98 protein-coding genes, 3 tRNA genes and 1 pseudogene (2 of these 102 only partly in view) are annotated in these 115,343 nt (G+C 40.2%); 21 read left to right on the forward strand and 81 right to left on the reverse strand.

All coding sequences use genetic code 11. The annotated features are described in order from the left end of the window. The 3 genes from ACWPVZ_RS09065 to ACWPVZ_RS09075 all read left to right on the forward strand — a co-directional run. Window positions 1–1,152 carry the 3' end of a KxYKxGKxW signal peptide domain-containing protein gene (locus ACWPVZ_RS09065; RefSeq protein ID WP_454381866.1) on the forward strand. It extends 2,412 nt beyond the left edge of the window, so the window shows 1,152 of its 3,564 coding nt (coding positions 2,413–3,564); its start codon lies beyond the left edge, outside the window; it ends in the stop codon at window positions 1,150–1,152. 54 nt (window positions 1,153–1,206) lie between these two features. After that, a complete protein-coding gene (locus ACWPVZ_RS09070) occupies window positions 1,207–3,696 on the forward strand; it encodes a KxYKxGKxW signal peptide domain-containing protein (protein WP_454381867.1) in 2,490 nt (829 codons plus the stop codon). 718 nt (window positions 3,697–4,414) lie between these two features. After that, window positions 4,415–6,856, forward strand: coding sequence for a glucosyl transferase (locus ACWPVZ_RS09075; RefSeq protein ID WP_454381868.1), 2,442 nt, complete (start codon window positions 4,415–4,417; stop codon window positions 6,854–6,856). 256 nt (window positions 6,857–7,112) lie between these two features. Here the strand turns inward: ACWPVZ_RS09075 and pdxT are convergent, their stop codons facing one another. Next, complete coding sequence (pdxT, locus tag ACWPVZ_RS09080; protein ID WP_049545914.1) at window positions 7,113–7,706, reverse strand: pyridoxal 5'-phosphate synthase glutaminase subunit PdxT; 594 nt, start codon at window positions 7,704–7,706, stop codon at window positions 7,113–7,115. Beyond that, window positions 7,707–8,579, reverse strand: coding sequence for a pyridoxal 5'-phosphate synthase lyase subunit PdxS (pdxS, locus tag ACWPVZ_RS09085; RefSeq protein ID WP_049545915.1), 873 nt, complete (start codon window positions 8,577–8,579; stop codon window positions 7,707–7,709). A gap of 330 nt (window positions 8,580–8,909) precedes the next feature. On the opposite strand from pdxS, the gene ACWPVZ_RS09090 reads away from it, so the two are divergent. From ACWPVZ_RS09090 to ACWPVZ_RS09105, 4 genes are all read left to right on the forward strand, one after another. Next, window positions 8,910–10,868 carry a KxYKxGKxW signal peptide domain-containing protein gene (locus ACWPVZ_RS09090; RefSeq protein ID WP_454381869.1) on the forward strand — a complete coding sequence of 653 codons (1,959 nt, stop codon included), beginning with the start codon at window positions 8,910–8,912 and terminating at the stop codon, window positions 10,866–10,868. A 279-nt stretch (window positions 10,869–11,147) separates the two neighbouring features. Continuing rightward, window positions 11,148–14,240 (forward strand): hypothetical protein, encoded by a 3,093-nt coding sequence (locus ACWPVZ_RS09095; protein WP_454381870.1) that lies wholly within the window; start codon window positions 11,148–11,150, stop codon window positions 14,238–14,240. Between the two features lie 298 nt (window positions 14,241–14,538). Continuing rightward, complete coding sequence (locus tag ACWPVZ_RS09100; protein WP_454381871.1) at window positions 14,539–16,779, forward strand: glucosyl transferase; 2,241 nt, start codon at window positions 14,539–14,541, stop codon at window positions 16,777–16,779. Window positions 16,780–17,045: 266 nt separating this feature from the next. Further along, window positions 17,046–19,907: a hypothetical protein gene (locus ACWPVZ_RS09105; RefSeq protein WP_021147288.1), complete on the forward strand. Its 2,862-nt coding sequence runs from the start codon at window positions 17,046–17,048 to the stop codon at window positions 19,905–19,907. Between the two features lie 986 nt (window positions 19,908–20,893). Here the strand turns inward: ACWPVZ_RS09105 and ACWPVZ_RS09110 are convergent. The 25 genes and pseudogenes from ACWPVZ_RS09110 to ACWPVZ_RS09230 form a co-directional block, all read right to left on the reverse strand. Beyond that, a pseudogene (locus ACWPVZ_RS09110) lies at window positions 20,894–21,808 on the reverse strand (glycogen/starch synthase); the annotation flags it as partial. Next, window positions 21,805–22,941 (reverse strand): glucose-1-phosphate adenylyltransferase subunit GlgD, encoded by a 1,137-nt coding sequence (gene glgD, locus ACWPVZ_RS09115; RefSeq protein WP_070576883.1) that lies wholly within the window; start codon window positions 22,939–22,941, stop codon window positions 21,805–21,807. The gene glgD and the pseudogene ACWPVZ_RS09110, both read right to left, overlap by 4 nt. After that, window positions 22,931–24,073, reverse strand: coding sequence for a glucose-1-phosphate adenylyltransferase (locus ACWPVZ_RS09120; RefSeq protein WP_060971508.1), 1,143 nt, complete (start codon window positions 24,071–24,073; stop codon window positions 22,931–22,933). The genes glgD and ACWPVZ_RS09120 overlap by 11 nt, the downstream gene beginning before the upstream one ends. A gap of 190 nt (window positions 24,074–24,263) precedes the next feature. Beyond that, on the reverse strand, window positions 24,264–26,144 hold the full coding sequence (gene glgB / locus ACWPVZ_RS09125) for a 1,4-alpha-glucan branching protein GlgB (protein WP_021143825.1): 1,881 nt from the start codon (window positions 26,142–26,144) through the stop codon (window positions 24,264–24,266). A gap of 169 nt (window positions 26,145–26,313) precedes the next feature. Continuing rightward, window positions 26,314–28,509 (reverse strand): type I pullulanase, encoded by a 2,196-nt coding sequence (gene pulA / locus ACWPVZ_RS09130; protein WP_454381872.1) that lies wholly within the window; start codon window positions 28,507–28,509, stop codon window positions 26,314–26,316. Between the two features lie 214 nt (window positions 28,510–28,723). Continuing rightward, window positions 28,724–31,138, reverse strand: a complete 2,415-nt coding sequence (locus tag ACWPVZ_RS09135; protein ID WP_454381873.1) for a DNA translocase FtsK — start codon at window positions 31,136–31,138, stop codon at window positions 28,724–28,726. 99 nt (window positions 31,139–31,237) lie between these two features. Beyond that, entirely contained in the window at window positions 31,238–32,236 is a 999-nt protein-coding gene (locus ACWPVZ_RS09140) for an NAD(P)/FAD-dependent oxidoreductase (protein WP_201709132.1), read from the reverse strand. 1 nt (window position 32,237) lies between these two features. Further along, on the reverse strand, window positions 32,238–32,957 hold the full coding sequence (trmD, locus tag ACWPVZ_RS09145; protein ID WP_060972852.1) for a tRNA (guanosine(37)-N1)-methyltransferase TrmD: 720 nt from the start codon (window positions 32,955–32,957) through the stop codon (window positions 32,238–32,240). Then, complete coding sequence (gene rimM, locus ACWPVZ_RS09150; RefSeq protein ID WP_002891416.1) at window positions 32,947–33,465, reverse strand: ribosome maturation factor RimM; 519 nt, start codon at window positions 33,463–33,465, stop codon at window positions 32,947–32,949. Before rimM ends, trmD begins: the two co-directional genes overlap by 11 nt. Before the next feature lie 220 nt (window positions 33,466–33,685). Then, window positions 33,686–33,757, reverse strand: a tRNA-Glu gene (locus tag ACWPVZ_RS09155). A 29-nt stretch (window positions 33,758–33,786) separates the two neighbouring features. Further along, window positions 33,787–33,858 (reverse strand) — tRNA-Gln (locus ACWPVZ_RS09160). A 301-nt stretch (window positions 33,859–34,159) separates the two neighbouring features. Next, the gene (locus ACWPVZ_RS09165; protein WP_002891417.1) at window positions 34,160–34,804 is read right to left on the reverse strand and encodes a response regulator transcription factor; all 645 of its coding nucleotides are present in this window, start codon (window positions 34,802–34,804) and stop codon (window positions 34,160–34,162) included. Further along, entirely contained in the window at window positions 34,794–35,804 is a 1,011-nt protein-coding gene (locus tag ACWPVZ_RS09170; protein WP_002891418.1) for a sensor histidine kinase, read from the reverse strand. Before ACWPVZ_RS09170 ends, ACWPVZ_RS09165 begins: the two co-directional genes overlap by 11 nt. After that, window positions 35,801–36,499: a cell wall-active antibiotics response protein LiaF gene (gene liaF, locus ACWPVZ_RS09175; protein WP_037603001.1), complete on the reverse strand. Its 699-nt coding sequence runs from the start codon at window positions 36,497–36,499 to the stop codon at window positions 35,801–35,803. Before liaF ends, ACWPVZ_RS09170 begins: the two co-directional genes overlap by 4 nt. A gap of 162 nt (window positions 36,500–36,661) precedes the next feature. Beyond that, the gene (locus ACWPVZ_RS09180) at window positions 36,662–37,420 is read right to left on the reverse strand and encodes a potassium channel family protein (protein ID WP_414358725.1); all 759 of its coding nucleotides are present in this window, start codon (window positions 37,418–37,420) and stop codon (window positions 36,662–36,664) included. Window positions 37,421–37,564: 144 nt separating this feature from the next. Further along, window positions 37,565–39,439, reverse strand: a complete 1,875-nt coding sequence (pknB, locus tag ACWPVZ_RS09185; RefSeq protein WP_002891421.1) for a Stk1 family PASTA domain-containing Ser/Thr kinase — start codon at window positions 39,437–39,439, stop codon at window positions 37,565–37,567. Further along, window positions 39,439–40,176 carry a Stp1/IreP family PP2C-type Ser/Thr phosphatase gene (locus tag ACWPVZ_RS09190; protein ID WP_037598574.1) on the reverse strand — a complete coding sequence of 246 codons (738 nt, stop codon included), beginning with the start codon at window positions 40,174–40,176 and terminating at the stop codon, window positions 39,439–39,441. The genes pknB and ACWPVZ_RS09190 overlap by 1 nt, the downstream gene beginning before the upstream one ends. Before the next feature lie 43 nt (window positions 40,177–40,219). Beyond that, window positions 40,220–41,542, reverse strand: coding sequence for a 16S rRNA (cytosine(967)-C(5))-methyltransferase RsmB (rsmB, locus tag ACWPVZ_RS09195; protein WP_454381874.1), 1,323 nt, complete (start codon window positions 41,540–41,542; stop codon window positions 40,220–40,222). Next, the gene (fmt, locus tag ACWPVZ_RS09200) at window positions 41,532–42,467 is read right to left on the reverse strand and encodes a methionyl-tRNA formyltransferase (protein ID WP_454381875.1); all 936 of its coding nucleotides are present in this window, start codon (window positions 42,465–42,467) and stop codon (window positions 41,532–41,534) included. Before fmt ends, rsmB begins: the two co-directional genes overlap by 11 nt. 17 nt (window positions 42,468–42,484) lie before the next feature. Beyond that, entirely contained in the window at window positions 42,485–44,881 is a 2,397-nt protein-coding gene (locus ACWPVZ_RS09205; RefSeq protein ID WP_454381876.1) for a primosomal protein N', read from the reverse strand. Between the two features lie 142 nt (window positions 44,882–45,023). Further along, complete coding sequence (rpoZ, locus tag ACWPVZ_RS09210; protein ID WP_002886855.1) at window positions 45,024–45,338, reverse strand: DNA-directed RNA polymerase subunit omega; 315 nt, start codon at window positions 45,336–45,338, stop codon at window positions 45,024–45,026. Window positions 45,339–45,359: 21 nt separating this feature from the next. Then, on the reverse strand, window positions 45,360–45,989 hold the full coding sequence (gene gmk / locus ACWPVZ_RS09215; RefSeq protein WP_454381877.1) for a guanylate kinase: 630 nt from the start codon (window positions 45,987–45,989) through the stop codon (window positions 45,360–45,362). 234 nt (window positions 45,990–46,223) lie between these two features. After that, a complete protein-coding gene (gene ftsY, locus ACWPVZ_RS09220) occupies window positions 46,224–47,621 on the reverse strand; it encodes a signal recognition particle-docking protein FtsY (RefSeq protein ID WP_454381878.1) in 1,398 nt (465 codons plus the stop codon). Between the two features lie 10 nt (window positions 47,622–47,631). Then, window positions 47,632–48,450 (reverse strand): Cof-type HAD-IIB family hydrolase, encoded by an 819-nt coding sequence (locus ACWPVZ_RS09225; protein WP_454381879.1) that lies wholly within the window; start codon window positions 48,448–48,450, stop codon window positions 47,632–47,634. Continuing rightward, complete coding sequence (locus ACWPVZ_RS09230; RefSeq protein WP_454381880.1) at window positions 48,443–49,237, reverse strand: HAD-IIB family hydrolase; 795 nt, start codon at window positions 49,235–49,237, stop codon at window positions 48,443–48,445. The genes ACWPVZ_RS09225 and ACWPVZ_RS09230 overlap by 8 nt, the downstream gene beginning before the upstream one ends. Window positions 49,238–49,418: 181 nt before the next feature. Between ACWPVZ_RS09230 and ACWPVZ_RS09235 the strand changes: the two genes are divergently transcribed. The 3 genes from ACWPVZ_RS09235 to ACWPVZ_RS09245 all read left to right on the forward strand — a co-directional run bounded on the left by ACWPVZ_RS09235 (window position 49,419) and on the right by ACWPVZ_RS09245 (window position 51,300). Beyond that, on the forward strand, window positions 49,419–49,796 hold the full coding sequence (locus tag ACWPVZ_RS09235) for a GntR family transcriptional regulator (RefSeq protein ID WP_022496273.1): 378 nt from the start codon (window positions 49,419–49,421) through the stop codon (window positions 49,794–49,796). Window positions 49,797–49,800: 4 nt separating this feature from the next. After that, window positions 49,801–50,499, forward strand: coding sequence for an ABC transporter ATP-binding protein (locus ACWPVZ_RS09240; protein ID WP_002884466.1), 699 nt, complete (start codon window positions 49,801–49,803; stop codon window positions 50,497–50,499). Between the two features lie 114 nt (window positions 50,500–50,613). After that, window positions 50,614–51,300 (forward strand): ABC transporter permease, encoded by a 687-nt coding sequence (locus ACWPVZ_RS09245; protein ID WP_454381881.1) that lies wholly within the window; start codon window positions 50,614–50,616, stop codon window positions 51,298–51,300. A gap of 50 nt (window positions 51,301–51,350) precedes the next feature. On the opposite strand, the gene ACWPVZ_RS09250 is transcribed toward ACWPVZ_RS09245, so the two are convergent. From ACWPVZ_RS09250 to ACWPVZ_RS09295, 10 genes are all read right to left on the reverse strand, one after another. Then, window positions 51,351–52,280, reverse strand: coding sequence for an ATP-binding cassette domain-containing protein (locus tag ACWPVZ_RS09250; protein WP_454381882.1), 930 nt, complete (start codon window positions 52,278–52,280; stop codon window positions 51,351–51,353). Further along, a complete protein-coding gene (locus ACWPVZ_RS09255) occupies window positions 52,273–53,358 on the reverse strand; it encodes an ABC transporter ATP-binding protein (protein WP_002891435.1) in 1,086 nt (361 codons plus the stop codon). The genes ACWPVZ_RS09250 and ACWPVZ_RS09255 overlap by 8 nt, the downstream gene beginning before the upstream one ends. Before the next feature lie 9 nt (window positions 53,359–53,367). After that, window positions 53,368–54,294, reverse strand: a complete 927-nt coding sequence (gene oppC, locus ACWPVZ_RS09260) for an oligopeptide ABC transporter permease OppC (RefSeq protein WP_002891436.1) — start codon at window positions 54,292–54,294, stop codon at window positions 53,368–53,370. Beyond that, window positions 54,294–55,787, reverse strand: coding sequence for an ABC transporter permease (locus tag ACWPVZ_RS09265; RefSeq protein WP_038676511.1), 1,494 nt, complete (start codon window positions 55,785–55,787; stop codon window positions 54,294–54,296). Before ACWPVZ_RS09265 ends, oppC begins: the two co-directional genes overlap by 1 nt. A 60-nt stretch (window positions 55,788–55,847) precedes the next feature. Next, window positions 55,848–57,818, reverse strand: coding sequence for a peptide ABC transporter substrate-binding protein (locus ACWPVZ_RS09270; RefSeq protein ID WP_454381883.1), 1,971 nt, complete (start codon window positions 57,816–57,818; stop codon window positions 55,848–55,850). A gap of 182 nt (window positions 57,819–58,000) precedes the next feature. Continuing rightward, complete coding sequence (locus tag ACWPVZ_RS09275) at window positions 58,001–59,971, reverse strand: peptide ABC transporter substrate-binding protein (RefSeq protein WP_454381884.1); 1,971 nt, start codon at window positions 59,969–59,971, stop codon at window positions 58,001–58,003. A 237-nt stretch (window positions 59,972–60,208) separates the two neighbouring features. Then, window positions 60,209–61,192 (reverse strand): phosphate acetyltransferase, encoded by a 984-nt coding sequence (gene pta / locus ACWPVZ_RS09280; RefSeq protein ID WP_073689253.1) that lies wholly within the window; start codon window positions 61,190–61,192, stop codon window positions 60,209–60,211. Between the two features lie 15 nt (window positions 61,193–61,207). Beyond that, a complete protein-coding gene (locus ACWPVZ_RS09285; protein WP_061652283.1) occupies window positions 61,208–62,104 on the reverse strand; it encodes an RluA family pseudouridine synthase in 897 nt (298 codons plus the stop codon). Beyond that, complete coding sequence (locus ACWPVZ_RS09290; RefSeq protein WP_002884507.1) at window positions 62,101–62,937, reverse strand: NAD kinase; 837 nt, start codon at window positions 62,935–62,937, stop codon at window positions 62,101–62,103. The genes ACWPVZ_RS09285 and ACWPVZ_RS09290 overlap by 4 nt, the downstream gene beginning before the upstream one ends. Further along, window positions 62,909–63,583, reverse strand: a complete 675-nt coding sequence (locus ACWPVZ_RS09295) for a GTP pyrophosphokinase (protein WP_014634828.1) — start codon at window positions 63,581–63,583, stop codon at window positions 62,909–62,911. Before ACWPVZ_RS09295 ends, ACWPVZ_RS09290 begins: the two co-directional genes overlap by 29 nt. A 95-nt stretch (window positions 63,584–63,678) precedes the next feature. On the opposite strand from ACWPVZ_RS09295, the gene ACWPVZ_RS09300 reads away from it, so the two are divergent. The 6 genes from ACWPVZ_RS09300 to ACWPVZ_RS09325 all read left to right on the forward strand — a co-directional run bounded on the left by ACWPVZ_RS09300 (window position 63,679) and on the right by ACWPVZ_RS09325 (window position 68,471). Next, entirely contained in the window at window positions 63,679–64,254 is a 576-nt protein-coding gene (locus ACWPVZ_RS09300; RefSeq protein ID WP_155164365.1) for a CYTH domain-containing protein, read from the forward strand. A 291-nt stretch (window positions 64,255–64,545) separates the two neighbouring features. Beyond that, the gene (locus ACWPVZ_RS09305; protein WP_002886837.1) at window positions 64,546–65,517 is read left to right on the forward strand and encodes a ribose-phosphate diphosphokinase; all 972 of its coding nucleotides are present in this window, start codon (window positions 64,546–64,548) and stop codon (window positions 65,515–65,517) included. A 3-nt stretch (window positions 65,518–65,520) separates the two neighbouring features. Further along, window positions 65,521–66,633, forward strand: a complete 1,113-nt coding sequence (locus ACWPVZ_RS09310) for a cysteine desulfurase family protein (RefSeq protein WP_183135801.1) — start codon at window positions 65,521–65,523, stop codon at window positions 66,631–66,633. Window position 66,634: 1 nt separating this feature from the next. Beyond that, window positions 66,635–66,982: a DUF1831 domain-containing protein gene (locus ACWPVZ_RS09315; protein ID WP_002884733.1), complete on the forward strand. Its 348-nt coding sequence runs from the start codon at window positions 66,635–66,637 to the stop codon at window positions 66,980–66,982. A gap of 141 nt (window positions 66,983–67,123) precedes the next feature. Next, entirely contained in the window at window positions 67,124–67,783 is a 660-nt protein-coding gene (locus ACWPVZ_RS09320; protein WP_002884205.1) for a redox-sensing transcriptional repressor Rex, read from the forward strand. Continuing rightward, complete coding sequence (locus ACWPVZ_RS09325) at window positions 67,776–68,471, forward strand: gamma-glutamyl-gamma-aminobutyrate hydrolase family protein (protein WP_064524131.1); 696 nt, start codon at window positions 67,776–67,778, stop codon at window positions 68,469–68,471. Before ACWPVZ_RS09320 ends, ACWPVZ_RS09325 begins: the two co-directional genes overlap by 8 nt. 57 nt (window positions 68,472–68,528) lie before the next feature. On the opposite strand, the gene radC is transcribed toward ACWPVZ_RS09325, so the two are convergent. From radC to dnaG, 15 genes are all read right to left on the reverse strand, one after another. Next, window positions 68,529–69,215 carry a RadC family protein gene (radC, locus tag ACWPVZ_RS09330; protein ID WP_064524133.1) on the reverse strand — a complete coding sequence of 229 codons (687 nt, stop codon included), beginning with the start codon at window positions 69,213–69,215 and terminating at the stop codon, window positions 68,529–68,531. A gap of 46 nt (window positions 69,216–69,261) precedes the next feature. Further along, window positions 69,262–71,256 carry a DUF7657 domain-containing protein gene (locus tag ACWPVZ_RS09335; protein ID WP_064524135.1) on the reverse strand — a complete coding sequence of 665 codons (1,995 nt, stop codon included), beginning with the start codon at window positions 71,254–71,256 and terminating at the stop codon, window positions 69,262–69,264. A gap of 17 nt (window positions 71,257–71,273) precedes the next feature. Next, window positions 71,274–72,701 carry a DUF2142 domain-containing protein gene (locus ACWPVZ_RS09340; protein WP_227853295.1) on the reverse strand — a complete coding sequence of 476 codons (1,428 nt, stop codon included), beginning with the start codon at window positions 72,699–72,701 and terminating at the stop codon, window positions 71,274–71,276. Window positions 72,702–72,712: 11 nt separating this feature from the next. Continuing rightward, window positions 72,713–73,639, reverse strand: a complete 927-nt coding sequence (locus ACWPVZ_RS09345; RefSeq protein ID WP_014634836.1) for a glycosyltransferase — start codon at window positions 73,637–73,639, stop codon at window positions 72,713–72,715. Beyond that, on the reverse strand, window positions 73,636–75,417 hold the full coding sequence (locus ACWPVZ_RS09350; RefSeq protein ID WP_064524139.1) for a rhamnan synthesis F family protein: 1,782 nt from the start codon (window positions 75,415–75,417) through the stop codon (window positions 73,636–73,638). Before ACWPVZ_RS09350 ends, ACWPVZ_RS09345 begins: the two co-directional genes overlap by 4 nt. After that, entirely contained in the window at window positions 75,414–76,460 is a 1,047-nt protein-coding gene (locus ACWPVZ_RS09355; protein WP_014634838.1) for a glycosyltransferase family 2 protein, read from the reverse strand. Before ACWPVZ_RS09355 ends, ACWPVZ_RS09350 begins: the two co-directional genes overlap by 4 nt. Window positions 76,461–76,480: 20 nt before the next feature. After that, a complete protein-coding gene (locus ACWPVZ_RS09360) occupies window positions 76,481–77,686 on the reverse strand; it encodes an ABC transporter ATP-binding protein (RefSeq protein WP_002891458.1) in 1,206 nt (401 codons plus the stop codon). Continuing rightward, complete coding sequence (locus ACWPVZ_RS09365; protein WP_064524141.1) at window positions 77,686–78,495, reverse strand: ABC transporter permease; 810 nt, start codon at window positions 78,493–78,495, stop codon at window positions 77,686–77,688. Before ACWPVZ_RS09365 ends, ACWPVZ_RS09360 begins: the two co-directional genes overlap by 1 nt. After that, a complete protein-coding gene (locus tag ACWPVZ_RS09370; protein WP_064524143.1) occupies window positions 78,479–79,435 on the reverse strand; it encodes a glycosyltransferase family 2 protein in 957 nt (318 codons plus the stop codon). Before ACWPVZ_RS09370 ends, ACWPVZ_RS09365 begins: the two co-directional genes overlap by 17 nt. Beyond that, window positions 79,432–80,580, reverse strand: coding sequence for a beta 1-4 rhamnosyltransferase Cps2T (gene cps2T, locus ACWPVZ_RS09375; protein ID WP_080611874.1), 1,149 nt, complete (start codon window positions 80,578–80,580; stop codon window positions 79,432–79,434). The genes ACWPVZ_RS09370 and cps2T overlap by 4 nt, the downstream gene beginning before the upstream one ends. Window positions 80,581–80,682: 102 nt before the next feature. Then, on the reverse strand, window positions 80,683–81,534 hold the full coding sequence (gene rfbD, locus ACWPVZ_RS09380) for a dTDP-4-dehydrorhamnose reductase (RefSeq protein ID WP_064524147.1): 852 nt from the start codon (window positions 81,532–81,534) through the stop codon (window positions 80,683–80,685). A gap of 119 nt (window positions 81,535–81,653) precedes the next feature. Beyond that, window positions 81,654–82,580: a glycosyltransferase family 2 protein gene (locus ACWPVZ_RS09385; protein WP_002884561.1), complete on the reverse strand. Its 927-nt coding sequence runs from the start codon at window positions 82,578–82,580 to the stop codon at window positions 81,654–81,656. 10 nt (window positions 82,581–82,590) lie between these two features. Next, window positions 82,591–82,926 (reverse strand): metal-sulfur cluster assembly factor, encoded by a 336-nt coding sequence (locus tag ACWPVZ_RS09390; protein WP_002884757.1) that lies wholly within the window; start codon window positions 82,924–82,926, stop codon window positions 82,591–82,593. Between the two features lie 53 nt (window positions 82,927–82,979). Beyond that, window positions 82,980–84,089, reverse strand: coding sequence for an RNA polymerase sigma factor RpoD (gene rpoD / locus ACWPVZ_RS09395; RefSeq protein ID WP_002884252.1), 1,110 nt, complete (start codon window positions 84,087–84,089; stop codon window positions 82,980–82,982). Window positions 84,090–84,092: 3 nt separating this feature from the next. Then, window positions 84,093–85,904, reverse strand: coding sequence for a DNA primase (dnaG, locus tag ACWPVZ_RS09400; protein WP_064524149.1), 1,812 nt, complete (start codon window positions 85,902–85,904; stop codon window positions 84,093–84,095). Between the two features lie 162 nt (window positions 85,905–86,066). Between dnaG and mscL the strand changes: the two genes are divergently transcribed. Next, the gene (gene mscL, locus ACWPVZ_RS09405; protein ID WP_037601679.1) at window positions 86,067–86,447 is read left to right on the forward strand and encodes a large conductance mechanosensitive channel protein MscL; all 381 of its coding nucleotides are present in this window, start codon (window positions 86,067–86,069) and stop codon (window positions 86,445–86,447) included. 158 nt (window positions 86,448–86,605) lie between these two features. Here mscL and rpsU read toward each other — a convergent pair whose 3' ends face one another. The 9 genes from rpsU to ACWPVZ_RS09450 form a co-directional block, all read right to left on the reverse strand. Next, window positions 86,606–86,782 (reverse strand): 30S ribosomal protein S21, encoded by a 177-nt coding sequence (rpsU, locus tag ACWPVZ_RS09410; protein ID WP_002884573.1) that lies wholly within the window; start codon window positions 86,780–86,782, stop codon window positions 86,606–86,608. A 192-nt stretch (window positions 86,783–86,974) separates the two neighbouring features. After that, the gene (locus ACWPVZ_RS09415) at window positions 86,975–87,769 is read right to left on the reverse strand and encodes a transporter substrate-binding domain-containing protein (RefSeq protein ID WP_002891479.1); all 795 of its coding nucleotides are present in this window, start codon (window positions 87,767–87,769) and stop codon (window positions 86,975–86,977) included. Window positions 87,770–87,830: 61 nt separating this feature from the next. Further along, entirely contained in the window at window positions 87,831–88,940 is a 1,110-nt protein-coding gene (locus ACWPVZ_RS09420; protein WP_454381885.1) for an aminotransferase, read from the reverse strand. A 244-nt stretch (window positions 88,941–89,184) separates the two neighbouring features. Next, the gene (locus ACWPVZ_RS09425) at window positions 89,185–89,982 is read right to left on the reverse strand and encodes a transporter substrate-binding domain-containing protein (protein ID WP_454381886.1); all 798 of its coding nucleotides are present in this window, start codon (window positions 89,980–89,982) and stop codon (window positions 89,185–89,187) included. 11 nt (window positions 89,983–89,993) lie between these two features. Continuing rightward, window positions 89,994–90,806: a transporter substrate-binding domain-containing protein gene (locus ACWPVZ_RS09430; protein WP_454381887.1), complete on the reverse strand. Its 813-nt coding sequence runs from the start codon at window positions 90,804–90,806 to the stop codon at window positions 89,994–89,996. Window positions 90,807–91,022: 216 nt separating this feature from the next. Then, entirely contained in the window at window positions 91,023–91,487 is a 465-nt protein-coding gene (locus ACWPVZ_RS09435; protein WP_454381888.1) for an NUDIX domain-containing protein, read from the reverse strand. A 44-nt stretch (window positions 91,488–91,531) separates the two neighbouring features. After that, on the reverse strand, window positions 91,532–93,523 hold the full coding sequence (gene uvrB / locus ACWPVZ_RS09440) for an excinuclease ABC subunit UvrB (protein WP_454381889.1): 1,992 nt from the start codon (window positions 93,521–93,523) through the stop codon (window positions 91,532–91,534). Then, entirely contained in the window at window positions 93,513–94,133 is a 621-nt protein-coding gene (locus ACWPVZ_RS09445) for a hypothetical protein (RefSeq protein ID WP_454381890.1), read from the reverse strand. The genes uvrB and ACWPVZ_RS09445 overlap by 11 nt, the downstream gene beginning before the upstream one ends. A 70-nt stretch (window positions 94,134–94,203) precedes the next feature. Then, the gene (locus ACWPVZ_RS09450) at window positions 94,204–95,139 is read right to left on the reverse strand and encodes a CPBP family intramembrane glutamic endopeptidase (RefSeq protein WP_454381891.1); all 936 of its coding nucleotides are present in this window, start codon (window positions 95,137–95,139) and stop codon (window positions 94,204–94,206) included. Window positions 95,140–95,338: 199 nt separating this feature from the next. Between ACWPVZ_RS09450 and ACWPVZ_RS09455 the strand changes: the two genes are divergently transcribed. Both ACWPVZ_RS09455 and ACWPVZ_RS09460 read left to right on the forward strand, forming a co-directional pair. Continuing rightward, window positions 95,339–97,537 (forward strand): ABC transporter substrate-binding protein/permease, encoded by a 2,199-nt coding sequence (locus ACWPVZ_RS09455; RefSeq protein ID WP_454381892.1) that lies wholly within the window; start codon window positions 95,339–95,341, stop codon window positions 97,535–97,537. Continuing rightward, window positions 97,537–98,277, forward strand: a complete 741-nt coding sequence (locus ACWPVZ_RS09460) for an amino acid ABC transporter ATP-binding protein (RefSeq protein WP_454381893.1) — start codon at window positions 97,537–97,539, stop codon at window positions 98,275–98,277. Before ACWPVZ_RS09455 ends, ACWPVZ_RS09460 begins: the two co-directional genes overlap by 1 nt. A gap of 75 nt (window positions 98,278–98,352) precedes the next feature. On the opposite strand, the gene ACWPVZ_RS09465 is transcribed toward ACWPVZ_RS09460, so the two are convergent. The 7 genes from ACWPVZ_RS09465 to ACWPVZ_RS09495 all read right to left on the reverse strand — a co-directional run bounded on the left by ACWPVZ_RS09465 (window position 98,353) and on the right by ACWPVZ_RS09495 (window position 103,229). Then, complete coding sequence (locus ACWPVZ_RS09465; protein ID WP_002884415.1) at window positions 98,353–98,550, reverse strand: hypothetical protein; 198 nt, start codon at window positions 98,548–98,550, stop codon at window positions 98,353–98,355. 500 nt (window positions 98,551–99,050) lie between these two features. After that, window positions 99,051–100,364, reverse strand: a complete 1,314-nt coding sequence (gene obgE, locus ACWPVZ_RS09470) for a GTPase ObgE (protein WP_002891491.1) — start codon at window positions 100,362–100,364, stop codon at window positions 99,051–99,053. A gap of 94 nt (window positions 100,365–100,458) precedes the next feature. Then, window positions 100,459–100,587 carry a DUF4044 domain-containing protein gene (locus tag ACWPVZ_RS09475; protein ID WP_002884629.1) on the reverse strand — a complete coding sequence of 43 codons (129 nt, stop codon included), beginning with the start codon at window positions 100,585–100,587 and terminating at the stop codon, window positions 100,459–100,461. Window positions 100,588–100,666: 79 nt separating this feature from the next. Then, the gene (locus ACWPVZ_RS09480; protein ID WP_002891492.1) at window positions 100,667–101,398 is read right to left on the reverse strand and encodes a pseudouridine synthase; all 732 of its coding nucleotides are present in this window, start codon (window positions 101,396–101,398) and stop codon (window positions 100,667–100,669) included. Beyond that, a complete protein-coding gene (locus tag ACWPVZ_RS09485) occupies window positions 101,399–102,373 on the reverse strand; it encodes a GyrI-like domain-containing protein (protein WP_454381894.1) in 975 nt (324 codons plus the stop codon). Between the two features lie 13 nt (window positions 102,374–102,386). Further along, window positions 102,387–102,770 carry a PaaI family thioesterase gene (locus ACWPVZ_RS09490; RefSeq protein ID WP_073950294.1) on the reverse strand — a complete coding sequence of 128 codons (384 nt, stop codon included), beginning with the start codon at window positions 102,768–102,770 and terminating at the stop codon, window positions 102,387–102,389. A gap of 93 nt (window positions 102,771–102,863) precedes the next feature. Continuing rightward, a complete protein-coding gene (locus ACWPVZ_RS09495; RefSeq protein WP_037598323.1) occupies window positions 102,864–103,229 on the reverse strand; it encodes an OsmC family protein in 366 nt (121 codons plus the stop codon). 247 nt (window positions 103,230–103,476) lie between these two features. Between ACWPVZ_RS09495 and ACWPVZ_RS09500 the strand changes: the two genes are divergently transcribed. Then, entirely contained in the window at window positions 103,477–103,842 is a 366-nt protein-coding gene (locus ACWPVZ_RS09500) for a hypothetical protein (RefSeq protein ID WP_002891496.1), read from the forward strand. A gap of 116 nt (window positions 103,843–103,958) precedes the next feature. Continuing rightward, the gene (locus ACWPVZ_RS09505; RefSeq protein ID WP_073950291.1) at window positions 103,959–104,849 is read left to right on the forward strand and encodes a DMT family transporter; all 891 of its coding nucleotides are present in this window, start codon (window positions 103,959–103,961) and stop codon (window positions 104,847–104,849) included. Window positions 104,850–104,885: 36 nt separating this feature from the next. On the opposite strand, the gene ACWPVZ_RS09510 is transcribed toward ACWPVZ_RS09505, so the two are convergent. The 13 genes from ACWPVZ_RS09510 to serC form a co-directional block, all read right to left on the reverse strand. Continuing rightward, window positions 104,886–105,125 (reverse strand): hypothetical protein, encoded by a 240-nt coding sequence (locus ACWPVZ_RS09510; protein WP_002884756.1) that lies wholly within the window; start codon window positions 105,123–105,125, stop codon window positions 104,886–104,888. A 223-nt stretch (window positions 105,126–105,348) separates the two neighbouring features. Continuing rightward, window positions 105,349–105,996 carry a phosphoserine phosphatase SerB gene (serB, locus tag ACWPVZ_RS09515; protein ID WP_060972245.1) on the reverse strand — a complete coding sequence of 216 codons (648 nt, stop codon included), beginning with the start codon at window positions 105,994–105,996 and terminating at the stop codon, window positions 105,349–105,351. 111 nt (window positions 105,997–106,107) lie between these two features. Next, window positions 106,108–107,832, reverse strand: a complete 1,725-nt coding sequence (gene ezrA / locus ACWPVZ_RS09520; protein ID WP_454381895.1) for a septation ring formation regulator EzrA — start codon at window positions 107,830–107,832, stop codon at window positions 106,108–106,110. A 96-nt stretch (window positions 107,833–107,928) separates the two neighbouring features. Beyond that, window positions 107,929–109,881, reverse strand: a complete 1,953-nt coding sequence (gene gyrB / locus ACWPVZ_RS09525) for a DNA topoisomerase (ATP-hydrolyzing) subunit B (protein ID WP_037601635.1) — start codon at window positions 109,879–109,881, stop codon at window positions 107,929–107,931. After that, window positions 109,882–110,442, reverse strand: a complete 561-nt coding sequence (locus ACWPVZ_RS09530) for an HAD-IA family hydrolase (RefSeq protein ID WP_048673773.1) — start codon at window positions 110,440–110,442, stop codon at window positions 109,882–109,884. 85 nt (window positions 110,443–110,527) lie between these two features. Then, window positions 110,528–111,223, reverse strand: coding sequence for an LrgB family protein (locus tag ACWPVZ_RS09535; protein WP_037598330.1), 696 nt, complete (start codon window positions 111,221–111,223; stop codon window positions 110,528–110,530). Continuing rightward, window positions 111,216–111,590: a CidA/LrgA family protein gene (locus ACWPVZ_RS09540; RefSeq protein WP_454381896.1), complete on the reverse strand. Its 375-nt coding sequence runs from the start codon at window positions 111,588–111,590 to the stop codon at window positions 111,216–111,218. The genes ACWPVZ_RS09535 and ACWPVZ_RS09540 overlap by 8 nt, the downstream gene beginning before the upstream one ends. A 152-nt stretch (window positions 111,591–111,742) precedes the next feature. Further along, window positions 111,743–111,813: transfer RNA gene (locus ACWPVZ_RS09545), tRNA-Thr, on the reverse strand. 57 nt (window positions 111,814–111,870) lie between these two features. Further along, window positions 111,871–112,224, reverse strand: coding sequence for an arsenate reductase family protein (locus ACWPVZ_RS09550; RefSeq protein ID WP_037598335.1), 354 nt, complete (start codon window positions 112,222–112,224; stop codon window positions 111,871–111,873). 34 nt (window positions 112,225–112,258) lie between these two features. Beyond that, window positions 112,259–112,753 (reverse strand): methylated-DNA--[protein]-cysteine S-methyltransferase, encoded by a 495-nt coding sequence (locus ACWPVZ_RS09555; protein WP_454381897.1) that lies wholly within the window; start codon window positions 112,751–112,753, stop codon window positions 112,259–112,261. A gap of 54 nt (window positions 112,754–112,807) precedes the next feature. Beyond that, window positions 112,808–113,986, reverse strand: coding sequence for a 3-phosphoglycerate dehydrogenase family protein (locus ACWPVZ_RS09560; protein ID WP_060972623.1), 1,179 nt, complete (start codon window positions 113,984–113,986; stop codon window positions 112,808–112,810). A gap of 18 nt (window positions 113,987–114,004) precedes the next feature. After that, a complete protein-coding gene (locus ACWPVZ_RS09565) occupies window positions 114,005–114,562 on the reverse strand; it encodes a GNAT family N-acetyltransferase (RefSeq protein ID WP_454381898.1) in 558 nt (185 codons plus the stop codon). A 12-nt stretch (window positions 114,563–114,574) separates the two neighbouring features. Next, on the reverse strand, window positions 114,575–115,343 hold the 3' portion of the coding sequence (gene serC, locus ACWPVZ_RS09570) for a 3-phosphoserine/phosphohydroxythreonine transaminase (RefSeq protein WP_002891515.1). It continues 326 nt past the right edge of the window; the window shows 769 of its 1,095 coding nt (coding positions 327–1,095); its start codon lies beyond the right edge, outside the window — the gene reads right to left on this strand; it ends in the stop codon at window positions 114,575–114,577.

The following is a 115,343-nucleotide window of genomic DNA, read 5'->3' on the forward strand; positions in this document are numbered from 1 at the left end:
GAAAAGAAAGATGATATCAAAAAAAATGGACTGTTTTATGATGACTACCACAATATCCATTATATGAATGATAATGGTCATCTAGCTAGGAACTTATACGTCCCTTCTAACCACAATGGATTTAGCGATGATACGAAACCATTTTACTATTTTGGTTCCGAAGGAATCGCATTAAAAGGGGAACATACTATTAATGGTGAAACTGTATTCTTCGATGAAAATGGAGAGCAAGTAAAAGGAGGTTTCGCAAAAAACGGTAAATATTACGATAAACATACAGGTAACTTAGCAAGAAATACTTTCAGAGAACGTACTGTAAGAATCGCTCGTGAATGGCGTGCTAATGGTATCTCAACTACATTCCGATACTACCTAGATAATAGTGGCTACAAGGTGTCAGGTTATCAGATTATTAACGGTGAGGACTACTACTTCTACCCTGATGGACCACAGTTAAAAGGGGATTTCGCTCCAGATGGTAGATATCACGATAAAGACACCGGAGCCTTAGTCACAAAACGTTATGTTCAAATAAAACCATGGCATTTTATTACTGACCTAGGTAATGACCCTATCGACCATAATTATGTTCAAGTATTTCAATTCGATAGATACCCTAGTCTAGCAGACACCTCAACTGGTGCAATTACAAGATATTTTGGTAAAAAATATTCTGATAGTTGGTACTACGTCGATGAAAATAGCCAAAAGGTTACTGGACATAAAACTATCGATAATGTTAAGGTTTACTTTGATAAAGATGGTAAACAAGCTAAAGGTATTGTTGCTGATGATGGTTATTACTATGACAAGAATACTGGTGAACTTGTTGACTTAGGACGTGACAAATTCGTTGACGTTGACGGTTATCGTTACTATGTTGGTAGTGATGGTAAATGTTATAAGGGTGAACAAAAGATTGGAGATGATTACTACTATTTTCACGATGATGGTAGACTAGGCTACGACGAATTGCGAACAATTTGGGCGGGAAATGACTACTACTACCATTATTATTACCCAAAAACTGGAAAACGTGCTAAAAATGTTGACATTACTTTTAACCACTCAATTCGTTACAAGGTGAAAGCTGAGGTTGTTCATTTCGATGAAAACGGTGATGGAAGGGTTATTAAATATATTTACGAATAATATTTATTTCACACATATGATTCCAATTTGTCTTTCAATGAAAGGAGAATTATCATGGAAAAGAAAGTACATTTTAAACTTCACAAAGTTAAAAAACACTGGGTAACTATTGCAGTGACAGGACTTGCTTTGGGATTGTGTTTTGCAGGACTCAGCTATGCTTCAGCTGAAGAACAGCCTACCCCTGTTAATGAAGCAACTGTTGAAGCTATCATCAAAGAAGGTGCTATTGACGTCGAGGCTCCAGCAACTAGTGAAACCACAGCTAAACCTACAGAAAAACCAGTAGCTAGCTCTGAAGTAGCTTCAACAGAAAACGTTTCTGAAAAACCAAGCTCTGAAGTCACAAGCACAGCTAGTTCGGAAGGAGCTAGTTCTGAAACTGCACATTCCGAGGTAAGTACAACGACTAGTGAGAGTGTTACAGCTGAGAATGTGTCATCTGTTGGTGATATCCCAAACGAAAATACCACGAGAGGAATTGACCGTTCTGCCTTTACTGAAAAAAGAAATGGATTTGTCACCGAACAAGAAGAACGCATCGAAACAGTTAACTATGTAGGTAGTCTTATTACCTTAAGACATCCTTATTACGTTACTTATTACTACGATAATAACGGTAATAAGCTTATGGGATGGCAAGATATTAATGGAGAACGCTATTATTTCAAAAAAGAGCGAGAACATCCTGGTTTCGAAACCATTGATGGAAAACTCTATTACTTTACAGATAGTGCACGTATGCTCCATGATGAATTTGTTGAAGAAAATGGTCAAACTTACTATCTAGGTAGCGATGGTGTGCGAGTTTCTGGCTTACAAGATATCAAAGGACAAACCTATTACTTTAATCCTGATAGAAACGACCAACTTAGCTACGGATTGAACGTGGTTGGTGACAAACTCTATCTTTTTGGAGATGCTGGCAAAGAAAATCCGGGGCAATTAGTTAAAGACACACATCTCAAGAATGGTGACTTCCAACTAAATATTGATGCTAGTGGCGTCGTAACATTAGCTAATAACCATCCAGCTTTTCTACAAGATAATGCTGGGCATTGGTATTATATGAATACAGATGGAAAGCTAGTTACTGGACCACAAACTATTGACGGCTTAACCTATTACTTTGACTCAGATGGTAAACAGGTCAAGGGGGAACGCCGTAAGGTCAATGGTAAATCCTATTTTTACGACCCAGATAACGGCGCCCTTGTGACGAACCGCCTCGTCACCTTCAAAGCTGGACGATTTATTCCTGAGGAAAACTATGCTAAAGAAGTAAGATTTGACGAAGCTGTATATTCAAATTTTTTCAATAATGAACATCCTGAACTCGAACGGTATTATTTTGGTGCCGATGGCCTACCAGTCAAAGGATGGCAAACCATCAATGGTAATAAGTACTATTTCCAAGATGATGGAAATATGGTCGTACACAGATTTTTCAACAACTATTACTTCTACAGTGATGGTACCATCGCTAGAAATATACGATTGAATATTCCGACTCACTATATTCTGAGAGAATTTCCAAATATCTATGAATTTGATAATGATGGGGTTGGTAAATTCATTTCTAGTGATTTTAAGGACCTTCGACCTAAGAGCGCTCATTTTTCTCAAGATAAAGAGGGCTACTGGTACTACTACGATGAGTATGGACTTCCTGCTATTGGTGCCGTAACTATTGATAGCTATGAGATGTATTTCCATTTAGGAACTCATCGCCAAGCTAAGGGAGAGTTCGTTGATATCGAGGGCAAGGTTTACTACTTTGATAAAGATAACGGTCGAAAAGTCAAAGATACAACTTTTGATTTCGATGGTAAGACCTATGTGGCAGACCAATCTGGTGTCCTCAGCATTAAAAGTCAATCAACTGAACGAAACCGCTATATCAGTGATTCCGAAGGTAACTGGTACTATGTAAATGACAAGGGTGACCTCCTCCTTGGTGCTCATACCATTGATAACGTCAACGTTTATTTCGGCACCAATGGTGTTCAATATAAAGGCCATTTTGCTCCTGATAATCACTATTACGATAAAGATAACGGTGCTTTAGTAACAGATAGATTGGTTGAGGATGGTGGCAAAGAGTTTTATGTTGATAAAGAAGGAAATAAGTTTGACGGTGCTAAGTATTTGGACGGAATTCAGTACTACTTTAATTACGGTGAGAAAGTGAAAGGTGACTTCGGCTATTCAAACTACAATAGACACTACTATGACAAAGAAACTGGTGCACTTGTAACCGGAAAATACTTCGAATACAAAAATAACTGGTATTATGCAAATAGTAAGGGAAATATTCTGACTGGAAAACAAGTCATAGATGGCAAACATGTCTACTTCTACGATGAGGATTATAAATACGGACAATATAAGGGCATACAAGCTAAAGATAAACTCATCATTTTAAATGGTAAAACATACTACTACCTTCCTGGCTCTGGTAATCGTGCTGAAAATGTGACGTTGACAATCAATCACGTTACTTATTACTTCGATAATGACGGGGTTGGACATATTCTTCGATAGTCATTTACAAGTGACTATGGATTTCAATTACTTCACACAAAAGGAAGTCGACCAACTGTCAACTTCCTTTTCCATATCATCAATAACTGACTTACAAATAGAATTCAAATATGAACTATTCTTAAACAATTACGATTATCTTGTAAAAAAACTTGTTTGTCATAAAAAAAGTATTATAATAAAGATAGGTGAGCATGTAAGCGTTCTACTAAAACGTTGAAAGTGTACTACAGGGGATTAGGATTAGGAACTTGGCTTTAGACTTCTAACGTCAAAATAATTTTTTATGCATGAAAACTGGTCCTTAGGCACTTTGGCATGAGAATCTAAGGCTCTTTTCATACACACATCTGTCTATAATATAAAACTAGAGCTTTAGAGAGAATGCTTCAAACTAAAAGCTCTAGTTTTTTGTATTTGAAGACAGATGCCATAGGCTGGATTCAAAAATAAAACGAAAGGAGAGAAATAAAAGTATTAGGATAAATAAGTAAAATCACTTGTTTCTAGATATAAACTACACAGCATAAGCATATTCTCCTTGCCACACATTTGACGTGCTCGCCTATAAAATCTTCTTATGGCCATGCCCTGAGAGATTTAGATATGGGGCTCAGTCGTTTTAACAGATTTTCTCACTTTTAACATTCTTCTGACGGCCTAGCTCCTTTATGTTACACACCTAAACATCGGTGTTCATTTTTGAAGGGAGTCTATTATGAATACTGAAATGAATTATCATTGGCAAATGTCAAAGAAACACGTCGTAGCACTTTCCTGCGCAACCGCTCTAGCTACTTTTACTTTAGTCGCACGCCCTACATTTGCGGATGAAGTAAAAATACCCGAAGCTACAGGTCAACCAACTGAGATTCTTGCACCTGCACAAGAGACCGTAGTAACTAATGTAGAGGTCAAAGCACCTACTACAAATCCTATCTCAACTAATGCTGAGCTACCTACTAGTACAAGTACGGTTTTTAGTGAAGCTCTTAGCAGTGAAGTCGCATCATCTGAATTAGCAAGCGAATCACCTGTAGAAATCACTTCTGAACAAGGAAATAGCAATCAAGATAATCAGGCAAATAAAACTATACCTATCAAAACGGCAACTTCAGAAGCCTCTACTACAAAAACTTCGGTAGAAAAAGTCAATGAACCTATTCCTGTCGAAGAAACAAAAACACCTACAAAAAACAGTGAACAACCTGCCCCAATCGATGAAAATGAAAAGCTAGTCACACCTTCCGTAACACTTGAAAATGCACCTCATATTTCTGGTGGACATTATTATAGTGATGATAATGGTAACTGGTATTACAAGGATGCAAATGGCAAAAATCTTGTCGGGCTGAACTATGTAGATAATGTTCCTGTTTATTTTAGTCAAGACGGTATTCAAATCAAAGGTGGCTTTGCAGAGGATGGCAGATACTATGACAAAGATTCTGGTGCTCTCGTAACCAAGGCCTTTAAAGAACTCTTAACTTATATTGGTCGTGATGATATCAACGGTCAAAACATTTATACTACTGATTGGTACTACCTTGATGCCGACGGACGGCCACTTAAAGGTCCTCAAAATCTTGGTGGTACAAACATGTACTTCTTCCCTAACGGAGCACAAGTTAAGGGACGTTTCGCACCTGACGGACACTACTATGATAAGGACTCTGGTGCACTCGTAACTAATAGCTTTGTCCATGTCTACAACTGGAATTATCAAAATCAAGACGGAAATCATGTGAATCACTTTGTCATCACTATTCCTAATAATTCAGTCGTTGGACCTAACGGTGAAAACCAATTTTTAGATATGAGTCATTACCCACTTTCTAGCAATGATTTAAATCGCGAAGATTTCTACTATTACGTAGATGATAAGGGGGACAAACTGACAGGACCTCAAACCCTAAACGGCATTCATGTCTATTTCGACCAAAATGGTAGACAACTTAGAGGTGAGTTTGAATTTGACGAAGATGGTACCGTTCATTATTACGATGCTAAAAACGGTGCACGCGCTGAAAATACCATTGTCAGAACCAACACTGGTGCCTTCAAATTCGATGCAAATGGTAATGGACGTTTGATGGGGCCTGGTGAAGAAATAGATACTCCCGTCACTCCTACAGTCACCCTAGACAAAGCACCACGAGTTTTTGGTGGTCACTATTATAGTGATAACGAGGGCAACTGGTACTACAAGGATGCAAACGGTAAAAACCTCATCGGTCTCAACTTCGTCGACAACATTCCAGTATACTTCGACAAGGATGGCAAACAAGTCAAAGGACGTTTTGCAGAGGATGGTCGCTATTTCGATAAAGACTCTGGTGCTCTTGTAACCAAACGCTATCTTGAAACCCAAGATGGTGACTGGGTTTACGTCAATGATAAAGGTGATAAACTCAAGGGAGAACAAACTATCGATGGTGTTAAAGTCTACTTTGATGATTTCACTGGTACACAAGTCAAGGGACATTTTGCACCAAATGGTAAATACTATGATAAAGATTCTGGTGCTCTCGTAACCAATGCTTTTAAAGAAATCTTAACTTATATTGGTCGTGATGACATCAACAATCAAAATGTCTATACTACTGCTTGGTACTATCTCGATGCTGATGGTAAGCCATTAACAGGACCTCAAACCTTTGGAAATAGTCACTTTTACTTCCTTCCTAACGGAGCACAAGTCAAGGGACGCTTCGCCCCGGATGGACACTATTATGATAAAGACTCTGGTGCTCTTGTCACTAATAGCTTTGTTCACGTCTACAATTGGAATTACCGAAATCTCGATGGTGACCGCATCTTCCACTTTACGATCACCATTCCCGGAAATGATATCGTAGGTCAGGATGGACAGTATCCAAGAGAAAGTAAAGATTTAGATCGTGAAGATTTCTACTACTATGTTGATGCTAAAGGGGATAAACTGACAGGACCTCAAACCTTAAATGGCATCCATGTTTACTTCGACCAAAACGGTAGACAACTTAGAGGTGAATTCAAATTTGATGATGACGGCACTGTTCACTATTACGATGCTAAGAATGGTGCACGCGCTGAAAATACCATTGTTAGAACAAACACTGGGGCTTTCAAATTTGATGCTGACGGTAATGGACATTTGATTGGACCTGATGAAGTATAAGAATAGTATTCAAATAACAACTATTGATATCGCTTAATTACTCTGATTTAGGAATCGCTAAAAAGGAAGTCGACCAACTGTCAACTTCCTTTTTCATATCACAGATAATTATAATCCGTTTTAAGAAAACTTTAGGCTTTGCTTTATATACTATAACCATCCTAAAACTTTTCTTTTTCATAATCTCCTAAATCCAGGGCTCGGGTCCTGGATTTTTTTGCGTGAACGAGAAGTAAATGAATTTATGAAATTTGAATCAAAGCTTTTCTTCTTTTGCCTGATTAATCATATCTAGGAAATAAGCATGTACCCTTTCGTCACCCGTTAATTCTGGATGAAAAGATGTCACTATCATCTGCTTTTCTCTAGCTGCCACGATAGCCCCATTGACTTGTGCTAGAATCTCCACTTCTGGTCCAACAGCTTCAATAATTGGCCCACGAATAAAGACCATTGGAATCTCGCCTATTCCTTTTAATTCAGCATCTGTGACAAAACTGCCCAATTGGCGTCCATAGGCATTTCTGGCTACATTGATGTCCATACTTGCCAAATGTTTTGTTTGGTCCCCCACTATGGTTTTGGCCAACAAAATCAGACCTGCACAGGTTCCAAATACAGGTAGTCCAGCATCAATTTTCTCCTTTATCGGCTCAAACAAGTCTAAATCATGCAAAAGTTTTCCCATGACTGTCGACTCTCCCCCTGGTAGAATGAGCCCGTCTAAATTAGCGTGGGCTTCCCAATCTTGTCGATTTCTGATTTGAACCGTTTCAACCCCAAGTGCTTTCAAGACCTGCTCATGTTCTGCAAAAGCACCTTGCAAAGCCAGTATTCCAATTTTTGTCATCTATTTTCCTCGCTCTGCCATTAAGATGTCAATTTCATCCTTGTTGATACCAACCATGGCTTCACCCAAATCTTCTGACACTTGCGCCAAAATATCTGGATGATTATAGTTAGTCACTGCCTTGACGATAGCTTCCGCACGTTTTTTCGGATCTCCTGATTTGAAAATCCCTGAACCAACAAAGACACCTTCAGCCCCCAACTGCATCATAAGGGCAGCATCCGCTGGCGTCGCTACACCACCTGCCGCAAAATTGACAACAGGCAACTTGCCATGTTCGTGGACATAACGGACCAAATCAATTGGAACCTGCAAGTCTTTAGCAGTAATATAAAGCTCATCGTCTCTAAGATTTTGGATGCGACGAATCTCTTGATTCATGAGTCGTAAGTGGTGAACTGCTTGCACAATATCACCAGTCCCAGGTTCGCCCTTAGTACGAATCATTGAGGCCCCTTCAGAGATACGGCGGAGCGCCTCACCAAGGTCCTTGGCCCCACAGACGAAAGGCACATCAAATTTGGTTTTGTCCACATGAATAAGATCATCAGCCGGTGTCAAAACCTCACTCTCGTCGATATAATCAATCTCAATCGCCTGCAAAATCTGTGCTTCCACGAAATGACCAATACGCACCTTAGCCATAACTGGAATACTAACGGCGTCCTGAATTTCCTTAATCATCTTAGGATCACTCATACGTGACACACCACCCACTGCACGGATATCGGCCGGAATGCGTTCCAAGGCCATGACCGCAGCTGCTCCCGCCGCTTCAGCAATACGTGCCTGCTCAGGATTTTGAACGTCCATGATGACGCCCCCCTTAAGCATCTGTGCCAAATTTTTATTTAAGTCGTAACGATTTGTCATTGCAATCACCTCTCATGTTTTTATGCCCTTTATTTTACACAGGATAATTTTTGAAAAAAAGACTCTATTTCTCAAACTGTATGGGGACAATTACCCTTTCAATGATATCTATAGACGAAAAAATAAATAAATTAGGAAAACTCTTTTATAGGCTATAACTATCACAAATATAAGAATCTTTTTATAAAATCATGGCGTTTTTGTATCCGTTTTCTATTGAAGTTATTAGAAAATAAGATTAAAATATAATCGTAAATTAATTTTTGGTATTCATCTTGTTTTATATGTCACAGCATGAATTTACCAAGTCACCATATAAGGGGGAAAATTATGGCAAACAAAGTTCGTTTCAAACTTCATAAAGTTAAGAAACATTGGATCACAATCGCTGCCTCAAGTTTGGCAATCGGGGCTTCACTAATTGGACTAGGACAAGTCGGGGCTGATGAAGTCAAACCAGAAACGACTGCTGTTAACAGTCCTGAAAATGTCGTCTCTGACAGCAATCTTGAGACAAGTGCTAGCCTCATTACAAGAACCGAAGTAGCTCCAACGAGTACAGTTGTCGAGAATACTTCTAGTGCAGCAGTATCTACTGACACTACACCTACTAATGCGACTAGTCAGCCTGCAGAAACAACTGCTACACAGCCTAGTAACGAGGCCGATAAAAAGGGTGGGGCAGCTCCAGTTAATGAAACAACTACTGCTGATAGGAGCGTTGAAATCTCATCTGGGACAAGCGACAACGCAACTACTTCACAGGAAACACCTTCCCAAGGTGGCAAGTTCACTTCTGATGATCAAGGCAACTGGTATTATCTAGACAGTGACGGCCACAAACTGACTGGTCCACAAACCATCGATAACTTTAACCTCTACTTCCATGACAATGGAATCCAAGCAAAGGGTGAAAAGATTACCATTGATGGCAAGGATTACTACTACGATAAAGATAATGGGCGTAAAGTAACTGATACAAGCATTGAAGTAGACGGTAAAACCTATTTAGCAGATGCTGATGGCATCCTTACCGAAAAAACGCAACTACCAACCCAGGTTGTAACTGGTGGTCATTTCCAATCTGATAACCAACAAGACTGGTATTACTACACTGCCAATGGTGAAAAATTGACGGGTTGGCAAAATGTTGATGGTGTCATCCTTTATTTTGATAAAGATGGCAAACAAGTCAAAGGACAAGAACGAGAGATTGGTGGAAAATACTATCGATTCGATGAGAATGATGGTTCTCTATTAACGAATCAGTGGCATCACACTTCAATTTTCAATGGCTATAGGACAGAACCTCAATATACAACTTATACTAATTACTTAGGCGAAGATGGTGCTGCATTTATTGGATGGCATACCATTGACAGTAAACGTTATTATTTCAAACCTGACGGACTTTTGGCTAAAAATGATACTGTCACAATTGATGGGAAGATTTATCTTTTTGATTACCAAGGACAATTGGTCAAGAACAAATATGGCATTGTTGAAACTCCTTCAATGTTCCATGCAAACACTTCTACCTACCGTACCAATGCTAACGGCGAAGTCTTAACTGGTAAACAAATTATCGATGGAAAAGAATATATCTTTGCTTTAAAGGGTCAAGTTCTTGATGGTATCATAGGTTATGACAGCAAACTTTATCTAGTCACAGATAGTAAAATAGAAAAAAACTATTTTGGAGCCCTTTTTTCAAAAAAAACATTTTGGGGCGGGCCTAGTTTCTCTGGAATCTATGGAACTGATAAAAACGGTGTCCTCCTCGAGGGCATCCAACGAGGCTCTGATGGTCACCTTCACTACTTCCAACCTGAGGTAAAAAGTGTTGATAAGCCTACATGGAAAGAAATCGATGGCAAGCGCTATCGTCTAACAAAATCATATCGAACAGAAAGATATGCTGGTATGTACACCACTATTATCCTTACTAACGACACTTTGAAAGTCGATGATAAGACCTACACAATTGATAATGAGGGAGTAGTGACTGAATTTACGGCTAAAAACCAATTTGTTCGCGATGATTTCTGGAACTGGTACTACTACGACAAAGAGGGCAAACTCCTAACAGGCCGTCAAACCATTGATGGTGTTCAACTCTACTTTGATAAAAATGATAAGCAAGTCAAAGGTAGCCTAGTAGACATTGATGGTAAAACTTACTACTTTGACAAAGACAGTGGGGCTATGTGGACGAATACCACTCTCGAAAAAGACGGCAAAACTTATATCATCGATGAAAACGGTGTGGCTACTGAGAAAGTGAATTAAAAAGGAAAGACATAATATTTCTACCACTTTAAGAAAACTTTAGGCTTTGCTTTATATACTAAAACCATCCTAAAACTTTTCTTTTTCATAATCTCCTAAATCCAGGGCATAGGTCCTGGATTTTTTTGTTTTTAGAAAAGTCTGTAGCAACTAAAATCATTCCCTCTCTCACTCGCATCACAATGTAATCGTTTTCTTATTTTTGTCTAAATTTCTTATTTTTTCTTGAAAGTCTCTAAAATAGCGCTATAATAGGACTTAGGAAATGGAGGAAAAAGTATGAAAGTACATTCTAATTTTACTGGACCTAAGTCCAAAAAACGTCTGATTGCATTCTCATGTGCAACTGCTCTTGCAAGTTTTGCCTTTATCGCAAAACCTGCCTTCGCTGAGGAAGCTAAGGCTGACAATGCATCTAACCTTGATACGACTGCTGCTACCACTGCCAATGTAGAAACTACCGCAGACCTCGTCGAAACAAAGGTTGTCGAAGCACCTGTTACTACTGAAAATGTGGCTAGCACAGAAAACACCACAAATGTCTCAGAACAAGCCTCAACTTCTACAGCAAGTTCTGAAACTGCCAGTGAAACAGCTTCAACAACTACAAGCGAAAGTCAAGCACCTGCAGAATCGGTCTCAGGCCAAACACGCGAAGCTGTAACTACAGACCGGGCTGCCAGTGAGGCTGCAACACCAACCGCAGATACCAATAGTGAAACCAATGTTACCGGTGGTCAATATTATAGTGATAGCCTTGGTAACTGGTATTATAAGGATGCTAGTGGTAAGAACCTAACTGGTGCACAAAAAATCGATGGGATCAACGTTTATTTCGATGAAAATGGCATACAAGTCAAGGGAAACTTTTCAAAAAATAAACAATACTATGATGCAGATTCTGGTGCTCTTGTAACGGATTGTTATATTAATCATCTTGGTGGTGTTTACTATGTCGATAAAAATGGTGAACCATTAAAAGGCGCACAAACCATTCAAGGAAAACAAGTTTATTTCAATGATTACAACGGCCTTCAAGTTCGAGACGGATTTGCTAGCAATGAACACTTCTACGATAAAGATGGTAACCTTGTAACAGATAGCTATGTTTTTAGCACTAAATACAACTATAACAACACTATCTATCCTTTCTATGTTGATAAAAATGGCGACAAATTAAAAGGTGAACAAATCATCAATGGAAAATCTGTCTATTTCGATAAGTATGATGGAGCACAGGTGCGTAATAGCGTTGCTGACAATGGGCGTTTCTATGATCAAGATGGTAATTTAGTTGATCTAGGGAAAAAACACTACGTGTTCATCGATAACCATTGGTTCTATGTTGATGAAGATGGAAAGATACTTAAAGGTGAACAAGTCATTGATGGTGTGAAAGTTTACTTTACCCCTTATTACGGATATCAAATTAAAGGGGATTTTAATTCTGACGGCCAATTCTATGACAAGGATACTGGCGAGCTCGTGACAAACCGTTATATTCAATTAACACGCTACGAATCGAACGGCTCTATGGCTCCAACTCTAGAGACCCATTGGTATTATCTTGGGGCAGACGGAAAAGTGGTAACAGGTCCACAAGTTATTGACGGCGTTCGTGTCTACTTTAACTATAGAGGACACCAAGCAAAAGGAGACTTTGGCTACGATGGTTATTATTATGATAAAGACACTGGAGCACTCGTCAAAAATAGCTTTGTCTCCTTAGAGCAACCATCAGGAACCCTTATTTATTACCTCGATAACGAAGGCAATACAATTAAGGGAGAACAAATTATTAATGGTAAGCATCTCAACTTCGGTGAATACGGTATCCAAGTTAAGGGAAATTTCGCACCTAATGGACTTTTTTATGATGCAATTACAGGGGAACCTGTTACTAATCGTTATGTTCAAATCAATGACCAGAGTAACTCATATAATACCCTTGAAAATAAAGATAAATGGTTCTATATCGGTTCAGACTCTAAAGCTCTTAAAGGAGAGCAAGTCATTAATGGCGTAACCGTATTCTTTGACAAAGATGGGGTTCAAGCTAAAGGGATTTTCGCAGATGACGGTTTCTATTATGATAAAGATTCTGGAGCACGCGTTAATCTTGGCAACAATCAGTTTGTTCAAGTGAACGGTAACTGGTACTATCTTAATAACGAAGGTAAAATTGTAAAAGGTGAACAAGTCATTAATGGCAACAATTTTTACTTTGATAAAGATGGCAAGCAAGTTAAAGGGAACTTTGCTGAAAATGGAGCGTACTATGATGAAAATTCAGGAGTACAAGTAACCAATCGTTATGTTAACTTCAATAACAATTGGTATAGAATCGGTGCTAAAGGTACTCCTCTTAAAGGTGCCCATGTCGTTGATGGTCATAATGTTTTCTTTGACCAAGACGGTAAACAGATTAAGGGCGACTTCGCTTCGGATGGCTACTATTACAGTAAAAATTCAGGAGACCGAGTAGACTTAGGACAAAATCATTATCAAAACATAAACAATAATTGGTATTATATTGGTAATGACGGCAAACGCCTTACTGGTGAACAAGTTATTGATGGTGTCGAGGTCTACTTCGATAGTACTGGTAAGCAGGTTAAAGGAAACTTTGCTGAAAACGATTCATTTTACGATAAAGATAGTGGTGCCCGCCTTAAGGAACAATTTGTCGATTTGAATGGAAAGACTTATTATGTTGATGCTAAAGGCAAAAGACTTAGAGAAGGGGGAGTTCGAACTATCAATGGTAAAGAGTATACCTTTACGGGCGGTGCAGATCCCCACCTTGCTAGAGAAGAATTTCTATATCCTTACGGCTACTCTTCATTCTACGATTTGAATAACAAAGAAGTCAAAGGGCCTCAATTCGTTAAGGCCAAAAACGGTAATAGATATTACATTACCGCTTCTGGTCACGTCCCATTAGGGCTTCACATTATCAACGGAGAACTTTATATGTTTGATGCTCCGACAAATAAATATGCTGATGGTAGGGTTAGTGCGAATGGCTTGACTAAAGACTATTTCCCATCACTTATTCCTAATGGTAGCCATATCTATTACTTTGATAAGGAAACAGCTACTGCTATAAAAAATCAATATAAAGAGGTTAATGGTAACTGGTATTACTTTGGACCTAATTGGTATGCACTAACCGGTGAACAAACTATTGATGGGGCTCATGTCTATTTCCATAGAGATGGCAAACAAGCTAAAGGGGAACTAGTCACTGTAAATGATAAACTTCATTATTATGATCCTAACAGTGGTGCACGTACTGAGAACACTACCCTCACTATCGAAGGTAAGACCTACCATTTTGATGCTGAGGGAAATGGAAAACTCCTCAATTAGTGTAAGTGAGCAGTAAGCATTATGAAAAAGTAATTCCATCTTCCACTTTAAGAAAACTTTAGGCTTTGCTTTATATACTATAACCATCCTAAAACTTTTCTTTTTCATAATCTCCTAAATCCAGGGCATAGGTCCTGGATTTTTTTGTTTTTAGAAAAGTCTGTAGCAACTAAAATCATCCCCTCTCTCACTCGCATCACAATGTAATCGTTTTCTTATTTTTGTCTAAATTTCTTATTTTTTCTTGAAAGTCTCTAAAATAGCGCTATAATAGGACTTAGGAAATGGAGGAAAAAGTATGAAAGTACATTCTAATTTTACTGGACCTAAGTCCAAAAAACGTCTGATTGCATTCTCATGTGCAACTGCTCTTGCAAGTTTTGCCTTTATCGCAAGACCTGCCTTCGCTGAGGAAGCTAAAGCTGATAACTCATCAAACCTTGATGTGACTGCTGCTACCACTGCCAATGTGGAAACCACAGCAGACCTCGTAGAAACAAAGGTTGTCGAAGCTCCTGCTACTACTGAAAATGTGGCTAGCACAGAAAACACCACAAATGTCTCAGAACAAGCCTCAACTTCTACAGCAAGTTCTGAAACTGCCAGTGAAACAGCTTCAACAACTGCAAGCGAAAGTCAAGCACCTGCGGAATCAGCCACAGGCCAAACACGTGATGCTGTAACTACAGACCGAGCTGCCAATGAGACAGCTTCAGTACCTAATGAAACAAACGTCACTGGTGGTCAATACTATAGTGATGACCAAGGCAACTGGTATTATAAAGATTCCAGTGGTAAAAACCTCGTAGGCGAACAGACTATCGATGGCCAAAATGTTTATTTCCGCAGTAATGGGCAACAAGTTAAGGGGCCTTTACTCGATAGGAATAATAATCTATTTCGTTACTACGATGTTGATACTGGGCAACTATGGACGAATCGATACCTTGAATCCCAAGGTAATTGGTACTATTTAGGTAAAGATGGCTATCCACTCACTGGAGAACAAACTATCAATGGTCAAGAAGTCTACTTCGATTATAAAGGTGTTCAAATCAAAGGTGACTTTAGCGGAGAGGACTATAGCTATCCAGATCAAACTTTCTATTACGACTCTAACTCTGGTGCAAGGGTCCGAAAAGAAGGTCTAGTTCAGAATAAAAAAGGCCAAACCTTTTACATCAAGAACGATGGTTCTAAATTTACAGGAATACGTGAAATTGATGGTAATATCTACTATTTCAAAGCACGTGAAGCTGCCTCTCCTGTTGATACCGGCGTCCTACAAAAAGGAATCAGCATTTTACTAGAAGAAGGGCAAAATTCACCACGTACTTATGGTTTTGGTACCCCTACTAATATTACCCGTCGCTACTATTTTGACTCAGTTACTGGTCAAGCCGTTAAAAATCGCTATGTCCAAGAAAATGATGGCTGGTACTATTATGGTGCAGATGGAAATGCTATTCGTCCTCAAGATGGTGAAGTCAATATAGACGGTCAAATCGTTTACCTATATGCTAATGGTCGTCAAGCTAAGGGAGAGCTTGTTCTCGACAATGGTGTTCTTCGCTACTATGATCCTAATTCTGGAGCACGCGTCTCTAACACCACTCTAACAATTAATGGTATGACCTATCGATTTGATGAAAACGGCGTAGGTATGGATGCTCCTAACCCAAATGGTTATTATAGCAACGATAATGGAAACTGGTATTATAAGAACGTAAATGGAGACAACCTCACTGGTGCTCAAATCATTAACGGTCAAAAGTTATTTTTCCGCGACAATGGTCAACAGGTTAAAGGTGCTTATGGTGATTCCTACGGTGATTTATACGCATTCTACGATATTAATTCTGGAAATCTTGTAACCAATCGTTATGTTGAATACATGGGTAATTGGTTCTATGTAGGTAAAGACGGTAAGCCAGTCAAGGGAGCTCGAAATATCGATGGACAAGATGTCTTCTTCAACTATCGAGGGGTACAAGCTAAAGGAGGATTTGGTCAAGATGGCGTCTATATGCCTGAGTACTATTACGATAAAGATAATGGTCGCAAAGTAACCAAAGCTGGGTTTGTTAAAGATAACAGAGGCTTAACTTACTATCTTGACGAGAAAGGTAACAAAGTCCTTGGACTTCATGAAATCAATGGTGATTTATATTACTTCCGTCGAGGAGGTGCCTATAAGTACACCCAACTGGGTGACATGTGGCAAGACAGTATTAATTACATCGATGGTAAAATCTACTACTTCGGTCATGACGGTAGAGCAATTAAAAATCGTTTCTATCAATGGGGTAATTACTGGTACTACTTCTATGCGGATGGTTCAGCAGCTACTGGTGCCGTTCAGATTAATGGACAACAACTTTACTTCGATAAAAATCATGGTAGACAAGTTAAAGGCGCTTTTGCACCAGATGGTCACTACTACGATGAAAACTCTGGTGAACTCGTCACTAACCAAACACGTACTATCAAAGGTGTAACTTATCATTTTGATGAAAATGGTAACGCGACTAAAGTTTAAGCTATTCCTTACTTTAAGAAAACTTTAGGCTCTGCTCTATATACTATAATCATCCTAAAACTTTTCTTTTTCATAATCTCCTTATCCAGGGCACAGGTCCTGGATTTTTTTATTTTTTAAGTTCCTATGATTGCAAAAATTGTGACATTTGCCATTTACTCGCTTTCCTATGTAATCGTTTTCTTATTTTTGTCTAAATTTCTTATATTTTCTTGAAAGTCTCTAAAATAGCGCTATAATAGGACTTAGGAAATGGAGGAAAAAGTATGAAAGTACATTCTAATTTTACTGGACCTAAGTCCAAAAAACGTCTGATTGCATTCTCATGTGCAACTGCTCTTGCAGGTTTTGCCCTCATCGCAAAGCCTGCCTTCGCTGAGGAAGCTAAAGCTGATAACTCATCAAACCTTGATGTGAACGCTACTACCACTGCAAATGTGGAAACTACCGCAGACCTCGTAGAAACTAAGGTTGTCGAAGCTCCTGCTACTACTGAAAATTTAGGCACCACTCAAAGCACTACAAATGTCTCAGAACAAGCCACAACTTCTGCTGCAAGCTCTGAAGTTGTCAGTGAAACTGCCTCAACAACTGCAAACGAAAGCCAAACTCCTACAGAATCAGTTGCAGGCCAAACACGTGAAGCCGTAACTACAGACCGAGCTGCCAGCGAGACAGCTTCAGTACCTAATGAAACAAACGTCACTGGTGGTCAATACTATAGCGACGACCAAGGCTACTGGCATTACAAAGATGCTAGCGGTAAAGACCTGACTGGACCACAAACTATTGATGGCGTTAAGGTCTACTTCAATCCAGGCGGTGTTCAGGTTAAAGGGGGATTTGGCTGGGACGGTCACTATTATGACAAAGACTCTGGTGCTCTTGTTACTAATAAATTTGTTGAAGAATATGGTAGAACCTATTACGTTGATGAAAATGGTAATAAGGCAATTGGTTCTAAAGAAGTTAATGGAGCGTGGTATTATTTTGAGCAGTATGGTGAACTAATTAAAAACAATTTTGCTCCTGATGGCCGTTATTATGACAAATATGGTAAACAAGTGGATTTCGGAACAAACCGCTATTTCGAATTAAACGGGGAATGGTACTATGCTGGAAATGATGGTGCTATTTTAAAGGGACCACAAACCATCGATGGTGTTAAGGTTTACTTCCGACAATACGGAGCTCAAGTCAAAGGATATTTTGTCAAAGATGAGGGGGATAATAAATCTCGATACTACGATAAGGATACTGGTGCTCTTGCCACCAATCAATATGTTATCGCTTATAATCCTTACAAACATCGAAATGAACGTTATTATGTTAACGACCAAGGAATTCGGTTAACTGGTCCTCAAACAATTGACGGTAAACAAGTCTACTTCGATACCTACGAGGGAAGCCAGGTTTTCGACAATTTTGCTGACGATGGTTACTTTTACGATCAGGACGGAAATCGTGTTGATCTTGGTGCCAATCGTTATGTTCAAATCAGAGACAATTGGTACTATGTCGGTAACGATGGAAAAATTTTAACCGGTGAACACATTATTGATGGAGCTCACGTTTATTTTGAATATGGAGGTAAACAAGTTAAAGGAGATTTTGACTATAAAAATCAATTTCACGATAAAGACTCTGGAACTTTAGTTACTAATCGTTTCGTTACCGTTAATGACAAGACCTACTTCATTGGAGCAGATAGTAAGGCTATTAAAGGAGCGACCGTCATCGACAACATTGAATACTTCTTTGACGAAAAAACTGGCGCTCAGGTTAAGGGAAATTTCGCAAGTAACAAAAAATATTATAACAGTACTACTGGTGCTCTCGTAATCAATAGTTATGTCCAAGTCGACAAAGACTGGTACTACGTAGGCAATGACGGTAAACGGCTTAAAGGTTCTCAAACCATTAACAATGTTCCTGTATACTTTGACCCTTATGATGGTAAACAAGCCAAAGGTGTCTTTGGTAATGATGGCTACTTCTACGACAAAGATTCTGGTGCTAAAATAGACCTTGGTACCAATCGCTACGTTTACATCAACGATAACTGGTACTATCTTAATGGAGAAGGAAAAATCCTTAAAGGCGATCAAACCATCGACGGGGTACAGGTTCACTTTGATCCATATTATGGTAATCAAATTAAAGGAGAATTTACCGATAGTAATGGGCATGCGGTTAAAGCAAACTCCTATACTAGCCCAGTTAAGTACTATGATAAAAATTCTGGAGCTCTTGTAAAAGGTCAATACTTTAGCCATGATGGTAAATGGTACTATGCAGATGCAGAAGGTAATATCCTTAAAGGCTCACAAACCATCGATGGGGTACACGTTTACTTTGACTATAATGGTGTACAAGCTAAAGATACTGTTCTAGATGGTTACTACTACGATAAAGATAGTGGAGCACGAAAAGAACTCCCTCGTGATCAGTTTATTAAGATTGGTGACGATTTATACTACATTAGCAGTAATGGACGAACTGGGAATATAACTATTGATGGTAAGGATTACTATGTTGGTCGATATGGTAGAGTTCTTCGTGGTTCCTTTAACGTATACCAAGAGCCACCTTACTATGATGACGAAACTGGCGAAGCTGTGAAAAAAACTGGTTTTGTTAAATCTTATGGTCGTTGGTACTATATAGAGGAAGACGGAAAAAAAGCAAAGGGCTTTAAAGAAATTGATGGTAAGCTTTATTTCTTCTCTAACAATCCAATGAACAAATACGAAACAAACGAACAAGTTCGTGGACAATTAGCTAGACCTTACTTTTATATTTCCTTCCCAAATAGAGCAGAAGACAACCCAACTTACTACTTCGATGCTGAGACTGGAGCTGCTGTAACCAACCAATTCGTCTATGCAGATGGACACTGGTACTACTTCGGTAACGATGGAAAGGCTCTTCTATTTGATCAAGTCATCAATGGTCAACACCTCTACTTTGATTATGAAGGTAAACAAGTTAAGGGCGATTTCGTTACAGACTACAAGGGAACTCGTTATTATGACGAAAACTCTGGTGAGCTCGTCACCAACCAAACACGTACCATCAATGGTGTGACTTATCACTTTGATGAAATTGGGCGTGCGAAGCAATTATAAGGATTTTAGTAAAATAGACTAAGTTTTTCTCGCAGATATCTATACTAGAGGAAGTTGATTAATTTTAACTTCCTTTTTAAAATCCACGAAAATAATTTTTGTCTGCTTTAAGAAAACTTTAGGCTTTGCTTTATATACTATAAACATCCTAAAACTTTTCTTTTTCATAATCTCCTAAATCCAGGGCGCAGGTCCTGGATTTTTTTGTTTTTTGATAATTGTTTGAATTACTAAGAACTGGAAAAATCTCACCTAATAGCCAGAAAAATAGATGTTATTCTCTTTTATCAATCTCTTCACATTAAAAGAAAGCCTTTTTATTTTTAATATTGAAAAGGCTTTCTTATTGCATTATAATATAAATTAAAAAGGGGAGGTATTTGTTATGGAAACAAATAATAAGGTCAAACATCAAACATCTAAAAAGTATCTTATTGCATTTTCATGTGCATCAGCTCTTGCAAGTTTTGCGCTTATTGCAGGAGTTGCTTTTGCGGATGAAGTAACTACTGGTGAAGTACACAAGATTGACACGACAGCAAGTATTACTGCCAATGTGGAAACAACAGCAGACTTAGTTGAAACAAAGAGTACTGAAGCAACATCTTCTACTGAAAGTTCAACAGATGCTCCAGAGTTAGTAAGTTCGGAAAACACTAGAGAACCGGCCTCTGCAACCACTAATGAGAGTCAAGCTCCTACTGAAACAGCCATCGTTGAAGCACACGCCGTTTCAACAAGAGACAGTGCTGCTAGTGAAACAGCTACGGCAACTCCTGTTATCAATGAGGACGTAAACGTTACAGGTGGTCAATATTACAGTGACCAAAACGGTAAATGGCATTACAGAGATGCCAATGGTAATGACCTGACTGGACCACAAACAATTGATGAGATTCAAGTCTATTTCGATAAAGAAAATGGCATACAAGCTAAAGGCGTCTTTGCTAAGGATCCTAACGATGCTAAGAAACTAAATTTCTATTTTGGTCAGTCAAACGTGACACAATACCAATCAATGGAACGTCTTCACGAACTGGGAGACCAACACGTTCTTGAAGAGCTGCCTTGTCTTTGGCTTTACCTGACAAATCATCCACTGAGAAGTGATAAGGAATGTGAGCATCTGTTTCTGGATCAAGGAGGTCCGTATCGATACCATTAACAATACCAGACAACTTACCAGATTCCATGCGCATGATTTGATCAAGACCTTTACCAAATTCAGGTGTTTGAATTTCACCAGCGTATGATGGAGAAACTGTTGTTACACGGTCTGCGTAAAGAACAGCTGCTTTCATCCAGTTGAGGCAGTCATTCCAACGGAGAGTACCATCAGCATAACGCTCGTAACCAACACCAAAGATTTCCCAAAGCATACCACTGTCAAATTGACCTTGGAACTCAATATTATGGATAGTGAAGACTGTCTTAATACCTTGGTAAGCTTGAATCCAATGGTATTTTTCCTTAAGAAGGAATGGAATCATGGCTGTGTGGTAGTCATGAACATGGAGAATATCTGGAATAAAGTCCACTTTTTCCATCAACTCAAGGGCAGCCATTTGGAAGAAGCCAAAACGCTCACCATCATCCCACTCACCGTATACCGTACCACGGTTGAAATACTGTTCATTATCAATCAAGAAGAAGGTCACACCATCACGGACAATTTTCTTGATGCCGACATATTGACGACGCCAACCAACATTTGTATAGAAGAAGCCAAGGTCTTCAACCTGATCGCCAAATTTAGCCGAAACCACATCATAATATGGGAGAATTACGGCAACCTCGTGACCATTTTTGACTAGAGATTTAGGAAGAGCACCGATAACGTCACCCAAACCACCAGTTTTAGCGAAAGGTGCACCCTCTGCTGCTACAAATAAAATTTTCATCGTACAATATCCTCTGTTACAACGCTACCTTTTTTGATGATAACTGGGTTGTTTTCTGTACCGCGAACCGTAACACCTTCAGCGATTTCAACACCTTTATCCACAATAGCATATTCAACTGTTGCGCCTTTAGCAACTTTAACACGTGGGAAGATAATTGAATGGCTAACACTAGAACCTTCAGAAAAGTCAACATTACGTGAAATCATTGAGTTCTCAACTTTACCTCGAACAATCGAACCAGATGCAAATTGTGAAAGCTTAACTTCAGAAGAGTCTGCATAGTATGTTGGCTCTTCATTTTTAACTTTTGTATAAACTTTTTGGTTTGGTGCAAAAAGTTTATAGAATTTTTGTGATTCCAGCATATCCAAGTTAGCATCAAAGTACGCTTTTACTGAGTGGATATTTGAAAGGTAACCAGTGTACTCGTAAGCAAAAGCATTTTCAGCAACTGCCAAATCACGAAGTACATAACGAAGCTTACGAGGTTCTTCTTTAGCTGCTTCTTCTTCCAATTTTTCAATCAAGAATGGTGTATCCACAACAAAGATGTCTGTAGACATATTGTAAACTTCTTTATCGCCACCCTGGAAGAGCTCATGGCCAAGCACTTTGTCAGAGTCATCAATTTCTAAAACGCTGTTTACATCTGAAATGAGTTCTTTAGGAAGTTTTTTGTAGACCACAGTAACTTTTGGTTTTGTTGTACTGTGAAGGTGGAAAACTTGGTTAAGATCAATGTTGACCAAAACATCACTGTTAAGAGCTACAGTCTGATCTGAGCCTGAACGTTTAAGGTAAGTCAAAATTTGACGATAGTATTCCTCATCAACAGTTGAGCTTTCAACAGGAGTATTGTAAATACCAAGGTAGTAGTGACTGAGAAGAGTAGACAAGCCCCACTCACGACCTGAACGAATATGGTCGAAGACAGAACTGATGTTTTCGTTTTGGAAGATTCCGAAGACGCTACGGATACCAGCATTAGCCAAGTTAGACAACGGGAAGTCGATGAGGCGATATTTTCCGCCAAATGGTAGGCTGGCAATAGGACGGTGCTCAGTCAAACCACCCATGTCATGGAATCCTACGGTATTTCCTAGAATTGCAGAATATTTATCAATCTTCATCTTTTGGTACCCCCACTACTTCATTGTATCCTACGACTTGCACTTCTTCTGTACCGTCAATTTCCACACCATCGGAAATGTGTGCACCTTCACCGATAATAGCTCGTTTAATTTTTGCACCTTTACCAATAATTGCACCACTCATAATCACTGAATCTTCAACGACTGCCCCTTCACGAATTTGTGCACTTGTTGAAAGCACAGAATGTTTAACAGTTCCATCAACCAAACATCCATCAACAACGAGTGAATCTTCAACATGAGCATTCTCACCAAAGAAGTTTGGTGGAGCAATCACGTTACGTGAGTAAATTTTCCATTGACGGTTACGACTATCCAAGGCATTTTCAGGAGAAATGTACTCCATATTTGCTTCCCAAAGGGATTCGATAGTACCTACGTCTTTCCAATAGCCTTCAAATTCATAAGCAAAGACGCTTTCACCTGTTTCAAGATAAGCTGGGATAACGTTCTTACCAAAGTCTGACATATCAACTGAACTCTTTTCAGCTGATACTAACATATTGCGAAGACGTTTCCAATCAAAGATGTAAATACCCATTGATGCTTTCGTAGATTTAGGGTTTTCAGGTTTTTCTTCGAACTCAACAATACGGTTATTAGCATCAGTGTTCATGATACCGAAACGGCTAGCTTCTTTAAGTGGCACATCAAGAACGGCGACAGTAAGACTTGCGTTGTTATCTTTGTGAGATTGGAGCATATCATCATAGTCCATCTTGTAAATATGGTCACCAGACAAAATCAAAACATATTCAGGATTGATGCTATCGATATACTCAATGTTTTGATAAATAGCGTGGCTGGTACCTTCAAACCAACGATTACCTTCGCTAGCTGAGTAAGGTTGAAGAATTGATACACCAGAGTTAACACCATCCAATCCCCAACTTGAACCATTACCGATATGATTGTTCAAAGCAAGTGGTTGATACTGTGTAATGACACCTACATTGTTAATTCCTGAATTGGCACAGTTTGACAAACCAAAGTCAATGATACGGTAGCGTCCACCAAACTGAACAGCTGGTTTGGCAATACTTTGGGTCAATTTTCCAAGACGAGTTCCTTGCCCACCAGCAAGGATCAAAGCCAACATTTCATTTTTCATGAATAGTCCCCCTCATGATTTTTAGTTTCATCCTCAAAAGGATGTTAGACAATCAGCCGAAACTGATTATGACAATTAAAGTAAGTTTCTCAGTGTGGCAATAGTTTGGGCGTCAGAAAGCTTCTTTCAACCGTGACTTTCTTGCTATCATCCCTGAAAAACAAATCGTGTACACGTTTAATTCTACCCTTTATTTCAAGCGACGTTTAACACGCCAGATACTTGCTCCAAGAGCTGGCAATGTGAAGCTAAGGGTATTTTCATAATCCTTCCACTTCGCCTTTTGGGTACGAGTTTCAGGATTTCCTTCTTTCCAGACACCACCGAATTCTTCCATCTCAGTGTTAAGTACTTCTTGATAAATACCAGCGACTGGCAATCCAATAGTGAAGTCTTGACGTTCCACTGGAGCTAGGTTGAAGACACAGACAAGGAAGTCACCCTTATCGCCTTTGTCATCCTTACGAATGAAGGAAAGCACACTTTCAGCACGGTTATCCGCGTCAATGATTTCAATACCATCGTAAGAATCATCAATCTGCCAGAGAGATTTATGGTCCTTGTAGAAAGCATTCATATGGCTAGTAAAGGCCTGCATCTTCTGGTTCATCTCATCTTCAAGATTACCCCATTCGAGTTGATAATCAAACTTCCACTCCAAGAATTGACCAAACTCAGAACCCATAAAGAGCAATTTCTTACCTGGGTGACAGAGTTGGTAAGCATAGAGGTTACGAAGACCAGCAAATTGATTATAGCGGTCACCCCACATCTTATGCATCATGCTCTTCTTACCATGAACCACTTCATCATGTGAGAAAGGTAGAACATAGTTTTCATTGAAGCAATACATGAAACTGAAGGTCATCAGATTGAAGTCATACTGACGGTAAACTGGATCTTCTGCGTAGAATTTGAGGATATCGTTCATCCAACCCATATTCCATTTGAAGTCGAAACCTAGACCACCTTCTTCAATCGGTTGGGTGATTGGCGTTGCTGCAGTTGATTCTTCCGCAACCATCATAACATCTGGATAGCGTTTTTTAATTTCACGATTGAGTTTTTGAAGGAAGCCGTAGCCTTCCAAGTTACGATTTCCACCGTCCTTGTTAGGCATCCATGGACCTTCATCATAGTCCAAATAGAGCATGTTAGATACTGCATCCACTCGGATACCATCGATATGATAATTTTCAATCCAGTAAAGAGCACTTGAAATAAGGAAAGACTGAACTTGATTTTTTCCTAAGTCAAAGTTAAGTGCGCCCCAACGATAGTTATGAGCTCGATCATGATCCTGATATTCGAAAGTTGGTGTACCATCGAAGTAGGCCAAAGCATCGTCATTCTGTGTATAGTGACCTGGGACCCAGTCTACCAAGACACCGATATTATTCTGGTGACATGCTTCTACGAAATCTTGAAATTCTTCTGGTGTGCCATAGGTATGCTCAAAAGCAAAGTAACCCATAAGCTGGTAACCCCAACTCATCCCAAGAGGATGAGCCATGAGTGGCATGAATTCCACGTGAGTATAGTTCATCTCAACCAAATATGGAATCAACTCTTCTTTCAATTCTTTGAAAGTATAAGGTTGACCATCCTCTTTTAGTTTCCAAGATGATGCATGAGCTTCATAGATATTAACCGGACGTTTTTGGAAACCAAAGCGTTTACGACGACCCATCCAAAGGCCATCCTTCCACTTCTTAGTTTTCTTCTTACGAATCACAGCTCCTGTTCCAGGACGAGGCTCTAAGTAAGTCGCAAAAGGATCCATCTTTTCGACGACTTGACCTCCCTTACGTTTCACCAAGAACTTATAGAGTTGTCCTTCCTCTGGGAGAGCTGAAGTCGCCTCCCAAACACCGATATGGTTTTTGGTCATATCCAGAGGTTCATCAAACCAACCTGTGAAATCTCCAATTACCTGAATCTGCTCAGCATGAGGGGCCCACACACGGAAGATAAAACCTTCTTCTCCCTCTAATTCATGCACACCCAAATAATTCTGAAGGTGGAAGTTCTCACCTGTTCCAAATGTGTACATGGCTTCATCGAGATTCATACCATCACTCCTTTCTTAAACTAGCCTTGATAGTTCTAACTATCAAGAAATTAAAACATTGAAATATATGTAAATACACTAGAAAACCCTTCAGACCGATAGGGCTTACAAGTAAACAAAACCACTTATGTAAGCGTTTACTGTATTATAACATTTTTTGACATTCTTGTCAGTAAATCTCCAAATCTTTTTTCATATTATCGAACACAAAAGTCTTACGTAATTTTCCAGAAATATGTAATTCAACAATACCTGAATCGTACTCAGCTTTTGCGACATAGAGATTATCGTAAATATCTGCATATGAACGATATGAAAATTCTTGTACGGTTTGCTTACGCTCAATTAATTTGGCAACTTTAGCAACCAAGTCTTTCTTAAGAGTCACTTGATTCCAATCCACCTGATTAACAGCATCAGGAGCATTGTAGCTATTCATGGCACGCTTAACATCCGCTTCCGTGTAATTTCCATCTTCACCTGTTGCAACCATCTTACTACGCTGGAATTCTTGTCCCAACTGCATGAAACACATCCCTTGCATACTTAGATTAAGAGCATTTGCCAAGTAGATACGTTTTTCAATATCTTCTGGCGAATCATGTGGATGCAAATGATGCATAAGGTCATTCAAATTATAGTTGTCGTGCGCCTCGATATAGTTGAGGACCTGACCTGGCATGAGGTAGTTTACAAAACCACGGCTACCAAGCAGACTCTTGGCAATCTGGTCTTCCAATGGGGCTCCAGACACATAACCGTTACTGATGTGTCCATAGACTTCTGCCCCTTTAACGGCGTCACGCGCATTGTCATTGAAAAATCCGATTCTAGGCATCAAGGCTGCATTATCCTTCTTGCCCTTTTGATCCACAGGAAGACCAATTCCCATATCCCATCCTTCACCATATAGAAGAATCCTAGAATCAATATCATCCATGGCCGAACGAATGGCATTCATAGTAGCAACATCATGCAAGCCCATAAGGTCAAAACGGAAACCATCCACTCCAAATTCTTCTGCCCAATAGGTCAAAGAATCAATCATATACTTACGGTACATTTCCTTTTCACTGGCTGTTTCATTTCCACATCCTGACCCGTCTTGAAAAGACCCATTGTCATGCATACGGTAGTAATAGGCCGGTACAGACAGTTGGAAGGGAGAGCTGTAAGAAGAGTAAGTATGGTTATAAACCACATCCATGATGACCCCAATGCCTGCCTCATGGTAGGCCTGAATCATTTTCTTAAGCTCTAAAATTGGTGCCACGGGATTCTTTTGATCAGCAGCAAATTGACGATCTGGGACATTATAATTCTCAGGATCATACCCCCAGTTGTAGAGAAGCTTCCCATCTTTATCGTAGGTTTTATGGTGATCAAAGACCGGTTGCAACTGGACATAATTGTAACCCATGCGTTTGAGGTAATCAAAACCAGTCACATCTCCTAGGGCATTTCTAGTCCCTTTCTGACAGGCACCTAGGTATGTCCCTCTATAGGACTTCTTAACACCAGACGTCTCTGAGATTGAGAAATCACGGAGGTGCATTTCACAGATAACGGATGAGCAAGCATTTGCATTACGCCAGCTCGCTTTTTGCTTCGTTACCTTTTCATACCCTCTTGGTACAAGTCGCTTAGGATTGACCACTAAACTTTTTTTATTATCTAAGCTAAGGGCGATGCTATAAGGGTCTCTCGTATCCTGATAGAAGCTTTCCTCATGATAAACACGAAACTGGTAGGCTACCCCATCCAAATCCTTTTTGACAGTGGCACTCCAAACACCGTGAGTATTCATCTCATGACGGTCCTTATTGACGCTAGCTCCTCGACTCATCTTAATGACCTTAGGATTTTTACTGCCCTTTTTAAAAAGTAAGAGCTGCACACGACGAGCTAGTGGTGACCAAAGGCGAAACTCTGTAGCCCCTTTTTCATACTCATGCCCTAACCAGCCTTGAAAACCCCACTTTTGATCAAATTCCTGTCTACGAAGAGCCATATCAAAGGCATGCTGGTCGCGACCTTCAAAACTATGGCTAGTCAAGGCAGCCTGTTTAGAATAATAAACCGTTGGATCACCTTCAACTATCCAAATAGCATTGGGAGCATCCCCTAGGAAGCGTCGGACACGATAATCATGTGTTTGCCTCGACCAGTCTTCCGTTTTGACCAAAAGATTGACAGAATCAATAAAACGATTGGAGGGAGAAGTAACCTGACCAACAAGGCCAAAATCATCCTCACGTGAAAAATGGGCCTCTTCGCCCCAATAACCATCTAGCCACTTCCACATACTATATCGGGAATAGTCGCCATGCATACTATGAAAATGAACGGTTAATAAATTGTCCATTTTTTACTCCTTAGTTTTTATTACTCACTTTTTCTCCTATTATAGCAAAAAAAGTTCGTTTTGTAAGCGTTCTTATGGAATATTTTGCAATTTTTTGGTCTATTTTGAACATAAAAAAAGAATGAGAAAATAAATGGCAAAACACTCATTTTTCTCATTTCTTTTGTCTATTTTAATTCTTTTAAAAACCAGGCTTGAGACTCTTTCCAGTTCATTATTCTTGAGTCATCAAAACCTTACGTGGTTTGGTACCTTCAGCTGGTCCGATAACGCCTGCTTCTTCCAACTCTTCCATCAAACGAGTGGCACGGTTGAAACCAACTGACAGACGACGTTGAATCATGGAAGCACTGGCTTTTTGTGTTTCAAGGACCAAAGCCTTGGCCTCTTCAAAGAGTGGGTCACCTTCTGAGCTACCACCATTGGCAGAGGAACCTCCACCAAAATCATTTTCAGAAACTTCACCAGGATCAAAGCTCTCATCATAGTCAGCTGAAGCCTGATCCTTGATAAAGGTCACAATACGTTCCACGTCATCATCAGAGATGAAGGAACCTTGTAGACGAACAGGGTGGTTCTCATCAATCGGTTTGAAAAGCATATCCCCACGTCCGAGTAGCTTTTCTGCCCCATTTTCATCTAAAATGGTACGACTATCTGTTCCCGAAGACACCGCAAAGGCCACACGAGATGGCACATTGGCCTTAATCAAACCAGAGATAACATCAACCGACGGACGTTGAGTGGCGAGAATCATGTGAATTCCCGCAGCACGCGCTTTTTGTCCTAGACGAATGATGGCATCTTCCACTTCCTTACTGGCTACCATCATCAAGTCAGCCAACTCATCAACGATAACCACAATTAAAGGCAGGGGAATCTGTTTTTCTTGCGACTGGGAATTCCAGTCTTCCACCTTGGCATTGTAGCCAGCAATGTTACGCACACCAAACTTACTAAAGAGTTCGTAACGATTTTCCATCTCATCTACCACTTTTTGGAGAGCCTTGGCGGCCTTACGTGGGTTGGTCACTACAGGGATAAGAAGATGAGGAATATCATTGTAAACCGAAAGTTCAACCATCTTTGGATCGACCATGAGGAACTTCACCTGGTCGGGACGAGCCTTCATAAGAATACTAGAGATAATTCCGTTAACCGCAACCGATTTACCAGAACCTGTTGATCCAGCCACTAGCAAGTGAGGCATCCGTCCCAGGTCAAAGCTACGAGCCGAACCATCAACCGCCTTACCAAGAGGAACTTCCAAGAGTTTATTAGGATCCGTCTTGGACTGTTCCCAAAGTTCACGGAAAGAAACCGTCGCAATCTCAGAGTTAGGCACTTCGATACCAACCAAAGATTTTCCAGGAATAGGGGCCTCAATACGGACATCTTTCGCAGCTAAAGCCAGAGCCAAGTCATCAGCTAGATTTGAAATGCGGTTAACACGAACCCCAACAGCAGGCTTGACCTCGTACTTAGTCACTGATGGTCCAATTTCGGCTCGCTCAACCTTGACGTCAATATTGAAACTCTTAAAGGTATCTTCAAGGATACGTATATTCTTACGAACGATGTTCTTCTCTTTAGATTGACTCTTAGGCTTATCAGGTGCAAAGAGATCTATCTGAGGTAATTTATACTGTAAGAGCTCCTTCGGTGTGAAATCAACCTCGACAGGTGCATCATCTCCCTCAACAACCATAGATGGCGGAAACTCCTCGCTTAGCACATCCTCTGGATAAGGTGCATAATCTTCTTGGAAATCCTCATAATCCTCTGGAGGGAGATTATCATAGTAGTCCTCAGAGGCATAATCACTGATTTCAGGTTCAGGTGCAAAAATCTCAGTTTCTTGTGGTAACTCCTCTGCGGCATCATCTAAGATTTCTCCCGTCTCCTCGTCAACAGTTAAATCAGCCAGACGCTCGGCTTCGGCACGTTCTTTCGCCTCACGTTCTTTCTGAGCCTGACGTTCTGCCTTTTTTTCCTGACGTTGTGCCGTCCGTTCCAAACGCTTCTCAGCCCCTTTCTGCCAAGCTTCCTTAGCATACTCCATGATATCCAAGACATCCCAAGGGCTAAGAATGAAGGCACCCAAGAGAATGATCAATACCCCAATCATGAAGCTACCGATATTTGAAAAGAGGAAAGAAATCGGTTGGTATAGGAGAGCCCCCAACATACCACCACCCGCAAAACGAGCTACTTGCACACTGACCAGTTCCCCAAAAAGCAAGTCCTTGGTACCAGGGAAAATATCCAGACCACTCATGCGTTCTAGACTAAAGAGATAGGCGTGAAACTCCAACAAGAGACCCGCGAAGATCATCCAAAATCCTGTTACGTAGTTACTATGTTTACGTAACCATTTAAAGCCAAAGAGATAAACATAGATAGCAAAAATTAAAGGATAAGCCATACTCCCCACAAATACTCGAAAGAGATTATAGAGGGTAACCCCAAAGAAACCCAATCGAAAGACTGGGAAAATTAAAACAAAGGCAAAAAAGAAGGTCCATAGCATTCGCTTAATCGCCTTCTGTCTGTCTAATTCTGCTTTTGTAAGCCGCTTCTTACTGTTCTTAGAAGTCGACCCTTTTTTCGTTTTTTTCGTTGTAGCCATAGGTGTATTATACCACGTTTTTAGACATGAAAAAAGAGAGACAAGTCTCTCCTTAGATTGAAGACAAAGTCTTCTTTTGAGACTTTCCTTCTTTTGACATTATTCTTCAATTAATGATGTTGAGTGAACCGGACGATTCTTACCGTCTGGATCAATATATTGGATAGCTTGGTTGATAGCGATAGGAGCTTCACCCATCCCCACAGCAATCAAATCAATCTTACCCTCATATTCTGCCGCATCACCGATAGCATAAACACCTTCTTGTGAGGTTTCAAACTGCGCATTAACAGTAACGCTAGAGCGTTTGTAATCAACATTCCAGTTACGAAGGTTTTTATTGTTGGTTGAGAAGCCAAAGCTAACAATAAGGGCATCAAGTGGCAATTCCACAACCTCGTCTGACTTCACTTTTTGAACGGTCAAACTTTGGGCAAGACCATTTTCACCCTTAATTTCAAGTGGCACATAAGGCGTCATCACATTAACTGACGATTGATGAAGAAGCTCTACACTATGCTCATGGGCACGAAAGGCATCACGACGGTGAATCAAAGTCACGCTCTCAGCAATCCCATCTAAGTGATTGGCCCAGTCAACAGCTGAATCGCCACCACCAGCAATCACAACCTTCTTGCCAGCAAATTGGTCAAGACTATGCACATTATAGAACAAGTTATTATCCGCATAATCTTCTTCATTGTCCACACCTAAAGGACGTGGAGCGAAGGCACCATTTCCACAAGCAATGACGATAGCCTTAGATAAGTGTTGGCCCTTGCTAGTAGTAATTTTGAAAATGCCATCGGCCTTTTCAAAGGTTTGCACTTCTTCTTTCAAATGAATGCTGACACGATCTTCAAAACGCTTAAGTTGAGTCAAGAGATTTTCTGTCAATTCCGCACCTGTCGTTTGCGGAAAGGCTGGAATATCGTAGATCTTCTTCTCTGGATAGAGAACAGCAGGTTGTCCACCAAGCTCTGACAGACTCTCAATAATATTAACAGCCATACCACGTAGACCGGCGTAAAAGGCAGCCCAAAGTCCTACTGGCCCACCACCGATAATGGTAATATCGTAAATCTTTTCTTCTGACATTTTATTTCCCTTCTGCTTTTATCTCTTCTAAAATCTGACGTTCTTCATCCGTAAAGTCATAGTTTTCCAAGAGGTCTGGTCGACGCTCCCAGGTCTTACGCAAACTCTGTTCCATACGCCAACGTCGAATATTGACGTGGTGCCCTGACAAGAGAACATCTGGCACCTTCATGCCACGAAACTCAGCTGGGCGCGTGTACTGTGGAAATTCCAAAAGCCCTGATGAGAAACTATCATCCTTATGACTAGCTTCCTTACCTAAAACTTCAGGAATCAAGCGGACAGTCGCATCTACAATAGTCATTGCAGCCAACTCTCCCCCAGTTAAGACAAAATCTCCCAAGGAAATCTCATCTGTCACTAAGGTTTTGATGCGCTCATCATAGCCCTCATAGTGACCACAGATAAAGACCAATTCCTCTTCTTGCGCCAATTCTTCTGCATAGGCCTGATCAAAGGTACGACCCGCAGGATCTAAGAGAATAACGCGAGGTTTTGTGACATCTAACTTGTCAAAGGTATCAAAAATTGGCTGGGCACGTAGCAACATACCTTGACCGCCACCGTAAGGTTCATCATCTACGTGACGAGCCTTCTCCGCATTTTCACGAAAATTGTGATAGTTGATTTCTAGAAGGCCCTTATCCTTTGCCTTACCAACAATGGAATGCTCTAAGGGAGCAAACATATCTGGAAATAGGGTCAAGATATCAATCTTCATCGTCTAATCCTTCCATGAGCTCAACATCAACACGTCCAGCTGCAACATCAACATCGAGAACTACAGGCGGGATGTATGGCAAGAGCAAATCTTTTTTGCCTTTACGTTTTACTACCCAAACATCATTAGCGCCCGGTTGGAGAATCTCTTTGACCTGACCAATCAAAGTATCACCTTCGTAAACATCAAGGCCAATGATTTCATGGTAGTAAAATTCCCCATCATCAAGGTCTGTTAGGTTTTCCTCAGCAATCTTGAGGCTACATCCCTTATACTTCTCCACATCATTGATATGGTAAAGCCCCTTAAACTTAACGATATCAAAGTTTTTATGTTTACGGTGACTCGCAATCTCAACATCCATGATGTAATTGTCTTTGTCATCAAAAAGGGCTAGGACACTCTTCTTCTTAAAACGCTCATCCGCAAAATCTGTTACAGACAAAACACGAAGTTCCCCCTGCAAGCCCTGTGTATTCACAATCTTTCCAACGTTATAGTATGTCATTGAATTTCCTTATTATATGTTTTCTTATTCAAATGAAACCACGACTCGACGAATTATTTGTTATCATCTGACAGCCATCACAAAACAAAGTTATTTCTTCGGGTCGAGGTCTTGTCGTTTATGATTTTAAAGTGGTATAAAATGTCTGGCTTAGGCCAGTCAACCCCTCTATTTTATCAAAAAGGACACAAAAAAACCAGCTTTCTCTAGCTGGCACTTATAGTCCGTACGGGATTCGAACCCGTGTTACCGCCGTGAAAAGGCGGTGTCTTAACCCCTTGACCAACGGACCATAATCTGTGTCTCTACCCTCAGGTAGAACTGGGGTAGCTGGATTCGAACCAACGCATGAGGGAGTCAAAGTCCCTTGCCTTACCGCTTGGCTATACCCCAAAAGACTCTTATTATTCTACAGAAAAACTAGTTGGCTGTCAACACTTTTTTTAACTTTTTTCAAAAAAAGCAACCGGAAATACCGATTGCTAGGAGTTAGGAGATTTCATCATCTAAGCGAACTTAGATAGATGATATGAGGTCGCTTCAACCTCATATGAAAAAAGAAAAGTTTTAGGATGACTTCATTATATGTTTTACTAGAAATAAAGTCAAAAGATTTGACTTGCAAAATCCGAGTAAGGGGTAAGAATTATGATAACTCTCCCTAGCCTCTAAATAACAAGGTTAGTTGATAACTTTATTCATCATCCTGTGAAACCAAATGATGTCTAAAGGCATAAACGACAGCCTGAGTACGGTCATCAACATTAAGTTTTCCTAGGATATTAGACACGTGAGTTTTAACGGTTTTCAATGAAATGAATAGCTCGTTAGCAATGGTCTGATTGTCATACCCCTTAGCCAAAAGTGCCAGGATATCACGTTCACGTGCCGTCAAGTCGTCGTGTAGGTCCGGGTGGCTATCGTGGTATTTAATCTTATTGTCCACCTCTGTTTCGATAGCTTCTTCACCACGGTAAACCTTACGGATACTATTGAGAATTTCTGCCGCACTGCTAGTTTTAAGCATATAACCTTTAGCACCAGCTTCAATGACTGGATAAATTTTTTCATTGTCCAAATAGCTAGTCAAAACCAAGATCTTGGCCTCTGGCCATTCTTTGAGCAATTCCAAAGTCGCTTGAACACCATCTAATTCAGGCATGACAAGGTCCATTACGACGACATCTGGACGAAGTTCCAGGGCAAGGTCAACACCTTCTCGGCCATTGCTCGCTTCTCCAACCACTTCGACATCTCCTTGGAGATTCAGGAAACTCTTAAGGCCTAAACGGACCATCTCATGGTCATCGACCAAAATCACATTTATCTTATTCGACATTGTCTTCTCCTCTTAATATCGGCACACGAACATCAATAGATGTTCCTTTACCTGTAGCAGATAGGAACTGCACAGTTCCCGCCATTTCATCGACACGCTCCTGGATATTTTTCAGTCCATAACTCATCTCGTCAGTCGACGCATTTAAATCATAACCAACACCATTATCCAACATTTTCAATTGAATTTCCTGACTATTTTGATAGAGATAAACCTCTATCTGGCTAGCCTTGGCGTGTTTAAGAGTATTAGAGATAAACTCTTGGGCAATCCTAAAGAGATTATTTTCAATACGCTTAGGCACTTTCTTAACCATATCCTTGTAGACGACATGGATATTGGATTTATCGGTTAATTCCTTAAGAATCATCTGCAAGCCTTCTTGCAAGGTCTTGTTCTCAAGCTCTGTCGGACGAAGATGCAAAAGCAAGACACGCATATCGTTTTGAGCATCCGTCAGCATGGCCTCAACCGCCTGAATTTGATTATGCAAATCTTCTTTACTTAGCTGGTCCGCCATCTGAGAAACACCAGATAGGATCATACTAGCCGCAAAAAGCTCCTGACTAACGGTATCGTGAAGGTCACGAGCAATACGTCCTCGCTCCTTCTTAATAATATCACGGCTTTGAAGAGCTTGGGCATTCTCAGTTTTCTGCAAGTCCTTAGTCAATTTACGCATCTTATGAGATAAACGCATCATATTCTTGTCTAACTCAATATCTCCCTGACGTTTGACTGGTTGATTATTGATAATGCGGCGCAAATCCTGATTGACTGATCGCATACTGTTATCATTGGCAATGGCCCAAAGAATATAAAGCAAAATGAGCAAACTCAGAACCACAAAAAACATGTTAAAAAGGAAATGGAAGACCTGAGACAGATTACCAAAAACCAATGAAAAGTTAAGGTTAAAGCTATCCATAACCACTAGGGTAACGCCAACCAGAACGACAACTGAATAAATCAGAATCAAAAATAGGTACTGTTTCTTCATTTGCGACGTACCTCCACTGGTCCAGCTCCCACATTGAGAATCAATTTCACTGTTCGATGAGCATGTTCATACTCCGCCCCCTGCAAGGTCAATCTTTCGTAACGGAGGTCGTACTCATCTTCATTGAAGAAGGTGACAGAGCTATAAATCGCTGATATATTGAGCTTGACGGAAACATCAATTGGTACCAAGATAGTCGTCGGACCATAAAGTTTCTGCAAAATCACAACATTATCTCGCCCCGAGACGATAACCTGGGTCAAATCAATCACATCTGTCCCAAAGAAACGGATGATATTGATATCATCAAAGTCATAACGATCACTGACAGGTTCCATCCGAGTTCCAATCCACTGATTTCGCACAGCCTGAGGATCCAAGTCGTCTTCCTTGAATTGAATGAGAGCGTAGCGATTCTTTTTCTTGACCTGTGAAAAATGGTTAATCATAACATAGGCCACACCCACTAAAATCGCAAGCACCACATAGATATTCCACATGGAAACCAGAAAAAGTGAGATCAAACAGATGGTCAAGACAAAATCACTTTTGGATTCCTTATTAAAAAAGCGAACTGCCAACAAGGTTAAAACCAGAATGAAAATAAAACTGGTAATATCATTATTAAAAATGGTAATCAGGCCCAGGGTCAAAAGCAGGGCTTCCACCACTAAGAAAAAATTAAATTTGGTCATAAGGACCTCTCAAATAAAAGTATACAGGCTTCATTCTATCAAATTTTAAGGCAATTGACAAAAAGACCCAGTTTGAGCACTGACTAACCAAGATAGAAAAGGGGCAGAAGAAAGCAAAAAAGTGCCTCCATTACAGGAAACACAGTCTTTCATTCAAAAATCTTAATCGTCAGTATCGTCCATTTTGCTTCTTATCATTAGCACTGTACTTCTGATTTCCTCCAGTATGACACGCTGCTCTGCTAATTCTTTCTTAAGCTCGGCTAATTTTCGTTCAGTCTGACGACCTGACCGCACAAAAATATTATTAAGAGAGCTAGTTAACAACCCTAGAGTGGCAATCCCACTAAACATGAGAATAACAGCGACCGCTTTACCTACAAGCGTTTTAGGGACGATATCTCCATAACCAACCGTAGTCACCGTTGCTACAGACCACCAAATAGCATCTATAAAATTATGGTGTTCTACTCGGGCAATAACAGCACTACTGATAAGAATGATAATACTATTAACCGAAAGTAGAAAATAAAAGCCATTTCTGCGATTGATACGATTGGAAATATGCTTGAGCTTGCCACTCAAACCAATTAAACGTGAGAGTTTGGCCAACCTGGCAAAGCGTCCCACTCTTGAAAAACGGAGGAAGGTAAAGACTTCATTATAGGGAATAATAGCCAACAAGTCCAACACATGTGTTTTAACAAAGACTCGCTTACGAGGTGCTAAGGAGAAACGAATCGCATAATCAATGGCAAATATGAGCGTTATAGACTGATCTATCACTCTAAAAGGTCGCCTTCCAATTGAAATTAAGCCAACTAAATCAAAGATAACCAACCCAATGGAAATCAGGGCCAGGACCGTTATGACAATATCGTAGGTAATGATATACCTTCTCAGTTTTCTACGGTTTCTCATAGCATCTCTCCTATATGTAATGTCTTCATTATAAAAGAATCTCTGACCTCTGGCAAGCAGGTTTTTTAGGCTATCGACAAGATCTCTAGGTAGCAAAAAAGAGAGCTTAAATAACCTCTCTTCATTATGTCTAAGTTTTTTAATCTACTGTAGTTCTGTGTGAGTAGCCTCTGTCGAGGTTTCAGTGCTTGAAGTTGTACTGTCAGTACTTGAGCTCGTTGATGACGAATGTGTCGTACTACTTGAGCTTGACTGAAGGTTTGAACTTGCTGTTGCAACCGAAACATAGAGAATCACTGTACCATCAACACTTGTACCAGCTTGTGGATCTTGATAAAGGACCTCCGTACTGCTAGGAATCTTATCCTTATCTAACTTAGCACCAGTATTATAGTCGTGGTACTCGATGCTACTACTTGAGATATTCTTACGATTCAAGGTTTGAACTGCTGTTGAAACCGTCAAACCAGTCACATCAGGCATGGTAACTATCTTAGGAGTTGCCACACGGAACTTAATCTTAGCCTTACTATCCTTAGGATTGAAAGACTTGTTTTTCCCTGGACTTTGAGATAGGATTTCTCCCTCTTCAGCACTGTCGTCTTCGACATGCTGAATATCAATTTGGTCCTCAGAAACACCATAATTCGAAGTTAAGTCCTCAATGGCATCCTTATAGTTTTTACCCTTGTAGTCTTTCAAAGCGAAACCTTTACTACCAGAAGAAACATAGACATCAATGCTTGATCCTTCTTTTCGTGTGGTTCCAGCTGTAGGATCTGTCTTGATGACCTTACCCGTATCGACAGAGTCATCTTCCACTTCTTTGACTTCTCCTACCTTAAATCCAGCACCCTCAATTTTAGTCTGAGCTGTGGACAACTCCTGACCGACCACATTAGGTACTTGGACATTATCAGGATTGGTAAAGACTAAATAAGCAAAGATGATAATACCAATAAAGACAAGTCCTAGGAAAACCTTGAGTAAGGTTGAGAAGAAGTTCTTCTTCTTTTTCTTCTTAGCTGGTGTCGTTTTTTTCCTTGGTTGTTTACTTGGAGCAGGTGTAGGCTCTGATGGTTCAGCAGCAACGGCTTTTTTCTCAAGACTTGCTGATGGAACTGGATCAACCTTCGGCAAGGTCTTGGTATCCGTCATATCATCAAAGACTACCTTGGCATCACGTCGATGACTAGGATGCAAACTCGTTACCAAGTCACGGCTCATTTCCAAAGTACTATTGTAACGATTTTCTAGTTTTTTGGCTGTTGCTCGAATAACCACATTTTCCAAAGCTTGGGGAACGTTACGGTTCTCTGCCAAAATCGATGGTAGTGGTTTTTGGAAATGTTGGAGTGCAATGGTTACTGCACTATCGCCATCATAAGGAATATGACCTGTCAACATTTCAAAAAGCATAATACCCATAGCATAGATGTCACTTTGGATAGTCGCTTTAGATCCACGAGCCTGCTCTGGTGAGAGGTAGTGGACAGAACCCAACATAGAGTTCGTTTGAGTTAGACTAGTCTCTGCAAAGGCAACCGCAATTCCGAAGTCTGTGACCTTGGCTGTACCGTCCTTAGTTAAAAGAACGTTTTGTGGCTTAAGGTCACGGTGGATAATGCCCTTTTGATGGGCAAGAGTCATGGCGGAAAGGACCTCCCCCATGATACGCACAACATCTTGGTTAGAAAGTGGCGCATGGTCTTGAATGTATTTCTTCAAGTCCGAACCGTCCACATACTCCATCACCAAGAACTGCTGGCCGTCTTCTTCGCCAATATCTCGGATAGCAACGATATTAGGATGACTGAGTTCTGCCATGGCACGCGCTTCACGTTGGAAACGGGCCACAGCCACCTGATCAGTTTGGTAATTGGTACGAAGTACCTTAATAGCCACTTTTTCATTATCCAAAATCAGGTCATTAGCCAGATAAACATCCGCCATACCACCACGTCCGATAGATTTAAGGATTCGATAACGTCCAGCAAACAATTTGCCAACTTGGATCATTATCCTTCCTCACTTTCTACCTTAATGAGAGCAACGGTAATATTATCAAGACCACCTGCCTCATTGGCTGCAGCTACCAAACGACTCGTTTTTTCTTCGACGAAACCAGGGCTGTTGACAATATGAACAATCTGTTCGACTGAAATCATGTTGGTCAAACCATCTGAATTGGCCAATATATAGTCCCCTGGTTCCAATTGTTGAACACCAAGGTCAGCCTCAATCGGAGCAGCTTGCCCAATAGATTGCGTAATGATATTACGTTGTGGGTGAACTGCTGCTTCTTCTTCGGTCAACTGACCAGCCTTGATAAGAGCATTGACCAAAGAATGGTCATTCGTCAATTGCTTATACTCACCATTACGGATAAGGGCAATACGTGAATCCCCAACATGGGCAAAAATCACAGCATTATCAACAAAGGCAAGAACCTCGATAGTTGTTCCCATTCCCTTATATTCTTCGTTTTGGCCAAGTTCATAAATTTTACGATTTTCTGCATCAATGGCAGCAATCATCCAATCACGAATCTGACTCAACTCACGAAAATCAGTGTTAATCCAGTCACGACCAAGATCAGTCACTGACATCTCACTGGCAATATTTCCAGCACGGTGTCCGCCCATCCCGTCTGCAACAACGACAAGGGTAACACCAGCTTGGTTGACAAATTTATTAACAAAATCTTGGTTATTTGACCGTTTTTGGCCAATGTCCGTTAATAATGATATTTCCATAGTTTTCTTTCTGACTTGCGTCAGCATTTCCTCCTCTGTAACCCTAAGCTTTTTTACGCAACTGTGCGATGAAAAAACCATCAGTTAGATACTGTTCGGGGGTAATTGCCAAACAGCCATTGACCACGATGTCTTTACATGGATGGTCTAAGGCAACTTGCTCAAAATCAGGATGGCTCTCAAGAAAGGCTTGAATCACCTCTTGATTTTCTTCTGCTATGATGGTGCAAGTACTATATGTTATTATACCACCTTTTCGTAGGGTTTGACAAACGCTGGATAGGATATCCAACTGCACAGCCTTGAGGGACTCAAAGTCTTGGAGATCCTTGTTATATTTGATGTCAGGTTTCCGACGAATGAGCCCAATTCCTGAACAAGGTGCATCCACTAAAATCTTGTCAAAACTATCAGCTGGAAAGACTTGATGTACCTGACTAGCATCCAGTTTCTGAGTCTTAACCTTATCAGCTAAACCAAGACGTTGTGCATTTTCTTCGATAAGAGCAAGCTTATGATCATAGAGGTCAAGCGCCGTCACATGTCCACTCGTCAAATATGAGGCCATATGTACCGTCTTACCTCCAGGTGCCGCACAGGCATCCAGAATTTCTTCCTCACCTTGAATCTCTAAAGTTGGCGCAACCAGTTGACTGGTCTCATCCTGAATGGTCAACAAGCCCTCTTTAAAATAATCTGTCCCAGCAAAGTAACCTGAAGACTTAACAAGCCCGACTGGGGATAATACTGAACACTCAGCCCCAGTGGCCTCCGCAATCTCTTCCAAAAGTGACGCATCCGTTACACGCACACTAGCCTTGTTTCTCACAAAAAGGCTTTGGAAAATAGCAAGGGCACGATCCTCTCCATACTGGTCGATAAGTTTTTTAACCAACCATACAGGTAGAGAATACTGAACAGAATAGCGTTTATTGACACGTTTGATTGTGCTTGGATCTGGCAAAGGCTGGCTAGATAGTTTACGAAGAACCGCATTGACCAGCTTCTCAGCCCCCTTTTTATTGCCACGATTTTTAGCAATAGAAACGGCATCATTAACCACCGCATGGGCTGGAATCTTATCTAAATAGGCCAACTGATAGAGGCTCAAAAGCAATAAGTCATAGACCCAAGGTTCAAGCTTGTCACGGTCCTCGATGACATGGGCTAGGACCCACTCCAACGTAATCTTACGAGCTACGGTCCCATAGACAATTTCCGTCACCAAGGCCTTGTCCTTATCTGTCAGATGCGACTTGCTCAGATGGGCATTGAGAGCAATATTTGAGTAAGCTCCTTCCTGGAAGACTTCTTCTAAGACTTCAAGTGCCTGTCCACGGGATGTTTTTTTCCAATCATTGGCCAAATGCATCACCTACTTCAAGATTGCGTCCGACCCCATTAAGGAAATCAGCAATAGCCATACGGGGTTTTCCTGCAGGCTGAACTGTCTTAAGTGAAATGGCTCCTTGACCAGTCGCAACTACCAAACTCTTCTTGGTCTTTTCAATGATATGACCAGCCTGTCCTTGACCTTCTACCAAGTCCGCTTCATAAATTTTGAAACGTTTGCTGTCAAACAAGGTATGTGCCACAGGCCATGGGTACATACCACGGATTTGATTGAAGATGTCACGAGACGATTTATTCCAATCAAGACGCTCCTCTTCTGGACTAATATTTGGCGAAAACGTTACCTGACTGGCATCTTGAGGAACAGGTTTGATTTCGCCAGCAATATAGGCAGGCAAGGTCTCAAGCAAAAGGTCACGACCCAAGACGGCCAATTTTTCAAACATGGTACCAACATTATCCTCGTCAAGAATTGGCAAGGCCTTTTGGCTAACCATGTCACCAGCGTCCATCTCCTTGACCATTTCCATAATTGTCACACCTGCTTCTGCATCCCCATTGATAATGGCATAATGAATAGGTGCCCCACCACGGTATTTTGGCAAGAGAGAAGCGTGGACATTCACCGCAAAATCCATGCTATTAAGCAACTTGCTTGGTAAAAATTGTCCATAAGCTGCAGTAACAATCCCATCAGCACCAAGTGCCATCAATTGCGCCATTTCTTCTGACCCTGACAATTTTTCCGGTTGATAAATTGGCAAGTCATGCGCCAAGGCTACTTCCTTGACCGGTGTCATGCGAATTTCTTTTTTACGGCCGACAGCACGGTCTGGTTGCGTCACCACAGCAACAATATCGTAACGCTCATCTGTCAAAAGTCCTTCCAGCACTGTCGCTGAAAAGGCAGGCGTTCCCATAAATACTAATTTTGTCATATTCTTCCTTTTCTAGATTAGGTAAAATTCTGAGGTTCGTGATCGATAATCAAACGCAGGTCCTTGTTTTCAGGTTCCTGAGTCATGTCAAGGACCCTATTAAGCGTTTCTTCCAAGTTATCCTCAAAACGGTATTTGATAATAATCTGATAATGATAAAGGTTATGTGTTCGAGCAATAGGCTTAGGCGTTGGCCCTAGGAAGGTCACCTTGTCTGACAAGTGCTCTCTTAAATAAGCCATAACCTCATAGCTCTTGCGGACGACAAACTCTTCATCCTTGTGAGAAAGCGTGATTCCTACCGTATAAAAATATGGCGGATAGGCCAACTGACGTCGAATCCCCATCTCATAAGCATAGAAAGCTTCATAATCCTGTTGTTGCGCAAACCGAATGGCATAATGACTAGGATTATAGGTTTGAATAATAACTTCCCCTTCCTTGTCAGCACGACCAGCACGACCAGCTACCTGAGTCAAAAGCTGGAAGGTACGCTCAGCCGAACGAAAATCTGGTAAATTAAGCGATGTATCTGCATTCAAGACCCCTACCAAGGTGACATTGGGAAAATCCAAGCCCTTGGCAATCATCTGAGTCCCAAGCAAAATGTCAGCCTTGCCACTTCCAAAAGCCTCCAAGAGTTTCTCGTGAGCACCTTTCTTACGTGTCGTATCAACATCCATACGAATCACTCTGGCTTCTGGCAAGAGTTCCGTCAATTGATCATAGGCCTTTTGTGTCCCAGTACCATAATAACGAATCTGACGACTCTGACAGTTAGGGCAGACATGTGGTATTGCTTTTTGAAAATCACAATAGTGGCAATTCATGGTCTTGGTATCCATGTGCAAGGTCAGTGAAATATCACAATTCGGACAATCATCCACATAGCCACAGTCACGACACATGACAAAAGAGGAATACCCACGACGGTTCAACATCAATACGACTTGTTCCTTACGTGCCAAACGTTCCCTGATTTTTTCCAAAAGAGGTGGCGTAAAATCACTCGCCTCTTGACGGCCCACAAAATCCTTGAAGTCCACCACTTCCACCTGCGGAATTTTAGCATTAGGATTAGCCCTTTGTGTCAACTCAAGAAAATGGTAAACCCCTTTCTGAGCTCTCGCCCGTGTCTCAATAGAGGGTGTTGCCGACCCAAGGACAAGCACAGCTCTATGACTCTTAGCCCTAAGCAAGGCAACATCTCTTGCATGATAGCGAGGATTGGACTCTTGTTTATAAGTAGCCTCATGTTCCTCATCGATAATGATAGCTCCGATATTGTCCAAAGGAGCAAAGATAGCCGAACGCGCTCCTACCACAACCCTGGCCTGACCAGATTTAACCTTACGCCACTCATCAAATTTCTCACCGTCTGACAAGCCTGAATGCATAATCGCCACCAAGTCCCCAAAACGTGAAATGAAACGATTGGTCATTTGGGGTGTCAAGGAAATTTCTGGCACCAAGACAATAGCAGTTTTACCCATTGCCAAGGTCCTCTCGATAAGATGCAGGTAAACCTCTGTCTTACCTGATCCCGTTACCCCTTCCAATAAGAAAGGTTTGCCACCTTGTCCAATCTGACGCGTCATTTCTTCAACCGCATGCGCCTGTTGGGCATTGAGCTCTAGAAACTCCGTCTTCTCTACCTTTTCAAAGTAGCTATCGGCACGATTGACCTCAACTTCGGTGATGACCAAGGCACCAGCTTCAATGAAAAACTTAACCACATCTCGTGAAAAAAGCTTGTGGAGGTCCGTCAACTTGCCAGACTCACTCTTTTCTAGCAAGAAGTCTCGCAACTCCAATCGTTTCTTAGCCCTTTGCGAAATAGCCAAAGTCTCGAGAATACCCTTTTGAACACTATAGTGCTTCTCAGTCTTGATATTCTGCTTATCTTTAGCAAGGTAATCAACCGTTACACGCCCAGACTGGACCAGACGAGGAATGGCTTGACGTTGTACCTCTGACAACTGCGAGAAAAGAATATGATTCTGCCCTTGAAGGAGAGTCGCTTTTTCCTCTTCACCCAGTTTATCAGTTGCCATGATAACCTTATCGTACTGCGAATTAAGGAGACCGGGTAGCATTGACTTCAAGATGGAAATCTTATAAGAAAAGACCGTATGTCGCATCTGATTAGCCAAATCCAGCTGTTCCTGATTAAGCACTGGCTCATAATCTAAAAGCTCAGCGATGGGTTTTAGTTCAGGAAAATCTCTTAAATTTTCCTGCTCTTCCAAGCCAATAATAAAACCTTGGAGTAAACGATTTCCTTTACCAAAAGGCACATGAACCCGCATACCGATGGCGATTTGTTCTTGCATGGCTTCCGGTACCAGGTAACTATAAGGTCTGTCCGTCTGCATCAGAGGAACGTCGACAATAATATGTGCTACTAAAACCATAAATTTCCTCCTGTCACTTCCTTAAGACCAGTATCTTCCAAGCTCAAGAAAATGTGAGCTGCCTATTTTCGTCATAAAGAAGGAAGCTGAGACACTATGCCTCAGCTCCCCTCTCCTCATAAACCAAAGCAAGACTTTGATTTTAGATCTTATCGCCTTCTTCTTTTTCTTTAGCGATTTGTTCTTTGATTTTACGTTCTTCTTCCTCAGCAGCAAGACGTGCTTGAATCACTTTCAAACGTGCCAATTCACGTTTAGATTCTGGATCTGGGTGGATAGTCACATTACCAGATTCAATTTCTTCAAGGGCTTGAAGGGTTGGTTTTACTGACGTAAACTCTTGAGTTGGTTCAGCACCAGCGGCTAATTCATGGGCACGTTTGGCTTGCAAAATAACCAATGAATATTTTGAAGGCACTTTATCCAAAAGTTTGTCAATAGAGGGTTTCAACATCATAATTTTATACCTATTTCTAATTTATTTATCTGATAATTTCTTTTTTGAAATCATATTACGATAGCGACCAATCACACGGTCAACTCGGAAGTGTTCTGCTTCAATAACACGTTTGACACGCTCAGCAGCCAAAGGCACTTCGTCATTAACAATGGCATAATCGTATTCGCTCATGAGAGCAATTTCTTCACGCGCACGCTCGATACGTTGAGCAATAACTTCCTCAGAGTCTGTTCCACGACCAACCAAACGTTCTTGAAGCTCGTTCAAATCCGGTGGTGTCAAAAAGATGAAGACAGCATCTGGGACCTTTTTCTTAACCTGAAGGGCCCCTTGAACCTCGATTTCAAGGAAAACATCAACACCTTTATCCAAGGTTTCATTAACATAAGTCAAAGGTGTTCCGTAGTAGTTACCCACATACTCAGCATATTCCAACATTTGACCCTTACGAATAAGCTCTTCAAACTCCTCACGCGAACGGAAAAAATAATCCTTTCCATCAACTTCACCAGGACGTTGAGCACGTGTGGTCATTGATACTGAGTATTCAAATTTGTGGTCAGGTGTTGAAAAAATCTCCTGACGAACAGTTCCTTTTCCGACACCAGAAGGCCCTGAAAAAACAATCAAAAGTCCACGTTCAGACATGTCTTCTCCTTAAACTAAGATTAAAAATCTTCTTATGACTCACCTTAAAAAAGAGAAAACAATCATCTCTTTTTTTGGCTTAGGGGTTGTTCAGTGATTAAGTTACAGCTCACTTTTCAGAGCATGCGTTTTTCCTTACTATTTTACCAATAAAAGCGACTTTTTTCAAGGTGAGGACACCATTAAAAAGAGTGAATTCCTTTTCTCAGTACTCACTCTTTTTTAAACACTCTTTTAAACCAAACCAGTCAAGAGACCTTGCATGAATTCTTCTGAATGGAACTCACCAATATCATCAATTTTCTCACCAAAACCAATTAACTTAACTGGAATATCCAACTCTTGGCGAATGGCTAGAACCACACCACCCTTGGCACTACCGTCCAACTTAGTCAAGACAAGACCTGTAAGAGGTGTAATTTTTGAGAATTCCTTAGCCTGACTAAGCGCATTTTGACCTGTTGAGGCATCCAAGGCCAAGAGGGTTTCATGAGGTGCTTCTGGAACCACACGCTTGATAATACGCCCAATCTTTTCAAGCTCTGCCATAAGATTGTCTTTATTTTGCAAACGTCCCGCAGTATCAATCATAAGGACGTCGACTCCCTCAGCAAGGGCCTTTTCCATACCGTCAAAGACCACTGAAGCTGGGTCAGCCTTCTCAGCACCAGTCACTACTGGCACATCAACACGACGCCCCCACTCAACCAACTGAGCGACAGCTCCCGCACGGAAGGTATCGGCAGCTACCAACATAACTTTTTTGCCTTCTTCTTTGTATTTATGCGCCAACTTACCGATAGACGTTGTCTTACCAACACCGTTGACACCAACAAAAAGCATGACTGTCAAACCATCTTGGAAATTAATCTGCTCCTTGTAGACATCATCCTTCTCGTAGATATCCACAAGTTTTTCAATAATCAAGCGTTGCAAATCCTCAGTCTTTTTGACATTTTCAAGGCGGGCTTCATAGCGCAAATCTTCCGTTAATTGCGTTGCAACATTAACCCCAACATCGGAAAGAATCAGCATTTCTTCCAATTCTTCGAAGAACTCCTCATCAACACGACGGAAATTCGCAAAGAATTCATTCAAGCGAGCAGCAAAACCAGTACGCGTCTTCTTGAGGGTACGGTTATATTTCTCTTGTTCTGTTTCAGTTTTTGAAGCCTGAACTTCTTCAGGTTTTTCCTCAACTTTACGGGTTTGAATGGCTTCAAAAGTGACAGTTTCACCTTTTTCTGCAGCAGCAGCTACTTGAGCCTTCTTAGCATAGTAATCAGCCATGACATCCGCAAAGTGGTTATCCACAGCAACTTGACTTTCTTCTGACTCTGAAACACCTTCTGCTTCGCTTGAAGCCTGATTATCAACAGAAAGGTCTCCGTCAGACACTGCTTCACTTTCTTCTGTCACTGTAGAATCACTTGATTCAACAGATTCTGTGGATGAAATCTCTTCTACTTGAGTCTCTGACTCACTGAGCTGTTCTGTTTGACTCTCGCTTATCCCTTCACTTGTTGACAAGTCTTGATTATCAAGAGCCTCAGTTTCTGAAATTTCCTGATTTGCCACAGTTTCCTGTGACTGGTTTTCCTCTTGTCCAAATAATCGATCAAATAGACCCATTTGGTTCTCCTTATTTCTCTAGAATATATTTGTGGATGGCCTCAGCCACTCCAGATTCCTCATTAGTTTTTGTCGTTACTGCCTTGGCAACAGCCTTGACCTTGGGAACAGCATTCGCCATAGCCACACCAAGACCAGCCCACTCCAGCATTGTCAAGTCATTTTCCTCGTCTCCCATAGCCATGACCTGACCTTTATCCAGAGCAAGGTAATCAGTCAAGAGTCTCAAACCTACAGCCTTATGAACACCTTTAGGCATGACCTCTAGGATAATTTCACGAGACTTAAAGACCTCAAACGCTTGGTATAAATGGTCAGGTATTTTTTGAATTTGAGCATCCAAAAACGCTTCCTCACAGACCGTAACTACCTTATTATAGACGATATTTTCAGGAATGTCATCAATACTCTCCACATCAACGAAGGTCAGGGTAGGATTAGCCTGACGATAGAGAGAATGATTGCCTTTACTTGGCACACCATAGACAATGCCATCACTGATAACATCCATAGGAAGCCCTAGAGGTTCGAAGACAGCATAAATCTGCTTTAAATCTTCTAGACTCATCTCTTTCTTTATGAGGATATCCCCATTATTACGCTGAACCAAGCCACCATTGAAAGTCACACTATAGTGCTTATCATCCAACAAGCCCAAATCTTCCAAGATATGAGTAATAGCTGGCAGAGGGCGACCAGTCGTAATGACCACATGAACCCCCTTAGCTTCTGCCGCTTTCAGAGCAGCTCTATTTTCAGCTGTTACTTGCTTATCCTTAGTGAAGAGTGTCCCATCTAGGTCCAAGGCCAATAATTTAATCTCAGACATCTGAGTCCACCAATCCTTCCATGTAGTCAAAGACTGCACCGTCTTTATGGTGACCAATCACTTCGTCAGCTACTGCCTTAATCTCATCGCGGGCATTTTCCGTAGCAACCGCATGCCCAGCAAAGGTCAACATCTCCATATCATTGAGATTATCACCAAAGGCTACAACATCTGAAGCTTGACGCCCCAACTCTTGACAAAGATGGTAAAGACCAAAGCCCTTGTCCACACCTTTAAGGATAATATCCATAGAATCAAAGCCAGTTGTCACAGCTGTCATATCCTCAAAAATCGTGTTGAGGTAGTCACCACGTTCCATAATGGTATCCCCTTGGAACTTAGCAGTTACCTTGAAAATGTCATCTGTAACCGCTTCAAGGTCCGTTGTCATAACATTTTCATAGTAACGTTCCATGGCCTTAAGATAGGCTGGTTCTGCATCGTTTGGAGCATAGGCACCACGACGTCCCGACAAGAGAATTCCCTCGCAAGTTGGCAAGGCTAAAGTCGTGTCTGCAATTTCTAAATAATCTTTAGGTTCTAGCTTGGACTCAAATAGGACTTCACCCTTGTACTGAACTAAGGCCCCATTCTCCGCAATAATAGCAATGCGGTCCACAAAACCATCAAAAAGCTCCTCCAAGGCCAAGAGAGCTCGACCAGAAGCTACTGTAAAAACGTAATCTTCAGCTTCACACGCATCCAAAAGGTTTTCCAAACGTGCCTTATCATAGGCACCAAGATGGTCTAGAAAGGTACCATCCATATCTGTTGCTAAAATTTTCAAAATAATCTCCCTTCAGGTCGAATATACTTGCCCCTATTGTACCAAAAATAGGAATATAAGTTTGGGAAAAGCCAAAGAAATTAGAGAAAATATGGCATTTTACTTGCAAATCCAGCATTTTAGTTGTATCATTATGGTAGTAGAAAAATAATACTATTATACTTTTAGAAAGGAGTCTCTTATGGCTTGGACATTTGATGAAAAATCGCCAATTTATCTCCAAATCGCCTATCGCGTCAAACTGAAGATAGCTTCCAAGGAATTGAGTATGGGACAACAACTCCTACCCGTTAGAGAATTTGCTCAGGAAGCTGGGGTCAATCCTAACACTGTACAAAGAGCCTTCCAAGAACTTGAAAAAGAGGGGTTGGTCTACTCTGCCCGTACCTCTGGTCGCTTTGTTACCGAAGATGAAAAACTAATTGATCAAAAACGACACGAGATTGCCCAAAGTCTCATGAAAAACTTTGTCACTGAGATGACAGCCATTGGTTTTAGCTCACCTGAAATCAAATCTATCATCACTGACTACATCGAACAAACAGGAAAGGACTTGTAGACCGATGACTGATATTGTAACTCTAACAAATCTCACCAAGACCTATAATGGTATTCCAGCCCTTAGAGATGTGACCATGTCCATCCCTTCTGGTAAAATCATTGGTCTCTTAGGACCAAACGGTAGTGGTAAAACAACCCTAATCAAAATTTTGAACGGTCTCCTTCAACCGACTTCAGGTTTAGTGACCATTAATGGATTTCAGCCGTCACCTATCACTAAGGCGCAAGTGGCTTATTTGCCTGACACAACCTATTTAGATGAAAGTAAGACAATACAGTACTACTTGGACTTCTTCCAAGATTTTTACGCTGACTTCCGCTATCCTCTTGCCTTGCAACTCTTGCAGGATTTAAAGCTCCAGCCTGATTTGCGCCTTAAAGACCTCTCAAAAGGTAACAAAGAAAAAGTTCAGTTGATTTTGGTTATGAGTCGTGAAGCTAAACTCTATCTCCTCGATGAACCTATCGGTGGAGTCGATCCCGCGTCACGTGACTACATTCTTAAAACCATCATCAACCAATACTCTGAAGATGCTTCTGTTATCATTTCAACCCATTTGATTGCAGATATTGAATCCGTCCTAGATGAAGTTGTCTTCTTAAAATACGGTCAGATTGAACTTCAAGGGGATGCTGATAATATCCGTCAAGCCCATGGCAAATCTATCGACAAACTCTTTAGAGAGATGTTCCACAACTAGGAGGTATGAGCATGTTTTGGAAATTAATTAGTTAAATATGAATTACAATCGGTCCGTAAGTGGTACCTTGGCATCTATGGTATTGCCATCCTACTCTCTATCCCCTTGGGCTTAATGCTTCAAAAATTTATTTTTGTAACTGAACAGAGCCACCAAGAACCTAGTCTACTCTTTTTTGCTTTCTTCACATTGATGGTTTTTGCTACCATTATTGTATGGGGAGCCATTTATATAGCAACAATAGTTCTCATTGTCAGACGCTTTGCAAAGACTGTCTTTGGGAGAGAAGGTTATCTAACCAATACGCTCCCAGTTTCTGCTCACCAATTAATCTTGTCTAAACTCTTGGTAGCCTTTATTTTAGATATCATTTCATCACTCGTTATACTCCTTTCGATTGGAATTATAGCTGCTTTCTGCCTTGATATGAAAGATATCCTCCTAGCTACCAGCTACTTTGGCCAGATCCTAAAAGAAATAGGCGCTTTCTACCTCTTCATCCCTTCTACAATTTTAGGAACAATTAGCGGTATCCTTTTCTATTACCTCTGTATTAGTATCGGAAACCTCTTCAATACTAACAAAGTTCTTATGGGATTTGTCGCCTATTTCGCCATTCAGGCTATCCTATTCTTTATTGGTTTCTTCTTTGGACTCGGTGCAGCCTTGACCGGAGATGCAACAAATACTGCAATTAATAACTCGTCATATATATTTAGTCTAGTTCAGTCTCTCATTCTCATCGCGGCAAGTTACTTTGGTACCTACTACATCATGACCAAACGCTTAAATTTAAACTAAAGAAAAACCGTGTTCCTTTTGGAACACGATTTTTTTTGCATTGAAAAGACTTATTTACTTTGTTCTTTACGATAAGTCTCAATTTCGGCTTTGTTACCCCAAACGAAGTGTCCTGGACGTACTTCAACCATTTCTGGTTTATCGACAGAATAGTCGTGTTGGTTTGGATCATAAACCTTCAAGACTTTCTTACGTTCCAAGATTGGGTCTGGAATAGGAACAGCAGACAAGAGTGACTTGGTGTAAGGGTGGATAGGATTGTTGTAGAGTTCTTCTGTCTCAGCAACTTCCACGATTGTGCCCTTGTAGATAACAGCGATACGGTCAGAAATGAAACGGACCACTGACAAGTCGTGAGCGATAAAGAGGTAAGTCAATCCCAACTCTTTTTGGAATTTCTTAAGCAAGTTCAAAACTTGGGCACGGACTGACACGTCAAGGGCTGAGATGGGTTCGTCAGCGATGACCAAGTCCGGTTGTATGACCAAGGAACGTGCAATCCCAATACGTTGACGTTGTCCCCCAGAAAATTCGTGAGGGTAACGTGTCAAGTGCTCCTCAAGAAGTCCCACTTCTTTGATGATTTTCTTGATTTTAGCTTTACGATCTTCCTCATCCTTATAGAGATGGAAGTTATGCAAGCCCTCAGACAAGATATAATCGACTGTTGCACGTTCATTCAAACTAGCCGCAGGGTCTTGGAAAATCATCTGGATACGACGGATAAGGTCGTTTTTCTCAGAGTGAGACAAGTGTCCATTGATTTTCTTACCGTCAAAAATAATCTCACCATTACTTGTATCATTTAGACCAATAATGGCACGCCCAATAGTGGTTTTACCACTACCAGACTCACCAACGAGGGAAAAGGTTTCACCCTTGTTGATGAAAAAATTAGCATTGTGGACAGCAACGAATTTCTTGCTTCCTTCACCGAAGGAAATCTCCACATCTTTTACTTCAACTAACTTCTCAGGCATTGCCTTCCTCCTCATCTCCTAAATGTGCAAATCCCATATTAGCACGGATTTTTTCATGTAGATTTTGGATAACCGCAGGTTTTTCAACTTTTGGTGCATCCTCATGTAAGAGCCAGGTCTTAGCCCAGTGAGTATCTGAAACTTGGAATTGTGGTGCTTTTTCCTCGAAGTCAATCTGCATAGCATAGTCTGAACGCAAGGCAAAGGCATCCCCAACAACCGGTGTATAAAGTGATGGTGGTGTCCCTGGAATTGAGAAAAGCTCACCCTTATCATCGGCCAACTGTGGCAAGCTTGAAAGCAAGCTCCACGTGTATGGATGACAAGGTTCATAGAAAATCTCCTCAACAGTTGCGTATTCAATGATTTCACCAGCATACATAACAGCAACCTTATCAGCGATACTTGCTACCACACCAAGGTCATGGGTAATGAAAATCACTGAGAAACCGTACTCCTCTTTGAGTGATTTCAAGAGGTCGATGATTTGAGCTTGAATGGTCACATCGAGGGCAGTTGTTGGTTCGTCACAGATAAGGACATCCGGATGACAAGCCAAGGCAATGGCAATAACGATACGTTGACGCATCCCACCAGAGTATTGGAAAGGATACTCATTGAAACGTTTTTCAGCATCAGGAATACCAACCTTGTCCATGTAATCAATGGCCATTTTTTTAGCTTCCTTGGCTGATTTTCCTTGGTGTTTGACAATGACTTCAACAATTTGGCTACCGATAGTCTTAATTGGGTCAAGACTGGTCATAGGATCTTGGAAGATAGTCGCAATCTTAGCCCCACGAATAGATGCCCAATCTTGGTGACTCTTAAGCTTAGTCAAATCTTGACCGCGATAATCAATCGAACCACTAGCGACACGACCATTTTCTTCAAGCATCCCTGTGAAAGTCTTAGTCAAAACTGATTTACCTGAACCAGACTCACCAACCAAGGCTAAAACTTCACCTTCAACCAAATCAAGGGAAACTCCTCTAATGGCTGTCAAAACACGGTCACGAACGTCAAATTCCACGACGATATCGCGAGCCGATAATATTACATTTTTATTTTCTGTCATATTGGACTCCTATCTATGCGTACGTGGGTCGCTGGCATCCGCCAAGTTTTGACCGACAATAAAGAGAGCAAGGGAAACGAGGATCAAGGTAGTCAATGGAATCCAGAAGAGATAAGCATTGACTGTAACGTTCTGTGCATAGTCTGAAATCAAACGACCAAGACTAGGCGTCGTAACAGGAAGCCCTAAACCAAAGTATGAAAGGAAGGCTTCGTAAGAGATAAATCCTGGCAAGAGCTGACTAGCCATAGTTACGATAACTGACACTAGTTGTGGCATGATGTTTTTAACCACAATCTTAGGAGTTGGTGTTCCCAGTGTACGAGAAGCCAAGTTATACTCCAAATCACGGTAACGCATGATTTGAATACGGATAGTATAGGCAATACCAATCCACCCTGTAACAGTCATGGCAAAGATCATATTCCAGAAACCAGCACCCAATGAGTAAGTCAAGACGATAACTACAAGGAGGGCAGGAATATTTGAGATGATGTTGTAGATTTCCATCATAATCATATCGAAGGTCTTAGAAATCCCCCAAACAGCACCTACAAGCACACCAATAACAACGTTAAGGAAGGTAGCGATAACAGCAATAAGGATAGAATTACGAGCTCCAAACCAAACACTATCGAAGAGGGACTTACCATTACTGTCCGTACCGAACCAGTATTGAGCGTTTGGATGCACATAACGTACACTAAAGTCATTAACCTTAGACACATCATTAAAGTCAAATTTTGAAAACATCGGGTAGATAAAACTCATCAAAATGATAGCAATCAAGATTCCCAACATGACAGTTGTTGACTTCTTCTTGAAGAACTGACGCATCACTGATTTCCAGTATGAATAGGCCGGCGCATCAATTGTTTCAGAGGCAAAATCATCGCGCTTTACAAATTGGAACTTACTTTTATCAATTGAAGCCATTATTTACCTCCTTTAGATGTCAATTTGATACGTGGGTCAATCATAGTCATAAGGATATCACCCACAAGCAATGAGAAGATGGTGAGGGCTGTGAAAATAAATACAAGACCCACAACCATAGCGTTATTTGAAGCACGGACAGAGTCAATCAACATTTTACCCATACCAGGGAAGGCGAAGATTGTTTCTGTCAAGGTTGCCCCTGTGATAACACTAACGATAGATGCTGGGATTCCTGAAACCAAGGAAACCATAGCGTTTTTGAAAATGTGTTTATTCGAAATTTCTTGTTCTGACAACCCTTTGGCACGTGCAAAACGAACGAAGTCTTGTGATTGCAAGTCAATCATGTAACGACGAATCCAAATCGCAAGACCTGGTGTTGACAAGAGACCGAGAATAACAGATGGCAAGACGTATGAACGCCAGTCACCCGCACCCAAGATAGGGAAGGAATCTGGAAGACCAATCTCAGAACCAATCAAACGAATGATATAAACCAAGGCGATGGTTGGTAGTGAAAGCAAGAAAGTCAAGACACCTGTTGATACACTATCAAAGAGGGTATTTTTAAAGCGTGCCATGTATGATCCCAATGGAATTGCCAAAGCATAGGACAAGACCAAACCAATCAAACCTGCAATGGCAGAACTTGTCACCATTGATGGGTATTGGTAGCGACTCTTGGTAGCTGTGTATGGGTCATTTCCATAGTAAGAACGATCTCTAGCATCAGCCTGACTTGGTGATTTATAAGTACGAGAGTAGATATCTACTGAAGATACCTTCTTACCAGTAGGGAAGTTGACCTCAGAACTTTGTGTTTGTCCTTGACCTTGTGTAATAACATCAAGAACACCTTGCTCAGCATAAGTTGGGTAAGATGTACCAAGGTTCATCTTAACAAAGTTTTGGTGAACAAATGGGAACTGACCGTTAAAGTAAAGCAAGTATTTATGCTTAGTCCCTGAACCAACAACTGACCAACCGATAGCTGGGTCATTTTCAATACGGATATAACGCTTCAAGTTTGGATTTGTTTTATCTTTAACCCATCCAGTATTGTCAAATTCAAAGAGGTGCGTGTAGAAGCCAAACACACGTTCAAGTACTGGCACATCACGTGTCGCATAGAATTGTTTACTTTGCTTGAACTGATGTAAACGCCAGCCATGTCCCAAACTATCCACATATTTTTGGTAGATAGCCTTATTTTCTTTTGTTGGCTTAGTGGTTACTGACTTATCAAGGGAGCTAGCTTTCTCCTGCAACTCCTTGGTGTCATAGTAATCAATGTAACCCATACGTTCATAGATTGTATTTTCATAGTTAGCCTTAGAATCAGCTGTCTTAGCAATCTTGTTGTAGTTAGGGTCCTGTCTGAAAATCAGACGCCTCGGCACCATGGTATAGATAATCGTGTAGGTCAAGGCCGTCACGACAAATATTGACAATAGAGAACGGAGGGTTCTCAATAAAATATATTTTTTTATGTCTCTTCCTTTAATTCCAAAAGAACTTTCCCAATCTAATGAGAAAGTTCCATCGTCCTTTTATTTAACGTGTTTCTCAAGGTCTTTTTGAGCTTTTTCGTTGGACTTAGACTTTTCTTTAAGCCAGCTTTCGCGAGCTTTATCATAGTTTTTCTTAGTGACAACATCTTTTTGAGGTTCAAGGTACTTGAAGTATCTGTCAGAACCCTTAGGTCCTACTTGAGAGTAAGCACCTGAGAATGGTGTCAAACGAGCTACCATTGGCGCAGCCCCCTTGTTAACCATAAGTGGCATGAAGAGTGAGCTATCTTCCAACCAAGCTTGTGCCTCTGCATAACGTTCATATCGTACGTTGAGGTCGCTTGTTTCTTTAGCTGCATTATCAACCAAAGCATCAAAGTCTTTAAGACCTACTTGAGCTGCTGCTGCATTATTAGGATCGTCAAATCCCATGTAAGTTTTTGTGTTCTCACTAGCTGTTGTCTTGAAGATATCAAGGAATGTTGATGGGTCTTCGTAGTCAGGCGCCCAAGCAACTGAAATATTGATATCCCAGTCTTCTGCTGCTGCGTTAGCTGCATACAATGTGCTATTTAGAAGATCATCTTGAGACATTTGATGAATATCTACCACGACATTTTCTTTGCCAAGTGTCTTTTCAACAGATTGTTTCAAAGATTGTGCACGTGCAACCGTTGGTTTAGCTGCTTGGTCAACAGGAAGGTCCAAGTGAATTGGGAATTGAACACCTTCTCCTTGAAGAGCTTCCTTAGCTTTGTTAAATTCAGCCTTCGCTTTATCAGCATTGAAGATACCGTCTTGACTGTCTTTAAAGTTAACACCTGACCACTCGTCACCATATGAAGCCATCTTTTCAGTTACCAAATCGCCAAATGACTTGTCACCAGCATAAACGAAGTCAGGTTTTACGAGTAGGTTACGAATCGCAAGGGCCGCACCCTTCTTACCATTAAGTTGTGCTGAATAAGCTGTACGGTCAATAGCGAAGTTAACTGATTGACGGAAGTCCTTGTTAAGAAGAGCCTTCTTAGTTGAGTCCTTCTCAGCATCTGTCTTCTTAGATGTATGGTTGTAAGACTGACGGTCAATGTTAACACCAGCACCAAGAACATCTGCAGAAGGTTGTGTATAGAAGATATTATCTTTATATTGTTTTTCTACTGAATCAAAGTTTGAGCTTGTTGGATATAGACGTGCTTGACTATAAGCTCCGTCAGTGAAATTACGGACAAGCGATTCTTGGTCAGAAGCGTCGTAGAAAGATAGTTTAACGCCGTCAAAGTGAACATTTTTCTTATCCCAGTAGTTTTCATTTTTAGCCAACTCAATAGATGATTTAGCTGTCAATGACTTAAGGATGTATGGACCATTATAAAGGATAGATGATGGATCTGTTGATTTACCAAAGCTATCCCCTTTTGACTTAAGGAACTCTTCATTAACAGGCCAGAAGAGAGAATAAGTCATCTTAGAATTCCAGTAAGGTTCTGGTTGTTTAAGTGTGTACTGAAGAGTGTAATCATCAAGAGCTTTAACGCCAACTTTAGAGAAGTCTTTATCAGTACCATTGAAATAATCAGCAAGACCTACTACAGAATCTTTTGCCAAGTAAATTGACTCTGTCTTTTTATCAGCAGCATGCTTAAGACCTGTTACGAAGTCTTTAGCTGTTACTTCTGCATACTCTTCACCCTCTGAAGTATACCATTTAACTCCCTTACGAAGTTTGTAAGTATAAGTCAAACCATCAGCTGAAACAGTCCAGTCCTTGGCAATAGAAGGTACCAAGTTACCATATTTATCGTTTTCCAAAAGTCCATCGACACCATTTGTCACAGCATCAGTCGTTGAACCTTTATTGGAAATAAGGTAGTCCAATGTTTCAGGATCGGCAGTATAAACATAGTTATAAGTATTGCTTGAAGTGTTTGATTTTGACGAACAAGCCACTAAAACCCCAACACTTAGGAGGGAAACACCCGCAAGGGCCAACCATTTACTTTTTTTCATAAGCATTCTCCAAAAAATCTTTTTTTATGTACCAACATTATACCATAAAAAATAAGATGAGTACAATTTTCAGAATATTTTGTCTTATGCTGGCTTTCTCACAATTATACCCCTTATGAACACTAGGAATTAGCCCCTTTTTTGACAAAAGAAAAAGGCAAACTGCCTTTTCCTCAAGATTATTATTTAACGTGTTTCTCAAGATCTTTTTGAGCTTTTTCGTTAGATGCTTTCTTTTCTTTAAGCCATTTTTCACGACTTTGTTCATATTCTTTCTTAGTAACTACTTTTTCTTGTGGTTTCACATATTTGAAGTAGTCTGCTGAGTTTTTATCACCCACCTGTGTATAAGCACCTGTAAATGGCGTCAAGCGTGAGATAACTGGAGCTGCACCATTACCAACAGTCAATGGAATGATAAGCGAGCTGTCCTCCAACCAAGCTTGGGCTTGAGCATAACGGTCGTAACGAGCATTGAGGTCTGTTGTTTCTGAAGCTGCTGAATCAAGTAAGGCATCATAGTCTTTAAGACCTACTTGAGCTGCGGCCGCATTGTTTGGATTATCATAACCCATGAAAGTCTTGGTATTTTCACTTGATGTTGTTTTGAAGATATCAAGATAAGTTGATGGATCTTGATAGTCTGGACTCCAAATAACACCATTTGAAATATCCCAGTCTTCTGCTGCTGCATTTGCCGCATTAAGGGTTGCATTTTGCATATCATCAGATGACAATTGGTTAATATCAATTACCACATTTTCGCTACCCAATGATTTTTCAATGGTTTGTTTCAAAGACTGGGCTTTAGAGACGTTGAGTTTTGCTGTTTGGTCAACTGGAAGGTCTAAGTGAACTGGGAATTGAACACCTTCTCCTTGAAGAGCCTCTTTGGCTTTGGAAAACTCAGCCTTAGCTTTTTCAGCATTGTAGAGACCATCTTGGCCATCAGCAAAATTGACACCTGACCATTCTTCCCCATATGAAGACATTTTCTCTGTAACAAGATCTCCGAAGGTCTTATCGCCTGCACTGACAAAATCATAAGGTACAAAGAGGTTACGAAGAGCGAGAGCTGCACCATCTTTACCATTAACTTGTGATTGATAAGCCGTACGGTCAATAGCAAAGTTAATTGCTTGACGGAAGTCTTTGTTTAGAAGAGCCTTCTTAGTTGATGTCTTTTCAGCATCTGTCTTCTTAGCTGAGAATTTATAGCTTTGGCGGTCAATATTAACACCAATAGCTGATGTCCAGGCACCTGGTGCTGTGTAATAAATATTGTCTTTATATTTCTTCTCTACAGAAGCATAGTTTGAACTCGTTGGGAAGACACGAGCCAAACTATAAGCACCATCAGTGAAACCACGTTCTTGAGCCTCTTGATCCGAACCGTCATAATATGACAATTTAATGGCATCAAAATGTACATTTTTCTTGTCCCAATAATTTTCATTCTTAGTCAACTCAATTGAAGATTTAGCTGTCAAAGATTTAAGAAGGAAAGGACCATTATAGAGGATTGAGGTTGGGTCTGTTGATTTACCAAAATCTTTTCCTTTACTCTTGAGGAAGTCTTCATTTACTGGATAGAGCAAACCATAGGTTGTCTTAGAGTTCCAGTATGGTTCTGGTTTTTTAAGGGTATATTGCAATGTATGATCGTCGATTGCTTTAACACCTACATTTGAGAAATCCTTATTGGCACCAGAGAGATAGTCAGACAAGCCAGCAATAGAATCTTGCACCAAGTAAAGAGCTCCAGCCTTGGCATCAGCCGCATGCTTAAGACCAGTCACAAAGTCCTTAGCAGTCACATCAGCATACTCTTCACCATCAGAAGTATACCATTTAACTCCCTTACGGATTTTATAGGTATAAGTAAGACCATCTTGAGACACAGACCAGTCTTCAGCTACTGAAGGGACAAGATTACCATATTTATCCGCTTCCATAAGTCCATCTACACCATTAGTCACAGCAGTTGTTGTAGGTCCCGTATTTGATGTAATATAATCTAAGGTTTCTGGGTCCGAATTGTAAATGTAACCATAAGTAGTTCCGCTAGTGCTTGACTTAGATGAACAAGCCGCTAAGGCACCAACACTTAGAAGGGCGACACCCGCGAGGGCTAACCATTTGCTTTTTTTCATAAGATTTCTCCAAAAAATAAAATTTTACTCTATTATTATAGCATAAATAATCAAGAAAAACAGTCACTTTCAGAATATTTTGCACAAGCAAAGTACATAATGAAACACGGCAAAGCTCAATAGTCCATTGTATTTCCTGGATTTCTAGCTACTTTAATCGATTTATTTTTAATCACTAGCCATGCATAAAACAAAAAGGCCTAACACCTTGGTTAAACCTCTGTTTCTAAGTTAAAATTAGCCATTAAGAGCTTGAGCAGCTGTGATAATCGCCAAATTGTAAATATCTTCAGCACTAGCACCACGAGAAAGATCGTTTACTGGTTTATTAAGACCTTGTAAGATTGGTCCAATAGCCTCGAACATTCCCAAACGTTGGGCAATCTTATAGCCGATATTACCTGCTTGCAAGCCAGGGAAGACAAAGACATTAGCATGTCCTGCTACGTCACTATCTGGAGCCTTAATAGCTGCTGTTGCTGGAACAAATGCTGCATCGAACTGCAACTCCCCATCAATAGCCAAGTCAGGACGCATTTCTTTAGCAATATTTGTTGCTTGAACAACCCTGTCAACTTTTGGCGATTTAGCAGAACCTTTTGTTGAGAAGCTAAGCATGGCCACTTTAGGATCAATACCAAAAACTTTAGCTGTTTCAGCAGTATTAATTGCAATTTCTGCCAATTCTTGAGCATTTGGTTCAATGTTGATGGCACAGTCAGCAAACATCAAGCGATGATCGGTATTTTCACGGTTCATAAGGAAGACACCTGATGTACGAGAAATACCAGGTTTTGTTTTGATAATTTGAAGGGCCGGACGTACCGTATCCGCTGTTGAGTGAATAGCACCTGAAACCATCCCATCAGCAAGACCAAGTTTAACTAGCATAACACCAAAATAGTTGACATCATGAAGCAACTTTTCCGCATCTTCCATTGTCGCTTTCCCTTTACGGATTTCAACAAATTTTTCCTTCATTTCCTCGAAATCTTCATAGGTTTCAGGATTAATAATTGTATAGTTAAAGTCTGCAAAACCAAGATCGTTCAAGATTTTGTGAACCTCTGCTGGGTCTCCCAAAATAATAGGATCAACCAATCCTTCAAATTTCAAACGGGCTGCTGCACGAACCACACGGTCGTCGTTACCCTCAGGGAAAACAATCTTAACACCTTTCCCTAAAATATGTTCACGAAGTTCACCAAATAGACTACGCATAAAAAAATTCCTCAATCAATCTTTTTTAGTTTGTAAGTTCATGATAACGGTTTCAAAATCATCTGTCAAGGAAGATGCATGGACCATCTCTTTTTTGGTAAAAGGATCAACAAATGCAAGACGGTGACAATGCAAGGCCTGGCGCTCAATACCATAGTCTAGAGAACCACCATAAAGATCATCTCCCAAAAGAGGAAGGCCTAAGTGGGCAAAGTGGACGCGAATCTGGTGCGTACGCCCAGTATGCAAATTGATATCAACCAGTTTAACCCTACCATAATCACCTACCAAACGATAACTAGTGTGGGCATATTTCCCCGACTTATGGACTCGACGTGTGATAATGGAATCCTCATCACGCGCAATCGGGGCAATGATTTCTCCCTGCTTCTCAAGTTTGGTGTCACCTTCAACCAAGGCATAGTAATGTTTTTTGATAGACTTCTGTTGTAACTGTTTATCCATACGAGCATGGGCGTAACCATGCTTAGCAAACAGCATGAGACCAGAGGTGTCCTTATCCAAACGTGTCACAATATGCACACGCTGGTTGGGATAATTATTGCTAACAAAATGATGTTTGACAAAATTAGCCATGGTATTATCGTGGTTAACACTTGGAATACTAGCATAGCCATAGGGTTTATTAATCACCAGGAAGTTATCATCCTCATAGACGATATCCAAGTCAAAAGGAATTGGCTTCAAGGTTTCATGCGGTGCCTCGTCAGGGATTTCAATGGCAACCACATCTCCTTCATGGACAGGATAAGTCGCAAACTGCTCCTCGCCATTGACCCAAATATGACCACCTTCAAACTTAATCTTGGCTAGAAGTCCTTTTGAAATATCATGCTCCTTCAAAAAGGTCTTAACTCGACAGGAACGTCCTACGGTAAATTCATATCTCATTCTTCCATGTCTCCAATAAAGGAATCACGTACGCGTTCCCAAAAACTTGTGTGGCTAGCACTAGCAACAAAAGAAATCTTTCGTTGGTCAATCGAAAATTCTACCTTTTTCACATTACGGTTGGTATAGGTTTTATTATCAACGGATAGAGTGTAGCTTCCCATTCGGGTAGGATAAACGGTAATCTTCTCGTGCTTGGGCACAATAAGGGGACTTCCTAAGGTCCGGTACACACGATTATTAAGACTGGCAATCTCTGTCAGTTGCAAGGCTTCAATAGTGGGATGAAGGACCGCACCACCCAAGGATTTATTGTAGGCCGTTGATCCTGTAGGCGTCGACACTGACAACCCATCTCCACGGAAGCTCTCAAACAAGACATCATTAAGGCAAACATCTGCTGCCATGGTTTTCTCATTACGCTTGATGGCTGCTTCATTGAGGGCAATCGACGTAAAAGAACGACCATCAGCCAGGGTCAATTTGACATTCAAAAGAGGGTAAGAAATCTTTGCACCACTATCTTTTCGAAGCGTCTCGATTAATTGATCCACTTCACTGTCCAAATAATCCGTATAAAAGCCTAAATGACCCGTGTGAATCCCTACAAAACGCACACGCGCAAGCTCTTTTTCATACATATGAAAGGCCGATAGCAACATGCCATCACCACCAATTGAGATGACCACATCTGGATTTTTCTTGGTCAAATAAAAATCAGGATCATCTCGAAAGGCATTAAAAAGTTTCGAGGCAACACGCCTACTTTGGGGTTTGCCATTGGCAATAATAGCTACCTTCATCTCATCCGAAGAGGTCTTCATCTGTGTCATCACTATTTCCTACACTATCCTTCAAAGTTCTATTAATTGGATCAAAGAGCAACTGGGCTTCTCTAATATCATCACGTATCTTCCGCATTTCTTCGTCAAGCTCATAAGCCATACGAGCCGTAGTTTCCAAACGAAGTTTAATCTCCTCAGGAAAATTCCCCTGATACTTGTAATTAAGGGAATGTTCAATGGTGGCCCAAAAGTTCATGGCCAAAGTCCTAATCTGAATCTCTGCAAGAATTTCCTTACGACCATCTATGGTATCAACGGGATAAGAGATGATAACATGATAAGAGCGATAACCCGAATTTTTACGGTTTCTGATATAGTCTCGCTCTGAAACAATAGTCATATCACTACGATGACGAAGCAAAGCCAAAACCTCATCCACATCATCGACAAATTGGACCATGACTCGGAGACCAGCGATATCCTGCATATCTTGAGCCAAATTTTCAATCGAAAGGCCACGAAGGGCGATTTTCTCCTCAATGGAAGCCACTGACTTCACACGTCCCGTCACAAATTCAATAGGCGAGTGACGATTTTGCTTACGAAATTGTTTACGAATGCCTCGGAGCTTGATTTTGAGCTCACCTACGGCCTGAATATAGGGGTCTAGAAATTCTTCCCAATCCATGGTCAAGATAGGACTCCTCCTTGTCAAAAGCTTTAGTTTTTTATAAAATAAATACAATCTGTTATATTATACCACATTTGAAAGCACAAGGGAGGACACACATGAACCATTTAGAGATAGAGTACAAGACTCTACTCACCAAAGACGAGTACAATCGTTTAGCGATGCTTTTCTCCCATGTGACACCTGTTACGCAAACAAACTACTACATCGACACTCCTCAGAGTGACATGAGAAATAAAAAGTTGTCTTTGCGTATTAGGACACTTCCCAGTCATGGTGAGCTGACCTTGAAAATCCCTGAAAAAGTCGGGAACATGGAGTACAACGTTACCATGGATTGTGCGGATGCTAAGGCTTTGACTAAGTCGCTGGACTTTCCTGATTGTCAAATCAAATCCATTCTTTTAGAACGTGGGGTTAAACTAGAGGACCTAACCATCCTCGGACATTTGACCACAACTCGTCGCGAGTACCAGACCAACATCGGCCTCATGGCTCTTGATGTCAATGTCTATGCTGACAAGAAAGACTACGAGCTTGAACTAGAAGTTTCGGATGCTGAGAAAGGTAAAGACGACTTTGATGCCTTTCTTAAAGAAAATAACATTGACTTTAAGTATGCCAAGAGTAAGGTTGCACGCTTTGTAGCTACCCTCAAACGAGACAAAGACTAAAATTTAGACAAAGACTAAAATTTAGACAAGGAGTTGGCTCCTTGTTTTTTTATTTTAAACACATGCAGCTTCAAATACCACAAGTATTTAGAACTTCAGAGGATAATAGATTTCTCTAAAAACGCATACAAAGGCGTTTTATCTAACAAAGGTTCGGTATTTTTCACTAATATCATACTTTGATGGCTGAAATTTCTGCTTCTTTTTGCTAAAATAGAACTATCTGTAGTTTTATTACAATAGCCCTAACTAGGCTTAGCATCTTATTTTTTAAAAGGAGTCACCATCGTCATGGTACATCAAAAAGCAAACCCACAATTGAAATTGTTCTCGCTCAGCTCAAACCCAGAAATTGCTGAAAAAATTGCTGAGGCTACTGGATTGCCACTTGGTAAAGTATCTTCACGTCAATTTTCTGACGGTGAAATCATGATCAACATTGAAGAGTCTGTTCGTGGGGACGATATCTATATCATCCAATCTACTAGCAACCCTGTTAACGACCACCTTTGGGAATTGCTCATCATGATTGATGCCTGCAAACGTGCCAGTGCTAACTCTGTCAACGTTGTTATGCCTTACTTTGGTTATGCACGTCAAGACCGTATCGCTGCGTCACGTGAACCAATCACTGCTAAATTGATTGCCAATATGCTAGTTAAAGCTGGTGTCAATCGTCTCTTGACGCTTGACCTTCACGCTGTCCAAGTTCAAGGATTCTTCGATATCCCAGTAGATAACCTCTTCACAATGCCTTTGTTTGCTGAATACTACAACAAAAAAGGATTCACAGGAAGTGATGTTGTCGTTGTTAGCCCTAAAAACTCGGGTGTTAAACGTGCTCGTAGCTTGGCGGACTACCTTGATGCACCAATCGCTATCATTGACTACGCTCAAGATGATTCAGAACGTGAAGAAGGCTACATCATCGGTGAGGTTGAAGGAAAAACAGCAATCTTGGTTGATGATATCCTTAACACTGGTAAAACGTTTGCTGAAGCTGCTAAAATCCTTGAACGTGGTGGCGTTAAAGACATCTATGCAGTAGCTAGTCACGGTCTCTTTGCAGGAGGTGCTGCTGAAGTCCTCAACGCTGCCCCAATTAAAGAAATCTTGGTGACAGATTCAGTTGCAACTAAAGAAAAAGTTCCTACAAACGTTAAATACATTTCAGCAAGTAAGCTAATCGCTAACGCTACTACTCGTATTTTCGAACGTCAACCACTTAGCCCACTCTTTGCTTACACTGCAAACGAGGACTAAGCTATGGTTTATTTGGACAATGCAGCAACAACTCCTTTAAATACTGCTGCTATTTCAGCTATGACACATGTCATGACTGAAACCTTTGGGAATCCATCCAGCCTCCATGTTTACGGTCGACAGGCTTCTAAGGAACTTCGTGAAGCCCGTGAAGAAATGGCCAAACACTTTGAAGTCCCTGCTCGTAAGCTTATTTTCACTTCTGGAGGGACTGAAGGAAACAATACAGCTATCAAAGGTTACGCCCTAGCCAATCAATCTAAAGGTAAGCACCTGATTACAACTGCTATTGAACACCACTCTGTCCTTCACACTATGGCCTACTTGGAAGAGCGTTTTGGTTTTGAAGTAACCTATATTCAACCAGAAAATCAAGTCATTACTGCCCAACAAATCGCTGATGCCTTACGTGACGATACCATTCTGGTTTCTGTTATGTATGCCAATAATGAGACTGGCCAATTACTTCCTATTAAGGAAATTGGTGACTTGCTTGCCAATCACCAAGCTGCCTTCCACGTCGATGCCGTTCAGGTAGCAGGAAAGCTTCCTATTCACCCAGAGGAACTTGGAGCCGATTTTCTCTCTATTAGTGCCCATAAATTCCACGGACCTAAAGGTGTCGGCTTGCTCTATCATAACGATTTGCATTTTGACAACCTACTCCACGGTGGTGAGCAAGAAGAAAAACGCCGTGCCAGCACTGAAAATCTGGTCGGTATTGCAGGTATGACCGCTGCTTACAAGCATGCTAGTGACCACTACCAAGACAATTACCAACATGTTGAAACGATTCGTCAGTCCTTTCTAGATTCCCTTACCATTCCTTATGAAATTAATGGCGGAGGATCTAGCCTACCTCACGTTATCAATATTAGCTTTACTGGTAAGGAAAATGGGCCTCTCTTAACCTTGTTAGACCTAGCAGGCTTTGCTGTCTCAACAGGTTCTGCTTGTACTGCTGGAACTGTTGACCCTAGCCATGTCATCCAGGCCCTCTATGGCAAGGATTCTGACAAGCTAAAAACAGCCATTCGCATTAGTTTATCAGAGGAAAATACCGCTGAAGAACTCCAGGCCCTAGCAGAAAAACTTAATCAAATCATAGGAGACTAACATGGCATTTGAAAAAAGCATTCATTTGACTGACTGTAAGTACCGTTACACCATCAGTCCTAATGTCAAAAAATTCACTCTACGTGATACGACTTTTGTGCAAAATAAAATCGGAAACTACGAGTTGCACCGCCTTCTCGAAAAAGTGCCTAACTCAGGCGAAGGTTTCCCACTCAAAATCACTATTAACAAAGACTTGACCGGCTTCAAATTGTCTATCACAGACAAATCTGGCCTTCGTAACGTTAATATCTTTAAAAATGAAGATCACCACATCTTGCAAGAAAAATTCTACTTCTTGATGCAGAGTTTGGTTGATCGTAACGTTTTCGAGCAAGAAGAAGTCTAAGTTTTTTCTTACTACATAGAAATAGCCTATCCATGTGATAGGTTTTTTATATCGCCTCATCTACACTATTTTGTTGCAATCTTCACAAACTTTTCTTAAAATATAGGAGAATCATACTAATTAAAGAAAGGAAAGCGATCAATGACATTTGAGAAAAACATCCCAAACGCCACTGCCAAACGTCTCTCTCTCTACTATCGTATTTTCAAACGATTCCATCGTGAAAATATCGATAAAGCAAGCTCTAAACAAATTGCTGAAGCGATTGGGATTGACCCTGCTACTGTTCGTCGTGACTTCTCCTATTTTGGTGAGCTAGGTCGCCGTGGTTTTGGTTATGACGTAAACAAGCTGATGACATTTTTCGCTGAACTCCTAAATGACAATGCGACTACCAAGGTACTCCTCGTAGGTGTTGGGAATGTTGGGCGTGCCCTCCTCCACTACCGTTTTCAAGAGCGTAACCGCATGCAGCTGGTCATGGCTTTTGATACAGACGATAACGAATTGGTTGGAACTCAAACCGAGGACAAGATTCCTATCTATGGGATTTCCCAAATTAAGGACAAGATTGCCCAAGAAGATATCAAAACAGCCATCCTGACAGTGCCATCAGTTAAGGCCCAGGAGGTGGCTGATCTTTTGGTTGATGCCGGAATTGAAGGCATTCTCTGTTTCTCTCCGGTCAACCTCAATCTTCCACGCCATGTGGTAGTCCAATACGTAGACTTGACTAGCGAACTACAAACCCTACTCTATTTCATGAAAGAAGAAGAAAAATCAAGGAGAAACAATGACTAAACCAATTATCGGAATCACTGCCAATGTAAGGCCTAATCCAGCCCATGAAGACATCAACTGGTCCTATGCCCCATCTGGCTTTGTAGAAGGAGTTCAAAGAGCCGGTGGCCTAGCAATCCTACTACCAGTATCCGATCCTTCGGAAGCCAAGAACTACATCTCCATGATTGATAAGCTTATCCTGATCGGTGGGCAAAACGTTGACCCTAAATTCTACAACGAAGAGAACCATGCCAGTGAAGATGACTTCTTCCTCGAACGGGATATCTTTGAAATGGCACTCATCGAGGAAGCCACTAAGCAGAAGAAACCCATCTTTTCAATCTGTCGTGGAACCCAACTCATGAACGTCGCACTAGGTGGTAGCCTCCATCAAGATATTGAGCATCACTGGCAGGACAAGCCGTCTGATTACCTCTACCATGAGATGATTGTTGATGAGAACAGTAAGTTGGCAGAAATCTACGGACGTGAAACCTCTATCAACTCCTTCCACCATCAAAGTATCAAACACTTGGCCTCTGACCTTCGTGTCATTGCGCGTGACCCTGAGGACAACACCGTCGAAGCCGTTGAGTCAAATAGTCCAGACCTTCGTTTCCTTGGTGTACAGTGGCACCCAGAGCTTCTCCTAGACAAACGCGAAGAAGACCTCAAACTCTTTGAATACGTCGTTAACGAACTTTAAAAGCAACTGAGACTGTACTCAGTTGCTTTTCTCTTGTCTTTATCACATAGGTTCAACCTAAAGATCAAAATCCTCCCTCTCCTCACGAAAGGAATAATAGGTTGATTTTCCAACAATCAGATGATCAAGCAGACAAATCCCTAAGTCATCACAGGCCCGCTTAATCTTTTGAGTAAAATCGATATCATTTCGACTTGGATAGGCCTCACCTGACGGATGATTGTGAACCACAATCAAAGACGTTGCCATCAGATGACAGGCATAATGTAAAATCTCACGTGGCTCAGCAATCGAACGACGGACCCCACCAATAAAGACCGTCTTTTGCTGAATAATACGGTTCTGCGTATCCAAATAGATAGCCACCAGATGCTCCTGAGGCTTGTCCCCAATATCCAACATCATACGACGAGCCACCTGCTGACTGGACATAATCTGCTCAGAACGAGACAACTCAGCCTTCTCAATCCGCTTAGCCAACTCCACCATAGCCTTGAGCTCAATAGACTTCACACGTCCAATACCAGGAATCTCCTGAAGCTCATTCAAGGACAAACGAGACAAATCCGCCAAACTCGTCATCCCTTTCAAAATACGATTAGCCATAGATAAGACCGACTCAGACTTGGTCCCCGTCCGCAGCACTATCGCCAACAGCTCTTGGTCAGACAACACTTCTGCTCCTTTCTGCAAGAGACGCTCACGAGGCAAAAGCCCCGACTCCTCAGCTACAATACTATACATAAGAAAAAAACCTCCTACTTACTTATTCGTAAGTGGGAGGGGGAAGTTAATTCAAATATTCAAAGATTCTATTATTATCATTATCCTGATAAATCTCTGTAAATGACGAACCAAATTCTTTATTTAAGTCTCTAGTTGTCAAAATATATTTTACATTTAAGTCTTTTAACTCATTTATATTTAAGTTAATATTTACATTATCGGGAACTGGTGTAGTCATAGATGTGTTCTCGTTCGTTAATGAATATTTTAAGTGTGCATATCTATTCCATACATCTTCATATTGATTTTGCTTATCAATTTTAGACATAAGTTGTCTATCGGGATAAAATCTAACACCATCTATACTTTTAGCACCAAACATTTGAACAAAGTGATAGAGATTTGTAGAATCAGACATCCAAATCGCATTAGGATTTCTTCCTACAATGCTTTCAACTTCATGAGATAGTAATTTATTTTCAATAGCACCTATGCCATGTGTGAGTGGATTAACAGTCAATCCACTCACAGTTATAATGACTAACATAATAGGATAGAATACACCTTTTTTTCTATAAAGAATACAAATAAAAGCAATTAACATAATCACAATTAAAATAACGGATGTAAACCTTCCTAAATAATTCTTATAGATATCATCTGTTAGTCCTCTGTATAAGTAGAGTATCGTGACAATGAATAAAGATGGTAAAATTTTAGTTAACTTTACTCTCTCTAATTTATCCCAGATAAAAGATATAAACCATATCGAAGCAAAAACTGCAATTACTGACATCGATTGCCACGACCTAGAAAATGGTACATAGCTAAACAATGTTAATTTAGATAGTACGGTTGGTATACCAACTATACTATAAAGCATCAGCATTAGTGAATAAACTACTAAGACAATCCCAAAGATGTTTTTATTGATATCTTTCCTTTTAATAACAAAAGGCAAGATTATCAGTATGTAAAGTAAGAAATTAAATGAACTTGATAGTTCAACTTGGTTACTTACTTGAGGAGCCTTAAATGGCAGAACGATATTAAATAAGAAATCACTTAAATTTTTCCAAGTATATTCCCCACCAACAGAAATTCTTTTTCCCGGATATACAGTATGAAGAGTTGCTGATATTGCATCCCAACTCTGATAAATGGTCAATGCATCTATCGTAAGCGAAACAAATAAAGTTAATGTAATCACAATCACATCAAATAGTGTAACCTTTTTATTTCTTAATGCCTTGAAAAACTGTATTACTGTAAATAATAGAATAATATAAGCAAATGGGACTTGGAATGCTGGATATATAATTAATGGGAACCCAATAAGAGCAATTATCAAGTTTATTGCCATTAATATTTTGAACACTTTCTTTTCAGAGTTAAAATAATGATATATAGACACCATTATCAATAATGAAAAGAATACCACATCGCCAAGATGTTGCATGAACCACCATTGTACTGTTGGTGTGAAAGTTATCCAAAAACTTGATACAGCTGATAATAGCTTACGCCTAGAGGTTAAAATCATAGCAAATTCATAAGCTAATAGTAGCATTGCTATAATTTTAAAACTCCAATACCAAGATAACCCTCTAGAGGCTCCTAAGAAAAGAAATCCCCAGTTAAATGGTTTCCCTATCGTTGAAATATGCCAGGATGAAACATTATAAGCAAGCATCATATTCTGACCTGTAACTTGATAGGATTTATTTGTAAAATGATTTCCTGTTTTTACCTGAGATAAGTAAAAAGGTGTTTGGACTAACCATTCATCAGATCTGATTGGTCTAGGACTACCTATGATAGTATCATCCGTACGATACAGTGATGGAACCCATAACTTTAATTTTTGAAAGCCTTGATAATCGTCAACTGTCTTTGTTTCAGACTGAACACCTGACACGGTTTCTCTAACACCAAAGTTATTCCAATTAGCAATTGAACTACCATTAAGATTCAGACTTACTGAACAAATAAGAGCAAATAGAGCGATTACGTAACGCCACTTGATAAAAGATATCCCCAAACTACGAGCTTTTTTCATAAAATTATTTTCCATTTCTAGAGTTGATTAAAAAGAATTAACCAGTAAGAAATCGCTGGTAAAATTGCCAATAACGAAATTATAGTCAGGTATAATCCAGATGATATTTTTCGTTTAGGAATTATGCTTAATAAAATGAAGTAAATTGGGATAAAATATCGTTCTTGAACTCCATCAATGGTATGACTACCAATTTCTGAGAACTGTAAGTAAAGTATGATAAATACCGAAACAATAAAAGCAAAAGAAATTAAATATTTTGAAATCTCAAACAACTTAAAATAAATATTTCTTGGTGCTTTCAGATAGTTTTGACTATTGTATTTAGCAAATACTGATAATACCAGTGCTGTAGCACTCAAGTAGGTAAACAACTTTGGAATTGCATGTACAGCTAAATCATTCGTATACCCAATAGTATATACAAAAAAATTATAGCCCAATAATGTACGAACAAGTAAGGTTAAAAAACTTGGAATATCTGATAAGATAAAACTCAACTGCTTGAACGTATCTACATTTCTACCAAAATAAGCACCTGTATTAATGTTCTTAACAATCAGTACCCACCATATAGTTACCAAAAAACTAAGACCAAAAAGAAGCAATAAATAAAAGTATGCCTTATGTTCAAAATTTGATCTTTTTTTAAGTAAGAACGCAAGCGGTAATAGCAAAAATAAATATAGGAATATTGGAATTTTTCCCATTGATAATAATATCGTTACAATCGAGACAGCTAGTACATCATTTAAAGTAATGTTTTTTCCTTGCTTTAAGGAATAAACCACTCTCAATATTACAGCAAAGAATAAAGCTGAGATTGCAACCATATAACCATCGGCAGAAATATTAGTCCAACTAACTATTACAGTCGGAATAGTAGAAATAAATGCTAAAGTAAACTTCCCAACTGGTGTAATTTTGATAGCTAATATAAACAAAAGAAAATAGGTTAAGAAACCAATAAGTCTCATTAACAAATATTCTGTAACAGGCTTTATTCCAATAATTTTCGACAAATAAGCTGTAAAAACATATGGTAAGTAAGAAAAAGGTGTATAGGGAACAGTATTTGTATTCACATAAAACCTTTTCTGATTAGTAAAAGGAATTGAAGAAAATTTATGATACCAATCTTTATCCGTCGCTTTATACTTAGTAGAATTACCCGATTGAACTTGCTTAGCTTTTTCTATAAATTCATATTGTGTATTTGAAATTTTTCCTCCAGCAAGTGCAGGATTCCCATCCTGTAAACTAAGTAAATTACCATTTGAAAGTTCAATACTCCTTGCGTAATGCCCCATTTCATCTAATCCCACCATAGGGCTCCTCAAAGTAATAGACACTAATCCCGTAAGTAGAGTAACCATCAGAATGATCGTGAGTAAAACATTACTATAACCTTTTCTACTAAAAAAATTATCTTTTATCGTTTCCATAATAGATTCTATCAATCCTTATAAAAGTCGTAGATTTTCAACTCATACTGCATTCTATTTTGTCTTACTAGTGTATCTAGAATAAACCCTGCAATAAAAGATAAAGCGGCAAGAATCATCAACCCCGTTGCTAAAATTGCTGATGGCATCTTAGCAATTAATCCTGTTTTAGCAAATTCAGTTACTACAGGAATTCCTACACATAGACCTAAAATAAATAATACAAGACTAACTAAGCTAAAGAACAAAAGAGGTTTATAATCTTTAAAAAGGTTAAAAATCATTTTAAGAACTTTAAAACCATCTGAGAAAGTATTTAACTTAGATTCACTGCCTTCTGGTCTATCTTGATAGGTAATCGGAACCTCGACCAATTTAAAACGTTTATCTAATGAGTGAATAGAAAGCTCTGTCTCAATTTCAAAGCCAGGGGAAAGAACTGGAAAGGTCTTAACAAAAAGTCGATTAAAGCCCCGGTAACCAGTCATAATATCTTGATAATTACCCTTATATAATTTATTTACTAGAAGTCTGACTAAATTATTACCGAAACCATGAAAACCTCGTTTATTTTCTTCAGCATAAGTACCATTTGATAATCTATCACCAATGGTCATATCAGCCATACCTGAACGTAACGGCTCTAAAAGTTTTTCTACCTCATCTGCGGGATAAGTGTCATCAGCATCAACCATAATATAGTAATCAGCATCAATTTCACGGAACATAGATCGAACTACATTTCCCTTACCCTGTCTAGGTTCAAAACGGACAATCGCCCCTGCTTCTCTTGCTAATTCATTAGTTTTATCTTTAGAGTTATTATCATAAACATAAATATCCGCATTTGGAAGTACCTTCTGAAAATCTGCAATAACCTTTTGGATAGTCACTTCTTCATTGTAAGCTGGTAAAAGCACCGCAATTTTTTCTGTCATAATTTCTCCTTCATATTATTAGATTTAAATTTTCTCTTTATTCTTCTCAAAATGTACTTCACAGCGGTCCCTGGACCTACAATAATATATTTGAGAGCACCTTTTATACCACCGATATTATCAAAATTAATATAGGTATTTGGTAAAGTATCTGGTCGGATATTTAACACAACATTATCTACAAAAGGCGTAATATAGATATCGTTTTTTGCAATGGCATAATCATAACGTCTTGCCCAAGCAAGGTAAACTAGAATACGTTCAATTGAATGCAAAATGGTATGTTGAGGAATTGGTTCTGCTGGAATCTCTTCATCTTGTAAGTCAAGGTCAAACAATGGTTTTAAAGCATCATACTTGAACCAAATAAATGTTCCATAACTCATGATAAAAGTATTCATCTTATCAAAGTCAATTTCTCGACCAAGATTCATACGCTCCCATAAATCATTCATTCCTTCGGCAAAACGATTCTCATTCCAGGGATCCACAATTTTAGTATAACGGAAGAAAGTTGGAATATCAGCAATTACAAGCCCTAACCTATCATCACGTTCTAGATTTGCAATAATATTATCAGCAGGTTGAATTAACATTGAGAAAAGTTCATTTCGCCATGAATCTCCAACCCAATAAGGGTATTCTGGTGATTTTTTCGTATGGAAATGTCCAATATAATCATAAGCAGAAAGTTCATCTTTCAATTTAAGCATTGGAATAACATCACGTCCACGATTCCCAGTAATAAAGATTCGAGCTACTTTTCCATTCTTATCAAGGATAGACTGAATCTCTTCCTTCTTCTCTTCTGAATCCGTTGTTAGGAAGAGATCATAAGTAAAGTGAAAATTCTCAAATTGCTTTAAAAAGTCTTCAAGTAAGTCAACATAGTAGGTATGAAGATGTACAGCAATCTTTTTATTGTCTGAATATGGCTTTGAGCTTTCCTTAATAACCTTGCGGTCAAGCAAGTAGGGTGGAGTCGGTAAACTCATATCTGACATGTGAGACAAAATGAATTCTACCGGATAGTCTGTTCTATTCTCGATTTCCTTAAGCAAATAAGGAGCAAGATGCTGGGTTAAATCAAATGTCTTAACCTTAATAAACGGAACCCCTGCATCAAGCAAAACATGAGGATAATGAATTGTAAAATTACTATGGAAAAACTGATCATTTAGTGGAATCGTATTAAGAATCGATTCATACTTAAATCCAGCATCCATAAACTTCTTGGTATAAAGAGTTTCATAATTATCGATTACCTTTTGAACATCATCGAAACTCTCAACTGATTTCCAGAACTTTTGGAAAACACTAGATTCAACTAAACGTTTTTTAAATGAAATAAAGTAAGATTGCAAATGTTCATGAATATAAATATCACCAGCCTTGATTCCTTGATGATTAGTCATACCCCAAAAATCTACATTTGAATTTGATTCATATTTATCATAGATTGGTGCCATATCCCATAGAGGACCAAAACAGGTATCATTCATAACAGTGACAGAATCATACTGTTTCAAGTTATCAAATCCAACAAATTCCATACCATCATGCCAAGCAGCAAAATCGTAACCTTTATTCTCACGTTGGATAAAATCATCAATCAAGTATTTATCACGAAGTTTCTGTACTTCACTTTCACTAAGACGACTATTTGAAATAAAAACCAATTTATCAAACAACGGTCTCATATGTTCAAGTTGATAAAATACATGTCGACTAATATGATCATATTTATTGAAATGAACATAAAGCAATAGACGTTTCATTTACTTCTCCTAAAGAAATTAATAATTTTAGTTGGTATTGTCCATCTTCTCGAAGTAACAACACTGTTATATTGGATTTGTAAGTCATCATATAGACTTTGTATACGATTCAACTCACTAGTCAAATTAGAACGTAACTCTTCTTTCTCTTTTTTCAAAACTTCAATATACTCGTTTTGGTCATGAGAAATCTGTGATACTTGATTTAATTTCAAATTCAAGTCTTCTATCTGACGATCTTTTTTAAAAACTAAGATATCCAAATCACGATCCTTAACAAGCGCTAAGTGTGAAATTCTTTGAATATCCTGATCTGGATATTTGTTGAGATATTTAATTTGAGAATCTAAGATACCTGTGAACCGCCTTTCAGCAGTCTCCAATGTCATAGGTTTTGAATCAGATCCCAAATTCATACGATATACAGTAGTGGAATCACTCAAAAAAGAAATTTTAGTGCGTTTGAATAATTCAAGTTGCAACTCAAATGTATCGTCTGCGGCTGTATCGCTAATTTGAGCAGATACATCTTGCATAAGAGTGGTATCAACCAACCAGGTTGAAGCCATTGTCATTCCTTTCATGACAAGCATCTCTTCGTAAGAATCAATTAAAGGGAGTGCCTTATTAGCAAAAGCATCTTTTTGGATAAGATTTCCGTCTAGGTCTACCATGTCAAATTCGGTATTTGACCATAGTGAATCTGTTGAAGCATCTAGCAAATCAACTTGCTTTTGAAGTTTTAATGGGTCCGTCCAAAAATCATCACTATCACATCTCGCGATGTACTGACCCTTAGCTTCTTGGCAAACTTTTTTCCAAGTTCTAGTAATGCCAAGATTCACTTCATTACGAAAAGTTCTAACTTTTTCAGGAAACTTATTTTGATATTCTTGAATAATCTCATACGAATGATCTGTCGAAGCATCATCAATGATAATAATCTCGAAACCAAAATTTGTTTTCTGATTGAGAAAGCTATCTATAGCCTCTCGTACCCAATCCCCCTTATTATAATTGGTACAAATAATCGATACTTTCATTCAAACTTCCCTTTTTTCTCTTAAGAAAAACTCCACTTCCCATTTCTTTGAATAATACCAGTTGCAGAATCTTTGGCTGACTCGTCATCTTCATCAATATCATCCCTATTAAGAACAATAACTGGAATCTCATCAGCCGGAAGAAAGGCTAGAACTTGGTTATTCGCATCCCTTACAGTAATTTCGAGTTTTAACTTAATATCGTTTAACCCTGCTAGTGAGCACTGGTAGTTTACTTTAACATCACCCTTGCCACTTGTTAAGTTGTCCATCGTATTATCATTGTAAATCCAAATATTACGATCAATATCTGTAAATGAGATAGCAATATAAGTAGGCACATCTTCTAGCAAAGTATACGTCAAATCAAATGAAATTGGTTCATTTGGTGTAGCCCTCTTAGAAGACAACAGTGATAGCTTCAGATTTTCCACAAGCGAACCACTTCTTTCAATTCCTGATTGTTCTGAAGTGATTACTTGTTCTGTATTGTCAAAACTATATTGATTGGCAACGTCTCTTGGCTCGCCTTTGGCTTTAATGTATCCATCCTCAATTAAAATAGCCTTGTTACAGTACTTCTTAACAGCCCCCATATCATGAGTTACAAGAATTGTTGTTTTCCCTGATTTCTTACGTTCCATAAAGTAGTCATTACATTTACGTTGGAAAGCCTCATCACCTACTGCAAGAACCTCGTCAAGGATAAGAACATCACCCTGTGCCTTGATAGCCACAGAGAAAGCCAAACGGACCTGCATACCAGACGAGTAGTTCTTGAGTTTTTGGTTCATGAAATCTTCAAGTTCTGCGAACTCAACAATCTCATCATACATGGCGTCCACTTCTGCTGTCGTAAAGCCAAGCATTGCTCCGTTCATATAAACATTCTCACGTCCAGTTAATTCAGGATTAAATCCGACACCAAGTTCAATAAATGAAACCATTTTACCATTTACTGTAACCGTCCCTTGTTCAGGAACATAAATTTGAGAAATAATCTTCAATAATGTCGACTTTCCTGAACCATTTCGTCCCACAATTCCGAAGAAATCACCTTCCTCAACTTCGAAGTCAATATCCTTCAAAACATGTTGTTCTTTATAGCCTTTGATTCCTTTAAATCTATTTACTAAGGCAGTTCTAAGACTTTGAGTAGACTCAACCGGTAATTTGAAAAACTTACTTACATGGTCCACTTTAACTGCAATTTTCTTTTCTGTCATTAGAGAATCTCCGCGAATTTTTTAGCTTGATTATGGAAAATGTAGTAACCAATAGCAAAGATAACAAGTGGTAGGAAATACGGAATAATAGCAATAGCTTTATGACCAATTAAATCCCAACCACGCAAGCTACCTGAGAAGACAATAAAGTGTCGCAAGTCCTGAATAATTTGTGCTAAAGGATTCAACATCATCAGTTTTGCAATCTTAACTTGTCCACGTTGCAAAATAAATGTCAACGAATAGATAATAGGTGTCGCATACATACCAGCTTGCATAACTACTTCCCAAATTGGACCAATATCACGGTACTTAACAAAGAGCGTTGCTAAGACAAAGGCAATACCGGCTGAGAAAAGGAAGAGTTCAGCAAACAATGGAATAACTGTCAACCAGCCTAATGAAAAATTAACACCGTTTACCAAGGCAAAAACAAAGACAACAAGGAGGTTAATCACATAGTTAATTGAAGCTCCAACAACTGATGAAATAACAATAATTTCTTTTGAAAAATTCAATTTTCGTAACAAGTCACCCCTTGATACAATTGACATCATCCCCATACTCGTCGCTTCTGAAAAGAAACTCCATGTAACCATACCGATTAAGAGGCCAATGGCGTAATGTGGTGTGCCATCATCAAAACGTAAGAAGCGAACAAATACCAGGTACATAATTGTAAAGAGCATAAGTGGTTTCAAAATAGACCACAAATGACCGATTAAACTACCTTGATAGCGCAATTTGAAATCGGTTTTAACCATTTCTCGTAACAAAATACGATTTTTCTGACTAAAAAAGTCTAACATCTTTCTCTCCTCTATATGCAAACTTTGTAAGAATCAATGTCGTAAACACAATTGTGTGAAATGCTCTATTTTTTCGATAACCGTATTTTCGAATACGTGCTAAACGTTCTCTAAATGGAGCATCCATAATTGTTACAAAGTTTTCAATGATTTCCTTATTCTGTGAACTTAACGGGAGTTCCAGCAAATTTCTAGCTTGATCTTGGCTAGCTTTGATAAGACTCCAATATTTGGCAAAAAGGATATGGGGTCTAACCCAATTTTTCATCCGCTTTCGCAAAGTTCGAGCTCCAAGGACATTACTACTATGTTGACGATAGAGCTCAGTTGGCTCATCAATATAGACTAAGTTACCAAAGGCAGAAGCTAGCAAACCTAGATACCAGTCATGCATCAGTAAATCATGCTTTTCCTCACCAGTCCATAGTTCCGCTAAAGCATGGTTAATCATAGCAACGCCACCAGTAACTGTATTTTCAGTCAACTCTTGAATCAGCTCAATATTGGCATGGTCAGACTGAGTACGGATCATACTATCATGAAGGACAGATAGATTTTCATCCACTACCTTTAAATCAGTATAAATGAGTAGAGGTTTATCCTGAGAATACTTTTTGGCTTCTGCCACTTGAAGTGAGATTTTTTCAGGAAGCCAAAAATCATCCTGGTCACTGAAACAGTAAAGGTCTGCCTCCTCATGCTTAAGTAGGGCATGGAAACTTTTAATCACACCAACATTCTCGATATGATTCTCATTAATAAAGTGAATACGTGAATCTCGTGTAGCCAGTTGTTTAATAAGTTCGACTGTTCCATCAGATGAACCATCGTCACGTATGAGAAGTTCCCACTCCTGATAGGTTTGCTCTTGGATACTCTTAACTTGTTCCGCTAAATACTGCTCACCATTGTAGGTTGACAGTAAGATATTTACTTTCATGATAAAAATAGCTCCTCGTACTTACCTACAATTTTTTTCCAAGTAAAGTTCTGTTTCATGTTCTCCTTAGCTAACTTACCTAGTTCAGAGTAATCTAAAACGTCATCTACTTGATCAATCAAATGCGACAGATTGCCTTCATCTTTTTCCCAATAACGAGCTGTATCTTGAGCTACTGACCGGTTAAATGAGACACCTAATACTAAATTCAAATCAGTTTGTGCCATAGCTTCCAGTAAGCCAGGGTTGGTTCCTCCAACTTCGTGACCATGAATATAGGCAAAAGCTTCTTTGCGAATATATTTTAATAGGTCTTGATCATAAACTGTTCCAACAAACTTCACACGTGGATCCGTATCAAACTGTGTTTTGGAACGCAATTCCTCAAAATAAGCATTGCCCTCATAATTACAAATAATAATTAAATCACGTTTTGTTGAGGAACTCATAAACTCACGAATAGCCGTTTCATAATTATTTTCTGGAACAAAACGTCCAAGAATCAAATAATAATTTTTCTCGTAAGTATTCCATGTCTTGTAAATATCTCTAACTTTAGCATCCTGATTTGTTAGTGTTGTCGGTGATAAATCTGTTCCATAAGCAATATAAGTTGTCTTAGACCACGGATAGGCATCTTGAATATAAGTTTCAATTCCTGGATTATCCGAGATAACCAAGTCAGCATGTCTTGTCATTACTTTCTCAGAATACTTTAGATAAGCTTGTACTGGCTTGGGCCACTTAGCTCGCTTCCACTCCAAACCATCTGGATTAATGTAGAATTTACCACCAATTCTATGAATCTTACCAGCAAAGGGAGCCACAAAGGCACCTATAGTATTTCCCAAAACATAGAAAATTGGTTCTTTTATATTTTCCTTACGGATTATCTTCAAAGCGTAATTAATAGCCATCATATCATAGGCAATAACGCGAGCAGGTCCTAATTGGGGGGCCTTAATCGTGAAACAATCTACACCTTTATATTCGAAATGCTCATAGGCCTGTTTATCAGAAAGGCAGGCAACATGGTATTTAATTTGGGATGAAACTTGGTTGGAGACTAATTGATCTACAAATGTCTCAAAACCACCGTATTTTGCTGGAAGTCCACGACTTCCGATGATGAATACGTGTTGCATAAATCCCCTTTCTAACAAGTCTATAATCTAATCAATTATACCATTTTACAAGGCTTTTGCCTAATACAAACAGAACAGCAGCCACAAAGGACTGCTGTGTTTTTATTTCACTTCTTGTTTATAAAACTCTTTCAAAGCATCTTGCCATGTTGGGATGACAAATCCTGTAGCCTTAGCCTTAGCCAAACTCATTGTTGAGTTAAGTGGACGTTTAGCTTTAGCTGGGAATTGGCTTGAATCAACAGGCTTCACTTCAACATCAGTATCTTTAAGGATTTCAACCGCAAAGTCATACCAAGTTGTATCTTCTGCTGCATCATTTGACAAGTGATAGTAACCATATTCCTTACGGTTTTCAGCCAAATAAGTCATAAATTCTGCCAAAGTACGTGTCCAAGTTGGACGACCATGTTGGTCATTAACAACTGTGAGTGTCTTGTGGGTCTTAGCAAGGTTTTGCATAGTGAAGACAAAGTTCTTACCATAGTTACCGAATACCCAAGCAGTACGTATAATATAATAGTTTGACACATGTTTTTCGACTAGTTCTTCACCCATACGTTTTGTACGACCATACTCTGTCTGTGGATCTGGTTTGTCATCAACTTCCCACTCTTGACCTACTGGTTTTTCACCATCAAAAACGTAGTCCGTTGAAATATAAACAAGCGTTGCACCATGTTTTTCGGCAGCCTTAGCGACATTTTCAGTACCTGTCACGTTGATAGCATAGTCAAGCTCTTTACCTTCATCTTCAGCAGCATCAACAGCTGTGTAGGCAGCACAGTGATAGACCAAGGTTGGTTTTACTTCCGCAAACACTTCATCTACTTTTTCAGCATCTGTGATGTCCATTTCTGCCACATCTACTGCTACATACTCTTCGTTACGCTCGTCAAGAAGGTGACGAAGCTCGGTTCCGAGTTGGCCATTTGCACCTGTTACTAGAATCATATTTTTCTCCTTGTAATTTTCATTAATAGCACTTTAATTTTATCAAAAAAAGCAGAAAAAATCTGCTTTCATTTATAATTCTATACAACAAATTTATTTGTATAAATAGCTGGTTATCTTCACCCTTTTTCTTTAACAATATAAACTGGTCGTTTCTTGGTTTCTAGGAAAATCTTTGAAATATAGTTCCCGATGATTCCCAAGGCCAAGAGTTGGATTCCTCCGATAAAGAGGATGATCGAGACAAGGCTTGCCCAGCCTGCAACACTCCCACCTATAGTTAGTTTTCGGATAACGACAAAGAGAATTCCAACCAAGGAGATTAAGAATGAGAAGGTTCCTGCCCATGTGGCAAGTTTCAAGGGTACTTCTGAGAAGTTGATAAAGCCATCAAGTGAGTAACTCAATAGGCTCCAGAAAGACCAAGAAGTCTCTCCTGCCACACGTTCACGATTTTCATAAGAGACATAGGCCACATCAAAGCCGACCCAAGAAAAGAGGCCTTTTGAAAAGCGATTGACTTCCTTGAGCTCAAGGATGGCATCAACGACTTGACGAGTCATCAAGCGGAAATCACGTGCCCCATCCACCATTTCAGTATCAGAAACTTTATTAATCAACCAATAGAAAGCCTTAGCAAAGAGTGAACGAATAGGTGGCTCACCCTTGCGGTCTGCACGTCGTGTACCGACAACGTCGTAACCTTCTTGGATTTTGGCATACATCTCGATGAGCAGTTCAGGTGGATCTTGAAGATCGGCATCCATAACTGTGACGTAGTCACCTTGGGCTGCTTCAAGTCCTGCAAGTAAGCCTGCTTCCTTCCCAAAATTACGAGAGAAAGAGAGATAGTGAACATTCTCAAATTGTTTTGAAACCTGTCTCAAAACTTCTAAGGTGCGATCTTTTGAACCGTCATTGACAAAGTAATAGTTGAAAGCCAACTGATTGGCCATTTGTCGCTCAACTGCCTGACAAGCCTCTAAGAAAGGATGAATAGTCTCTTCCTCGTTATAACAAGGAACAACGATAGCCAGTGTTTTCATAAGATTTCTCCTAACGAATACCTAGGGCGATACGGGCATAACGACTCATCTTTTCGATAGTCCATGCTGGTGTCCAGACCAATTTAACCTCTGTCTTAGTGACTTCTGGCACTTCTTTCATAGCGTCATAAATTTGGTCTGTCAAAAGGTCTGCCAGTGGGCATCCCATAGTCGTCAAGGTCATATCGATTTCAGTATAGCCATCTTGTTGGAAACGGATATCGTAAATAAGGCCAAGGTTGACAATATCAATCCCCAACTCAGGGTCAATAACCATTTCTAAAGCTTCCAAGATACGATCCTTGATTTTTTCAATTTCTGCTTCAGTGTATTTTACTTCAGACATAGCTTTTCCTCCAAAATCAGGGCCTAATATTCAGGCCCCTTCCATTTACTATCTTAGTCTTCAATAAAGTCTTTAAGTTGTTTACTACGGCTTGGGTGGCGTAATTTACGAAGGGCTTTAGCTTCAATCTGACGAATACGTTCACGAGTGACGTTGAAGACTTTACCAACATCTTCCAAAGTACGCATCTTGCCATCATCAAGACCGAAACGGAGACGAAGAACATTCTCTTCACGGTCTGTAAGGGTATCAAGCACTTCATCCAATTGTTCACGAAGAACCACACGAGTTGTGTAATCTACTGGATTTTCGATAACTTCATCCTCGATAAAGTCACCCAAATGGCTATCATCTTCTTCACCGATAGGTGTTTCAAGAGAAACTGGCTCTTGAGCAATCTTAAGGATTTCACGAACCTTATCTGGAGTCATATCCATACGTTCAGCGATTTGCTCAGGTGTTGGGTCTTGTCCCAACTCTTGCAAGAGATTACGTTGCTCACGCACCAATTTATTAATAGTTTCAACCATGTGAACTGGGATACGGATGGTACGTGCTTGGTCTGCGATGGCACGAGTGATTGCTTGTCGGATCCACCATGTCGCATAAGTTGAGAATTTGAAACCTTTAGAGTAGTCAAATTTATCAACGGCTTTCATAAGCCCCATGTTACCTTCTTGAATCAAGTCCAAGAACTGCATACCACGTCCCACATAACGTTTAGCGATTGAGACTACCAAACGAAGGTTGGCTTCTGCCAAACGTTGTTTAGCTTCCAAGTCACCATTTTCAACAGCAATAGCCAATTCTTTTTCCTCTTCGTTACTCAAGAGAGGGACTACCCCAATCTCTTTGAGGTACATACGAACAGGGTCATTGACCTTAGCTGAGTTTGAACCAAGAAGCTCCTCGTCTGTCAATTCTTCTGGTTTTGGGGCTTCAACAACATATTTAGATGAAGGATTTCCGTCCTTATCAGTGATAGAGATACCACCGTCTGTCAAACGTTCCAAAAGGTCATCAATCCCATCAGCATCAAGAACAAATGGGATAACTAGTTTTTCTGTGACTTCATCATCAATTGCTGTACCAGCTTTTTTGTGGTTACGAATGAAATCAGCGACTTGAACGTTAAATGCTGTATTTTGTTTTTTCTTTGCCATGTGTTACTCCATATCTCGTTTTTGGGCGATGAGCATCTGCAGGGCTTCCACCGCTGCATCCACATCACCGTGGTTACTTGATTCTCTTATTTGTTTACTTTGCTTACGAAAGTCCTGTTCCCTCAAAAAATGATTTCTACGCTCTTCGATAGCCTGAACTTCTTCAAGACTGGTTTCAGGTGGTAAAATCTCCTCTAAAACCTGATAATAGGCTGTTTGCACCTCTTGAGAAAGTAGAGACAAAGCTACGGTATCAATCTGACCATCTTGTTTCAGAATATGATAAAGTTCCTCTAACTCAGGTGTTTGGAAGAAAAACTCCTCTCTCATGCGATAGTCATTCAAAATCATAGGATGATTAAGTATACGATGGAAGAGTTGATTTTCCGCCCGACGAAGACCTGTAATCTTAGGTGTAGAAGGTAGTTTGACCGTCCCTCTGAATCCTGATGCTGAAGACTCATAAGCACTATTACTAGCAGCCGATAATTGAGCCGTCTGCTTATTCCTCATGGTCAACCGTTCGTTATTGACCGCTTGCTCGACTTGGAAAAAATCAAAGTCAGGCAAAAGGTCAGCCACCTTAGAAATGTAGGAATTTTGTGCCGTCACAGAAGGTGACTTGGCAATAATCTTAGCAATCTGCTCAACATAGGCAATCTCTGCTTGAAGATTGTCTACATTAGCAGGCTTGAGCTGTCCAATCCAAAATTCCACATCTGAAATGCGGGACTCGACCAAGAGTTTCCCCAAAGCCTCTTCGGATGTTTTCTGTAGATATTCATCAGGGTCCATATTGTCTGGAATTTTAACAATATCGACTTGAAAATCCGATAAAAGCTCAAGAGACTTGGCGATCGCATTTTGCCCAGCCTTATCACCATCATAGGTCAGAACAATTTTCTTGGTTAACTTACGAAGACGATTAACATGTTCAGGGGTCAACGCCGTCCCCATAGAAGCCACAGCATTAACATGCCCAGCCCTATAGGCAGCAATGACATCCATGAATCCCTCCATCAGATAGACTTCATGAGTCTTCTGAATCACCGGTTTAGCCTGATCGAGGTGATAAAGTTCATAAGACTTATTGAAAATGTGGGTAGCCCTTGTATTTTTGTACTTGGCTTGTCCTTTTTCAATATCGTCCTTAGTCCAAACACGCCCTGAAAAACCGATGGTCTTTCCAAACTCATTCTTAAGCGGAAACATGATTCGATTTTTAAAAGTATCGAAAAGACGATTACTTTCAGAAAGATTAAAAAGACCTGATTCTGTCAGCACCTCTTCGTCATATTTTTTTGATACAGACTGATAGAGATAATCTGGTTCGTCAGGGGCTAGACCAATCTGGAAGGTCTTAAGTAAATCGTCAGTCATGCCACGTTCATAGAGGTAGGCACGCGCTGCTTCTCCTATCTTAGTCGTCATCAAGACTGCGTGATAAAACTTAAGCGCATCCTCATGAAGATCATAGAAAGGTTGATTAGGAGAATTCTGCTGCTGAGCCTGTCTTGGTGCGTCTATCGTAACTGCAATACCTAAGCGGTCTGCCAGAACCTTGACACTTTCTTGGAAAGAAATCTGACGGTATTCCTCTAAAAATTTAAAGACATCTCCAGACTTTCCACAACCAAAGCAATGGTAAAACTGCCTATCCTCAATAACGTTGAATGAGGGAGTTTTTTCCTTATGGAAGGGGCATAAGCCAAGGTAATTACGACCTGCGCGATTAAGACTGACAACTTCACCAATCACGTCGACGATGTTGGTGCTGCTCTTAATATCTTCTATTAAAGCTTTATCAATCACCATCTAATCGCCCCCTATCTTACCATAATTGCATTACCCCTAATTATAACACGATGAAAAATGAAAGTAAAATAAAATTGATTTTACATGAGCAAATCTCTTGTCAAGATTTACAAAATCAGATAAAATATTAAAAGTAAATAAAAGAAAGGATTCATTGTCAAAATGATTAAAGAACTTAAAGACTTTTTGTTCAAGGGTAACGTCCTTGATCTTGCTGTAGCCGTTGTTATGGGGGCTGCTTTCAACGCTATCATCACTTCACTTGTTGGTGATATCATCACACCACTTATCCTTAACCCAGTTGTTAAGGCCGCTAACGTTGAAAACCTCTCTAAATTGTCATGGAACGGTATCGCATACGGTAGCTTCTTGAGCGCAGTTATCAACTTCATCATCGTTGGTACTACTCTCTTCTTCGTTGTTAAAGCTGCTAGCAAAGCAACTGCTCTTAGCAAAAAAGAAGCTGAAGATGCTGCTGAAGCAGCAGGTCCATCACAAGAAGAATTGCTTACTGAAATCCGCGACCTTCTTGCAAACAAATAATCTTTATTTGTTCAACTAAAGACATATGAAACTTAAGACGTCTGAAATCTCAGACGTCTTATTTTTTGTATCTCATACCTACTAACCGACTTCTTTATTCGATGAAAAGAAAAAAACTTGAGAAGACTCAAGCTTTTTTCTGTTAATTTCATTCTTAATTAGAATTTTTTACGTTTGCGAGCTGCCTCTGATTTACGTTTACGTTTTACAGAAGGTTTTTCGTAATGTTCACGTTTACGAGCCTCTTGAAGAGTACCAGCTTTAGTCACAGAACGTTTGAAACGACGAAGAGCGTCGTCAAGTGATTCGTTTTTACGTACTACTGTTTTTGACATTGAATTCACCTCCTCAAGATAATGTAACATTTTACACGTTCTATTCAAGTATACAAGACTCGCCTTTTTCTGTCAAGAAATATATTTAAGTTTAGGAATTTTTGCTATTACAGTTGACTTCTAAGTCTACTAAAACTATCCAAGTTTTTTCCTATACAAAAACTAGAGGAGGCATCTCCCCTAGCTACTGATTTATTCAACTGCTGTGTATTTAGAAGCATCCTTGATGTACTCGTCGTAAGTACCGTTGGCTTTCATTTTCTTGATGACTTTGTTGACTGCTTCTTTCAATTTGTCATTGCCTTTAGCCATTGCAACTGCTTTAGCATCACCATCGTCAACTTTGAGGGCAACACTTGCCAAAGCCAAATCTGGATTTTGTGCCACGTAACCTTCTGCTACTGGTTTTTCAAGGTCAACAGCATCAACTTGGCCAGATTTAACCTCGTTAATGGCTTCACCCATTGCTGTAAGTGATACAACTGTTGAATCCTTCAATTGTTTCTTAGTAAGTCCTTCTTCGATAGTACCTTTTTGAACAGCTACTTTTTTACCTTTAAAAGCATCAAGGCTTGAGTAGGTAGATTCTTGATCTTTACGAACGATGATAGCATTTTGTGTTTCGTAGTAAGGATCTGAGAAATCAAAGGTTTTCTTACGTTCATCTGTTACTGAAATACCAGAGATGGCAATATCAGCCTTACCAGCTTGAAGGCTAGAAAGGACATTGTCAAAGCTCATAGTTGTCACTTCGAGTTTAACTCCAAGTTCATCAGCAATAGCTTGTGCCAACTTGATGTCTGACCCGACAACTTGGTCTTTACCGTCTACCAATGTTTTGAACTCAAATGGTGCATAGTCAGGGCTAACAGCTACGACAAGTTTTTTATTTTCTTTAATAGATTCGTAAGCGTCTTTTTTTGACCCACATGCCACCAAAGTAACAGCAGCAAGGAGAGCCATGGCTCCAAGGAATAGTTTTTTCATAAGAAACTCCTGTATAAATATAATTTTTGCTCGTTTATTTTACTTAAAATTAGTGGTATTGTCAACATTTATTAAGAAATTGCGACAGTTTTTCTAAGCCCTTTTGAAGGACTTCCTTATCACAACAATAACCGATGCGGACATGGGACTCCTTGTCAAAACGGTTACCCGGAACCACAAGAACACCATAGTCCTGAAGAAGCTCCAAGGCAAAATCTTCGATAGGACGATTCACATCTAATTTGACGAAAGAGGTGGAAACACTAGCAGGCCTAACCCAAGACGCCTTAGGTTCTTTAGCAATCCAGACATCCATAAGGGCTAGATTTTCCTCTACAATCTGACGGTTGCGTTTCAAGATGGCCTCTTTATTTTCCAAGACAAGGGTAGCCACCATATCATCAAAGACTCCAGCACAAATCATCGTGTAGTCGCGGTAGTCACGTAGAATGTCCGCCACCTCAGTGTTAGAAGCTACCCAACCCACACGAATACCAGGAATGGAATAGGTCTTTGAAAGACTGTTGACGGCAATGCCCTTTTCATACAAATCCACAATAGAAGGTGCAGGTTGGTCAAAACTACGATAGACCTCATCTGAGAAGATATATGCATCTACTTCTTTAGCGATAGTCACAAGCTCCTCAAGGTAAGCAGTATTCATAAGGGCACCAGTAGGATTGTTGGCATTGTTAATGCAGATCATCTTGGTATTTGGGCGAATCAGACGGCGAAGTTGGTCCAAATCAGGCAACCAGTTATTGTCCTCCCCAATCTCCCAGAGGTCCACATCTGCTCCTAGTGACTTAGGAATATCATAGAGCTGCTGATAAGTTGGATACATGGAGATGACATGGTCTTCAGGCTCAATAAGAGCGTAAAGGGCTAGCATCGTCGCTCCTGTAGCCCCATTAGTTTGGAGGATATTATCAACCGGCATGTCCTTGTATAAGCTAGCCACTTGAGTTTTGAACTCTGGTGACCCTTCAATCCAGCCGTAATCCATCTTTTTCTTTAGTAGTTGAGCAAAAAAGGCTCCCTTATCAAGGCCTGATAAGTCAAATAATTCTTCCATTGTGAGGGCCTTAATTGAAACTCCTGCGATATCATATATGGCAGACTTTTCATGGACATTCAGCCATTCTTCAACACCAAAACGTGGTAGCTTCATAGTTTCTCCTTGCTTTTCTTAAGCACTCTATACGATGTCATTTGTCTATTTTGGCAGACTTACCTACTTTGATAATAACTGTTTTTAGCAGAGAATTCAATAAAAAATGGGGTATTGCCCCATTTAGATTTAAGAATTTTTGGCGACTCCCCTTGAGTGAGCAAAGCCAACACCAAACGAGACTTTCCGCCGTTGATGAAAGCACCTGAAATTGACTCATTTCGGGTACTCAGAAGTTTTAAATTTACTTACTTTGTTTGTAGGTTGATGCTTCTTTTAACCATTGGTCAAATTTTCCAGAGTCTTTAGTCTCTTTGATGACGGCATTGATTTCTTTAAGCAAGTCATCTGACCCCTTACGTGTTGCGACTGCATAAGCATCTGAACCGTCTGACTTGAGGTTAAAGTTGGCAAGGGTTAAATCATCATTTTGAGCGATATAACCTTCTGCAATGGCCTTCTCAAGTACAACTGCTTGAAGCTGTCCTGACTTGAGTTCATTAATCATTTCGCCATTTGAAGCCAGTGATACTACACTTGCCTTAGAAATTTGTTTCTTAGCAACGGTTTCTTGAACAGACCCTTTTTGCGTACCGACAGTTTGTTTTGCGAGACTATCAGTGCTTGTATAGTCATTTACCTTGTCTTTTTTGACAATCACTACATTTTCTGACGTATAGTAGCTGTCTGAAAAATCATAAACCTTCTTACGTTCATCTGTCACCGAAATCCCTGCAATGGCGATATCCGCTTTACCACTTTGCACGTTGGCAAGAACATTATCAAAAGACATCACGGAAAATTCAACCTTTACGCCGAGTTTTTCACCGATAGCTTTGGCCAACTCGATGTCTGCTCCAACTAGCGTATCTTTGCCGTTAACCAATGATTTGAACTCAAATGGTGCAAATTCTGATTCTGTTGCCACGACAATTTTCTTCTTTTCCTTAATCGTTTTGGGATTTACTCCCTGACTTCCGCTACAAGCAACTAGAAAGCAGGTAGCGACTAGAGCTGTAAGGATAAACCAAAATTTTTTCATATAATAACTCCTTATTTGCTAGAACTCTTAAGTGAAAGAGTGTAGGCATCTTGAACATAGCTGTCAATCTTACCTTCTTTTTTGAGTTTAGCGATAACCTTATTAACCTTTTCTTTTAGCTTATCGCTTCCTTTAGGCATCGCTACAGCATAGGCATCTTTTGAATCAGACTTGAGCGTGATGTCTGACACAGCTAGGTCGCTGTTTTGGTCTACATAACCTTTTGCAATGGCCTTTTCAAGAACTACTCCTTCAACTTGGCCAGACTTCAATTCATTGATGGCTTCGCCAGGTTGCGCCAAGGATACCACATTAGCATCTGACAAGTTGGCTTTGGCGATATTTTCTTGAATAGAACCTTTTTGAACAGCTACAGATTTTTTAGCAAAATCACCTGTTTCTTTGTAAGTTTCTGTCGCATCTTTTTTGACAACAAGAACCGTTTCAGACTCATAGTAGGTATCTGAGAAATCAAAGATTTTCTGACGTTCCTTAGTGGCAGAGATTCCGGAAATGGCGATGTCTGCTTTACCAGATTGAACATTTGCTAAGACATTATCAAAAGACATTTCAGAGAATTTGACTTTTACGCCAAGCTCATCTGCAATTGCCTTAGCAATTTCGACATCTGCCCCAACAATCGTATCCTTGCCATTTTGAATTGTCTTAAATTCAAAAGGAGCAAAGTGGGGATTAAGAGCAACTGTCAATGTCCCCTTATCTTTAACTTTATCTAAAGTGTTAGTCGATGACGAACAAGCAGCCAAAGCTGTCAAAACAAAGACACCTGCAAGTCCCAATAAAAGTTTTTTCCATGGTTTCATAATCAATCTCTTTTCTATATTTATTAACTATGTAAGTATAATAATGTATTATTATTCATTTGTCAATGGAAAACTAGACTTTTATTGATTATAATTTTTATTTTTATTAATTTTTTGCTAGTTAATCACTCGGAATCTCCTTTATTTTAAGCCATTCTATGTGTTTTTTTAAATGATAAAAAACTATTCATTCGCTTGAATAAATAGTTCATTTTATTACCAAAATTCTCGGATAAAGTCATTTTCGAGTCGCTCCCGATAGAAAAGTTCTGAGAGATTGTCTTCTTCAAAGACACGTAGCAGATTGAGCATGTCATAAGCTAAATCCATATTAGCTACCTCCTCTCGAGCAACCCAACGGACTTCTCCCTCTTCCGTTGAACGAAGATCCCCTTCAAAATCCGAAGTTCTATAAAGGAATACTAGATAACGCTCATCATCTGTCGTGTAAAAGTGCTTCATACCAACTAATTTAGGATTTTTGATGGTCAAGCCAGTTTCTTCTTTAACCTCACGGATAACTGATTCTACCAGACCTTCGTGGGCTTCAATGTGCCCACCAGGCAGGGCTGCTCCCGACCAGTAATAACGCTTGGGATCGCGGATTTGCATGACGATATTTCCACGGCCATCTTCGATGAGGCACATATTGGTCAAAATAGTTGCTTGTGAACGTGACATATATTTCCTTTCTTACTTATATTGCCTAAGTGATGTAACTAGCCTTAATCCATACTCTTCAGCTCAAGAACCATATCACGGATTTGAGCCGCCAATTCAAAGTCAAGCAGTTCTGCCGCTTCGTGCATTTGTTTTTGAAGTTTCTTGATGGCTTCTTGGCGTTCTTTCTTGTTCATAGCACTGTAGTCCACAGCATCCTCTGCCACTTCTGCTTCATTGACCTTGGTAATCGAAATAAGGTCCCGAATTTCTTTCTTAATCGTTTGTGGAGTGATACCGTGTTCCTTATTATAAGCCATTTGGATTTCACGACGGCGAGCTGTTTCATCCATGGCCTTCTGCATAGACTCCGTAATCTTATCCGCATACATGATAACGTGCCCTTCACTATTTCGGGCAGCACGTCCAATCGTTTGGATAAGCCCACGTTCATTACGAAGGAAACCTTCCTTATCAGCATCCAAAATAGCAACCAGACTAACCTCAGGAACGTCAATCCCCTCACGGAGAAGGTTAATCCCAATAAGAACATCAAAGACACCCAAACGCAAGTCACGAATAATCTCCGTACGCTCTAGGGTCTTAATATCAGAATGCATGTATTTGACCTTGACACCCATTTCCTTGAGGTAGTCCGTCAAGTCTTCAGCCATCTTCTTAGTCAAAGTTGTTACAAAGACACGCTCGCCTTTTTCAGTACGGGCATTAATTTCACCAAGGAGGTCATCCATTTGACCCATAGTTGGACGAACTTCGACTTCTGGATCAAGAAGTCCTGTCGGACGAATGATTTGCTCAACCACAGTCTCGGTCTGTTCTATCTCATAGTCACCTGGGGTAGCAGAAACATATACAATCTGATGCACATGACTCTCGAATTCTTCACGTCGAAGTGGACGGTTATCAAGCGCCGATGGCAAACGGAAACCGTAATCAACCAACATCTTCTTACGAGCTTGGTCCCCGTTATACATTCCCTTAATCTGACCCATTGTCATGTGACTTTCATCAATCATGATGAGGAAATCTTCTGGGAAGAAATCAAGCAAGGTGAAGGGTGGCTCGCCCTCTTTTCGCCCATCCATGTGTCGTGAGTAGTTTTCAACACCATTTGTGTAGCCCATCTCACGAAGCATTTCAACATCGTATTCTGTCCTTTGGCGGATACGTTGAGCCTCGATGAGCTTACCCTCAGCTTCAAATTGCTTAACCTGAGCTTCCATCTCTTCCATAATATTCTTTATGGCCTCTTCCATATGCTCTTCATTAGTCATAAAGTGAGTCGCCGGGAAAAGAACAAGGTGCTCGACTTCACCGAGATTGCGTCCTGTCAAACTCTCAATCTCACAAATGCGGTCAATCTCATCACCGAAAAATTCGACACGAAAGGCGTGCTCATCACGGCTGGCAGGAAAAATTTCGACCACATCGCCACGCACACGGAATTTCCCACGTTGGAAATCAATATCGTTTCGCTCAAACTGGATATCAACTAGGTCATTTAGCAGCTTGTCTCGAGAAATCTCTTGGCCTGGACGAAGACTAACCGCTGAATCAGCATATTCTTTGGGCGAACCCAAACCGTAAATACAAGAAACAGAAGCCACAACGATAACATCATTACGCTCAAGGAGGGCCGACGTTGCTGAGTGTCGTAGCTTATCAATTTCATCATTTACAGAACTATCTTTTTCGATATAGGTATCTGATGACGGTACATAGGCCTCTGGCTGATAGAAATCATAGTAGGAAACGAAGTATTCCACAGCATTGTCTGGGAAAAACTCCTTGAATTCTCCGTAAAGCTGACCTGCCAAAGTTTTATTGTGGGCGATAACCAAGGTTGGTTTATTCACGCGCTGGATGACCTGACTCATGGTATAGGTCTTACCTGTCCCTGTCGCTCCCTTTAGGATTTGAGCCTTCTCCCCACCTTCGATATTATCAACCAAGGTTTCGATGGCCTGAGGTTGGTCCCCAGAAGGTTCATATTTAGAAACCAAATGAAATTGGTTGTCTTCTTTTCTATCTATCATTCTTTTTCCTTTCATTTATGTAATCATTCATCTCTTGGTCGGAGAAAAATTCTCCACTACTGATGGGAATATGTATCATTCGTGTCTCAGCAACGTATTTGCGCTTTCTTCGTGTCTGATAACCGAGTTTTTTATCATATTTCAAGGCCGTTTTACTATCTTTGAAAAAAATGTATAAAACTCTATACCTCTTCCTTTCCCAAGACCTTATATTCCCGAAATCATAGATACGTTTTAGGATATAGTATATAGCTGATGAGTGTTTTGCATCATCCATTGGCGTTGACCAGTCCTTCATAACAAAGTCAATTTCAGACAGCGGAATCTCAAAGGTTACTCGTCCACATAACCTTCCATAATAAATAAAGGTATCATTGTTGATTTCCAATATTTTTTTATGACCTTTAAGTCTCACAATACCGTCAACTAAATTAATCAGAGCATGAAGAAATATTAGTAAAATGAAGAAGGCAACACAGTTATCCACAAAATTCCCAAAACGATAATCATCTATAAGAAACCAGCAGAATAAACTGGTGGAAGCGATAAGAAGTATAAGTCCATAGACAATCTGTACCCAAATCATACCTCGCTCAAGCTTAACTATCATCTCTTCCTCTTTTCCAAGCTTTCTTCTATTTTAACACAGAAGTAAAAAGACCGAGTCTTTGAACTCAGCCTTAAAAGTTTTCATTCTTCAATTGTAATCGAAGAATGATGATACCTACCACCAGAACCACACAGGTAACGATATTCCCTTCTAGGCCAAAGGCCCCACCTGACAACCAATCAGGTACACCTGACCTGGCCTGAAAGTGCAATAAGCTGCCACCTGCATTCTGTCCACTAACTGACACGCCAACTAGATTTCCTTGCGCAAAGTTCCAAGCACCGTGAAGAGCAGCGACCCCCCAGATATTATCTGTCTTGAGCATGTAAAGAGCCATGAGAACACCCACTAGAACAATACTGATGAGAGACAAGGCGGTAACTCCTTGATTTCCCAAGTGTAGCATTGAAAAGAGAGAACTTGAAATAGCAATTCCCCAAGAAAGGTTCAATCTATTAGTCACCGTCTGAAGCAACCAACCACGTGTCACCAGTTCCTCGGTTCCACCTTGGATAAACCAGAAAGGTATTAGGGAAAGTATGTATAAGAGGGTTTTCTGCGAAAAGTCTACCTTCACAAATTCTAAACCGCCTAGTAAATAAGTCCCAAGGAAACTAACTAACAAGAGCAAAGTTCCAAGTCCCCAACCCTTAAGCAAGTTCAACCAAATATGACCCTTGAAAAATCCAAGTGTACGAATGGGACGTTTTTCAACAACTTTAACCCAGAAAAAGATAGCTAAGGCAGTAAAGGCAAAGGCTCCCAACTGAAAATACAAGGTTGAAAATATTTTATAGTAAATCGAATGTGTATCCTGGAACTGAATGTTGCCATTTAATACTAAGAACGAAAGAACAATAGCCATTGGAATTCCCACAACAATCCCTGATAGAAATCCACTTATAAGGAAATAACCAAAGGCAATAAAACAGGACAGCATAATCATAAGCCAACTTGGGACTTTATCATATAGGCTAGTATATTTCTCAAGCATACGTTTCTTCATTTTTTTAGCTCCTGTAACAAATCTTACATGTATTCGATTACAGTGTAACTAATTGACACAAGCTTGTCAAATTCTTCTAAAACTCTTCTCATATCTAACGAACTTTGTTACATTTCCTAACATCAAACTCCTAGAAGTTTGATAACAAGACCTTTTTTTGATAGAATAGGAAGGTATTTTATAAAGGAGACTTTTTATAATGAAGAAAAAACTTCTGACACTCTTCTTGAGTGTCATGTCAGTTTTCTTTGTTTTCGGAGCTAAGGTATCTGCCGAGACTATCTCAGTCGTTTCAGATACAGCCTATGCCCCATTTGAATTCAAAGATTCTGATCAGACCTACAAGGGTATCGACGTTGATATCATCAACGAAGTTGCCAAACGTAAAAATTGGGACGTTAACCAAACCTTCCCTGGTTTCGATGCAGCTGTCAATGCTGTTCAATCAGGCCAAGCTGACGCCCTTATGGCCGGTACTACTGTTACCGACGCACGTAAGAAGGTCTTTACTTTCTCAGACACCTATTACGACACCTCAATTGTTATCTACACACGTAGTAGCGATAAAGTCAGCGACTACAAACAATTGAAGGGTAAAACAGTCGGTGTTAAAAACGGTACCGCTGCTCAAACTTGGCTTGATAAAAATGCTAGCAAATATGGTTTCACTGTTAAAACTTTTGACACTAGCGACTTGATGAACAACAGCTTGGATTCTGGTTCTGTTGATGCAGCTATGGACGACACACCAGTTGTTAAATACGCTATTGGTCAAGGAAAAGACTACGCTATCAACATTAAGCCTGAATCTATCGGTAGCTTCGCTTTCGCTGTTAAAAAAGGTGGAAAACACGAAGATCTTATCAAAGATTTCAACGAAGCTCTTAAGGAAATGAAGAATGACGGCACCTACGACAAAATCATGAACAAATGGTTGGGTGACTCATCAAAATCTTCTTCATCAAAACCTTCAGCAGATCTTAAATTGACTGGTGATGCCAACGCAAAAGCCACTCCTGCTAAGGAAACCTACACTATCTCAATGGACTCATCTTTTGCTCCATTCGAATACCAAAATGGTTCAGGTAAATATGTAGGTATCGATGTCGATATCATCAATGCCATTGCTAAAAACCAAGGTTTCAATGTCAAATTGACAAACCCTGGTTTCGATGCATCACTTAATGCTGTACAATCTAGCCAAGCTGATGCCGTATTGGCTGGTATGACCATCACTGATGCTCGTAAACAAATCTTTGACTTCTCTGATCCTTACTACACATCAAACATTCGTTTGGCTGTAGCTAAAGGAAGTAAGGTTAAATCTTACAAGGATCTCAAAGGTAAGACTGTAGGAGCTAAAAATGGTACGTCATCTTACTCATGGTTGGAAGACCACGCTGGTGAATATGGCTTTACTGTTCGTGCTTACGATGAAGCTTCTACTATGTACGACAGCTTGAACTCTGGTTCAATCGATGCTCTTATGGATGATGAAGCCGTTCTTCTATACGCTATCCAACAAGGGCGTAACTTTACAACACCAATTGAAGGTATTGCTACTGGCGAAGTCGGCTTTGCTGTTAAAAAAGGTGCTAATCCTGAGTTGATTGAAATGTTCAACAATGGTTTGGCTGCTATCGTGAAAGATGGTACTTACGATAAGATTATCAATAAATACCTCGATAGCAACAAATCAAAAGAAGGAAGCTCAAAAAAAGCTACCGATGAAACAACCATTGTAGGCTTGATTAAAAACAACTACAAACAACTTCTCCAAGGTCTTGGAATTACCCTTGGTTTGACCCTTCTTTCATTTGCTATTGCTATGATTATCGGTGTTATCTTCGGTATGATGGCAGTTGCACCAAACAAGACACTTCGTGTGATTTCACAAGTCTTTGTTGACGTGGTTCGTGGTATCCCATTGATGATCGTTGCAGCCTTCATCTATTGGGGTATTCCTAACTTGATTGAAAACATCACTGGTCACCAGTCACCAATCAATGATTTTGTGGCAGCGACAATTGCCCTTTCACTTAACGGTGGTGCTTACATTGCCGAAATTGTACGTGGTGGTATCGAAGCTGTCCCAATTGGTCAGATGGAAGCCAGCCGAAGCTTGGGTGTTCCTTACAATACAACAATGCGTAAGGTCATCTTGCCACAGGCGGTTCGCTTGATGTTGCCAAACTTCATCAACCAATTTGTTATCTCATTGAAAGATACGACTATCGTATCAGCTATCGGTTTGGTTGAACTCTTCCAAACTGGTAAAATCATCATTGCTCGTAACTACCAATCATTCCGTATGTATGCGATCTTGGCCATCCTTTACTTGGTCATCATCACATGCTTGACGAAATTGGCTAAACGACTAGAAAAGAGACTTAAATAATGGCTGAATTGAAAATCGATGTGCAGGACTTGCACAAATCATACGGCGACAATGAAGTCCTTAAAGGCATTGACGCCAAATTCTACGAAGGTGACGTTGTATGTATCATCGGTCCTTCAGGTTCAGGTAAATCAACCTTCCTTCGTACCCTTAACCTACTTGAGACAGTGACATCTGGTAAAGTAGTCGTTGATGGCTATGAATTATCAGACCCTAAAACAAATCTTGACAAAACCCGTGAAAATATCGGGATGGTCTTCCAACATTTCAACCTCTTCCCACACATGACAGTCCTTGAAAACGTAACATTTGCACCTGTTGAACTTGGACGTATGAACAAGGAAGAAGCTGATAAATTAGCTATGGATCTTCTTGATCGTGTTGGACTTGCTGACAAAGCCGATGCTACACCTGATAGCTTGTCAGGTGGGCAAAAGCAACGTGTGGCAATTGCACGTGGTTTGGCGATGAATCCTGACATCATGCTCTTTGACGAACCTACTTCTGCCCTTGACCCCGAAATGGTCGGAGACGTTCTTAATGTTATGAAAGAATTGGCAGAGCAAGGTATGACCATGATTATCGTTACTCACGAAATGGGATTTGCCCGTCAGGTAGCCAACCGAGTAATCTTTACTGCGGACGGTGAGTTCCTCGAAGATGGTTCGCCAGATCAAATCTTCGATAACCCACAACACCCACGTTTGAAAGAATTCTTGGACAAGGTTCTAAACGCTTAATCATCACAACAGTTACTCTTGCTAGAGTAGCTGTTTTTGATTACCAATTTGGATAAGAAAAAAACAGAGCAAGTGCTAGACTTGCTCTGTTTCTTCATTTAATTCAGGGTGTTTTGCTGCTTCTTCCCTTGCCAAACGTTCACGCTCAAGACGGAGTTTTCGGTTAGGATTTAAGCGCGTAAAGAGTTCTTCAAGTTTCTTTGGATTCCAAACATCGGCCGCAGAAACAAAGTTCCCATCTTTATCCCTGAAGGATATCGGTTTATCTCCCATTGTAAACCTCTTATTTCAATATTTTTATATTTCACTGACTTTACGCAGTTAGTGAGGTTGATAGGCAATCCGCCATAGCGGCTGCCGTAGACTATCAAGTGCTTGGCACTTAGAGAGTCTTGCATGGTCACGACACGGAGCAAAGTCGGTCGATTATACCGACTTTACGCAGTTAGTGAGGTTGAGAGGCAGTCCGCCATAGCGGCTGCCGTAGACTATCAAGTGCTTGGCACTTAGAGAGTCTTTCATGGTCACGACACGAAGGAAAGTCGGTCGATTATACCGACTTTACGCAGTTAGTGAGGTTGATAGGCAATCCGCCATAGCGGCTGCCGTAGACTATCAAGTGCTTGGCACTTAGAGAGTCTTGCACGGTCACGACACGAAGGAAAGTCGGTCGATTATACCGACTTTGCGCAGTTAGTGAGGTTGATAGGCAGAACGCCATAGCGGCTGCCGTAGACTATCAAGTGCTTCAGCACTTAGAGAGTCTTTCAACGTCAATCCACAAACTCAAACTCAAAGTTACCAATACGAACGATATCGCCATCCTTAGCACCACGTTCACGAAGCGCTTCATCAACTCCCATACCACGCAATTGACGTGCAAATTTCATGATTGATTCGTCACGTTCCATGTTGGTCATAACAAAGAGTTTTTCAAGTTTCTCACCAGAAAGTACCCATGAGGCATCGTCATCACGGCTAATTTCAAATGGACGTTCATCCTCGTTAAAGCCGTAGTAAACTTCTTCTTGTTCCATATCATCTTCGCTATAAAGCAAGAATTCGTCTGTCTCATCAAGCAATTTTGCAGTAGCTTCTAAGAGATTTTCCAAACCTTGGTGAGCCAAACTTGAAATTGGGAAAATTTGTGGCAACTCATCGAATTCATCGTAGTTAGCAGCCAATTTTTCCTTAAACTCTTTCAAGTTTTCCTCAGCCTCAGGCATGTCCATCTTATTAGCCACAATAATTTGTGGGCGTTCCATCAAGCGTAAGTTGTAAGTTTCCAACTCTTTATTGATCTGAAGATAATCCTCGTAAGGATCACGTCCTTCACTCGCTGACATATCAATCACATGGAGGATAACACGTGTACGCTCAATGTGGCGAAGGAACTGCGTTCCCAAACCAACACCCTGACTAGCACCCTCAATCAATCCTGGAAGGTCAGCCATAGCAAAGCTCTCACCTGACTTAGTACGGACCATTCCCAAGTTAGGAACAATTGTCGTAAAATGATAGGCACCAATCTTTGGTTTTGCTGCCGTTACTACACTGAGAATCGTTGATTTACCAACAGATGGGAAACCAACCAAACCAACATCAGCCAAAATCTTCAATTCCAATTGAAGTTCGCGTTCTTCACCTGGTTCACCATTTTCAGCGATTTCAGGAGCAGGGTTACGAGGTGTTGCAAAACGGATATTTCCTCGACCACCACGTCCACCGTGAGCAATGACAAACTCTTGACCATCTTCAACTAAATCAGTAATAACTTTGCCGGTCTCAGCATCACGAACTGTCGTACCTGGCGGGATGCTAACGATGAGGTCTTCAGCACCTCGACCGTGCATTCCCTTGGTCATCCCTTTTTCGCCATTCTTAGCCTTGAATTTACGGTTATAACGGAAATCCATAAGGGTACGCAAGCCTTCGTCAACCTTGAAAATGACTGAGCCACCCTTACCACCGTCACCGCCCCAAGGACCGCCATTGGGTACATATTTCTCACGACGGAAAGCGACCATCCCGTCACCACCACGACCAGCTTTGACACTAATCTTGGCTGTATCTAAAAACATACTCATCTCTATATCTCTCTTTCTGATTCATGTGTCCTATATCAAGACATTCTCATATGAGAAAATTTCTGACAGACACAAAAAAACGCCTGATAGCGTCTTAAAGGACAGCTGCGACTGCTTGGAAAATCAATGCCCCAACTGTTACTAATAGCATAATCAAAACGACCAATACTGTTAGACGTTCAAAAAATGATTTCTTACGTGGTCCGTTATCTCCAAATGCCACTTGAATTTACCTCGTTTTTTCTTCTATTATTCACAATAATAGTAACAAAAATCTGCCCATTTCGCAACTCTTAACTAGCTTAAGCCAAAGGAATTCCAAAAACAGCTAAAGCTTCCAACTCCTCCTCGGTTAAACGTCGCCAAGCACCAAGTTCTAAATCATCCGGCAGACTTAAAGGCCCCATACTCATACGTTGTAACTCTGTCACTTCCTTACCACAAGCAGCTACCATACGCTTAACCTGATGGAATTTCCCCTCAGCAATGGTAATCTGAACCAAGCTAGTCCCAGCATCCCTATCTACGGATACAATCTCTAGTTTAGCTGGTTGGCAAGTGTGGTCTTTGAGTTCAATCCCTTTTTCAAAAGCCAGAATATCCTCCTGATCCATGATACCATCCACCTTGGCTTGATAAATCTTGTCCACATGTTTCTTTGGAGATAGCATGGCGTGAGCTAAGTCACCATTATTGGTCAATAGAAGAAGACCATGAGTGTCAATATCCAAACGACCAACAGGAAAGACCTGCTTATGTCTTGCTGTGTCATCGAGTAAATCGAGCACTGTCTTGTGACGGGCATCCTCTGTTGCTGAAATGACACCCTGAGGCTTATTTAAAAGATAGTAAACAAAGGTCTCATGTGTCAGCTCCTGACCCAAGTAAGCAATTCGGTCTTTATTCTCATCAATCTGAGCCTTAGGTGACGTCTCCACTTGACCATTTACAGTCACTTGCTTCTTTTTTAGAAAGATCTTGACCTGACTACGACTCCCGACACCACAGTCTACCAAAAACTTATCCAGACGCATCTAAACTTCCTCCTTTATTGGAATCCAAACTTCCATTTCATAATCTTCAGCCTGACGATTTCCTGGGAGATAAACCTCTACAGTGGGCTGGTCAATCATTTCAAAATGGTTCTTAGCATAGTGAAAACTCTCCCAAACAGCTGCCGTTGCAGGCCCTCTAAGTTTAAATACCGCATAAGTAGCTGGTGCTAGAGCAATCATTTCCATACTATCATCCTCACCAGCCAAGGCTGTTACATAAGTCTTGCGACCGCCATCATTGATCCGAATGCCATAGGTAGGAACAGCCAAATCATCTTGTTCTGCTAAAAAAGGTACCCAAAGGAAGTCTGTTGGCTTACCTAATTCCTCACCTTCAAAAGCCATCCCTGAAAAACTCAAAAACCCCTTCCGAACAACCCTCACATCATAACGAACGGTTACTAAATCCAACTTTTGAATCACCTTTTTTAGTTTTGTCAGCTCAAATGGAACCTCGTCCGCTAGGACATAGGAAATCTTTTCTACAAATGCTTCTTTTTCGGCATTACCAGAGCCTATAGGAACCAAGACCCAATCTTCTGCTGCAACACTTTGATCTTCACAAAGGTAGGTAAAATGCTTTCCACCTTCGTTAAAAGACACATCAGCTAAACGAAAAAGAGGTTCAGGCAAATCGACAACCACCATCTCAAGCCCGTTTGCCTTAAACAAGAGCTCTTGATCCCTTAAACGAGCCTTCATAGCCAAGCTATCACTATCAATAGAAAAGCTGTTATCCGTGTCCATTACAGACTGAAAGAAGGCCTGGTGTAAACCTGAAAAAGTCCAGACAGCATGCCAACGACACATCATCTCATAATCGTCAATGGTCACCAGAAGAGAGAGCTCCTGCTGGTCAGATGCATAGGAATATGCTTGAACGCCCAGTTGGTTTGGTGTCAGGTAGTCATTAACAAAGACCGCAAAGTCATCCATGGTTTGAAAATCTGACATAAACGCTCCTTTTCTATTCCTCGACCGAGCCTGTCACATACATGGTAAATGTAGCCCTTGTAAGGATTTTCTCTTCCTGATTAGTAATGACAACTTCCACCACCTTAGTCGTCTTACCATTATGAACACAAAATCCCTCAATCTTGAGTTGGTCAGACAAATGCCCTGCCTTGAGATAATTGATATTAGACTGAAGCGTCACCGCATAGTCACCTGTTGAAATGGCCACGAGCCCTGCGACCTGATCACAAAGCGTAAACAAATACCCTCCGTGAGCATTACCAAAATAATTCAGGGACTTCTCGACTACCTTAGTTGTCACGATAACATGTCCCGTTTCAAATAGTTCTTCTTGAAAATTCTCAAATACACGGATCTCATGTAGTTTGTCTTCCATAGCAAGCCCTCCTATCGTTGCTCATTCCACACCTAGTGAAATGACACGTCTTTATATACTAGTATAACACGAAGTTCATAAAGGATAATAAGCTTATTTGGCTAAGCTAATATCAACCTTAATATCTTCACGAAAAAGCTTCTTCACTCGACAATAATTATCCACAAAAGCCAAGAGTTCTTGTTCATTTTCCAAAATCAGATCCTTAGGTAAATGAATCGCAAGTGTGAAATGCCCTTCTTCATAGTTGGAATCAACCTGAATAGCAAGCTCCTCAATTCCCTGATACTTGGCAAAATAACTCTGTAGACACATGGTCACACAAGAAGCCAAAGCAATATTCACCAGGCTCATAGGTGTTTCCCCATCTTCCGTATAGCCAAAAAGTTCCACAGGTGCTCCATACCCCTCTGAAAGTGAATGGAATCGTTTGTCACCTTTAATTGTTGTTTGATACATCATGTCACCTCAATCTATTTTTTATTATTATAACAAAGAGAGGGCTAAGGACCGAGCTGAACGATTTGAAATATCTATCAAAAAAACAAAAAGCGTAAGGGTTATCAGCTCTTATTTTCCAATAGATTAGTCTTGTACAACACTGATATTACCAAGGGGTTACAGTTGAGTAAAAACGACTGGAAGCGCTTTTAAAATTTTGGTTTTTCATTTAAAATGACTTTACTAAGAAAAAAGGGAGACTATTATGAAAACATTTTCTAAATTAACTTTAGCCTCTGTCTCAGTTCTTGCCTTGTTGACCTTAGCAGCATGTGGCAACTCTAAAGACAAAACTGACTCATCATCTTCAGTACCATCATCAAGCAAGGTGACCAAAGAATCTTCTTCAACTGATTCAAGTGCTTCAGTAAAAGTCAACAAAGATGGATCATCTGAAGTCAGCGACGGAAACGCTAACTCAGCAAAAACAAACGTCAATAACACTGTAGAAGCTAACGATAGCGAAGGTAACAGCGCAACAGTTGGTCAAGATGGTTCAGTCGATGTTAATAGCCAAGACGGTACAAACGTCAAAGTCGGATCAGACGGAACTGTCTCAATTGGTAACTAAATAAGATAAAAAAGGCTAGCTATTCTGCTAGTCTATTTTTTTAGATTTAGATTGATGTAAACGCTTCCTGAACGTGCTATAATAGGCGTGGAAATCCAAATTCAGGAGGTGAGACAATGAAAAATAAAATCATCTTGGGATGTTTGGCTGCAGCGACTTGTGAGATTCTCTTTGGTCTCAGTTTTATATTTACCAAATCTATTACAGCACAGGTCAGTGACCTGGCTTTAATCTCTTGGCGTTTTGTCACAGCCTTCCTTTTTATTAACCTCTATTTTCTCATCAGTCGACGTCGGATAACAATTAACGGTAGAAATCTTAAACCCCTGACACGTATTGCTATCCTCAATCCGATAATCTATTTTATCTGTGAAACAATTGGTATTCGTATGACGACGGCTTCTGAAAGTGGAGCCTTTCTCGCCTGCATCCCAGTCGTTGCCCTTATCATGTCTAGCCTTATTTTAAAAGAATGGCCCAGCCGTTGGCAGGTGGTCGGTGTCATCACCACCCTCGTCGGTATCATCATGGCTGTCTTTGTTGCTGGCGGTTCTACCCACTTCTCCCTGGTGGGCTACTTGATTCTAGGTCTAGCAGTTGTCTCCTACGCCCTGTATTGCGTTGATGTTGAAAGGGCTAGTCAATTCAATAGCCTTGAGATTACTTATTTTATGCTTGCCAGTGGTTGCCTGACATTTGGACTCTTTGCTCTCAGCCAAGGCTTTCTAGCAGGCGATTTGAAAGAGCTCTTGCTACTCCCTGTGATCAATCCAAAATTCACTATCACTATCCTTTATCAAGGCTTAGGATGCAGTGTTCTGGGCTATCTTCTATCAAATTTTGCCATCGCAAATATCGGGGTTAACCGAACAGCATCCTTTATTGGGATTTCGACAATTATCTCAATTCTAGCGGCTGTCGTCGTCTTAGGAGAACCCTTCTCGTATTTACAAATTTTTGCAGGAATTTTAGTCGTCTTGGGCGTCTATGTGGCCAATAAAACCTAAAACTCTCGGGAATTAATCTTCCGAGAGTTTTTAGTCTTAATCAAGCTCTGTTTGGATTAACACGACGAGTTCTTCCTCATTAGGAATGCTGCTTACCGCAGTCGGCTCAGGTAAAGCCTTATCTCCATACCCCTTAATAATATGTGATAAGAACACAGACGCTTTTGTCATGGCAAGAGGTAAAGAATCTGCCCTAATGCTACGACCAAAATCAGGAAAACTAATTTGATAACCTTCCTCAATCGTGTGAAAAATCGCTGGATATTCGTATAACATGTCTCTTCCCCCATTTCAATACTATACTCCTCTATGATAAGATGCGTTTGAAGAGAAGTCAACCAAAATCATTACAATGGGGGAGTGAAACCATTCGAAACAATACAGCAAAGTTAAAATAAGGCTTAGTCCGTATTCAACTTGAGAAAGTGGCACCGATTCGGTGCTTTTTTGCTGCCCGAAAAGTCCCTTGGAATCATCCAAAGAACTCTTTTTATCTGTTCTATTTCTTAACCCCATCCAAAATCTCAATCACCTTATACAAATCTGGTTCTGTGATTTGGTAAGGCGCTTGTTCACGGACGATTGGTTTAGCACAAAAGGCGATGCCGATGCCAGCTGTCTTAATCATAGGCAAATCATTAGCACCGTCACCCATAGCAATGGTTTGCGAGAGTTCGAGACCATTTTCTGCTGCCCAATCTTTGAGTTTGGCTACCTTGACATCTTTGGTGACAATATCACCATAGACCTTACCAGTTAAGACACCGTCAACCACCTCTAGGTGATTAGCCTTAACATAATCGATTCCTGCTTCAACTGCTAGTCTATCCACAGTCTCATGGAAACCTCCAGAAACCAAGCCTACCTTAAAGCCACGGGCGTGGAGTTCATCTACAAGTTCCTTGGCTCCCTTGTTGAAATGAATACGGGCGTAGACCTTGTCAAATATACTCTCTGGCAATCCCTTGAGGGTCGCCACACGCTCATTCAAGGCCTGTCTAAAATCCAATTCCCCACGCATGGCACGCTCTGTGATTTCAGCAACCTTTTGACCAACGCCTGCTTCTTCTCCCAATAAATCAATAACTTCTTCTTGGACTAGCGTAGAATCTACGTCCATAACTAATAAACCTTTAACTTCTGACATAATTACCTCGATTCTTCGATGTCTATATAAGCCTTCACTAGATTTAATTCAAATATGAAATGAAAAACGGACCTTACAAAAAAATCTGGACCGCAGTCCAGAATCTTTCTCTTACATACGAATTTGTTCGCGTGTCTTCTCGTAAGATGATACAAAGCGATCTGTCACACCTGGTTCAACTGTTTCCAAGGCATAAGAGATTTCTTCCAAAGATGCATCATAATCATGATCAACCTCAAACAATTTAAGTGCATGCTCAAAGCTACTTTGAACAGCAGGTTCGAACGAACGGTAGCGGTTTGAGTATTGCAAGAGTTGCTCAGTCAAGGTTGCATTTTGAACAACCAAGTAAGCAGTCTCTTCCAAATGATCAATGGCGTTTTTAGATGTTTCTGTCAAACGCATTACCGCATCAATATTAATACGGCCACGGCTGAGTTCGTCCATAAGGGCCTCAATTTGAGCACTAGTTGAGAAGAATACACTCAAGAAGGATTGAGGAATACCTGGCAGGTTACGTTTTTCCATGTAACGCTTGATAACATGCAATTTATTAACATAAAGATCAAGCTCTTCACGTGCTTTAGCTTCGTTTATCTCAATAGCCTGAAGATTTTCAAAGACCTCAACCTGACCATTTTCAACAGCTGACAAGGTATTAAGACTCTTTTCAAAGATTTTCTCAAGTTCTGAGAATGGTTTTACCTGAGTTTCAAAATTTTCAAGGGTCGGAAGAACAGCCGTCTCCACACCTGAAATATCAGATGCAAAGCTACGAACATCTGCCGCATATGTTTCATCGAAGATGTAAGTCAACATGAGACGCTCAAGCTCTTCTTGAAGTTTCTTGTTGTTTTCTTTAGCATGCTTGAGATAATCTGGCAAAATTTTCTTTTGACGCATAACAACCTTGTATGAGGCAATTTCACGTTCAAAAATGCTATACAAGTTGTCAATTTTTTCTTGAATCTCAGCGTTTTCTTCTTCCGCACGGTCTAAATCAAGAGAAACCAACTCACTTGAGTTTGAACGGATAGCTTCACGAATTTCTTGGAAGCGACGTTCGATATTTTTCTCAGGGAAGTGATAATTTTGCTCAATCAACTTGCGATAGCCAGATTCCAAATCATCCAACTGATCTGGGAAATCATCTTCCAACTTAGCTACAATAGCAGGAATCTTCTCTGAAATTTGACCCAATGCAATAGTGTGCTCTTCTGCACGATCCAAAATGCTTGATGCCTCAACAGGGTCACCTGATGAGTTAAGAGTCACGAATTCTGCAAACTCAGCTTCAATGTTTTTAAGCTGCTTATTGATTTCGGTCATGGTAGAACCGAAATTATCAGAGTTTTCCTCGATTGAGTTTTGCAACTCTTCGTACAAGTCAAGTGCGTGTTTAACGCGAGCACTATTCTTTTCTTCTTGTTCTTTCAAGGTTGAGAGCGCCTCACGGATAGACTTAATGTCTTCTTCCACAAGATCTAACTGACTCTCAATATTATTGATTTCACCACTAGCCTTGAAGAAATGGAAGGTATCATTCATATTTTCAGCTTCGAAAATATGATTTTCAATATCTGCGAATGAATTTGTCGAGATATCTATCCATTTCTGATTCCATTCACGGAAAGTTGTCTGACTTTGGCCAATCAAGTGAAGCTTTTTAACTTCTTCAATTTCTTCGTTAATTGGCAAGTCAAACAATTTTTGCTTGCGTTCTTCAAGCTGTGCAATCCGCGAATCATTTCGTTTTCTAATAAGAATACCGACTAAGTAAGCGACAATTACAAGTATAACTACCACTACAATCAGTAAAACAATTCCGCTAGACATAGTTTCTCCTTAATCGTCTATTATGTTCATAAATGTAGAATAACATTACGATTATATCATAGTTATCCTAGCATTGCACCCTTTTCTAAAAGAATATTAGATATCTAGAGTACTGTAAACGGCATTTTCTTCGATAAATTCACGACGAGGTTCAACCTTGTCTCCCATCAGCATATCGAAAATCTTGTCGGCCTCTGCAGCATCATCCACAGAAACACGTGCCATCAAACGATTTTCAGGGTCCATGGTAGTTTCCCAAAGTTGGTGGTCATCCATTTCACCTAAACCTTTATAACGTTGTACTGTAGGTTTTGAACGTCCCACACTATACTTTTCAAGAGCAGCACGCAATTTGTCTTCTTGATCGGCACCAGGTTGGATGTATTCTTTAATCTCAGAACCAACCTTAACCCCATAAATTGGTGGTTGAGCAATGTAGACATAGCCTGCTTCCAAGACTGGACGCATAAAGCGGTAAATCAAAGTCAGAAGCAAAGTACGGATGTGAGCCCCATCGACATCGGCATCGGTCATGATTACCAACTTGTGGTAACGAGCCTTGCTGACATCAAATTCAGCTCCAAAACCTGTTCCCATAGCTGTGAAGAGAGAACGAATTTCTTCATTGGCTAGAATCTTATCCATGCTAGCCTTTTCAACGTTCAAAATCTTACCTCGAATTGGCAGAATAGCTTGGAATTCACGGTTACGACCTGATTTAGCAGATCCACCGGCTGAGTCTCCTTCGACAATGAAAAGTTCATTCATTTCAGCATTATTCGATGAACAGTCTGCCAACTTCCCTGGAAGGTTAGAAATTTCAAGACCTGACTTCTTACGTGTCACTTCACGGGCACGCTTAGCGGCGATACGAGCCTTAGAAGCCAAAATCCCTTTTTCAACAATCTTCTTAGCGATTGCAGGATTTTCCAAGAGGAAGCGACTCAAAGCTTCACTGAAGAGACGATTGGTAATCTTAACCACTTCAGAGTTTCCAAGCTTGGTCTTAGTTTGACCTTCAAACTGTGGGTTTGGATGTTTAACAGAGATGATAGCAGTCAAACCTTCACGAACATCATCCCCTGTCAAATTATCATCTTTTTCTTTGAGAATCTTATTCTGACGCGCATAGTCATTAATGACACGCGTTAAGGCTGTACGGAAACCTTGTTCGTGAGTACCACCTTCATGGGTGTGAATATTGTTTGCAAAACTCATCACTGTTTCATGATAGCCAGTTGTGTATTGCATAGCAACTTCAACCGAAATACCATCCATCTCACCATCAGTGTAGATAGGTTCATCAAAGATAACATCCTTGTTTTCATTGATGTATTTCACATAAGATGTGATACCACCTTCGTAGTGATAATGTTTCTCTTGTTCGAGACCTTCACGCTTATCTGTGATAGAGATACGGAGCCCCTTGTTCAAAAAGGCTAATTCTTGGATACGTTTAGCCAATTTTCCAAAATCAAACTCGGTTGTCTCTTGGAAAATCTCTGGGTCTGGCGTAAAGTGAACAGTCGTACCATGTTTCTCTGTTTCACCAATTACTGCCAAATCTGCTACCACTACCCCACGTTTATACTCTTGGAAGTGGATATGGCCATTTTTATAAACCTTAACATCAAGTTGTGTTGAGAGGGCATTAACGACCGAAGAACCAACCCCGTGCAAACCACCAGAGACCTTATAACCACCTCCGCCGAATTTACCACCAGCGTGAAGTACTGTAAAGACAGTTTCTACCGCAGGACGGCCAGTTTTTTCTTGGATATCGACTGGAATACCACGACCATCATCGACAACCGTAATAGAATTGTCCGGCTCAATAAAGACTTGGATATGAGTGGCGAAACCAGCCAAGGCCTCATCAATTGAGTTATCGACAATCTCCCATACCAAATGATGCAACCCTTCTTTTGAGGTTGAGCCAATATACATACCTGGGCGCATACGTACCGCTTCAAGTCCCTCTAGGACTTGAATCTGGCTGGCATCATATTCTTGCGCTTTTTCTTCAAGATTTTTTAATTCATCAGTCATTTATGTCACAATCTCCAATAATGATTTATGGCCGTCAACAAGCAAGGTATCCAGACCCGCTACTTTTCCTGCCTCTATATCTATCTGGCGGTCACCAATGACCAAGCCGTGTTTAATATCGTATTTTTTAATTAAATAAAGGAAACTATCTGGACTCGGCTTTCTAGCAAAACCATTTTCAGAAGTTACAACCTCTGTAAAATAAGAGGCAATTTCTGCTTTATCAAGGATGTCTAGCACCAAGTGATTACGGTGGCTAACCAAAAAATTACGCCCACCCTCGGTCACAATCTTAGCTAGGACAGCCCTAGCACCTTCAAAAAGAACAGGTTCCTGTAAATGCTTGGCTTCCTCCTGCTTATATAGGGTTCGAAAATCAGCTATATCAGGCGCAAACATAGCAATGGCAGTGCTCGTTGATACCTTAAGGGCATCATAGACTGCTTGAGGTTCTGCTGTACGCTCAAATTGTTCTAAAGTTGCTAGAAAGGCTTGGGTTGATACCTGGTAATTATCCAACAAGGTACCACCCAAATCCCAGATATAATCTCCATAATTCATAACCTTAATTATAACATAAAAGGTCAGATATTGCTTGCTTTTCACAGCTAAAAAGGCCTGGAAAACCTATCCAAACCTTAATTTTTTATTTCAGAATCAAACTCGCCACAATAGGACTAATAAAGACATATAGAATCCCTGTTACAGCGATTGAGAGACCACCCATGGCACCTGCAACCTGACCATATCTGAAGGCAGTTCCTGTACCTACAGCGTGTCCGGTTCCTCCTAGTGAAAGTCCGATAGCGACTGGGTCTTTAATCCCAATCATTTTTAGAAAGACAGGACCTAAGACAGAGGTTAAGATACCCGTAATAACAACTACAACCAAGGTTACCGTCGTAATCCCCTGCATTTTTTCCGAAATTCCCACAGCCATGGCAGTCGTTACAGACTTAGGAAAGAGCGAAATAGCCAAAAAATAATCCATTCCAAAAAGCTTAGCAATCAAGGCCGTGTAAGTCGTATTTAGAACACAAGCAACCGTTGATCCAATTAGAATACTCTTATAGTGATGGCGCATGAGGTGTAGATTTTTATAAAAAGGAACTGCTAGTGCGACTGTTGAAGGAATAATCAAACTGTTAAGATAAGAGCCGCCGACATAGTAATCCTTGTAGGAAATTCCTGTATAGTGCAAAATGACGATAATCAGGGCAGTCGATACAAGAAGAGGCGTCGTCAAAGGATTAGGGAAACGGCGATAAATCAATAGCCCTAATGTGTAAGCTAGTACAGAAAGTGTTAGCCCAAACAAGGGTGTGTTAAAAAAATTAGCCACGTTTAACCTCCTCGTAATCACCTTCAAAATGTTTTTTGATGAAACCGACGACTATTGCAATCACTACAATATTAAGAACCAAGGCTCCCATAATAATCAAAATAATAGGGACAATATTCGCTGAAATAGCATTCCAACGTTCCATAATACCGACACCTGCTGGCAAAAATAGAATAGTCATATTGGCAATTAAAAATTCTGCCACAGCATGTATATGACGTAGACGAATCCACTTAAGCTGAAGAGCAATCAGAAGCAAGAATAAGCCAATAATGCTTCCAGGAATAGGTAATTTGAAGAATGTTGACAGAGCTTCACCAATAACGGCAAACAAACAAATCAACATGAATTGAACGTAGTATTTCACAACTTGCCTCCTAGGTTTAATCACCTATTAGTCTACTCCTTTTTTTTTGAATTTCAAGAGTTTTCAGTAAATTCTTTTGAATAATTGAGAGCCATAAATCAGCCCCTTTGAACATAAAAAAATCCAACCCAAAGGCTGGACTCTATCACAGATGCCACCACCGAGAATTGAACTCGGAACGGAGCATTACCATTACTCTATTATACCATTTAACTATAGCGGCAACTGTTTTAATCTTACCATACTTCTATTTACTGTGGCAAGATTTTTTGCTTATTTTTTATAAATTTAAGTCTTGGTAAGGCGTACGGTAACCAACCTGTAAAACCTTACCATCTTTAATCAAGATAGGACGTTTAATCAACATACCATCTGAAGCTAAGAGTTCAACAGCTTCATCAAGAGATAGCGTTGGTAGCTTATCCTTTAATCCTAGAGATCGGTAGGATTGTCCACTCGTATTAAAGAATTTCTTAAGCTCTAAATCTGACCCTGCCAAAAGCTCTTTTAAAAACTGAGCCGAAGGTGGGTTTTCCTTAATATTAATAGATTTAACATCTAAACCTAATTGATTGAGTTCCGCCTTTGCCTTACGACAAGTGCTACATTTGGGATATTCATAAAAAGTGTACATGTTTTTCTCCTTTTTTCTAGCATAAAATATCTGTCTAAGACTTGTCAAACCTAATGCCTTCTAAGTGAAGTAAAAAACGCTTGGCTTCTTCTCCTGCTGCATATTTTCCTATATGACCACTACTAGGAAGAACCCGATGACAAGGGACGAGAACCAACCATGGATTCTTACCAACAGCAGTTCCTACGGCCTGTGCCGATTGACATGAAATCACTTTTCCAATCTGACTATAGGTTCTACTCTGCCCTGCAGGAATGTCCTGTAAAGCTGACCAAACCTTTAACTGGAAGGAGGTCCCTCTATCTGCTAGAGGGAGGGTATCTGGACTTGGATTATTACCTTTAAAATAAGCCTCTAACCAATTCCTCGTCATTTTCAAGATAGGATTTGAGGTGTCTACTAATTCCTCTTCCTTAATACCTGCCTGAAAATGCTTTTGTCCCTCCAACCAAATGCCATAAAGCGCTTGGTCACTTGCCACCAAACACAAGCGTCCAATAGGAGATAAATAATACTGACGATAAAACATATATTTATTATAACAAAAAGACAGGAATCTCTTGTTCCTGTCAATTAACTCTTATTATTTACCTTTAATCAAACGCACACGAACGATATTGTCGCTAGCCTCAAACTTAGCAACCAATTCATCAATCTTAGACTTGTCTGTTTCATCAAGGTCAAGAAGTGTATAGGCATAGTCTCCCTTAGAACGGTTGATGATATTATCAATATTGATATTAAAATCAGAAACCGCTGTAGAGATACGAGCCACAATATTAGGCACGTTTTTATTAATCAAGGTGATACGGTATGGGGCACTCAAGGCCTGTTGCACACGTGGGAAGTTAACAGAGTTAACAATCTCACCTGTTTCCATGAAACGACGAATGGTTTGACCGGCCATAATCGCACAGTTAAGTTCTGCTTCACCTGTTGATCCTCCAACGTGTGGGAAGACAGTCACATGAGGTTTATTAAGTAGCTCTTCTGTACCAAAGTCGGTGATATAACGTTTAACCACACCTGTTTCCAAAGCATCAAAGAGGGCATCGTTATCTACCAACTCTGCACGGGCAAAGTTAATGATAGTTGTCCCTTTTTGCATAAGGTTAAAGGCATCCGCATTGAAAGTTCCTTTTGTGTCAGGTGTCAATGGAACGTGAACAGTGATATAATCACAGTTTTCAAAAATCTCTTTGAGATCAGAAACACGTCTTACATGGTGAGAAATATTCCAAGCTGCTTCAATAGAAACGTATGGATCGTAACCATAGACCTTCATACCCAAACGGTAAGCATCATTGGCAATACGTGCACCAATAGCACCAAGCCCGATAACACCAAGGGTCTTACCAGCAATCTCGCTACCAGCAAACTGTTTCTTCCCTGCTTCAATTTGTTTAGGAACATCGTCACCACTAAGTGTGTTAACCCAAGCATTGGCCGCAATATAGTCACGTGCTGAGAGTAAGATAGAGGCCAGAACAGCTTCTTTAACAGCGTTAGCATTGGCACCTGGAGTATTGAAGACAACAATTCCTTTTTCAGTTGCTTCGTCAACTGGAATATTGTTAGTTCCTGCACCAGCACGCGCAATAGCTTTCAAGTTGTCAGGGAAGACGGTATTATGGAGATTTTGACTACGAATGATGTAGGCATCTGGATTTTCCGCTAAATCACCATCAATTTGGAAATGATTTCCAAGTTCCTTCAAACCAATCTGGTTAATATTGTTATATGTTTTTACACTAAATACCATAATTTTATTCCTCTTAAATCAATGTATCCCGTGGTGAACTGCTTCATCAACTTCTTGATAAAAGGCTTTCTCACGCTTGGTTTTGATTTTCTGATAAGCAAGACGTTCACCATCAATAGGGACCTTACCACAATAGACATAGCCAAGTTTCTCCAAAATATGCTGCATGATAAGATTCTTTTCATGCGTGTCGCAACGAAAATCATGAGCATCAGTTCCCTCAATAAGACCTTGAATAAAGGTTTGAGCGACCCTTTGACCCGTAACCTCAGTCAAAACAGCAACCCTATGGAAAGTAATGTAGCGCTTATTGTGATGTTTCCAGTCTCCATCATAGATTTTGTCGTAAGCAGGGTCTCCGTCAGTAACCACCGCAGCATAAGAAACAATTTGACCATCAATGAGTCCTACATAGGCCTGTCCCTTAAGGACATCGTCGAAGATTGTTTCTTCAGTAGGGTAACCATCAGCTCCTTGCCATTGGGTGCTACCAGCTTCTACTAAAGCAGTTCTAGCACTCTCAATGACAGTCATAATAGCCCCAATTTCATTTGGAAAGGCTTGTCTAATTTCCATCTCTTTACCTAATTATTTATTTTCGGCTTCAAATTTCTTCATGAAGTCAATCAAATCAAGCACACCTTGACGTGGGAAAGCATTATAAACACTAGCACGCATACCACCTACTGAACGGTGTCCTTTGATATTCTTGAAACCAAGAGCATCTGCTTCTGCTACAAACTTAGCATCCAACTCTTTACTTGGTGTGACGAATGGAATGTTGCAGACAGATCGATCCTTGGCATCTTTGACAGGGTTTGTGTAGAAATCAGATGACTCAATGTAATCGTAGAGAAGACCTGATTTTTCACGTTGAATTTCAGCCATCTTGTCTACGCCACCAATTTCATTTTTAACCCAGTCAAAGACGAGTTTTGAAATATAGATGTTGAAACATGGTGGTGTATTGTAAAGTGATCCTGCTTCAGCTTGAATACGATAATCCAACATGGCAGACAATTGTGGCTGGTCATTTAGGAAGTCCTCACGAACGATAACTACTGTTACACCAGCTGGTCCGATATTTTTTTGAGCTCCAGCGTAGATAAGGGCAAAGTCCTCAACATTGTAGCGAGCAGCCAAAATATTTGAAGACATATCAGCTACAATTGGCACACCGTTAGTATCAGGCAAATCGTAGATAGCTGTACCTTCAATGGTATTGTTCGTTGTCAAGTGAACATAGGCAGCTTCTGGATCAATTGTTGCTGGGTCAAAACTTGGGATGTGATCGTAAACAGTTTCTTCTGAAGAGGCCAAAAGAATTGGTTCGAAAGGAATGGTTTTTGAAAGTTTA

This window comes from Streptococcus sp. Marseille-Q6379 (assembly GCF_965119505.1).

Excerpts from the sequence above, each read along its gene's own strand:
- ACWPVZ_RS09070 (WP_454381867.1), top strand. The coding sequence starts at position 1,207 with ATGGAAAAGAAAGTACATTTTAAACTTCACAAAGTTAAAAAACACTGG.
- ACWPVZ_RS09075 (WP_454381868.1), top strand. The coding sequence starts at position 4,415 with ATGAATACTGAAATGAATTATCATTGGCAAATGTCAAAGAAACACGTC.
- pdxT (WP_049545914.1), bottom strand. The coding sequence starts at position 7,706 with ATGACAAAAATTGGAATACTGGCTTTGCAAGGTGCTTTTGCAGAACAT.
- pdxS (WP_049545915.1), bottom strand. The coding sequence starts at position 8,579 with ATGACAAATCGTTACGACTTAAATAAAAATTTGGCACAGATGCTTAAG.
- ACWPVZ_RS09090 (WP_454381869.1), top strand. The coding sequence starts at position 8,910 with ATGGCAAACAAAGTTCGTTTCAAACTTCATAAAGTTAAGAAACATTGG.
- ACWPVZ_RS09095 (WP_454381870.1), top strand. The coding sequence starts at position 11,148 with ATGAAAGTACATTCTAATTTTACTGGACCTAAGTCCAAAAAACGTCTG.
- ACWPVZ_RS09100 (WP_454381871.1), top strand. The coding sequence starts at position 14,539 with ATGAAAGTACATTCTAATTTTACTGGACCTAAGTCCAAAAAACGTCTG.
- ACWPVZ_RS09105 (WP_021147288.1), top strand. The coding sequence starts at position 17,046 with ATGAAAGTACATTCTAATTTTACTGGACCTAAGTCCAAAAAACGTCTG.
- glgD (WP_070576883.1), bottom strand. The coding sequence starts at position 22,941 with ATGAAGATTGATAAATATTCTGCAATTCTAGGAAATACCGTAGGATTC.
- ACWPVZ_RS09120 (WP_060971508.1), bottom strand. The coding sequence starts at position 24,073 with ATGAAAAATGAAATGTTGGCTTTGATCCTTGCTGGTGGGCAAGGAACT.
- glgB (WP_021143825.1), bottom strand. The coding sequence starts at position 26,144 with ATGAATCTCGATGAAGCCATGTACACATTTGGAACAGGTGAGAACTTC.
- pulA (WP_454381872.1), bottom strand. The coding sequence starts at position 28,509 with ATGGACAATTTATTAACCGTTCATTTTCATAGTATGCATGGCGACTAT.
- ACWPVZ_RS09135 (WP_454381873.1), bottom strand. The coding sequence starts at position 31,138 with ATGGCTACAACGAAAAAAACGAAAAAAGGGTCGACTTCTAAGAACAGT.
- ACWPVZ_RS09140 (WP_201709132.1), bottom strand. The coding sequence starts at position 32,236 with ATGTCAGAAGAAAAGATTTACGATATTACCATTATCGGTGGTGGGCCA.
- trmD (WP_060972852.1), bottom strand. The coding sequence starts at position 32,957 with ATGAAGATTGATATCTTGACCCTATTTCCAGATATGTTTGCTCCCTTA.
- rimM (WP_002891416.1), bottom strand. The coding sequence starts at position 33,465 with ATGACATACTATAACGTTGGAAAGATTGTGAATACACAGGGCTTGCAG.
- ACWPVZ_RS09165 (WP_002891417.1), bottom strand. The coding sequence starts at position 34,804 with ATGTCGAATAAGATAAATGTGATTTTGGTCGATGACCATGAGATGGTC.
- ACWPVZ_RS09170 (WP_002891418.1), bottom strand. The coding sequence starts at position 35,804 with ATGAAGAAACAGTACCTATTTTTGATTCTGATTTATTCAGTTGTCGTT.
- liaF (WP_037603001.1), bottom strand. The coding sequence starts at position 36,499 with ATGACCAAATTTAATTTTTTCTTAGTGGTGGAAGCCCTGCTTTTGACC.
- ACWPVZ_RS09180 (WP_414358725.1), bottom strand. The coding sequence starts at position 37,420 with ATGAGAAACCGTAGAAAACTGAGAAGGTATATCATTACCTACGATATT.
- pknB (WP_002891421.1), bottom strand. The coding sequence starts at position 39,439 with ATGATCCAAGTTGGCAAATTGTTTGCTGGACGTTATCGAATCCTTAAA.
- ACWPVZ_RS09190 (WP_037598574.1), bottom strand. The coding sequence starts at position 40,176 with ATGGAAATATCATTATTAACGGACATTGGCCAAAAACGGTCAAATAAC.
- fmt (WP_454381875.1), bottom strand. The coding sequence starts at position 42,467 with ATGACAAAATTAGTATTTATGGGAACGCCTGCCTTTTCAGCGACAGTG.
- ACWPVZ_RS09205 (WP_454381876.1), bottom strand. The coding sequence starts at position 44,881 with ATGGTTTTAGTAGCACATATTATTGTCGACGTTCCTCTGATGCAGACG.
- rpoZ (WP_002886855.1), bottom strand. The coding sequence starts at position 45,338 with ATGATGTTGAAACCCTCTATTGACAAACTTTTGGATAAAGTGCCTTCA.
- gmk (WP_454381877.1), bottom strand. The coding sequence starts at position 45,989 with ATGTCTGAACGTGGACTTTTGATTGTTTTTTCAGGGCCTTCTGGTGTC.
- ftsY (WP_454381878.1), bottom strand. The coding sequence starts at position 47,621 with ATGGGTCTATTTGATCGATTATTTGGACAAGAGGAAAACCAGTCACAG.
- ACWPVZ_RS09225 (WP_454381879.1), bottom strand. The coding sequence starts at position 48,450 with ATGTCTGAGATTAAATTATTGGCCTTGGACCTAGATGGGACACTCTTC.
- ACWPVZ_RS09235 (WP_022496273.1), top strand. The coding sequence starts at position 49,419 with ATGGCTTGGACATTTGATGAAAAATCGCCAATTTATCTCCAAATCGCC.
- ACWPVZ_RS09240 (WP_002884466.1), top strand. The coding sequence starts at position 49,801 with ATGACTGATATTGTAACTCTAACAAATCTCACCAAGACCTATAATGGT.
- ACWPVZ_RS09245 (WP_454381881.1), top strand. The coding sequence starts at position 50,614 with ATGCTTCAAAAATTTATTTTTGTAACTGAACAGAGCCACCAAGAACCT.
- ACWPVZ_RS09250 (WP_454381882.1), bottom strand. The coding sequence starts at position 52,280 with ATGCCTGAGAAGTTAGTTGAAGTAAAAGATGTGGAGATTTCCTTCGGT.
- ACWPVZ_RS09255 (WP_002891435.1), bottom strand. The coding sequence starts at position 53,358 with ATGACAGAAAATAAAAATGTAATATTATCGGCTCGCGATATCGTCGTG.
- oppC (WP_002891436.1), bottom strand. The coding sequence starts at position 54,294 with ATGGCTTCAATTGATAAAAGTAAGTTCCAATTTGTAAAGCGCGATGAT.
- ACWPVZ_RS09270 (WP_454381883.1), bottom strand. The coding sequence starts at position 57,818 with ATGAAAAAAAGTAAATGGTTGGCCCTTGCGGGTGTTTCCCTCCTAAGT.
- ACWPVZ_RS09275 (WP_454381884.1), bottom strand. The coding sequence starts at position 59,971 with ATGAAAAAAAGCAAATGGTTAGCCCTCGCGGGTGTCGCCCTTCTAAGT.
- pta (WP_073689253.1), bottom strand. The coding sequence starts at position 61,192 with ATGCGTAGTCTATTTGGTGAACTTCGTGAACATATTTTAGGGAAAGGT.
- ACWPVZ_RS09285 (WP_061652283.1), bottom strand. The coding sequence starts at position 62,104 with ATGAGATATGAATTTACCGTAGGACGTTCCTGTCGAGTTAAGACCTTT.
- ACWPVZ_RS09290 (WP_002884507.1), bottom strand. The coding sequence starts at position 62,937 with ATGACACAGATGAAGACCTCTTCGGATGAGATGAAGGTAGCTATTATT.
- ACWPVZ_RS09300 (WP_155164365.1), top strand. The coding sequence starts at position 63,679 with ATGAACCATTTAGAGATAGAGTACAAGACTCTACTCACCAAAGACGAG.
- ACWPVZ_RS09305 (WP_002886837.1), top strand. The coding sequence starts at position 64,546 with ATGGTACATCAAAAAGCAAACCCACAATTGAAATTGTTCTCGCTCAGC.
- ACWPVZ_RS09310 (WP_183135801.1), top strand. The coding sequence starts at position 65,521 with ATGGTTTATTTGGACAATGCAGCAACAACTCCTTTAAATACTGCTGCT.
- ACWPVZ_RS09315 (WP_002884733.1), top strand. The coding sequence starts at position 66,635 with ATGGCATTTGAAAAAAGCATTCATTTGACTGACTGTAAGTACCGTTAC.
- ACWPVZ_RS09320 (WP_002884205.1), top strand. The coding sequence starts at position 67,124 with ATGACATTTGAGAAAAACATCCCAAACGCCACTGCCAAACGTCTCTCT.
- ACWPVZ_RS09325 (WP_064524131.1), top strand. The coding sequence starts at position 67,776 with ATGACTAAACCAATTATCGGAATCACTGCCAATGTAAGGCCTAATCCA.
- radC (WP_064524133.1), bottom strand. The coding sequence starts at position 69,215 with ATGTATAGTATTGTAGCTGAGGAGTCGGGGCTTTTGCCTCGTGAGCGT.
- ACWPVZ_RS09335 (WP_064524135.1), bottom strand. The coding sequence starts at position 71,256 with ATGAAAAAAGCTCGTAGTTTGGGGATATCTTTTATCAAGTGGCGTTAC.
- ACWPVZ_RS09340 (WP_227853295.1), bottom strand. The coding sequence starts at position 72,701 with ATGGAAACGATAAAAGATAATTTTTTTAGTAGAAAAGGTTATAGTAAT.
- ACWPVZ_RS09345 (WP_014634836.1), bottom strand. The coding sequence starts at position 73,639 with ATGACAGAAAAAATTGCGGTGCTTTTACCAGCTTACAATGAAGAAGTG.
- ACWPVZ_RS09350 (WP_064524139.1), bottom strand. The coding sequence starts at position 75,417 with ATGAAACGTCTATTGCTTTATGTTCATTTCAATAAATATGATCATATT.
- ACWPVZ_RS09355 (WP_014634838.1), bottom strand. The coding sequence starts at position 76,460 with ATGAAAGTATCGATTATTTGTACCAATTATAATAAGGGGGATTGGGTA.
- ACWPVZ_RS09360 (WP_002891458.1), bottom strand. The coding sequence starts at position 77,686 with ATGACAGAAAAGAAAATTGCAGTTAAAGTGGACCATGTAAGTAAGTTT.
- ACWPVZ_RS09365 (WP_064524141.1), bottom strand. The coding sequence starts at position 78,495 with ATGTTAGACTTTTTTAGTCAGAAAAATCGTATTTTGTTACGAGAAATG.
- ACWPVZ_RS09370 (WP_064524143.1), bottom strand. The coding sequence starts at position 79,435 with ATGAAAGTAAATATCTTACTGTCAACCTACAATGGTGAGCAGTATTTA.
- cps2T (WP_080611874.1), bottom strand. The coding sequence starts at position 80,580 with ATGCAACACGTATTCATCATCGGAAGTCGTGGACTTCCAGCAAAATAC.
- rfbD (WP_064524147.1), bottom strand. The coding sequence starts at position 81,534 with ATGATTCTAGTAACAGGTGCAAATGGCCAACTCGGAACCGAGCTTCGT.
- ACWPVZ_RS09385 (WP_002884561.1), bottom strand. The coding sequence starts at position 82,580 with ATGAAAACACTGGCTATCGTTGTTCCTTGTTATAACGAGGAAGAGACT.
- ACWPVZ_RS09390 (WP_002884757.1), bottom strand. The coding sequence starts at position 82,926 with ATGTCTGAAGTAAAATACACTGAAGCAGAAATTGAAAAAATCAAGGAT.
- rpoD (WP_002884252.1), bottom strand. The coding sequence starts at position 84,089 with ATGGCAAAGAAAAAACAAAATACAGCATTTAACGTTCAAGTCGCTGAT.
- dnaG (WP_064524149.1), bottom strand. The coding sequence starts at position 85,904 with ATGGTGATTGATAAAGCTTTAATAGAAGATATTAAGAGCAGCACCAAC.
- mscL (WP_037601679.1), top strand. The coding sequence starts at position 86,067 with ATGATTAAAGAACTTAAAGACTTTTTGTTCAAGGGTAACGTCCTTGAT.
- rpsU (WP_002884573.1), bottom strand. The coding sequence starts at position 86,782 with ATGTCAAAAACAGTAGTACGTAAAAACGAATCACTTGACGACGCTCTT.
- ACWPVZ_RS09415 (WP_002891479.1), bottom strand. The coding sequence starts at position 87,769 with ATGAAAAAACTATTCCTTGGAGCCATGGCTCTCCTTGCTGCTGTTACT.
- ACWPVZ_RS09420 (WP_454381885.1), bottom strand. The coding sequence starts at position 88,940 with ATGAAGCTACCACGTTTTGGTGTTGAAGAATGGCTGAATGTCCATGAA.
- ACWPVZ_RS09425 (WP_454381886.1), bottom strand. The coding sequence starts at position 89,982 with ATGAAAAAATTTTGGTTTATCCTTACAGCTCTAGTCGCTACCTGCTTT.
- ACWPVZ_RS09430 (WP_454381887.1), bottom strand. The coding sequence starts at position 90,806 with ATGAAACCATGGAAAAAACTTTTATTGGGACTTGCAGGTGTCTTTGTT.
- ACWPVZ_RS09435 (WP_454381888.1), bottom strand. The coding sequence starts at position 91,487 with ATGTCACGTTCACAAGCAACTATTTTGACCAATATGTGCCTCATCGAA.
- uvrB (WP_454381889.1), bottom strand. The coding sequence starts at position 93,523 with ATGATAGATAGAAAAGAAGACAACCAATTTCATTTGGTTTCTAAATAT.
- ACWPVZ_RS09445 (WP_454381890.1), bottom strand. The coding sequence starts at position 94,133 with ATGATAGTTAAGCTTGAGCGAGGTATGATTTGGGTACAGATTGTCTAT.
- ACWPVZ_RS09450 (WP_454381891.1), bottom strand. The coding sequence starts at position 95,139 with ATGAAGAAACGTATGCTTGAGAAATATACTAGCCTATATGATAAAGTC.
- ACWPVZ_RS09455 (WP_454381892.1), top strand. The coding sequence starts at position 95,339 with ATGAAGAAAAAACTTCTGACACTCTTCTTGAGTGTCATGTCAGTTTTC.
- ACWPVZ_RS09460 (WP_454381893.1), top strand. The coding sequence starts at position 97,537 with ATGGCTGAATTGAAAATCGATGTGCAGGACTTGCACAAATCATACGGC.
- ACWPVZ_RS09465 (WP_002884415.1), bottom strand. The coding sequence starts at position 98,550 with ATGGGAGATAAACCGATATCCTTCAGGGATAAAGATGGGAACTTTGTT.
- obgE (WP_002891491.1), bottom strand. The coding sequence starts at position 100,364 with ATGAGTATGTTTTTAGATACAGCCAAGATTAGTGTCAAAGCTGGTCGT.
- ACWPVZ_RS09480 (WP_002891492.1), bottom strand. The coding sequence starts at position 101,398 with ATGCGTCTGGATAAGTTTTTGGTAGACTGTGGTGTCGGGAGTCGTAGT.
- ACWPVZ_RS09485 (WP_454381894.1), bottom strand. The coding sequence starts at position 102,373 with ATGTCAGATTTTCAAACCATGGATGACTTTGCGGTCTTTGTTAATGAC.
- ACWPVZ_RS09490 (WP_073950294.1), bottom strand. The coding sequence starts at position 102,770 with ATGGAAGACAAACTACATGAGATCCGTGTATTTGAGAATTTTCAAGAA.
- ACWPVZ_RS09495 (WP_037598323.1), bottom strand. The coding sequence starts at position 103,229 with ATGTATCAAACAACAATTAAAGGTGACAAACGATTCCATTCACTTTCA.
- ACWPVZ_RS09500 (WP_002891496.1), top strand. The coding sequence starts at position 103,477 with ATGAAAACATTTTCTAAATTAACTTTAGCCTCTGTCTCAGTTCTTGCC.
- ACWPVZ_RS09505 (WP_073950291.1), top strand. The coding sequence starts at position 103,959 with ATGAAAAATAAAATCATCTTGGGATGTTTGGCTGCAGCGACTTGTGAG.
- ACWPVZ_RS09510 (WP_002884756.1), bottom strand. The coding sequence starts at position 105,125 with ATGTTATACGAATATCCAGCGATTTTTCACACGATTGAGGAAGGTTAT.
- serB (WP_060972245.1), bottom strand. The coding sequence starts at position 105,996 with ATGTCAGAAGTTAAAGGTTTATTAGTTATGGACGTAGATTCTACGCTA.
- ezrA (WP_454381895.1), bottom strand. The coding sequence starts at position 107,832 with ATGTCTAGCGGAATTGTTTTACTGATTGTAGTGGTAGTTATACTTGTA.
- gyrB (WP_037601635.1), bottom strand. The coding sequence starts at position 109,881 with ATGACTGATGAATTAAAAAATCTTGAAGAAAAAGCGCAAGAATATGAT.
- ACWPVZ_RS09530 (WP_048673773.1), bottom strand. The coding sequence starts at position 110,442 with ATGAATTATGGAGATTATATCTGGGATTTGGGTGGTACCTTGTTGGAT.
- ACWPVZ_RS09550 (WP_037598335.1), bottom strand. The coding sequence starts at position 112,224 with ATGTACACTTTTTATGAATATCCCAAATGTAGCACTTGTCGTAAGGCA.
- ACWPVZ_RS09555 (WP_454381897.1), bottom strand. The coding sequence starts at position 112,753 with ATGTTTTATCGTCAGTATTATTTATCTCCTATTGGACGCTTGTGTTTG.
- ACWPVZ_RS09560 (WP_060972623.1), bottom strand. The coding sequence starts at position 113,986 with ATGGTATTTAGTGTAAAAACATATAACAATATTAACCAGATTGGTTTG.
- ACWPVZ_RS09565 (WP_454381898.1), bottom strand. The coding sequence starts at position 114,562 with ATGGAAATTAGACAAGCCTTTCCAAATGAAATTGGGGCTATTATGACT.